The organism is Pseudomonas proteolytica (genome assembly GCF_007858275.1).
Lineage (GTDB): Bacteria > Pseudomonadota > Gammaproteobacteria > Pseudomonadales > Pseudomonadaceae > Aquipseudomonas > Aquipseudomonas proteolytica.
In genome coordinates, this window is the sequence record NZ_VFEV01000005.1 from 1 (window position 1) to 115,343 (window position 115,343).

The following is a 115,343-nucleotide window of genomic DNA, read 5'->3' on the forward strand; positions in this document are numbered from 1 at the left end:
ACGCCGCATCGCCCGCGCTGGGCTGCGAAGCAGCCCCAGTAAGCCGTACGCGGTGTATCAGATACTCCGTAGCGGCTGGTTTTAGGGCTGCTTCGCAGCCCAGCGCGGGGCAAGCCCGCTCGCCACAACTGCGCTATCTGCCTGGATTTAGGCGTTGCGGCAAAGTTGTGTAGATACCTACGCTGCGATAGCGGTGGGTCAGTTGGCCCATTTGCTACTGATACACCGCTATCGCAGGCAAGCCAGCTCCCACAGTTTTGATCGCATTTCCAGGTCAGGCTGGTTGCTCGAGGCCAAACGCGCCTTGGCGCAACAACAGAATCACCAATCCCAAGGCACCTGCGGCCATCAACAACGGCAACGCATGCCCGCTGATCCACTGGCTGCCAGCCCCCGCCACCAGCGGCCCGATCAGGCAGCCAATCCCCCACAACTGAGCAATATGGGCATTGGCTCGCACCAGCGCATCGTCACGGTAGCGCTCGCCGATCAGAATCAACGACAAGGTGAACAAGCCCCCCGCACTGGCACCGAACAGGACCCAGATCGGCCAGATCAGCCAGGTATCCAGCAACGGCGCAATGGCCAGGCTCGACAGCAGCAACAGCACCGCGCAGCCGAGAAACAGGGTGCGCCTGGGCAGGTAGTCGGCCAGCGCACCAATCGGCAATTGCAGCAGGGCATCGCCTACTACCACGGTGCTGACCATCGCCAACGCCACTTCGGCAGTGAAGCCCTGTTGCAGGCAATACACCGGCAACAGCGTCAGAATCATCGCCTCGAACGCGGCAAACAATGCCACCGCCCAGGCGATCGCCGGCAAGCCCCGGCAAAATCCCCATAAGTCGCCAAAGGTCACGCTGAAGGCCTCTGCCGTCGGCGCCCCGCTACGCCCCAGCAGCAGGAAGGGCGCAACGATCAACAGGCCGACGCCAACCCAGAAGCCATAGTCGTGATCGGTGCCCAGCACGCCGAGCAACAACGGCCCCGACAGCTGGCTCAGGGCGTAGGTACAGCCATACAGCGCCACCAGCCGGCCACGCCACTGCTCCACCACCAGTTGGTTGATCCAGCTTTCGCCGAGGATAAACACAATGGTCAGGATCACCCCGATCATCAACCGCAGCACCAGCCACACCGGATAGCTGGGCAATACCGCCAGCAACCCGATGGAAACCGCCCCGGCCCACAGGCACAGGCGCATCAGATTTGCCGTGCCCAGCCAGGAAGCCAGGCGGCTCGACACCTTGGCGCCCAACAACACACCGAACGCTGGCATCGCCGCCATGATGCCGATAGCAAAGTTGCCATAGCCCCAGCTTTCCAGGCGCAGGGACACCAACGGCATGCTGACGCCCAGGGCAAGGCCGACGCTGAGTACTGAAGCCAGGACGGCAAAGTAAGTCGCCCAACGCATTGCCACGCTCCTGTGGATAACTCATTTGTGGACGGTAAAACGAACTGTAGGAGCGAGCTTGTGTGGGAGCCGGGCTTGCCCGCGATGCTGGCACCTCGGTACATCAGTTGCACCGAGGTGATGCTATCGCAGGCAAGCCAGCTCCCACACAAGCTCGCTCCTACAGGGGATCAGCGGGGTTGCTTACAGCTTGATCCAGGTTGCCTTCAGTTCGGTGTACTTGTCGAACGCGTGCAGCGACTTGTCGCGACCGTTGCCCGACTGCTTGAACCCGCCGAACGGCGCGGTCATGTCGCCGCCATCGTACTGGTTGACCCACACGCTACCGGCGCGCAGCGCTTTGGCGGTCAGGTGCGCCTTGGAGATATCCGAGGTCCAGACCGCAGCGGCCAGGCCATAAGGCGTGTCGTTGGCGATGGCTACGGCTTCTTCAGCGCTGTCGAAGGTGATCACCGACAGGACCGGGCCAAAGATCTCTTCCTGGGCAATCTTCATGGCGTTGGTCACACCGTCGAAAATCGTCGGCTCGACGTAAGTGCCGCCGGTTTCCTGCAGGGTGCGCTTGCCACCGGCCACCAGTTTGGCGCCATCGGCGTGCCCGGCTTCGATGTACGACAGCACGGTGTTCATCTGCTGGGTATCCACCAGCGCACCGACGTTGGTGGCCGGGTCCAGCGGGTTGCCCGGCTTCCAGCCCTTGAGGGCCTCGATCACCATCGGCAGGAATTTGTCCTTGATCGAACGCTCCACCAGCAGGCGCGAGCCGGCGGTGCAGACTTCGCCCTGGTTGAAGGCGATGGCGCCAGCGGCGGATTCGGCAGCGGCTTGCAGGTCCGGGGCATCGGCAAACACGATGTTCGGGCTCTTGCCGCCGGCTTCCAGCCAGACGCGCTTCATGTTCGACTCGCCGGAGTAGATCATCAGTTGCTTGGCGATCTTGGTAGAACCGGTGAACACCAGAGTGTCGACGTCCATATGCAGCGCCAACGCCTTGCCCACGGTGTGGCCGTAGCCCGGCAGCACGTTGAGCACGCCTTTGGGGATACCGGCTTCAACGGCCAGGGCGGCGATGCGGATGGCGGTTAGCGGCGACTTTTCCGACGGTTTGAGGACAACCGAGTTACCGGTGGACAGCGCTGGCCCCAGTTTCCAGCAGGCCATCATCAGCGGGAAGTTCCACGGCACGATGGCCGCCACTACGCCGACGGGCTCGCGGGTCACCAGGCCCAGTTGGTCATGGGGGGTGGCGGCGACTTCGTCGTAAATCTTGTCGATGGCCTCGCCGCTCCAGCTCAGGGCTTGCGCCGCGCCTGGAATGTCGATGCCCAGGGAATCACCGATTGGCTTGCCCATGTCCAAGGTTTCGAGCAGGGCCAGCTCTTCGGCATTGGCCTTGAGCAGCGCGGCGAAACGGATCATGGTGGCTTTGCGCTTGGCCGGGGCCAGGCGTGACCAGGCACCGGAGTTGAAGGTGGCGCGGGCGTTTTCCACGGCGCGCTGGGCGTCGGCGACGTCACAGCTGGCAACCGTGGTCAGCAGGCGGCCATCGACCGGGCTGAGACATTCGAACGTGTCGCCGGAAACGGCGGCGGTGTATTCGCCATTGATATACGCGCGGCCTTCGATCTTCAGGTCCTTGGCGCGTTGTTCCCAGTCGGCACGGGTCAGGGTGGTCATGCGAGTGTCCTCCTCTTATTAAATATAAGGGCCCGGCGTTATCACCAGTTCCCTTCCAAATGCTTGCCCGGCCAGCCAGCTATTCGGTCCGAGGCACCCGCCACCCTAAACCAGCCGCCGGGGATGTTTCAATATATTTGACATAACGGCCGCAAACGCCCTTGCGATGTTCATTTTAATAAACATAGACTTTGGCTCTCCAACCCCAGGCCTAGACGGGATACGTGCATGAACATTCAGGATGTCGTCGATTTCAGCCAGGCGAACACCGCCGCCGAACGCTACCGCCCCGCCACCGAAAAAATCCTCAAGGGCGACCCCGAGCAGACGCTCTTCAACCACTACAACAGCCCGTGCGGCCAGATGAACGCCGGGGTGTGGGAGGGTGAAGTCGGGCAATGGACGGTGAACTACACCGAACACGAATATTGCGAGATCGTGCAGGGGGTTTCGGTACTTCGCGATGGCGACGGCAACGCCAAGACCTTGCGCGCCGGTGATCGCTTCGTCATCCCGGCCGGCTTCAGGGGCACCTGGGAAGTGCTGGAGCCGTGCCGCAAGATCTACGTGGTGTTCGAAGAAAAGGCCTGATCGGTCGATCGCGACTTTTCAAAGACGAAAAAAAACCCGCATCGTGAGATGCGGGTTTTTTCACAAGAAAGAAAACCAATTACTTGATTTTGCCTTCTTTGTAGATCACGTGCTTGCGAACGCGCGGGTCGAACATTTTCTTTTCGAGCTTGTCCGGGGTAGTACGCTTGTTCTTGTCGGTAGTGTAGAAGTGACCAGTACCGGCGCTAGAGATCATTCGAATCAATTCACGCATGATATAGCTCCTTAGATTTTGCCGTCGCGGCGCAGTTCAGCGAGCACGACAGTGATGCCACGCTTGTCGATGATGCGCATGCCTTTGGCAGATACGCGCAGACGGACAAAACGTTTCTCTTCTTCAACCCAGAAGCGGTGATGCTGCAGGTTTGGCAGGAAACGACGACGGGTTTTGTTGTTTGCGTGGGAAATGTTATTCCCAGTCACCGGACCCTTACCGGTAACTTGACAGACTCTCGACATGCCTCAGCCCTCTAAAACCACATGCCCAACCCGGCATGGGTTGGCCGCTTAATCTCTCAGTCATTTGGCGCCAGGCGCCGCGTTTCTTTAAGGGTCTTACCGGCTACACCTACAGTGAAGGAACCGGGCCCCTAGAAAAGAGCGCTGCTTTATACCAGAAAGACCCCAGTGCAACAACAGCCGGTGTGTTTTTCCCGCTGTAAATCTCGCTCGAACAGGCCTCAAGCGCTGCCAGGGTGGGGCGCCGTGCTCCAGAACCGCTCGTCGCACCGAATGATTTGTCGCCGCTGCTTGCAGGCCAAGGCCCTGGGCAAAATGACCTGAAGCGCCATCAAAACAGTATTTGCCGTAAATGCACAGGCAAAAATGGGCTAGTCATTTATGAATGAGCCCACTACGGTAGGACTTTTCCAGACTGCACTCGCAGATGGGCCTCCGATCTGCAAAGGAAACCGACCATGCGTCTCGCTGCCCTACCCTTATTGCTCGCCCCGCTCTTCCTCGCCCCACTGGCCCAGGCAGCCTCTACGCTGAGCGTCTGCACCGAGGCCAGCCCCGAAGGGTTTGACGTGGTGCAATACAACTCGCTGACCACCACCAACGCCTCGGCGGATGTGCTGATGAACCGCCTGGTGGACTTCGATGCCGCGAGCGGCAAGCTGGTACCGAGCCTGGCCGACAGTTGGGAAGTCTCGCCGGACGGCCTGACCTATACCTTTAAATTGCACCCGGACGTCAAATTCCACCGCACTGCGTATTTCAACCCAAGCCGCAGCCTCACGGCTGAAGACGTGCGTTTCAGCTTCGAGCGCATGCTCGACCCGGCCAACCCCTGGCACAAGATCGCCCAGAGCGGCTTCCCCCACGCCCAGTCGCTGCAACTGCCAGCGCTGATCAAGAAGATCGACGCCCTTGACCCGCTGACCGTGCGTTTTACCCTGGATCACGCCGATTCCACCTTCCTCGCCGCGCTGAGCATGGGCTTTGCCTCGATCTACCCCGCCGAATACGCCGACAAGCTGCTCAAGGCCGGTACCCCGGAAAAGCTCAATAGCCAACCCATCGGCACCGGGCCGTTCGTGTTCGGGCGCTTCCAGAAAGATGCGGCCATCCGCTACAAGGCCAACCCGGATTATTTTGCCGGCAAGCCGGCTGTGGATAACTTGATCTTTGCTATCACCACGGACGCCAATGTGCGCCTGCAGAAACTGCGCCGGGACGAATGTCAGATCGCCTTGTCACCCAAGCCCCTGGATATCGGTGAAGCGCAAAAGGATCCTGCACTCAAGGTGGAAAAAACTGCTGCCTTCATGACGGCTTTCGTCGCCATCAATAGCCAGCACCCGCCACTGGACAAACCCGAAGTGCGCCAGGCAATCAACCTGGCCTTCGACAAGGCCAGCTACCTCAAGGCCGTGTTTGAAGGCACCGCCGAAGCTGCCAATGGGCCTTACCCGCCCAATACCTGGAGCTTTGCCAAGGAGTTGCCGGGTTATCCACAGGACATTGCCAAGGCCAAGGGGCTGCTGGATCGCGCCGGGCTCAAGGACGGTTTCAAGACCACTATCTGGACCCGGCCATCCGGCAGCCTGCTCAATCCCAACCCAAGCCTGGGCGCCCAGCTGTTGCAGGCAGATCTGGCCAAGATCGGCATCCAGGCAGAGATCCGTGTGATCGAATGGGGCGAGCTGATCCGCCGCGCCAAGGCCGGCGAGCACGATCTGTTGTTCATGGGCTGGGCCGGCGACAACGGCGACCCGGATAACTTCCTGACCCCGCAGTTTTCCTGCGCGGCGGTCAAATCCGGCACCAACTTCGCCCGTTACTGCGACCCGGCGCTGGACAAGCTGATCAGTGCCGGCAAGACCACCAACGAGCAAGGCGTGCGCAGCAAGCTCTACCAACAGGCGCAGGCGCAGATCCAGCAGCAGGCGCTGTGGTTGCCACTGGCCCATCCGACGGCCTTTGCCCTGACACGCAAGAATGTCGAGGGGTATCAGGTCAGCCCGTTTGGGCGCCAGGACTTCTCCAAAGTCAGCGTCACCCCCTGACCCTTCGTGTGTAGGAGCCAGCTTGCCGGCTCCTACACGGGATTGCGTTATATCCAGCCATATTCGGCCATCGACAGCGGATCGCCGTCGCCGACGATAATGTGGTCGAGTACCCGCACATCCACCAGATCCAGGGCTTTTTGCAGCACTTTGGTCAATTTTCGATCAGCGATGCTCGGCTCGGCATTCCCGGAGGGGTGGTTGTGGCACAGGATCAACGCCGCCGCGTTGTAGTCCAGGGCGCGCTTGACCACTTGTCGTGGGTAAACCGTGGCGTTGTCGATGGAGCCCTGGAACAACGCTTCGAAGCCCAGCACCCGATGCCTTGAATCGAGAAACAGGCAACCAAAGATCTCATGGGGTTGATGGCGTAGAAGTGCCTTGAGGTAATCACGCACCGCCACCGGGCTTTCCAGCACCGACTCATTACGCACATGCTCGGCCAGATGGCGCCGACCCATTTCCAGCACCGCCTGCAGTTGGGCGAATTTAGCCGGCCCCAGCCCCAGATGCTGGATGAATAAGGCCTGCCGGGCCTCCAGCAATGCGCGCAGGCTGCCAAATTGCTCCAGCAGATGACGCGCCAGATCCACTGCACTTTTACCCGAGACGCCGGTGCGCAGGAATATCGCCAGCAACTCGGCATCCGAAAGACTCGCCGCGCCCAACTCCAAAAGCCTCTCCCGCGGACGCTCCGCCGCAGGCCAATTGCGAATACTCATGCCACCTCCCTGTGCATGTGCGCCGCTGTTGCATGGCGGACGCTGTGTTATCTTAGCCCCTCTTTTTTGCGCGCGATTTCTCCTGGGGAGGGGGGATCGCAACGCCATCACTGAACTGGAAAGGCAAACCAATGCAGCGTCTGTATCGGAAACGCATCGTTCTCGGCGTCGGCGGCGGCATTGCCGCCTACAAGAGCGCAGAGCTGGTTCGCAGGCTCCTGGACCAAGGCGCCGAAGTGCGCGTGGTCATGACCCGTGGCGGCAGTGAGTTCATTACCCCGCTGACCATGCAGGCGCTGTCCGGCCACCCGGTTCACCTGGACCTGCTGGACCCGGCGGCCGAAGCTGCCATGGGCCATATCGAGCTGGCCAAATGGGCCGACCTGGTGCTGATCGCACCCGCCACCGCCGACCTGATTGCGCGCCTCGCCCAAGGCATTGCCGACGACTTGCTGACCACGCTGGTACTGGCCACCGACGCCACTGTCGCCATCGCCCCGGCGATGAACCAGGCCATGTGGCGCGACCCCGCCACCCAGGCCAACACCCAATTGCTGCAAAGCCGTGGCCTCAAGGTCTTCGGCCCGGCCTCCGGCAGCCAGGCCTGTGGCGACGTAGGTCTGGGCCGCATGCTCGAAGCCACCGACCTGGCGCTGTGCGCCGCCGAGTGTTTCCAGCACCTGGCCCTGACCGGCAAGCACGTGCTGATCACCGCCGGCCCGACCCAGGAAAACATCGACCCGGTGCGCTACATCACCAACCATAGCTCAGGGAAAATGGGCTTTGCCCTGGCTGAAGCGGCGGTTGAGGCAGGCGCACGCGTGACCCTGATCACCGGCCCGGTGCACCTGCCGACCCCGGATCGGGTCACCCGCATCGACGTAGTCAGCGCCCGTGACATGCTTGCGGCCTGTGAGGCGGCGATTCCCTGCGATGTGTTTATCGCCTCGGCAGCGGTCGCAGACTACCGTCCGGAAGTAGTTGCGCCGCAAAAACTCAAGAAAGACCCTACAAGCGGCGACGGCCTGCTCCTGCAAATGGTCCGCAACCCGGATATTTTGGCCACCATCGCCACCCGCGCGGATCGTCCGTTCAGCGTCGGTTTCGCCGCCGAAACCGAAAACCTGCTGGACTACGCCGCACGCAAACTGAAAGACAAAAACCTCGACCTGATCGTTGCCAATGATGTCGCCAACCCGAGCATCGGTTTCAACAGCGAGGAAAACGCCTGCAGCGTGATCGACCGCGAACTGCACGCGACCCTTTTCGCCCAGACCAGCAAGGGCAAGATTGCCCGCCAACTGATCTCTTTTATCGCCCAACGGCTGAACCAGGTTTAATTTCCATGCACGCTTTGCAAGCCAAGATCCTCGACCCCCGCATCGGCAGCGAATTCCCACTGCCGGCCTACGCCACACCGGGCTCCGCCGGCCTGGACCTGCGCGCCATGCTCAAGCAGGACACCGTGCTTGAGCCGGGCCAGACCCTGCTGATCCCCACCGGCCTGTCGATCTACGTCGGCGATCCCGGCCTGGCCGCGCTGATCCTGCCGCGCTCGGGCCTGGGCCACAAACACGGGATCGTCCTGGGCAATCTCGTTGGCCTGATCGACTCCGATTACCAGGGCGAACTGATGGTCTCGTGCTGGAACCGTGGCCAGACCGCCTTCAATATCGCCGTTGGCGAACGTATCGCCCAACTGGTGCTGGTACCGGTGGTGCAGGCGCATTTCGAACTGGTGACCGAGTTCGACGAAACCCAGCGTGGCGCAGGCGGTTTCGGGCATTCCGGCAGCCACTGACTACGCTCAGGCATGCCGGGCTCCGCGCCCGGCATGCCCCGATGGCATTTTCGCACCACGAACTCTAGGCCAAAAACGCCGTCTTACCCTTCAGTTTGAGCCTGCCGGTCGCCATATTCAGGCCTGTCCGCCCCGTATCGATGGAGTTTTCCCAGTGATGAGCAACGCAGCCCCAGTCGCACCGACGTTTCCCGACAGTATTTTCCGCGCCTACGACATCCGTGGCGTCGTCCCGAAAACCCTGACCGCCGAAACCGCCTACTGGATCGGCCGCGCCATCGGCTCCCAAAGCCTGGCCCAGGGCGAACCCAACGTCTCGGTAGGCCGTGATGGCCGCCTGTCCGGCCCCGAGCTGGTGGAACGCCTGATCCAGGGCCTGGCCGACAGCGGCTGCCATGTCAGCGACGTCGGCCTGGTGCCGACACCGGCGCTGTACTACGCCGCCAACGTGCTGGCCGGCAAGTCGGGCGTCATGCTCACCGGCAGCCACAACCCGTCGGACTACAACGGCTTCAAGATCGTGATCGCTGGCGACACCCTGGCCAACGAACAGATCCAGGCCCTGCACACGCGCCTGAAAACCAATGACCTGACCAGCGGCAAAGGCAGCATCACCAAGGTCGATATCCTCCAGCGCTATTCCGACGAAATCACCCGGGACGTCAAGCTTGAGCGTCGCCTGAAGGTCGTGGTGGACTGCGGTAACGGCGCCGCCGGCGTGATCGCCCCGCAACTGCTCGAAGCCCTGAACTGCGAAGTGATCCCGCTGTTCTGCGACGTCGACGGCCACTTCCCCAACCATCACCCGGACCCGGGCAAGCCTGAAAACCTGGTGGACCTGATCGCCAAGGTCGAAGAAGTGGGCGCCGATGTCGGCCTGGCCTTCGATGGCGATGGCGACCGCGTGGGCGTGGTGACCAACACCGGCAGCATCGTGTTCCCCGATCGCCTGCTGATGCTGTTCGCCCGCGACGTGGTGGCGCGCAACCCAGGCGCCGAGATTATTTTCGACGTGAAGTGCACCCGTCGCCTCACACCGCTGATCACGGAATACGGTGGCCGCCCACTGATGTGGAAGACCGGTCACTCGCTGATCAAAAAGAAAATGAAGGAAACCGGCGCCCTGCTGGCGGGCGAAATGAGCGGCCATGTGTTCTTCAAGGAGCGCTGGTTCGGTTTCGACGACGGCATCTACAGTGCCGCACGTCTGCTGGAGATCCTCAGCAAGGAGAAATCCAGCGCCGAGGATCTGTTCGAGACCTTCCCGAACGATATTTCTACGCCGGAAATCAATATCCATGTGACCGAAGAGAGCAAATTCAGCATCATTGACGCACTGCACGATGCGCAATGGGGTGAAGGCGCCAACCTGACCACCATTGATGGTGTGCGAGTCGATTATGCCGAAGGCTGGGGCCTGGTTCGCGCGTCCAACACCACACCGGTGCTGGTCCTGCGTTTCGAGGCGGATACCGAGGCCGAGTTGCAGCGCATCAAGGACGTGTTCCACGCCCAGTTGAAACGTGTTGCCCCTGATCTCCAACTACCGTTCTGATTATTTGCCCCGGAGCCCTGAATGACCCTCGAACGCGAAGCCGCCGCCAACACCGCCAAGGTCCTTTCCGAAGCGCTGCCTTACATTCGACGCTACGTCGGCAAGACGCTGGTGATCAAGTACGGCGGCAATGCCATGGAAAGCGACGAGCTGAAAACCGGCTTTGCCCGCGACATCGTGCTGATGAAAGCCGTCGGGATCAACCCGGTGGTGGTCCACGGCGGCGGCCCGCAGATCGGTGACCTGCTCAAGCGCTTGTCCATCGAGAGTCACTTCATCGACGGTATGCGCGTCACCGATGCGCAGACCATGGACGTGGTGGAGATGGTCCTTGGCGGCCAGGTGAACAAAGACATCGTCAACCTGATCAACCGTCATGGCGGCAGCGCCATCGGCCTGACCGGCAAGGACGCCGAGCTGATCCGGGCGAAGAAACTCACCGTGACCCGCAAGACCCCGGAGATGACCCAGCCGGAAATCATCGACATTGGCCAGGTAGGCGAAGTGATCGGCATCAACACCGACTTGCTGAACCTGCTGGTCAAGGGTGACTTCATTCCGGTGATCGCGCCGATCGGCGTGGGTGCCAATGGTGAGTCCTACAACATCAACGCCGACCTGGTCGCCGGTAAAGTAGCCGAGGCCCTGAAGGCCGAGAAGCTGATGCTGCTGACCAACATTGCCGGCCTGATGGACAAGGAAGGCAAGGTCCTGACCGGCCTGACTACCCAGCAGGTCGACGATTTGATCGCCGACGGCACCATCTACGGCGGCATGCTGCCGAAGATCCGCTGCGCACTGGAAGCCGTGCAAGGTGGCGTAGGCAGCTCGCTGATCATCGATGGCCGGGTGCCGAACGCGGTGTTGCTGGAAATCTTCACTGATACCGGCATGGGCACGCTGATCAGCAATCGCAAGCGTCCCTGACCGCTGAAACAAAAAGCCCCCGTTCAACCTGATTGAACGGGGGCTTTTTTATGTGCGCCGACCTGCAGCCTTGTGGAGATCCCCTGTAGGAGCGGGCTTGCCCGCGATGAGCATAGGTATCTACACAACTTTGCCGCAACGCCTAGATCCAGGCAAATAGCGCAGTTGTGGCGAGCGGGCTTGCCCCGCGCTGGGCTGCGAAGCAGCCCCAATAAGCCAAATGCGTTGTACCAGATACACCGCAGCGGCTGGTTTTGGGGCTGCTTCGCAGCCCAGCGCGGGGCAAGCCCGCTCGCCACAGGAAAGTTCGTCAGTTTCTGAAAGTTGTGTAGATACCTATGCCGCGATGAGGGCTTGTCAGTCAACATCAGTGTTGAATGTACTACCGCCATCGCGAGCAAGCTCGCTCCTACACGAGCTCATCAGCTACAAGGGGGTTGTGTCAGACGCCAAACTGCTCGCGGTACGCCCGTACAGCCGGCAGGTGTTGCTTGAGCTGTGGGTCGTCTTCGAGGAACTGCAATACCTGGTTCAGCGAGACAATACTCACCACCGGGATTGCGAAGTCACGCTCCACTTCCTGGATCGCCGACAACTCACCGTTGCCACGCTCCTGGCGGTTCAGCGCGATCAACACGCCAGCGGCCTTGGCGCCATCCTGGGATGCAATGATCTGCATCACTTCGCGGATCGCGGTGCCGGCGGTGATCACGTCGTCGATGATCAGCACATCACCGGTCAACGGAGCGCCGACCAGGCTGCCGCCTTCGCCGTGGGCCTTGGCTTCCTTGCGGTTGAAGCACCATGGCAGATCCCGGTCGTGATGTTCAGCCAGGGCCACCGCGGTGGCGGCAGCCAACGGAATGCCTTTGTAGGCCGGGCCAAACAGCACGTCGAAGGAAATGCCGCTTTCAACGATGGCGGCAGCGTAGAAACGCCCCAACTGCGCCAGGGCAGAACCCGAGTTGAACAGGCCGGCATTGAAGAAGTATGGGCTGGTGCGCCCGGACTTGAGGGTGAACTCACCGAAGCGCAAAACCCCGCGATCGATGGCAAAACGAATGAAATCGCGTTGATACGCCTGCATGAAAAAAGCCTCAGATACCACGGATTTAGCTAAATAGGTAGACGGCGTGTATCATACACGCACGCGATTTTTGGGGCCATTTATGCGGATCATCAGTGTGAACGTTAATGGTATTCAGGCTGCAGTCGAGCGTGGTTTGCTCAGTTGGCTGCAAGCCCAGAATGCCGACGTCATCTGCCTGCAGGACACGCGCGCCTCCGCCTTTGAACTGGACGACCCAGCCTTCCAACTGGATGGCTACTTCCTTTATGCCTGTGATGCCGAAGTCCCTGCCCAAGGTGGCGTGGCTCTGTATTCACGGTTGCAACCCAAGGCGGTCATCAGCGGCCTCGGCTTCGAGACAGCCGATCGCTACGGGCGCTACCTGCAAGCCGATTTCGACAAAGTCAGTATTGCTACCTTGCTGCTCCCTTCGGGGATGAACGGCGATGAAGACTTGAACCAGAAGTTCAAGCTAATGGACGATTTCGCCCGTTATCTGGATAAACAGCGACGCAAACGCCGCGAGTACATTTATTGTGGCTCGCTGTACGTGGCGCAACAGAAGCTGGATATCAAGAACTGGCGCGACAGCCAGCAATCCCCGGGCTTCCTGGCGCCGGAACGGGCCTGGATGGACGAGATTGTCGGCAACATGGGCTATGTAGATGCCCTGCGTGAAGTCAGCCGTGAAGGTGACCAGTACAGCTGGTGGCCGGACAACGAACAGGCCGAGATGCTCAACCTGGGCTGGCGTTTTGACTACCAACTGCTGACCCCCGGCCTGCGCCGGTTTGTCCGCAGCGCACGGCTGCCGCGTCAACCGCGCTTCTCGCAACACGCGCCGTTGATCGTGGATTACGACTGGACCTTGACCATCTGAGGTCATGTTCCAGGTACAAAAAAACCGACATCGCTGTCGGTTTTTTTGTGGGCGATCATTATTTGATCAATCGCCATGTGCACGGGTAACGGTAGGCAATGCCTTTATTGGCCTTGATGCCCCCAATGATGGTCAGCACCAACGCGGCAATCACCAGCACCGCCATCATCAGGAAACCAATGATCACAAAACCCAGGACAAAGCAGACCAGCCAGGCAATGGCCACGGTCAGCTGGAAGTTCAGCGCTTCCTTGCCCTGATCATCGATCAGCGGGTCCATGTCCTTCTTCACCTGCCACAGGATCAAAGGCCCCAGCACACTGCCAAAGGGGAACACCAGGCCAAGGAACGCCGCGAAGTGACAGAGCATGGCCCACTGGCGCACTTCCTTGGTCTGGGCTGGCACAGGAAGCTGGTTGTCACTCATGGCGTTGCTCCTTGAGGCGGGTTTCAGTCAGCCAGTGCGGCGGTCTGTAGTTCGAAGATTTCGCTCATGCCTTTCTGGGCCAGGGCCAGCATGGCGTTCAGGTCTGCTGGCTGGAACGGCGCGCCTTCGGCGGTGCCCTGCACTTCGATGAACCCACCGGTGCTGGTCATGACCACGTTCAGGTCGGTCTCGGCCGCCGAATCTTCCAGGTAGTCCAGGTCCAGCACAGGCTCGCCCTGGTACATGCCCACCGATACAGCTGCAATCATCTGCTTGAGCGGGTCGCCGCCTTTCAGGCCGCCGCGCTTCTTGATCACTTTCAGCGCATCGACCAGCGCGACCATGGCGCCAGTGATGGACGCGGTGCGGGTGCCGCCGTCGGCCTGGATCACATCGCAGTCGACGTACAGGGTGACGTCGCCCAGCTTGGACATGTCCAGCGCAGCGCGCAGGGAACGGCCGATCAGGCGCTGGATCTCCAGGGTGCGACCGCCCTGCTTGCCACGGCTGGCTTCACGCTGGTTACGCTCGCCAGTGGCGCGCGGCAACATGCCGTATTCGGCGGTCAACCAACCCTGGCCCTGGCCCTTGAGGAAACGCGGCACGCCGTTTTCAACGCTGACGGTGCAGATGACCTTGGTATCGCCGAACTCGACCAGTACAGATCCCTCGGCGTGTTTGGTGTAGTTGCGGGTGATGCGGATCGAGCGGAGCTGATCGGCAGCGCGACCACTTGGACGTTTCATAGGGGATACCTGTACTGAGGACGAAAAACTGCCGAGCATTATAGAGCCGCAGGCCGCTTCGCGGCACTGCTAATAAATTCGGTTACCAAAGGGCGGCCCTGGGCACCCTTTGTCACAGCCAGCATTTGGGGGAGCTTGCCCCGTTGCGCTACAATCCTGCGCCTTCGCAGCCAGTCGGCTTCAATCTACCTACCAGCCCGCCCGTTTGCGGGACTGTATCGCGAGGTACCTCCATGGTGCATAGCATGACCGCCTTCGCCCGCGTCGAAAAAGCCGGCGCCCAAGGCACCCTGAGCTGGGAGTTGCGCTCGGTCAACAGCCGCTACCTGGAGCCGCACCTGCGCCTGCCCGAGTCCTTTCGCGACCTTGAAGGCGTCGTGCGCGAAGCCCTGCGCGCGGGAATCTCACGCGGCAAGCTGGAATGCACCCTGCGCTTTACCGAGGAAACCACCGGCAAGCCACTGCAGGTTGATCGCGAGCGCGCTGCACAGTTGGTCGCTGCCGCTGAAACCATTGCCAGCCTGATCAAGCAGCCGGCGGCACTGAACCCCCTGGAAGTCCTGGCCTGGCCCGGCGTACTGGTGGCTGACGCCACTGACCCGCAGGCACTGAACGCCGAAGCCCTGGCCCTGTTCAATCAGGGCCTCAAGGAGCTCAAGGCCGGCCGTGAGCGCGAAGGCGCCGAACTGGCCCGCCTGATCAATGAGCGCCTGACTGCCATCGAAGAAGACGTCGTGACCCTGCGCGAGCTGGTGCCACAAATGCTGGCCACCCAGCGCCAGAAGGTGCTCGACCGCTTCACCGACATGAAGGCCGACCTCGATCCGGTACGCCTGGAACAGGAAATGGTCCTGCTGGCGCAAAAAAGCGACGTCGCCGAAGAACTCGACCGCCTGAGCACCCATATCCTGGAGGTGCGTCGCGTACTCAAGTCGGCCGGTGCCGCTGGTCGGCGCCTGGACTTCCTGATGCAGGAACTCAACCGCGAAGCCAATACACTGGGCTCCAAAGCCTTCGATCCGCGCAGCACCCAGGCTGCGGTCAACCTCAAAGTGTTGATCGAGCAAATGCGCGAACAAGTACAGAATATTGAGTAAGGCAACTCCCATGACCCACAGCACCGGCACCCTGTACATCATTTCCGCCCCCTCGGGCGCGGGCAAAAGCAGCTTGGTCAAGGCCCTGACCGACACCAACCCGGAGATCCGCGTATCGGTCTCCCACACCACCCGCGCCATGCGCCCCGGTGAGGTGAACGGTGTGAACTATCACTTCGTCGAGCGCAGCGAGTTCGTGAAGATGATCGAGCACGGTGACTTCCTGGAGCGCGCCGAAGTGTTCGGCAACCTCTATGGCACCTCCCAGAGCCACTTGCAGCAGACCCTGGACGAAGGCCACGACCTGATCCTGGAAATCGACTGGCAAGGCGCCGAACAGGTCCGCCAATTGATGCCCAAGGCGCGTTCGATCTTTATCCTGCCGCCGTCCCTGGAAGCCTTGCACCAGCGCCTGAACAATCGCGGCCAGGACAGCGAAGAGGTCATCGCCGGGCGCATGCGCGAAGCTGTCAGCGAAATGAGCCACTATGTGGACTACGACTACCTGATCATCAACGACGATTTTGCCCACGCCCTGGACGACCTGAAGGCGATTTTCCGCGCCAATCAGCTCCAGCAAAAACGCCAGCAGCAGCGTTTTGGCAAATTGTTGGCCGAACTGCTCGGTTGAATGGCTCTTCCCAAAACCGCTGCAAGGGCCTTACATTGGCACTTGTAGCGTGTTTGCCGGGGCCTGCGCAAAATCAGCGCTTCCCTAAACGCTGGTGATTTTTTAAACTGTTGAGTCCGCTCGCCCAACCGGGCAGCGCGCATCTTGCATTCGCTCCGAGGAATACCATGGCCCGCGTAACCGTTGAAGACTGCCTAGAACACGTGGATAACCGCTTTGAGCTGGTCATGCTCTCTACCAAGCGTGCCCGTCAATTGGCCACTGGCGGCAAAGAGCCCCTGGTCCAGTGGGAAAACGACAAGCCTACCGTTGTAGCCCTGCGTGAAATCGCTGAAGGCCTGATGAGCTACGAGTTCATCGCCAACGCCGAAATCGTTGAAGACGAACCGCTGTTTGCAGCGTTCGAGGACGAGTCCAACGAGGCCGTCTAAGCCTATGCCTGGTCGACGTAGCACGGCGCGGGGTCACAGCCTTCGGCAGGAGTTAACACTTTGCCGAGTATAGACGCCCTCGCCGATCGCTTATCGACCTACCTCGGCACCGACCAGGTCAACCTGGTCCGCCGAGCGTACTTCTACGCCGAACAAGCCCACGACGGCCAACGCCGCCGTAGCGGCGAGGCGTACGTCACCCATCCTCTTGCGGTGGCCAATATTCTTGCCGACATGCACATGGACCATCAAAGCCTGATGGCCGCGATGCTGCATGACGTGATCGAAGACACCGGTATTGCCAAGGAAGCGCTCAGCGCACAATTTGGCGAAACCGTGGCCGACCTGGTCGACGGGGTCAGCAAGCTGACCCAGATGAACTTCGAGACCAAGGCCGAGGCCCAGGCGGAAAACTTCCAGAAGATGGCCATGGCCATGGCCCGGGATATCCGGGTAATCCTGGTCAAGCTGGCCGACCGGCTGCACAACATGCGCACGCTGGAAGTGCTGTCCGGTGAAAAACGCCGGCGCATCGCCAAGGAAACCCTGGAAATCTACGCGCCCATCGCCAACCGGCTGGGCATGCATGCCATTCGTATCGAGTTCGAAGACCTCGGCTTCAAGGCCATGCACCCGATGCGTTCGGCGCGCATCTACCAGGCGGTCAAGCGCGCCCGGGGCAACCGCAAGGAAATCGTCAACAAGATCGAAGAGTCCCTGAGCCATTGCCTGGCAATCGACGAGATTGAAGGCGAAGTCAGCGGGCGGCAGAAGCATATCTACGGCATCTACAAGAAGATGCGCGGCAAGCGCCGGGCCTTCAACGAGATCATGGACGTGTATGCGTTCCGGATCATCGTCGACAAGGTCGATACCTGTTACCGCGTGCTGGGCGCTGTACATAATTTGTACAAACCCCTGCCGGGGCGCTTCAAGGACTACATCGCCATCCCCAAGGCAAACGGCTATCAGTCGCTGCACACCACGCTGTTTGGCATGCATGGGGTGCCGATCGAGATCCAGATCCGCACCCGGGAAATGGAAGAGATGGCCAATAACGGCATCGCCGCCCATTGGCTGTACAAATCCACCGGCGACGAGCAGCCCAAAGGCACCCATGCCCGCGCCCGCCAGTGGGTCAAGGGCGTGCTGGAAATGCAGCAACGTGCCGGCAACTCCCTGGAATTCATCGAAAGCGTGAAGATCGACCTGTTCCCGGACGAGGTCTACGTGTTCACGCCCAAAGGCCGGATCATGGAGCTGCCCAAGGGCTCCACGGCGGTCGACTTTGCCTATGCGGTTCACACCGACGTCGGCAACAGCTGCATCGCGTGCCGGATCAATCGTCGCCTGGCCCCGCTGTCGGAACCGTTGCAAAGCGGCTCCACCGTGGAGATCGTCAGCGCGCCGGGGGCCCGGCCGAATCCGGCGTGGCTCAACTTCGTGGTCACCGGCAAGGCGCGCACCCACATCCGCCACGCGCTGAAGCTGCAACGCCGGTCCGAGTCCATCAGCCTGGGTGAACGCCTGCTGAACAAGGTACTCAACGGCTTTGACAGCTCCCTGGAGAAGATCCCCGCCGAGCGCGTGCAGGCGATCCTCCACGAGTACCGCCAGGAAACCATCGAAGACCTGCTCGAAGATATCGGCCTGGGCAACCGCATGGCCTATGTCGTCGCCCGTCGCCTGCTGGGCGAAGGCGAGCAGTTGCCAAGCCCCGAAGGCCCGCTGGCCATTCGCGGCACCGAAGGCCTGGTCCTCAGCTACGCCAAGTGCTGCACGCCGATCCCAGGCGACCCGATTGTCGGGCACCTGTCCGCCGGCAAAGGCATGGTGGTGCACCTGGATAACTGCCGCAATATCAGTGAAATCCGCCACAACCCGGAAAAATGCATCCAGTTGTCATGGGCCAAGGATGTGACCGGGGAATTCAACGTCGAGCTGCGAGTGGAGCTGGAGCACCAGCGCGGGCTGATCGCCTTGCTGGCCAGCAGTGTCAACGCGGCCGACGGCAATATCGAAAAAATCAGCATGGACGAACGCGATGGTCGCATCAGCGTGGTCCAACTGGTGGTCAGCGTGCACGACCGTGTGCACCTAGCCCGTGTGATCAAGAAACTGCGTGCCCTGACCGGGGTTATCCGCATCACTCGCATGCGCGCATAACGCCTCCCCTATAGCCCGGACATTACAAGGAGTCATTCATGACCAAGACTGTTATCACCAGCGACAAGGCACCTGCCGCCATCGGTACTTACTCCCAGGCGATCAAGGCGGGCAACACCGTCTACATGTCCGGCCAGATCCCACTGGACCCAAAGACCATGGAGCTGGTTGAAGGCTTCGAAGCCCAGACCGTACAAGTCTTCGAAAACCTCAAGTCGGTAGCCGAAGCAGCGGGCGGTTCGTTCAAGGACATCGTCAAGTTGAACATCTTCCTCACCGACCTGAGCCACTTCGCCAAGGTCAACGAGATCATGGGCAAGTACTTCGAACAACCCTACCCAGCCCGCGCCGCCATTGGCGTTGCCGCCCTGCCAAAGGGTTCGCAGGTTGAGATGGACGCGATTCTGGTCATCGAGTAATACATTCGGCGCAACCCCAGGGGTTGCGCCGACTTCGTTTTAAAAGGATTTCGTAATGCGCAAAGCGCTCGTTGCCTCCACGCTGCTCACCCTGTTCCTTGGCGGCTGCGCCAGCAATCCTGCCGCCCGGGATGTGAGCGGCACCTGGATCAACCAGGTCGCCATCGATGCGGCGTCCAAGGGCGGCCCTTTGCGTGAAGCCCTGCAGGCCTATGGTCCGAACCTCGAATGGGAGGTCAATACCCGGGCCAACCAAGCGCGCTACTTCAACGGTTTTGAACGCCCTGAAGGCACGTTGGAAGGTGAAAAGTCAGGCACCTGGAATGTCGATTTCTACGGTAGCTCAACCACCGAACTCAAGCGTGATGGCAAGCAGTTGCTGCAAGTGGCCAACGACAATGAGCCCGAACAGCTCTTTGACCGGCCCAAGGACCCTGCTCCCGAAGGCGCGCCCCTGGGTGCCAACTTCGAACGGGCGCTGTATTCGGCCTATATGGGCGGTAGCTGGAAAATCACCAGCGGCAATGGCGTCGGCGCGACAGTGCAGTTCCAGGCCAACGGCCAAGTCACCGGCCTGCCCGGCGTAGACCAATACTCACTGTGCCTGGCCGGCGATTGCGCCTCCATGAGCGGCGGCTACGACAGCATCTGGCTGCAACAAGGCGGCCAGGGCAACCCGTGGATCTTCAGCCGCAATGACAAGCAACTGGAAATTTTCCAGGCGATCAATACGTCCCAGGCCGACGAAGTACCTTCGTTCACCCCGGGGCCACGCCAGTGGTTGCTGGATAAACAGTAAAGTCACTGCAGGCACCTCGGTGTGTCAGTGACACCAAGGTGATGCTATCGCAGCGATGCGGCGACCCGACAAGCCAGCTCCCACTCAAGCCGGTAGTGCTCAGCCTTTGAGGATGGCCGCGTAGCCTTCGCGGTAACTCGGATAGGTGGGCGACCAGCCCAGTGCCTTAGCCCGCGCATTACTGCACTGCTTGCTGCCCGCGCGGCGCACGCTGGCGTCTTCGGCCCATTCGGTCACCCCAAGGTAGCCACGCAACCAGTCAACGACTTCGGCCAGCGGTGCGGGCGCGTTGTCGACACCGATATAGACCTTCTCCAACGCTCCGCCCTGCTCTACATGCAGCAGCAGATAAGCCAGCAGGCCTGCCGCGTCATCGACATGTATGCGGTTGCCATATAAAGGCGGCTCGACCGCCACGCGATAGCCTTGGCGCACCTGGCTCAACAACCATTCACGTCCAGGCCCGTAGATCCCGGTCAAGCGCACAGTCGTAGCCGGGATACCGCTGTCGAACGCCACTTGCTCGGCCTCCAACATCACCTGCCCGGAATAGCCGACGGCCTGGGTGGGCGAGGTTTCATCGACCCATTCACCGTTTTGCTGGCCGTAGACACTGCTGCTGGAGACGAAAACAAGGTGCTTGGGTTCCTGGCCATAGTCGCCCAGCCACTCCAGCACATGCTGCAGGCCCTGGACATAAGCCTTGCGGTAGCCCGCCTCGTCGTGATCGGTTGCAGCGGCGCAGTACACCAGGTAATCCACGCCGCCGATCGGCCACGTGTCGGGACACTCTTTATTGAACAGGTCGCCGGCAATGCCAATCACCCCTTCCGGCAAGCGCGCGACATTGCGCCGCAGGCCATGAACCTCCCATCCCGCGGCCAGCAATTGACTCGCCAGCCGACTACCTACATCACCACAACCGGCAATCACCACAGAAGGCGCAGACATCACAAAACTCCGTTCTCAAAGGTCTAGATTAGCCCTCACAGGTGACCAGCGGCCAGAAAAAGCACAAATAAAGTTACTGTATTACTTCTGTTAACAAGAATTACTTGCAATAATAACCGCCCATTTGTCCTCGGCCGTCCTCTGGCCTGGCAGGACAACTATTTATTTTCAACTCTCAGGTCCGGCCAGCATGACACGCAATAACCTCCCCGCTTCGCCAACCAAGCCTCACAGCCCATCCCGCGCCTGGCGCGCGATTGCTGCGGTGCTGTTCAGCGCCCTGCTGGCACCGACCGCCGCGTTTGCAGATGCCACGGCGCCGGCGACCCCGCCTGCCGCTACGGCACCAGCCCCGGCTGCGGCCGCTGCACCTGAGCAAAATGCCGCCGTACCAGGTGCCCCGGCTGCCGCACCTGCCGCCACCGACCCGGTCGCCGCCGAGGGTGTGACCCCGGAAGATGAAACCGGTGTGGTCCTGGAAGAAGACAACACCCTGGGCATGGCACACGACCTGTCGCCGTGGGGCATGTACCAGAACGCTGACATCATCGTGAAGATCGTGATGATCGGCCTGGCCATCGCCTCGATCATCACCTGGACCATCTGGATCGCCAAAGGCTTCGAACTGCTGGGCGCCAAACGCCGCCTGCGCAATGAAATCGTCAACCTGAAAAAAGCCACCACCCTTAAAGAAGCCAGCGAAAGCGCGGCCATCAAGGGCACCCTGGCGCACCTGCTGGTGCACGACGCACTGGAAGAAATGCGCCTGTCGGCCAACACCCGCGAAAAAGAAGGCATCAAGGAACGCGTGAGCTTCCGCCTCGAGCGCCTGGTAGCGGCCTGCGGTCGCAACATGAGCAACGGCACCGGCGTGCTGGCAACCATCGGTTCCACCGCGCCGTTCGTCGGTCTGTTCGGTACCGTGTGGGGCATCATGAACAGCTTCATCGGCATCGCCAAGACCCAGACCACCAACCTCGCCGTTGTCGCCCCCGGCATCGCCGAGGCCCTGCTGGCAACTGCGCTGGGCCTGGTCGCCGCGATTCCTGCGGTGGTGATCTACAACGTGTTCGCCCGTTCGATCGCCGGCTACAAGGCCCAGGTGTCGGACGCTTCGGCAGAAGTCCTGTTGCTGGTCAGCCGTGACCTCGATCACCTGCCTACCGAGCGCAGCTCGCAACCGCACATGGTGAAAGTGGGGTAATCGGCCATGGGCCTGCATTTGAATCAAGGTGACGACGAGCTCGTCGAGAACCACGAAATCAACGTCACGCCGTTTATCGACGTGATGCTGGTGCTGCTGATCATCTTCATGGTGGCAGCACCCTTGGCTACGGTGGACATCAAGGTCGACCTCCCCGCCTCCAGCGCGAAACCCGCGCCCCGGCCGGAGAAACCGGTGTTCCTCAGCGTCAAGGCGGACCAGCGCCTGTTCCTGGGCGAAGAAGAAGTCAAATCCGAAACCCTCGGCGCAGTGCTCGACGCCCGTACCCAGGGCAAGAAAGACACGACGATCTTCTTCCAGGCCGACAAAGGCGTGGACTACGGCGACCTGATGAGCGTGATGGATGCCCTGCGGGCAGCCGGCTACCTCAAGGTCGGTCTGGTCGGACTTGAGACGGCAGCCAAAAAATGATCACGACGCGCCACAAACTGACGCGTTATGGCACCAGCCTCGCCGTCGTGCTGGGCGTCCACGCCGTCGCGATCATCCTCGCGTACCAGTGGTCGGCGCCACATATGGTGCAGTTGCCACCGGCAGCCATGGTCATCGACCTGGCGCCGCTGCCGGCCCCACCGCCTCCGGCCCCGCCGAAGGTGGTGACGCCTCCACAACCGCCAGCACCGGTGGAAGAGCTGCCATTGCCGAAACTGGCAGAGGCCCCCAAGCCGACGATTTCCGTGCCCAAGCCGGTCAAACCCAAGCCCAAGCCACAGCCGCCCAAGCCTGAGAAGAAGATCGAGCCGCCCAAGGAGAAACCTTCCGAGGATCCGCCAAGCGAAAGCCCGGCGAATAATGCGCCTTCGGAAAAGTCGGCGCAGCCGCAACCCGGCCCTTCGCCGGCGCAGATCGCGGCCAAGGCAACGTGGGAAAGTACGCTGCTCGGTCACTTGGCGAAGTACAAGAAGTACCCGCCAGGCGCCCAGGCCCGTGGCAAGGAAGGCTTGAACCGCTTGCGGTTCGTGGTGGATGCCGAAGGCAAGGTGCTGTCCTATGAGCTGGTGGGCCGCTCCGGAAACGCCGATCTGGACCGCGCTACCCTGGAGATGATCCGCCGTGCCCAGCCGCTGCCCAAGCCACCGGCCGATATGTTGAAAAACGGCAGCATCGAAATCGTTGCGCCGTTTGTCTACAACATCGAGAAGCGCCGCCGCTGACCCAGTGGGAGCGGGCTTGGCGGATCGCAGCGGTGCGGCGATCCGACAAGCCCCCTCTCACATTCAGGACCCGCTTGAGCGTTAAGCAAAATCCCCCGCACAAACCGCTCAATCCCCACTCTAGTTCTGATAACGTGCGCCTATCGATTGCAGCCGGTATGCTTGGCCCGCAACCTCATGGACGCCCGCTATGACTCTTACAGAATTACGCTACATCGTGACCCTCGCCCAAGAGCAACACTTCGGCCATGCCGCCGAACGTTGCCATGTCAGCCAGCCGACGCTGTCGGTGGGCGTGAAAAAGCTTGAAGACGAACTCGGTGTGCTGATTTTCGAGCGCAGCAAAAGCGCCGTGCGCCTCACCCCGGTCGGCGAAGGTATTGTGGCCCAGGCCCAGAAGGTGCTGGAGCAGGCCCAGAGCATTCGTGAACTGGCCCAGGCCGGCAAGAACCAACTGACCGCGCCGCTCAAAGTCGGTGCGATCTACACCGTCGGCCCATACCTGTTCCCGCACCTGATCCCGCAACTGCACCGCGTCGCGCCGCAGATGCCGCTGTATATCGAAGAAAACTTCACCCACGTACTGCGCGACAAACTGCGCAACGGTGAGTTGGACGCGATCATCATCGCCCTGCCGTTCAATGAAGCCGATGTGCTGACATTGCCGCTCTACGACGAGCCATTCTACGTGCTGATGCCCGCCTCTCACCCGTGGACGAAGAAAGACACGATCGACGCCGGCCTGCTCAACGACAAGAGCCTGCTGCTGCTCGGTGAGGGTCACTGCTTCCGCGACCAGGTCCTGGAAGCCTGCCCGACCCTGACCAAGGGCAATGACGGCGCCAAGCACACCACGGTCGAATCCAGCTCCCTGGAAACTATTCGCCATATGGTGGCGTCCGGCCTGGGTATTTCGATCCTGCCGTTGTCGGCCGTGGACAGCCATCACTACGCCGCCGGCGTGATTGAAGTGCGTCCGCTCACCCCGCCCGTGCCGTTCCGTACCGTGGCGATTGCCTGGCGTGCCAGTTTCCCGCGCCCGAAAGCGATTGATATCCTCGCCGACTCGATCCGTCTGTGTTCGGTGGCCAAGCCGCCTGCTGCGAGCTAAGCAAGCGTATGACAGAGCTGTCGCAGGTGTCGGTGACGGCACTCAAGGGTGTCGGTGACGCCATGGCCGAGAAACTGGCCAAGGTTGGCCTGGAAAACCTCCAGGACGTGCTGTTTCACCTGCCCTTGCGCTATCAGGACCGCACCCGCGTAGTGCCCATCGGCCATCTGCGCCCTGGGCAGGATGCGGTGGTCGAAGGCACCGTCAGCGGTGCCGATGTGGTGATGGGTAAGCGCCGCAGCCTGGTGGTGCGCCTGCAGGACGGCACCGGTGGCCTGAGCCTGCGCTTCTACCATTTCAGCAACGCGCAAAAGGAAGGCCTCAAGCGTGGCACTCGTGTGCGTTGCTACGGCGAAGCCCGGCCGGGCGCATCGGGCCTGGAAATCTACCATCCGGAATATCGCGCCATTACCGGCGACGAACCGCCGCCGGTAGACACCACCCTCACCCCCATCTACCCGCTCACCGAAGGCCTGACGCAACAGCGCCTGCGCCAGCTATGCATGCAAACCCTGACCCTGCTCGGCCCGCAAAGCCTGCCCGACTGGCTGCCGCAAGAGCTGGCCCGCGATTACCAGTTGGCGCCCCTGGCTGACGCGATCCGCTACCTGCATCATCCACCGGCCGACGCGGACGTGGATGAGTTGGCCCTGGGTCATCACTGGGCCCAACATCGCCTGGCCTTCGAAGAGCTGCTGACCCATCAACTGTCCCAGCAACGCCTGCGCGAAAGCATGCGTTCCCTGCGCGCGCCAGCGATGCCCAAGGCCACGCGCCTGCCCGCGCAATACCTGGCCAACCTCGGTTTTGCGCCGACCGGTGCGCAGCAGCGCGTAGGCAATGAAATCGCCTACGACCTGAGTCAGAAAGAACCCATGCTGCGCCTGATCCAGGGCGATGTCGGGGCCGGCAAGACCGTGGTCGCCGCCCTGGCTGCGCTGCAGGCCCTGGAGGCTGGTTACCAGGTGGCGCTGATGGCGCCGACCGAGATCCTCGCCGAGCAGCACTTCATCACCTTCAAGCGCTGGCTCGAACCCCTGGGCCTGGAAGTGGCGTGGCTGGCGGGCAAGCTCAAAGGCAAGAACCGCACGGCCGCCCTGGAGCAGATCGCCGCCGGCGCGCCGATGGTGGTCGGCACCCACGCGCTGTTCCAGGATGAGGTTAAATTCAAGAACCTGGCCCTGGTGATCATCGACGAGCAGCACCGTTTCGGCGTGCAGCAACGCCTGGCCCTGCGTGAAAAAGGCGTGGGCGGGCGAATGAACCCGCACCAGTTGATCATGACCGCCACCCCGATCCCACGCACGCTGGCCATGAGTGCCTACGCCGACCTCGATACCTCGATCCTCGACGAACTGCCGCCGGGCCGAACGCCTGTCAACACGGTGTTGGTCACCGACACCCGCCGCGTCGAAGTGATCGAACGCGTGCGCGGCGCCTGCGCGGAAGGGCGCCAGGCCTATTGGGTGTGCACGCTGATCGAAGAATCCGAAGAGCTGACCTGCCAGGCTGCCGAAACCACCTACGAAGACCTCACCAGCGCCTTGGGCGAGCTCAAGGTCGGGCTGATCCATGGGCGCATGAAACCTGCGGAAAAAGCCGCGGTGATGGCCGAGTTCAAGGCCGGCAACCTGCAACTGCTGGTGGCCACCACCGTGATTGAAGTCGGCGTGGATGTACCCAACGCCAGCCTGATGATCATCGAAAACCCCGAACGCCTGGGCCTGGCGCAACTGCACCAACTGCGCGGGCGTGTCGGCCGGGGCAGTGCCGCCAGCCACTGCGTGCTGCTCTACCATCCACCGCTGTCGCAGATTGGCCGCCAGCGCCTGGGGATCATGCGCGAGACCAACGACGGCTTCGTGATCGCCGAAAAGGACCTGGAACTGCGCGGCCCCGGCGAGATGCTCGGCACCCGCCAGACCGGGCTGCTGCAATTCAAGGTGGCCGACCTGATGCGCGACGCCGACCTGCTGCCCGCCGTGCGCGACGCCGCCCAGGCCCTGCTGGAACGCTGGCCGCACCACGTCAGCCCGCTGCTGGATCGCTGGCTGCGCCACGGCCAGCAATACGGTCAGGTCTGACCCAGCCCCCCTGTAGGAGCGAGCTTGCTCGCGAAGAACACCCAGGCGCCACGGATATGGCGGTGCCCCGCGTCACCGTCAAGGTTCTTCGCGAGCAAGCTCGCTCCTCCAGGAATGGGGACCACCATCACAAACCACAGTTAGACCCCCCTCAGCCGGACCAAGCTGGTTATACTCCAAGCAAATGTAGGAAATTGGATCCGGCCATGTCAGAAGTAGCCCACGCCACAGCCCCACCGACCGCACCCTCGGTCATTCGGGACCTGCTCGCAAAACTCGCCGTCAGCTACAAGGAAGTCATCGAACATCCAGGCCTGAACCCCGCTCGCAAGGTTCAAGCGGTGCTGCTCGACGATGCCGTGGGCGCCCTGATGGTGCTGTTCCCCCAGAGCCAACTGCTGGATCTCAATCGCCTTACCGAACTGACCGGCCGCAACCTCACCGCCGTGGCACCGGAACGCCTGGAGCGCATGCTCGGCAAACACAGCCTGAGCCTGCTGCCTGGCCTGCCACCGCTGACCAGTTCGCCGTGCCTGTACGAAGAAAGCCTGCTACGCGAGCCGACCTTACTGGTGCATTCGGGCGAAGCCACGGTGCTGCTGGAAATCGCCAGCGATGACTTCAAGCGCATGCTAAGCAAGGCCAGTGCGGCCAACTTCGGCGAGCCCTTGAGCAGCATCCGACCCAACTTCGACCGCCCCAACGACGACCGCGACGAGATCTCCCAAGCGATGCAGGCGTTTACCGCCCGGCGTATCCAGCAACGCCTGGAAGCCACCATCGAGATCCCGCCGCTGGCCGACACCGCGCAGAAGATCATCAAGCTGCGGGTCGATCCCAACGCGACCATCGATGACATCACTGGCGTCGTGGAAACCGACCCGGCCCTGGCCGCGCAAGTAGTGAGCTGGGCGGCATCGCCGTACTACGCCTCGCCGGGCAAGATCCGCTCGGTAGAGGACGCCATTGTCCGCGTGCTGGGCTTCGACCTGGTGATCAACCTGGCCCTGGGCCTGGCGCTGGGCAAGACCCTGAGCCTGCCCAAGGACCATCCGCAACAGGCCACGCCTTACTGGCACCAGTCGATCTACACCGCGGCGGTGATCGAAGGCCTGACCCGCGCCATGCCCCGCGCCCAGCGCCCGGAAGCCGGCCTGACCTACCTGGCGGGCCTGCTGCACAACTTTGGCTATCTGTTGCTGGCCCACGTGTTCCCGCCGCACTTCTCACTGATCTGCCGGCACCTGGAGGTCAACCCGCACCTGTGCCACAGCTATGTCGAGCAACACTTGCTGGGAATCAGCCGCGAGCAGATCGGCGCCTGGCTGATGCGTTACTGGGACATGCCGCAAGAACTGTCCACGGCCTTGCGCTTCCAGCACGACCCGAGCTACGACGGCCAGTACGCCGAATACCCCAACCTGGTGTGCCTGGCCGTGCGCTTGCTGCGCGGGCGTGGGATTGGCTCGGGGCCGGAAGCCGAGATTCCGGACGAGCTGCTGGAACGCCTGGGCCTGGACCGCAGCAAGGCAGAGGATGTGGTGAGCAAGGTGCTGGATGCTGAGGTGCTGCTGCGGGAGTTGGCGTCGCAGTTCAGCCAGGGCTAGAGCGGGCGTCTGTCAAACCGCTATTCGCGAGCAAGCCCGCTCCCACATTTGACTGCATTCCAAAGTTGGAACCCGATCAAATGTGGGAGCGGGCTTGCTCGCGAAGCGCTCACCTCGGTCTGACTGAAGCCCTACTTCTTTTTCTTCGGCTTCAAGTACTTGGTCAACCCCTGGAACCACATCACCAGCGCCGGGTTGCCCTTGATCTGGATCGACTTGTCCTGAATCCCCGTCATGAACGCCAGTTGCTTGTTCTTCGCCTGCATGGTGGCGAAGCCATAGGCGGCGTCTTTGAAGGCAATGGCGAACGCAGGCTCCGGGTGGACACCCGAACGGCTGGTGATGCGCTGGTCTTTGACGATGAAGTGACGGGCAACCTTGCCGTCGAGGGTCTGCAGCTGGAACGCCAGGTCCTTGTCACCCAACTGCTGTTGGAACGCGGGGTTGTTGCGGCTGGCTTTGGCCATCATCAGGCCCAGCACCCACAGGAGAAAACGAAATTTCATGCACACGGCCTCAGTGTAATTATTGGGTGGCCGCAGCAGTTTAACGATTTGTGCGCGGAACGCTACCGATCTCCCGCGTTAGCAGGAGATCGGCTGGCGTTTACCGCTTATAGCAACAACTTGGCTTAAACGTTAGGGCAAGGTACCGGCGCCCAGTCGGCCAGGTTCGGATCGCGGCAAGTGCCTTCGATCTGTGCTTTACCGGCGCTGGCCACCTGCTTGCTTTCAGTCTGCTTGACCTTGGCGGTCAGGATGCTTTTCTCGGTGCCCACCGCTTCGGTCGGCACCTTTGGCAGTGGCGGACGCTTGGTCACGACTTTGCCGGTGGATTTGCCTTTCTTCGCCGGGACCACGGTCTTGGTGGTATCGGCGGTGGCCACGGTCACCACATCATTACGCTGCACACCCACCTGTTGCAGGTCTTTCTCGTAGGCCTGGGTGTAGTTGTTCAGGTCTTCGCTGGCCTTGCCATTGACCGCGACGATCAGGTCATTGGACTCCTTGAGGCCGGAGACGATTTCCGCCAGGCGCTTGCGGCCTTCGGTGTCGTTGACGGTCTTGGCCTTGCGGTCGGCCACAAGCTTGGTGAACGCGCTCTGGTAGCACTGCTGGGACGCCTTGGCGTACGCGGTGCTGCGGTCGATGTCGGAGGCGCTTTTGTTGAAGTCAGCGGCGTAGGACGCGATGCGCTGGTTGTCGTCGCTGATCTGCTTCTGGCGCTCGGTGTAGTAACCCGCCGCGCCACCTGCCAGGGCACCGCCCGCTGCACCAATGGCGGCGTTGCGGCCGCGCTTGTCCGAATCCCCGGTCAAGGCGCCCAGCAGCGCACCACCCGCCGCGCCGAGGGCAGCGCCGGTGACGACCGACTTGGTCATGTCCGAATCGGTGGCACGCAAGTGCTGCACAGGCTCGTAGCAATTGGGGTAGTACTCGACCTTGGTGCTCGACGCGACCTTGGAGGCCGGCGACGTGGCGCAACCAGTCAACACGGTGCTGAAACCAGCCGCGATCAGCAGCAAGTAACGCTTGGAAACCGCCTTACGGGAAAAAAGCATAGGTGTGTTCTCTTTTAAGTTTGACTTGCCCAGCACGGCCCATGCCGCCTGAGTCCCTTCCAAGCTCGCCAGCCTGCGAGCGATCAAGACCGCTGACCGCTCGCTGCGAGCAATTCCTTCAAAATCGTTGCCGGGTCGGCTCGCTGTTGTTTGCGATAGTTACCGACATGGCGAACGAACAACGTCGCGCGCGTCATCAGGCTCTTGCCCAATACCGGCTTGCGCTCCAACTCTTGCTTGACCCTTTGAAACTGCGCCTGGATCACCGCATCGGTGTAGCGCGTGCCGGTGGCCAGGTTGTCGATATAGATCGCCACCGCACCGTCCAGCGCGCTGCGGCCATTGGCGATGGCCGTGGCGAACAGCTGCGCGCTGGCCTCGTCCTTGGCGTCCAGGGACTGCTGGCGACTTTTCTGCAGATTGATCAGGCGGATGTTGTAGTTATTGATGGTCTCGGCCACCAGGGCGGCAGACTGGATCAGGTTGCCGGCCGCCTCCTCACGTTGCTGGGCAATCAGCGACACATTGCGCTTGAGCTCTTCGTTGACCAGCCCCAACTCGGCCTGCAGCCGCGGGTCGACGCTGGCGGCGATGATGCTGTCCAGGCGCTTGGTCGGGTCCTGGGCGTCGTCGATGGCATCGGTCAGCGCGGCCAGGCGCCCCTCTTTCTGCCACTGCGCAAACAGTTCGTTGTAGCGTGAACGCGGTGCCGACAGTGCTCCGATCGCTACGCGAAAACCGGTGGTTTCGTTGCTTTGCTCGGTGCCATCGGCGCCGAACAGCGGGTACTCGCGGCGCATGCCGGTGAACAGCGTGCCCTCGCCTTCCAGGTAGTTGCCACCCTTGACGATAAAGCCGCCATACGTGCCCTGGCGGCGGCCGGCATGGACCAGTTGGAACGACTCCTGGACCATTTCGGCGGCGTTGCCGATCACGTCGAACATGCCGATAGGGTTCGGCAACCTGGTGCCGATGGGCATCAGCCGCGCGGCCTGGCCGGTGCCGCCGGCGACCTGGTTGAACACCGCCCAATCGCCCAGCGGGCCGTCGCTGTCGCTGCCCTCGATGCGCCGTGGGAACAGCCGGCCTTCGAGGTCCTGGCGGCTCACCGCCTGGCCGCCGCGTGCGGCGAACTCCCATTCCACTTCGGTGGGCAGCCGCACAAAGCCCAGGCCGCCATCCTCTGCCGAAGATCCGCGACCACTGACCGGCAACAACTCGCGGTGATATTTCATCAACCAGGCGCTGTACACCGCTGCAAAACGCTCGGCTTCAAACCGCGACAGCTTGACCTTGGGCAGGCGCCCGGCCATGCCCTCAGGCACCTCGCACGCCGGGGCTGGCTCGCCGCTGGCCAACGACTGGGCCTGGGCCATGACCTGGGCATACTGGCGCGCGGTCACTTCGTACTTGCCGATAAAGTAGAGCATCGGCTTGAGCGGGGTCTTGGCGTCGGTCTTGGGCATCAGCGGCGCGATGACCTTGTTCCAGCCCTTGGGCAAATCCTTGAGGGTGAATTGGCCGTTGATGAAGTCGCGGCGATAGCCGGAGATAAACGACTGCTTGTAGCCCGCCTCGCCTTCGCTGAACGGGTAGCCGAGGCTGACTTCACGGTCGTCCAGGGTGCCCTGGGCCAAGACATAGGCGTAGCGAAACACCATATGGCCCCCGCACGGCAGCGGCAGGCTGACGTCATCGGCCAAAGGCTTGGGGTTGTCCAGTTTGTCGCCGGCCTCATCGGCCCAGGCCCCAGCAGCCAGGCTCAGCGCCACGGCGGCGCCCAACAACTTATACATCTCTGATTCCCTCGCAAGCCTGGATACGCGCCACACGCCACCCACCACACGCGGCCGCCACGGCGCTGACGCCGAGCACCGCGACCAGCGCCAGGGCGTAATGCCGCACCAGCAGATGGCTGGCGTATTCGCCCGGCACCTGCACGAATAATCGATTCAAACCGGCCTCGGCCAAGCCATACAGGCCGGCACTGAGCAGCGCGGCAAACCCTGCGCCGTAGAGCGCCTGCAACGTCACGAACAGCAACAGCGCGCCCGTGGAAAACCCCAGCAGGCGCAACACCGACAACTCCCGGCGCTTGCGCGCCACGGCGGCCAGCGCCCCGGCGAAGATCGCCGCAAATGCTCCCGCCAAGGCCAGGCCGGCGATGATCCAGAACACGATGGACAAGTTGCGGCTCAGCGACTGCACCTGGGCGATGCTCAGCACCTGGGTCGAGACCAACAGGTTCTGCGCAGCGAAATGCACCCGCAGCGGCTCTACATCACTGAGACTGCGCGCATACAATCGAAACCCCGGATACACCCGCTGCGCGCCCTCGCCTGCCGCGTCACCCGGCCAACCCAGCGCCAGTACCGCCCGGCCATCACGGTAATCTTCCGCCGCTTCCAGCAGGCTCAAACCGGCAAACAATCCATCCCGGGCGAATGCCTCCAGAGGCAATACCGCCAGCACCTGCAGCCGCGTGCCCTGGGCCTCGACACGCCCGGCCACTTGCCGCGCAAAGCGGGTTTGCAGCCAATCCCCCGGCCGCGCCGCGAGCTTCTCGGCGGCGGTGTGGCTCAGCACGATCTGGTCCAGGCCTGCGGGCACGGGCAGCCCGCTCAGCAACGGATCACCCGGCGCGGTCGGCAACATTTCCAGGATCAGCGCGCCTACCTGGGCCGTGGCCGCGATCTGCCGTGTGCGGGGGATGGCGAACGCCACATCGCTGCGCTGAGCAAGCTGCTCGACAAAAGCGTGGCTGAATCGACCACCGCCCAATGGAATGATTTCCCGGGTCGCCGGGTCATTCTCCAGGCGCTCGGTGAGGCTACTGACCAGGCCGAACTTGAGGCCGAACAACACCAGCAGCGGCGCGATCACGGCCACCAGCGCCAGCACCGAACAGGCCGACAACCAGCCATCGTCGCGGTAATCCTGCCAAGCGAGGGACGCTACCAAAGGAATGCGCATCAGCACGCCTCCCCAAGGGTTGCGGTGACGCCACCGTCGCTGTCGCGCTGGCAACTGATGCGCCGCACCTGCAAGCCACTGGCGCGGGCCAGGGGCTCGTCATGGGTGGCGATCACGCAGGCGGCACGGTGCTCGCGGGCCTGGGTCAGCAGCGCCTGCATGACACGCTCGGCATTAAGGGGGTCAAGGGACGCGGTTGGCTCATCCGCCAACAGCAGTTGCGGGCCATGGGCCAGGGCACGGGCGCAACTCACGCGCTGACGCTGGCCCACCGATAACGCGCCAGGCTTCTTGGCCAACTGGTCACTGATCTGCAACTGCGCCGCCAGGCGCGCCACGCTGCCGTCGTCCTTGAGCCCCAACAGTTGCCGGGGCAGGGCAATATTGCTGCGCACGTCGAGAAAACCCAGCAGGCCGCCGGTCTGCAGCACATAACCGAGGTGCCGGCTGCGCAACCCGGCCAACGTGGATTGCTGATTGGCACGCCATAGGCCATCAATATCCAGCTGGTTGAATTCAAACCGGCCCACCTGATCCGGCGCCAACACTAACGCCAACAGATCCAGCAGGGTGCTTTTGCCGCAGCCACTGGGCCCGACAATCGCCAATTGCTCCCCCGCGCACAGGTGCAACCCTGGAATCACCAGGCTATAGCGCTGGCTACCGACGCCCCGGCTCTTGTGCACCGCGCTCAGGTTCAGCATCAAGGCAGCGTCGACAGCGGCACGCGGTACAACGCATCGCCCGGCTCGGCATCACCGAAACGGACCCAGTTGGCCACATCGTTATGGAAGGTCTCAAAGAGGCGGATTTTCGAATCCAGCTCATCGATAAAGTCTTCCTGTTCGGCCACGCTCAACGACAGCCACAGGTCCTGGGTCATGTTCAGGGACTTGCTGCGGTACGGCAGGCCTTCCAGGTATTCGCCGAGTATGCCGCCATCGGCGAGGTTGCCGCCCTTGCGCAATGCCTGCGGGTCGCGGCTCATGTAGGCCGAGGCGCTGGCGATTTCCTGGAAGAAATCCTTGGGCGAGGTCTGGGTCTTGCGCGCCGCATCGACGATCAGTTTGAGCGACTGCTGCAAGTCGTTGAGCTGCAATTTGGTGAGCATCACGCAGACCTGGAACGCCGGCAGCGCGGGGTTGGTCAGGTCGCGGTCGGCGGTCCAGGCGCTGACCAGCTGCGGCGCCTGGCTCGCGCCTTTGTGGCCGAGGAAGTCCATGTGCATGGCATAGCCGACGGCCGCGGATTTGTCCGCCAGGCTCGGCGCGTTGCTGAGCAACGGCACCGGCTGCGGGGTGTTGCTGCGTACTTGGTGCACCAGGTTGGCGAACACCGTGCCGATCTCATCGACGCGCTCGCCCAGCTTGCGCACATCGCCGCCCGGCACCGCTGTGTAGAGGTCGCCGATCTGCGGGTTGGCGTCGGCGGTCAGGGTGCGGTACTGGGACTCGGCGCCGCCATGGGTTTTCTTGCCGGCATCGGTGCGCAGGTGCAAGGCATAGATCTTGATCTGCTTGCCCAGCGCAGCCTGGCGCACTTCGGCTTCGTTCATCTGGGTGGCGGCGAACGGGTCGTTCTTGCGCAAGGCGCCGGCATCGGTCACCAACAGGATCAGGCGCCCGCCATAGCCGGACCAGTCCATACCGTTCACCGCCTGCATCACCCCGGCGAACGCGTCTTCGTTGAAGGCGTGACTGGAAACGGTCGAGGCCTTGACCTGCCGCGCCCTATCGAGAAAACGCTGGGGGTCGCGGCCCTGATCGAGGGTGATCAGGGTCTTGGCCACGTATTCCAGGCCCGGGGTTTTCTTCACGCTGCTGCGAAAGCCGACCATGCCGAAACTGACACTGTCCAACTCGCCACGCTCGGCGATGCGGGTCTGCAACTCGTGGACGACGTCGCGCACTTGGTCGATGTAGGGCTGCATTGACACGGTGGTGTCCACCACCAGCACCACAGCGGTGCGGAACGCATCGGCATTCGCACTGATCACCGGGGTCGCCGGTTTGGCAGCGGCACTGCCGGGGTCGATGGAGGCCACATTGAGCAACTGCACCGGCTGGCCATTCTCGTCGAAGCTCTCTTTGGCATCGAAGATCGGCAACAGGTAGAACTGATTCTGCGGCACGGCGCTGGCGGCGGGCTCCAGGGCCAGGACCTGCTGATTGTCGCCGGGGTTGTTCTGCGCCTTGAGCAACAGGTTCTTCGCCGCGACTGGATCCGCCAGGAGTTTTTCCACCTCGCCGGCCTGGCGCAGAAACATCACCGGCGCACGCCCCGAACGCTCGGTGAACTTGAGTACCAGGCTCTGCTTCCAGTCGCTGACATGCACAGCCGGCAACCAGCCGTCGCTGCGCCCATCGGTGGCGGCGCCCACACGCAGCCACGGGCTGCCGTCGATGTCTTTGCGCTGGTACACATAGAGCACGGAAAACGCCGGCAAAGCCTTGCCCGGTGCGCCGCCCGCCGCGCTGGAGAGCTTGGCGCCGGGCTTGCTCAGGACCCGCTGGAACAGGGTTTTCTTGCCGGCCATCAGCAACGGGCGCTGGCCGCCGTCGATATCGGCTGCCACCGGTGCGACGGCAGCAGGCGTCACGGGCCCTGGCGCAGCAGGCGGCGGCAGCGGGGCGTCGTCACTCAGCCACCCGTAACTGGCGCCACCGATGGCCAGCGCCACCGCCACCGCCACGGCGGCCAATGCCAGCACGGGGCCGCGCCGCTGCTCGGACACCGCACGCGGCGGCGTGGGAGCCACCACCGGCTGGCGCACCGCTTGCGGCTGCGCAGTGGCGCTGGGCACTTCGATGGACACCGGGGTTAACCCGGCCAAGTCGTTGACCGGGCGAATCAAGGTCGCCTCCAGCGCGTCTTTCGGTGCTTCCAGCGGCAGTCGATCCAGCGCCAGCAGCAGCGCGGTGGCATCCGGGAAACGCTGCGCCGGGTCCTTGGCCAGGAGCTTTTTCAGCACCTCTTGATAACGACCATGGTGCAGCGGCAACTCCGGCAAGGGCTCGGTCAGGTGTGCCAGGGCCGTGGAGAGCGCATCGGTGCCACGGTAAGGCAACTGGCCGACGAGGATTTCATAGAGCACCACCCCGAGGGCGTAGAGGTCGGCGCGGCCGTCGATTTCCTGGCCGCGCGCCTGCTCCGGGCTCATGTAGCTGGGGGTGCCCACGGCAAACCCGGCCTGGGTGAACTGCGTGCGGTCATCCAGGGACTTGGCGATACCAAAGTCCGACAGCACCGCCGTGCCATCGGCGCGAAACAGGATATTCGCCGGCTTGACGTCGCGGTGCACCAGGCCCTGGGCATGGGCGTAACCCAGTGCCGAGGCGATCTGGCGGATATACACCAGCCCCTGTTCCGGCGTCAGGCCGGCGGCGATGCGCTCCTTGAGCGTGCCGTTGGGCAGGTATTCCATGGCCATGTAATACAGCTCGCCGACATTGCCGATGTCGTGGATCGTCACCGTATGCGGGTGCGACAGCCGCGCCAGGGTCTTGCCCTCGCGCAGGAAGCGTTCGCAAAAGCTCGGGTCGGCGGCCAGCGCGGCGGCCATGACCTTCAACGCCACCTTGCGCTCCAGCGACCGCTGGGTCGCCAGGTATACGCTGGCCATGGCGCCTTCGCCGATTTCGCCGTCGATGTCGTAGCCGGGGATGATCAGGGTCATGGCGACACCTTCACGACGAGGGTGGTGATGTTGTCGGGCGCACCGCGGTTAAGCCCCAGGTGCACCAGGCTGCGGGCAATTTCGTCAGGCTCGGCATGGCTCAGTACATCGCGGATCTCGTGGTCTTCGACGGTCTTGTTCAGGCCATCGCTGCACAACAGGTAACTGTCACCGGGGGCGATCAACAGGTCGACCACCGACAACTCCAGTCGCGCCTCCACGCCAATGGCGCGGGTGACGATATTGGCCCGTGGATGCACCCGCGCATCGGCCTCGCTGAGCAGGCCGCTGTCCTGCAGGTCCTGCACGTAGCTGTGGTCGCGGGAGATGCGCTCCAACTCGCCATCGCGCAGGCGATACAAGCGGCTGTCACCGGCCCACAGGCACACGCCGCGCAGGCCACGTGCGGCCAGCAGCACCACGGTGCTGCCCATCATGGTCACGCCGCGGTTGGCAGTTTCTTCGCGCACGTCCGCGTTGACCCGGTTCAACTCGGTGCGCAGCGCCGCGGTGTATTCGTCCAGTGACCGGCCCACGGGCAGACTGCGCAGGCTGTCGACGATCAAGCTGCTGACGTAATCGCCTGCGGCATGCCCGCCCATGCCATCGGCCACCACCCACAGGCGGTTCTGCGGCAAGTCCAGGCACGCGTCCTCATTGACCTGGCGCACCATGCCCACATGGCTTTTGCTCGCGGATTTGTACGTCGACCCCATCTACACCACACCTTCTTGTCCGAGCAGAAATTGCGCAAAATCGCCGGCGGCAGGCAAACCCTGGCACCGCAATAAACCGGGGGAAATGCGTTGCGAACCACGCCCCCACCACAGGCTGGCGCCTTCGCAGGCCTGTTCGGCAAGGGCCGTCATGCGAGCATGGGGCACGGTGGCGGCAACCCGCTGCAGGCCGGCGAAGCGGCTGTCCAACGCGCGCGCCTCGCTGCCCGGCAAACCCAGGCGCTCCAGGCCATCGCTGAACCCTTCGAACGTGGCGCCGGGGTCCAGGGTGCTGAGCAACAACTCCTCGGCCTGCTCGAACCAGGCATCCGGGCCGCCCACCAGGGACGCTGGATTGGCGTCGTGATCCAACAACGCGACCACCGCCAGCGGGAAATACCGCCCGACCCGATCAATGCTCGGCATCACCACCCCCGCCGCCGCATCCGGCCCGCATACACCCGGCGCCAGCACAAAACGCCACAGCGGGCTGACCAGGTACACGTTGAGCCAATCGCCGCCCAGGCTGTGTTGACTGGCCAGCAAGCCGGCGGCCAGCCAACTGTCCCAGGGCCCGATAAAACTCTGGGGCAAGGCGCGGCTGACAAAGTCCCCGCGACTGGCCAACTTGCCGTAGAACCCCAAGGTGGTCATAACCGCTCCGGCAGGCTGAACCCGCTCAGCACACGGCTCTTGAACGGGTTGAAGGCGCTGTTGGCCCGCAACTCATAAGCGATGCTGGCGCCATCGACCCGCAGACGCAGGTTGAAGCGATCCGGCGAATTGCCCGCCGAAAGCTCCGATTGCTCCAGCAGGCGGAACCACGCCCACGGGCCATCCAGGGTCACGCCCGAACGTCCGCTGGCGGCTGGCGGCATGATCGAGATCCGCACCCCGCCGCTGCTGCCGGGGTTCGGCCACTGCATCGCCACCGGCCGGCTCGGGCCGTGGTCGTAGCTCAGTTGCTGGCCGTCGAGGTCGAGCAGGAACTGGGTGATGGTCGCGTCCATCGCCACAGGCTTGAGCTCGAAACGCACGATGGGCTGCGTGCCCCCCGCACGGAAGAACGCATCACGAATGGTCGCCGCACGCTGGAAGGTTTGCAGCACACCCGGCGCGATCCCGAGTTTCTGCGCCGCCCCCGGCTGCCAGCGCCAGGTCTGCGCGGAGGTGTCGACGTAGGGCTGCAGGTACTTGCGGAAGTAGTTGTCCATCACCCCGCCCACCCCGAAGAACTGACCGAAGTCGTCCAGGGTGGCATCGCGGGCACTGCCAGGGGACATCGGGTAACGGCCGGCCAGGGACTGGCGGTATACGTTGACCACTTCGCTGACCCAGGCCGCGTTCAGTTGATTGCGCACCCCACCCATCATGCTGTTGGTGGTGGAGTTGACCACCGACTTGACCATGCCTTGCACCAGCGGCGGCTGGCGCTCGGCATTCAGGCTGACCCGCGTGGCGGCGGCAGCGGCCTGGTTCTTGGCTTCGCCGAGCAAGGCATCGCCACTGGCACCGACCATGGCGCTGACCTGCACATACAGCGCATTCATGTCCGCCAACAGGCCGTCGATGGCCGCCGGCTCGCCTTCGTTCTTGGCGACGATGCTGTTGAGTTCGGCAAAGTGCGCGGTCACCGGGTCTTCGCTGAGGGCTGGCGCGCTGGCCGCCGGTTGCGCCTCGCCGAGCAGGCTGCCGAGGCGCTCCTTGAGCTTGTCGACACCCCCTTCCACTGGCACGCCCTTGGCAGCCAGTTGGCGCTCTTCAGCCTGCAGATCGGTTTCCTTGGCCACCGCCACCAGCAGCTTTTTCAGGGGCGAGGTCGGGCCGGAAATCACCCGCAATACGTCGGCCGCCTGGGCCACGCTGGTGATGGGCACAAAGTCGATATCGGCCAGCAAGGCGTCCCACTGGCGCTGATAGTCCTGGAAATACAGGCGCCGCACATCGGCGGCAAGGCTGGCGACGTTCTGTTGATCCGCCGGTGCATGCCCCAATACCCATTGCTCTTCAGCCAGGGTGCCGGCCTGGTTCAGGCTGGTCAGCAAAAAACCCTGGCGATAGCCCTTGGCAGTAAAAAACCCACTCAATGGCTCGCCCAGCGGCTTGCCACTTTTGCGGCTGAATACCAGTGCGGCATCGCGGCCGGCAGCTTCGTTGATGCGAAAATCCGTCACGCCTTCGGGTAGCTTGTGGCGCTTGACCCGGTCGTATACACGCTGGGCCACCGGCAGTTGTTGCAGCTGCCGACGCAAGTCATCGATCAGCCGTGGGTCGAGTCGCGCATTCGGTGGGTGACGATCGAACAACGCCTGCAAGTGCCCGGTCAGTGCCTGGCGCTGGTCGGCGGGCAGGTCGCGTGGCAGGTTGCGGTCCCAGTCCAGGGCGATCCAGGCCTTGATGAAGTCCGGGTCGTAATGCTCGCTGTCAGCCAGCATCAGGTAGGCCTTCAAGCCTTCGTAGAGGAAGTCGGAACTGCCGCCGCTGTGCAGTTGCTCTTCGATGCGCGTTACCAGGCGCGGGGCGAACACCGCGATCAGCAGTTTGCGATAGACACTGGCAGATTCGGCTTCGAGCATGTCGCCCTGATACAGCCCCAGGCCTTCGGACCAGCTTGGCGAATCGCCCGCCAGGTTCTTCACCGCGTTGAGCAGCGGCAACACGGCCAGCACCTCGCGCTGTGCCGGGCTCAGGGTCTGCACGGCCTGGCCCAGTGGAGCGACCTTGTGGTCGACCTGGGCGATATACGCCTGGTTCGCGCGATAACTCACCCACCACAGCGTACTGAACACCAACACCACCGCCACGGTGGCGGCCAGGACGCCACGGGCCAGCCATTTGCGACGGCGCTCGACCTTCGGGTTGACCCCCACCAGGCCACGCTCGGCAAAGGCCACGGCGCTGAACAGCTTTTCGATGAAATAACTGCGCCCGGTGCCGCTCTGGCGCGCCAGGTGCTGGCGGTCGAGGTTCATGCTCTGGGCCATGGCGCCGATCAGGCGATCGATCGGGCTGCCTTCCTGGGTGCCGCTGGTGAAATAGACGCCGCGCAGCAGCACGCGCTCTTCAAACGCATTGGGCTTGAATACGCCTTCGAGGAAGCCTTGCAGGCAATCCTTCAGGGCACCGAACTGCTGCGGGAAGCCGTAGATCAGGTCGCGCCGCGCCGGGTCGCGCTCCTGTTGCAGGCGCTCCACCAAGCGCTCGTTGAGGCGTTGCTCCAGGCCGGCGAATTCGCTTTGCAAATGGGCCAACGGGCTGTCGCTGTGCTTGCCGTCGTCCAGGGCAAAGGTCATGCCCCACACCTGGGCGCGGTCTTCCTTGCTCAGGTTGTCGAAAAACTCCATGAAGCCCGGCACCAGGTCGAGCTTGGTCAGCATCAGGTAGATCGGGAAGCGCACGCCCAACTGGGTGTACAACTCCTGGATGCGCAGGCGGATCGCTGCTGCATGGGCGGCGCGCTCGGCGTCGCTGCCCAGCAGCAGGTCCGAGAGGCTGATGGCGATAAAGGCGCCGTCGATCGGGCGACGGGCGCGCTGCTTTTTCAGCAGGTCGAGAAAGCCCAGCCAGGCCGCTTTATCCACCGTGGAGTTGCTGTCCTGGGTGGTGTAGCGCCCGGCGGTGTCCAGCAGCACGGCTTGATCGGTAAACCACCAATCGCAATTGCGCGTACCGCCCACGCCCCGCACCGCGCCGGCACCCAACTGGGCGGCCAGGGGGAAATGCAGCCCGGAGTTGACCAGCGCGGTGGTCTTGCCCGAGCCCGGTGGGCCGATGATCACGTACCACGGCAACTCGTAGAGGTTGCGCCGCTCGTCACCGCCCAGCTTGGCCTTTTTCAGTAACGCCAGGGCTTCGTCCATGCGCTGGCGCAGGGTGGCCAGTTCTTCTGCGGTGGCAACGCTGTTGGGGTCGACCGGGGTTTCGGCGGCCAGGCTGCGCATCACTTCGCCAGCCTGGCGCCGGGCCTGGATGATGCGAAACACGCGGTAGGCGATCCACACCGCGAAGACCAGGATGATCAGTGCCCAGCGCCGGCCTTCGGGGACCAGCACGTCGAGCAACGGCCCGACAAACCAGATGATCAGGCCCAGGGCAATCAGGCCCAGCACAGGGATCACCCAGCGAATCATGAAACTGAAAAACGCCTTCACTCGACGCCCTCCGCCAATACGGTGATTTCAACCCGACGATTGCGGGCACGGCCTTCGGCTGTGGCGTTGGTCGCCACCGGCTCGGTATCGCTGCGCCCCTCGGCGCTGAAACGCTCGCCCTGGCCGGTCTTGGCCGCGAGAATCTCCAGTACCGACTTGGCCCGCGCTTCGGACAAGGCCCAGTTGGACGGGAAACGCAGGGTGGCAATCGGGCGGTTATCGCTGTGCCCGGTCACGCGCACCTGGCCCTTGACCTTGCGGATGGCATCGGCGATGCGCAGCATCAGGGGCTGGTAGTCATCGACAATGCTCGAGCTGGCGGAAGCGAACAGCTCATCGCCACGGATCGTCACCACGGAGCGGTCAACGGCATCTTCCACCGCGACCCGGCCTGCCTTGATGTCTTCCACCAGAAAGCCCGCCAGGCGCGGGCGCTCGATGATTTTCGGCTGCGCCACCGGGCGGTCGATGGCCTGCACCGGGATTTCCCCCAGGGCATGGATGTTCTTGAACACCGGCTCGGCATCCGACGCCAGCTTCAGGCGCAAGCCAAACAACAGCGCCAGCAACAACGCCAGGCCGATGGCGACTGCAATCCACGGCGGCATGAATTGCGCCAGGCGATCACGGGCCACGGTCACGCCGCGCCAATGGGGCGACAACTCGCGCTCATGCTCGCCACGGGCACTGCGAATCGCCGCCGCCGTGCGTTCACGCAACGCTTCCAACTGGCTGCGCCCGTCGTTCATCACCCGGTAGCGGCCTTCGAAACCCAGGCACATGCACAGGTACAACAGCTCCAGCAGATACAGGCGCTCGCGCGGGCTTTGCAGGCAGTGATCCAACAGCTGGAAGACCTTTTCGCCGCCCCAGGCTTCGTTGTGCACGGTGATCAACAAGCTCTGCTTGCCCCAGTCACTGGCGCTGCCCCAGGGGGTGCTCAGCACCGCTTCATCGAGGGCGGTGCACAGCGCGTAGCGCGCCAGCAGTACCTCGTTACGGGCCACGCCGGCCGCCTCGGCGCGTTCTTCGAACTGGCGCAGGTAGGCCAGCAACTGCGCACGCAGGCTCGATGGCGCGGGATGGGCGATGGTGTTGCGCAGGCGTGTCAGCAACGCCAGCAACGGGCCGGCGGCGCTTTCCAGGGGGTTGAGGCCCTGGCTTTTGCCGGTGAGGATCGGCGCCGCCGGCATCGACAAAGGCGCCGGTTCTGCGCGTGCAGGCTCCGGCGCACGGCCACCCGGGCGCGGCATGAACTGGGTGCGGTCGTCATCATTGGGATGCATCGCGGATTATCCTCGGATCGCCCAGAAGGCCAGGTTCAAGCCCGGGAACTGCCCGGCGATATGGAAGGCAAAGCCGCCGGAGTGGATCAACTGCTGCCAGTGTTCGCTGCCGCGGTCCAGTTCGTAGTAGGTGGAGCCCGCGTGATACGGGATCTGGCGTGGCGCCACCGGCAGCGGCAGCAGGCCGATGCCCGGCAGTTGCAGGTTGACCAGGTCGCGGATGTGCTCCACCGAGCCGACCTTGCTCTGCTGGCCGAAGCGCGCACGCAGGGTTTCGCCCGGCACATCGGCACGGACCACGAGGATGAAGCTGGCGCTGTCGATCAGGGTTTTATCCGCCAGCATTGCCACGTGCACGCCGTAGGCTTTCTCGACAATCGGGATAGGCGTGGCCTTGCTGTCGATCAGCATCGACAGCGCCTCGCGCAGGGCCTGCATCACCGGGGCGAAGCTCAGGGCCAGGTCGTCATGCTGATAGCGCGGGTATTCCTCAGGGCGCCGCCCTGAGGTGGAGAACGTCGAGAACTCGCCGGCCAGGCTTACCAGCTCACTGAAGAAACGCTCCGGGTGCAGCGGGCTCAACTGGCTCAGGTGCTGGATCAGCGGCTGGGCGCGGTTGACCAGTTGCAACAGCATGAAGTCGGCAATCTCTGAAGCGCCACCGGCACCCGACGCCACCACGCGTCCGGCCAGGGCTTCGCCGCGCTGGTGCAGCAGGCCCAGCAGTTCACTGCGAAAAGCCGTCAGCGGTTTGCTCGCCGCCACATCGAGCACCGGCGGGATGTAGCTGTCATCCAGCACCAGGGCGCGGTCGGCGCGCTTTTCCTTGATGCGTACCAGGCCGATGGCGGCGTAGTCACTGATGCCATCGGCGCCGGTGAGCAAGCGCAAGGCACGGGAACCGACGGCCACCGGTGCGCGGTTTTCGAAAGGTGCGTTGTCATCGCGCACCTCGCGCACCTGGCTCAGGTAACGCGCGGCGCCCAGGGGCTCGCCTTCGTCTACCGTGTCGCGGGCGCCGGCACGCTTGAGCGGCAAGGCCAGGTACACCAGGCCGTCACGCAAGTTGTCGTCGATATTCAGCGGGCTCGGCGCCAGGTCGTCCTGGGGAATATTGAACGGCGTGCCATCGGGCAACAGGCCACGGGCCGAGACAATCGCCAGCTTGCCCTGGGCCAGCAGGCCCTGGTCGATCAGCAGTTCGCAAAACCCCCAGGCGCCGGCCGACAGCGGACGGCTGCGGGCATCGATCAGGTTTTCCAGGTAACGGTCATGCTGCTGGAAGTGCTGCGTTCCGATGAACATGCCTTCCGACCAGACCACGCGATTGTTCCAGGACATGGGGGCTCCGATTGCTTCTTATTGGGCAGGACTGGATGGGGCAACGCTGAGGTGCGCACGTACGGCGCGCACATCAAGGCTGATCTGGTATTCGCTGGCCTGGCGGGGCGGCACGCTGAGTACCGTGCGCCATTGCGCACGGTCCAGTTCGCGATAGCCCACCAGCAGGCCGATCTGCCGGGTGGCCGGGTCGAGGTCGCGCTGCAGGCTCAATTGCTGGCCGGGCTGGATCACCACTTCATCCTGGTCCAGCAGGTCCAGGCCGAGGGTCGGCTGGGCGCGATCCGCCAGGGCGAAGTAATCGGCACGACTGAAGGTCGCGGCGTTTTTCAATTCGAAAATCCGTACCCGCACCGGCGCTGGCTGGCCCGTGTGACCGGGGTTGAGGCCGCTGATGGCATGGAAATGCAGCTCGACGCTGGCAGTGTCGATTTGTGCCTCTGGCGCGGGCGGCGCAGCATCCTTGGCACAGGCCGTCAGCAGCAACAGGCCGGCGGCCGCGAGTAAAAACCTGGAAATCATCCTGCGTCCTCAATGACGTATGTGGCTGTCCGTTGTTCCAGTTTCAGCGCCGCTGGCGGGCGCTGTGTGCTTCATAGGCCCGGCTGAATTCACGGCCGAACAGGTCCTGGAAATCCTCCTGGGCCTCACGGGAAATACTGTTGTAGAGCTCGGTGAACTGTTGCCAGTACTGGGCCTGGCGCGAACCGTTGAACAGGCTCGACAGCCCGCCGGGCTTGCCCATGCGCTCTTCCAGTTGAGCGGGTTCGAAGCGTGTTAGCAGATGTTTGATGGCCGCTTCGACACCGGCCATCACCGCCAGTTGGTGGGCCCGCAGGTCGTCGAAACTGTCGCGCACGGCCAGGTCCGGCGCCATAAACGCTTGGTTGCCGTGGCGAAGCAGCAGCAGTAACGCTTCGTCGGCATTCGGGGCGAATTTCAACGGATTGTTTTCCACCGGCTGGATCGTCGTCTGCTGCATGCGGAACTCGCCCTTGAGGCTGCTGCGCGCACGTAATACGTCGATCAGGCCTTCGACCATCAGCCGGTAGCTGCGGCCGATACTTTCCATCTGCGCCTCTGCCTGGGCCTTGTCCAGGCGCAGGTGATCAAGACCGGCACCGCGCAGGAAGGCTTGCAGCAAATCGGGCTGGGTGGCGTCTGCCAGCGGCAGCGAGCGCTCGACCACAGGAGGTTCAGGCGGTGCGAGGGGCGGTGGCGTGCTGAGCGGCGGCGCAGGTGTTTCGCCAAGCAGGTCCCAGTCTTCCGGAATCACCGAGCCCGGGGTCGCCGGCTTCTCGGGCACAGGCACGTTAACAGCGACCGGCGGGCGAAAATCATGCTGCTCGGCCGGCACATGGTCAGGCTGGCTGGGCGGCGGCACGGCCGTTGGTGTGAGGAAATCGAACAAGTCCGGCAGCGTATCCATCGACGACGCGCCCTGGAACTGCGGCGCAATCACCGGGGTGCTTGGCAGCGGCGCGGCTACCCCCGCACCCTGGCGGCCCATGAGCGCTTCGAAACTGTTGGAGGCGTCGGCGGCGAAAGGCTGGGAGCCTGTCACGTTCACCCCGGAATCAATCCGTGCCTGGATCTCGTAATCGCCGATCCGGATCAACTCGCCATCTTGCAATGGCTCGCTGTTTCCCCGGCGCAAACGAATACCGGCATTAACCAATTCCACACCATTAGTACTGTTATCGGTTAGATAGTAACGGCCATCTTTGTATTGAATAACGCAATGTTGCGCGGAGACCAAACGTTCTGGATCAGGCAATATCCAGTCGTTTTCACTAGAGCGGCCAATAGCCATCACTCCATTATCCATGGACTTTTCCGGACATTGACCTGGGGTGATCTTGTGATAACTAGTGATAGTCAAACACAGTGACATCTTGCCTCCTTGCTGAACCTCACGCGCGGTCGGCCAAGGGAAATACTTTCCCAAGCGCGTCTCGACAAATCCTTTAAACAACCTTAGAAGCCTGCTTTTACCAGCATGATCGCTGATCTTAACCGGCAAATGTGACAAAAATCCTCAGGCAGCGCCTACTTTGACCCACGGGTCGCATAGGATGTTAAACACCGCACATCTGTCACACAGGGCGAATAGCTTACCTTGACAACGCATAACTACTACACCAAAAATGCACAACTTCTTGAAGATAAGTAGTGGCACATTGAAATCAATGTGCTGGCCTGACCAAGAAAACATGCCGATAAATTGCGCAACTAAACCGCGCAACTAACGCATGCACTGCCCGAGACTAAAGGGCCGATATGGAGATCGAATTTAGTGGATGTGCCGTTGCTGCTCACCGCTGTTTCCGCGACTTTGCCGTGTGGCGAAGACCTGGAATATGACGCGGATTTCCTGCACTTGGAACGTGCTGCCCAGGGTCAACCCGAGCGCAGCATGGGCGACGCTATTTTGCCCGCCGAGCCCCCAGACTGGCGCAGCATCCAGCAACAGAGCCTGGACTTGCTGCAGCGCAGCAAAGACCTGCGCATCACCCATTTTTTGCTGCAAAGCTCCCTCGCCCTGCAAGGCGTCGGCGGGCTGGCCAGCGCCCTCACCCTGATCAGCGAACTGCTCCAGCAGTACTGGGCCGACCTGCATCCGCGCCTGGATGCCGATGACGACAACGATCCCACCGTACGCATCAATGCCCTCGCCGGATTGACCTGCGACACGAACATCCGCCTGCTGCGCGAAAGCGTGCTTACGCGCTCGCGAGCGTTCGGCGCCGTGAGCCTGCGTGGTGCCCTGAATGCCAGCGGCCTGCAAAGTTTTCCCGGCGAAAGCATCGGTGCCGAGCAACTGGCCGCCGCCTTCCTCGACAGCGACCCGGAGCCGTTGCAAGCCACCCACGCCGCCCTGGTCGAGGCCCGTGCGGCCTGTGAAAACATCGAAAAATACGTCAGCGAGCAAGTCGGTTCCGCCCAGGGCGTGGACCTCGGCGCGCTGAAACATCCGCTCAAGCAGGCTCTGCAGATTTTCAGCCAGTTCACTGCACAGAGCGACGACAGCCGTGAACCCGAGGTGGTCAGTGACGACAGCCACGCCTCGGTCGAACACGCTGGCGCCCCTGCAGCCCCCCGCAATGCTGGCGAGATCGCCAGCCGCGACGAGGTGCTGCGCGACCTGGACCGGATCCTTGCGTACTACACCCGGCACGAGCCTTCCAGCCCGCTGCCGGTACTGTTGAACCGGGCGAAAAACCTGGTGCACGCCGATTTTGCGGCCATCGTGCGCAATCTGATTCCCGACGGCATGTCCCAATTTGAAAACCTGCGTGGCCCGGACGGCGAGTAAGTCGCCAGGCTTTGCAGTAACAACACCGTCGCTCAAGCGACCAGGAGCAGCAACGTGGCGAAGCAAAGTTCTCAGAAATTCATCGCGCGCAACCGTGCGCCTCGAGTGCAGATCGAGTACGACGTCGAGCTTTACGGCGCCGAGAAAAAGGTCCAACTGCCCTTCGTGATGGGTGTGATGGCCGACCTCGCCGGCAAGCCCGCCGAGCCTCTGGCGCCGGTCGCGGACCGCAAGTTTCTTGAAGTGGACGTCGACAACTTCGACTCGCGGCTCAAGGCCATGCAGCCGCGGGTGGCATTCCACGTACCCAACGAACTGACAGGCGAAGGCAACCTGAGCCTGGATATCACCTTCGAAAGCATGGACGACTTCAGCCCCGCCGCCGTGGCGCGCAAGGTCGACTCGCTGAACCAGTTGCTGGAAGCCCGTACCCAACTGGCCAACCTGCTGACCTACATGGACGGCAAGACCGGCGCAGAAGAAATCATCATGAAAGCGATCAAGGACCCGGCATTGCTGCAGGCCCTTGCGAGCGCGCCCAAACCTGCTGGGGACCAGTAATCATGACCGACAATACCGCCCGCGAAGGCGCCCAGAACCTGGGTACCACCCAAGAAGCCAGCGAGTTTGCAAACCTGCTGCTGCAAGAATTCAAGCCCAAGACCGAGCGTGCCCGCGAAGCCGTCGAGACCGCCGTGCGCACCCTGGCCGAGCAGGCCCTGGCGCAGACGGACCTGGTATCCAACGACGCGATCAAGTCGATCGAATCGATCATCGCCGCCATCGACGCCAAGCTCACCGCCCAGGTCAACCAGGTTATCCATCACCCGGATTTCCAGCAGCTGGAAAGCGCCTGGCGCGGCCTGCACTACCTGGTCAACAACACCGAGAGCGATGAGCAGCTGAAGATCCGCGTGCTCAACATCTCCAAGACTGACCTGCACAAGACCCTGAAGAAATTCAAGGGCACCGCGTGGGACCAGAGCCCGATCTTCAAGAAGATGTACGAGGAAGAATACGGCCAGTTCGGTGGCGAACCCTACGGTTGCCTGGTGGGCGATTACTACTTCGACCAGTCGCCTCCTGACGTGGAGTTGCTGGGCGAGCTGTCGAAAGTCTGCGCCGCCATGCACTCGCCGTTCATCGCTGCCGCATCGCCGACCGTGATGGGCATGGGCTCCTGGCAGGAACTGTCGAACCCACGTGACCTGACCAAGATCTTCACCACCCCGGAATACGCTGGCTGGCGTTCGCTGCGCGAATCGGAAGACTCGCGCTACATCGGTCTGACCATGCCGCGCTTCCTCGCGCGCCTGCCGTATGGTGCCAAGACCGACCCGGTGGAAGCCTTCGCCTTCGAAGAAAACACCGACGGCGCCGACAGCTCCAAGTACACCTGGGCCAACGCCGCGTACGCGATGGCGGTGAACATCAACCGCTCGTTCAAGCATTTCGGCTGGTGCTCGCGCATCCGTGGCGTGGAGTCCGGCGGTGAAGTGGAAAACTTGCCAGCTCACACCTTCCCCACCGATGACGGTGGCGTGGACATGAAGTGCCCGACCGAAATCGCGATCAGCGACCGCCGTGAAGCGGAGCTGGCGAAGAACGGTTTCATGCCGCTGCTGCACAAGAAAAACACCGACTTCGCCGCGTTCATCGGCGCCCAGTCGTTGCAAAAACCAGCCGAATACGACGACCCGGACGCCACCGCCAACGCCAACTTGGCTGCACGCCTGCCGTACCTGTTCGCCACCTGCCGTTTCGCCCACTACTTGAAGTGCATCGTGCGCGACAAGATCGGTTCCTTCAAAGAGAAGGACGAGATGCAACGCTGGTTGCAGGACTGGATCCTCAACTACGTCGACGGGGATCCTGCGCATTCCACCGAAACCACCAAGGCCCAGCACCCATTGGCTGCCGCCGAAGTGATCGTGGAAGACGTCGAGGGCAACCCGGGGTACTACAACTCCAAGTTCTACCTGCGCCCGCACTACCAGCTCGAAGGGCTGACCGTGTCGCTGCGCCTGGTATCGAAACTGCCTTCGGCAAAAAGCGCGTAAAAAATCGGGACTGGCTCGCTCCCTGTAGGAGCGAGCTTGCTCGCGAAAAACTTGAAGACGCTGCGTTCATCCAGGATGCCCGCGTCACCGTTGACGACCTTCGCGAGCAAGCTCGCTCCTACAGGGGTCGGCGGCGTAAACAAATATCGTGGCTCAGACCACACAGGGAGAAAACATGGCTGTTGATATCTTCATCAAGATCGGCGACATCAAGGGCGAGTCCATGGACAAGGCCCACAAGGACGAAATCGACGTACTGAACTGGAGCTGGGGCATGGCCCAGTCCGGCAACATGCACGTTGGCAGTGGCGGCGGCGCCGGCAAGGTGAATATCCAGGACCTGTCGCTGACCAAGTACGTCGACAAGGCTTCGCCTAACCTGATGATGCATTGCGCCAGCGGCAAGCACATCGACAAGGTCAAGCTGACCGTGCGCAAGGCCGGCGGCGAAAGCCAGGTCGAGTACATGATCATCAACCTTGAAGAAGTGCTGATCACGTCCCTGAGCACCGGCGGCTCGGGCAGCGATGATCGCCTGACCGAAAACGTCACCCTGAACTTTGCCCAGGTGATGGTCGACTACCAGCCGCAGAAAGCCGACGGCACCAAGGACGGCGGCCCGATCAAGTTCGGCTGGAATATCCGTTCCAACACCAAGCGTTGATACGAAGACCCCTGGCGCAGCGCGCCGGGGGTTTTGGTGCTTGCTCGAATTTCGACCTTCCTCTTTTCGGTATCTGAGTCATGGCCAAACCTTCGTTTATCAATTTGTGGAAGGCGTATTCCGATCTTTTGGTAACGCATCCAAACGCAGCCCCTTGCAATGGTCCTTGGGCCAATCAGTGTGCTATCCGCATGAGTCTGGTGCTCAACGCCGAGCTGACCGTCAAGGTCAACAAATCCACCTATACCGAGCCCAAGTGTGCACATGAACACGCCAGGGGTGCCGAGTCATTGGCTAATTGGCTGTGGAAACGGCACCTAGGACGACCCGTCATTCTGGGCAATACCGCCGAAGACCGCCGCACACTGATGAGCAAAACCGGGCTTATCTTTTTCAAGGATTGTTTCCAGCAATCAGGCGAGTCCCTGGATAACCGTACCGGCGATCATATTGACCTATGGAACCGAGGGATAACCAAAACCGGCGATCTCTTTTCCCGCTCCAGGGCTGTCTGGTTTTGGGAGCTCACATAATGAAAAAACCATTGCTCGCACTCTGCCTGACCATGAACGTGATCAGTCTGAACGCATGCGCCGAACATACCGAACCGCCGACGATCGAGGCTGTATTTGTTGGCCAGCCCCTCAAACTGATCGATGACCAGGGTCAGTGCACGTTAGTCAAACCTGATCAGAGCCGTACAAAACTGGATATGGAATGGCCATGCAGCTTCAGCTTGGATGAGCATCAGAAATTGCGCGTGGAGACATTCAACGGTATCCCTATATTTTCAGTCTGGCGTGTTGAGCACATGCCTGCCCCGAGCCGCGACTGCCTGAACAAAATGCAGGCTATTCGCCAAATCCAAGGGCATCTGGAGGTGGCACCGGTCAGCCTATCGGCATCCTGCGGTTGGGGTGGCGACCAAAAAATGTATGTAGCGCCCTTTACGTGGTAACCGAAATCGCCACCCGCGACCGCCTGCAACCGTCCCTGCTGGACCGGTTGACCGACGACGAGCCGAGCAATCCCAAGGAAAGCGCCGACAAGCGCGTGCTGTCCCTGACCCAGCTCAAAGCCTCGGTGCTGCGGGACCTGGCGTGGCTGCTCAATACCACCTCGCTGCTCAATGCCGATGCCACCCTGCACACCCCGGCCGGGACGTCAGTGATCAATTACGGCCTGCCGGCCCTGGCGGGCAACAGTGCGTCGAGCGTCGATATCAATGCTCTGGAAGCCCTGATCTACCAGGCAATTGCCACCTTTGAGCCGCGCATCCTGCGCCACACCCTGCGGGTCAAGGCGCGTGTGGCCCATGGCGAGATGAACCACAACGCCTTGAGCTTCGAGATCGAAGGCGACCTGTGGGCCCAGCCGGTGCCCTTGCGCCTGCTGCTGCAAACCGACCTGGACCTGGAGTCTGGCCATGTACGCGTGGTCAACGCCGACCAGCGGAGGCGCCCATGAACCCGCGCCTGCTGGAGCTGTACAACCAGGAGCTGCACCACGTGCGCGAGAGCGCCGCGGAGTTCGCCAAGGAATACCCGAAGATCGCCAGTCGGCTGACCCTGTCCGGCATGGACTGCGCCGACCCGTACGTCGAGCGCCTGCTCGAAGGCTTCGCGTATCTCACCGCCCGGGTGCAGCTCAAACTCGACGCCGAGTACCCGACCTTCACCCATAACCTGCTGGAAATCGCCTACCCGCACTACCTGGCGCCGACCCCATCGATGACCGTGGTGCAGTTGCAGGCCGACCCCGATGAAGGCTCCCTGACCAGCGGTTTTCCATTGCCCCGCGATACCGTATTGCGCGCAGCCCTGGGCCGCGAAACCCAGACCTGCTGCGAGTACCGCACTGCCCACCCGGTGATGCTGTGGCCGTTGCAGGTCAGCCAGGCCGATTACTTTGGCAACCCGTCCGCCGTGCTCGGGCGCCTGGCCGCCAGTGAACCCAAGGCCAAGGCCGGTTTGCGCCTGACCCTGCGCACCGGCGCCGAGCTGCCATTCAACAGCCTGGCCCTGGACAATCTACCGCTGTACCTGAGCGGCGCCGATGAGCAGCCGTTCCGCCTCTACGAGCAATTGCTGGGTAATGTGTGCGCGGTGTTTGCGCGCCAACCCGGCGGTGACTGGGTGGAGCGCCTGCCACAGGACGCGCTGCGTTCGCGCGGGTTCGACGACGCCGATGCGGCGATGCCCGTGGTATCGCGAGCCTTCCAGGGTTACCGCTTGCTGCAGGAATACTTCGCCCTGCCCCATCGCTACCTGTTCGTCGAATTCGCCGAACTGAGCCGCGCCGTACAACGCTGCGATGGCCAGGAACTGGAGCTGATCGTGCTGTTCGACCGCCACGATCCCAGCCTGGAAGGCAGTGTTGGCGCCGCGCAGTTCGTGCCCTTCTGCACCCCGGCGATCAACCTGTTCCCCAAGCGGGTGGACCGGATTCACTTGTCCGAGCGGGTCAACGAACACCATGTGATTGCCGACCGCACCCGGCCCATGGACTTCGAGATCCACTCCCTCAGCGCCATCACCGGCCACGGCACCGGGCCGGAGCAACCCTTTTTGCCGTTCTACGCCGTGCGTGATCCGTCGCGCTACGGCCGCGACCAGAGTTACTACAGCGTGCGCCGCGAGCCGCGGGTGCTGTCCAGCGACCAGCGGCGCAATGGCCCGCGCTCCACGTATGTGGGCAGCGAGACCTTTGTCAGCCTGGTGGACAGCCAGCAAGCGCCCTACCGCCACGACCTGCGCCAATTGGGCGTGACCGCGTTGTGCACCAACCGCGATCTGCCACTGTTCATGAGCGTGGGCAACGGCAAGACCGACTTCACCCTGGCCGACAGTGCCCCGGTGCTGGCGGTGCGCTGCGTCGCCGGACCCAGCCGCCCGCGCGCCAGCCACGCCCATGACGCCAAGGCCTGGCGCCTGATCAGCCAGTTGTCGCTCAACTACCTGTCCCTGAGCGAAGGCCAGGGTGCCGCGGCGTTGCGTGAACTGCTGCGCCTGTATGGCGACAGCAACGACGCCGCCCTGCAATTGCAGATCGAGGGCCTGCGCGAGGTCAGCAGCAAAGCGGTGACACGGCGCCTGCCGATGCCCGGCCCGATCGTGTTTGGCCGTGGCCTGGAAATCACCCTGGAATTTGATGAAAACGCGTTCCGCGGCACCGGTGTATTCCTGCTCGGTGCAGTGTTGGAACGATTCCTGGCGCGTTACGTGTCGATCAACAGTTTTACCGAGACGGTGATTCGTACCACCGAACGCGGCGAGATCATGCGATGGAAAGCCAAGCCCGGACGGCGTCCGACCCTGTGAGTACCCTGGATGCGATGCATCAGGAGCCCTGGGAATATGACTTCTTCCAGGCGCTGCGCCGTATCGAGTGCGAATCGCCCCAGCTGCCGCGCCTGGGGCATTCTCTGCGCCTGGCCGATGACCCGTTGCGCCTCGGGCAACAGGCTGACTGCACCTTCGCCCCGGCCACCCTGGCGTCGGTGAACCCCGGCGGCGACGGCACGCCAGCGCGCCTGGAGCAGTTCTTTTTCGGCCTCGGCGGCCCCAATGGGCCGCTGCCGCTGCACATCACCGAATACGTGCGCGAACGCCAGCGCAACAACGCCGACAGCACCAGCAAGCGCTTCCTGGATGTATTCCACCACCGCCTGTTGACCCTGTTTTATCGGGCCTGGGCCGAAGCGCGGCCGACCGTCAGCCACGACCGCCCCGACGATGATTACTGGTCCGCACGCCTGGCGGCGCTCAGCGGCCGCGGTATGCCCAGCCTCCTCGACCAGGGCCTGATCCCCGATACCGCAAAACTGCACTACAGCGGCCACCTCTCGGCGCAAACCCGCTACCCGGACGGTTTGAAGGCAATTCTCAGCGAGTATTTCGGCTTGCCGGTGGAGATTGAAGAGTACGTCGGCCAATGGCTGGAGCTGCCCGAGCGCAGCCGGGTCAGCGTGAGTGCCAATCAATTGGGCGTGGATTTTTGCCTGGGCAGCCATGTGTGGGACCGCCAGCACAAATTCCGTATCCGCCTCGGCCCCCTGACGCTCGACGACTACATGGGCATGTTGCCCGGCAGCCAGCCGTTCAATGAGCTGGTGGCCTGGGTCACCGAATACCTGGGCCATGAACTGGACTGGGACCTGAACCTGATTCTTCAACAACCGCAAGTGCCGCCGTTGCAACTCAACGGGCAGTTCCGGTTGGGTTTCAACACCTGGCTCGGCCAACCCGGGCAAGACGCCAACGACCTAATCCTGGCCCGGCATTACGCCGATCAAGCCACCACCTCAAGGAATCCAGAGCATGGGTGAAATCAGTCGCGCCGCGCTGTTCGGTAAACTCAACAGCGTGGCCTACAAGGCCATCGAAGCCGCCACGGTGTTCTGCAAATTGCGTGGTAACCCCTACGTGGAACTGGCCCACTGGTTTCACCAGTTGCTGCAACTGCAGAACTCTGACCTGCATCGCATCATCCGCCAATTCAACATCGAGCCGGCACGGCTGGCCCGAGACCTCACCGAAGCCCTGGACCGCCTGCCCCGTGGCTCGACGTCGATCACCGACCTGTCGTCCCATGTGGAAGAAGCCGTGGAACGCGGCTGGGTATACGGCAGCCTGATGTTTGGCGAAAGCCAGGTGCGCACCGGCTACCTGGTGCTGGGCATTTTGAAGACGCCGAGCCTGCGGCATGCACTGCTGGGCTTGTCGTCCGAGTTCGACAAGATCAAGGCCGAGGCCCTGAGCGAGCGCTTTGATGAATATGTCGGTGATTCGCCGGAAAACGCCCTGAGCGCCAGCGATGGTTTCAATGCCGGTGCCGTGCCGGGCGAAGCCAGCGGCGCCATGGCCCCCAGTGCCATGGGCAAGCAGGAAGCCCTCAAGCGTTTCACCGTGGACCTGACCGAACAGGCGCGTAGCGGCAAGCTCGACCCGATCGTGGGGCGTGACGAAGAGATCCGCCAACTGGTGGACATCCTGATGCGTCGGCGCCAGAACAACCCGATCCTCACCGGTGAAGCCGGGGTGGGCAAGACCGCCGTGGTCGAAGGCTTTGCCCTGCGCATCGTTGCCGGCGACGTGCCGCCAGCGCTCAAGGACGTGGAGCTGCGCAGCCTGGATGTGGGCCTGCTGCAAGCCGGCGCCAGCATGAAAGGCGAATTCGAACAGCGCCTGCGCCAGGTCATCGAAGACGTCCAGGCGTCGCCAAAACCGATCATCCTGTTTATCGACGAAGCCCACACCCTGGTAGGTGCCGGGGGCGCCGCCGGCACCGGTGATGCGGCCAACCTGCTCAAGCCGGCCCTGGCCCGTGGCACCTTGCGCACCGTGGCCGCCACCACCTGGGCCGAGTACAAGAAGCATATCGAGAAAGACCCGGCGCTGACCCGCCGCTTCCAGGTGGTGCAAGTGGCCGAGCCGTCGGAGGACAAGGCGCTGCTGATGATGCGCGGCGTGGCCTCGACCATGGAAAAGCACCACCAGGTGCAGATCCTCGATGAAGCCCTGGAAGCCTCGGTCAAGCTGTCCCACCGCTATATCCCGGCGCGCCAGTTGCCGGATAAATCCGTGAGCCTGCTGGACACCGCTTGCGCCCGCGTCGCCATCAGCCTGCACGCGGTGCCGGCAGAAGTGGATGACAGCCGTCGCCGCATCGAAGCCCTGGAAACCGAGCTGCAAATCATCGCCCGCGAGCATGCCATCGGCATCGCCATTGGCGCACGCCAAAGCAACAGCGAAGCCTTGTTGAGTGCAGAACGCGAGCGCCTGGCTAGCCTGGAAAGCCGCTGGGCCGAAGAAAAAACCCTGGTGGACGAGTTGCTCGCTACCCGCGCGACCCTGCGCGAGAAAGCCGGCGTTGTCGACAGCGGCAACGACGAGTTGCGCGCAAAACTGGTGGACCTGCAACAGCGCCTCAGTGCCCTGCAGGGTGAAACCCCGTTGATTCTGCCAACCGTGGATTACCAGGCCGTAGCCTCGGTGGTCGCCGACTGGACCGGGATCCCGGTAGGCCGCATGGCGCGCAACGAACTGGAGACGGTGCTCAACCTCGACCAGCACCTGAAAAAACGCATCATCGGCCAGGACCACGCCTTGCAGATGATCGCCAAGCGCATCCAGACCTCCCGCGCCGGCCTCGACAACCCAAGCAAGCCGATTGGCGTGTTCATGCTGGCCGGCACCTCGGGCGTGGGCAAGACCGAAACCGCCCTGGCCCTGGCCGAAGCCATGTACGGCGGCGAGCAGAACGTGATCACCATCAACATGAGCGAGTTCCAGGAAGCCCATACCGTGTCCACCCTCAAGGGCGCGCCACCGGGCTATATCGGCTATGGCGAAGGCGGCGTGCTGACCGAAGCCGTGCGGCGCAAACCCTACAGCGTGGTGCTGCTGGATGAGGTGGAAAAAGCCCACCCGGACGTGCATGAGATTTTCTTCCAGGTGTTCGACAAGGGCGTGATGGAGGACGGCGAAGGCCGGGTGATCGACTTCAAGAACACCTTGATCCTACTCACCACCAACGCCGGCACCGAGCTGATTTCCCACGTCTGCAAAGACCCGGCAAACGTGCCCGACCCGGAAGACATCGCCAAGGCCCTGCGCCAACCGCTGCTGGAGATCTTCCCACCGGCCCTGCTCGGGCGCCTGGTGACGATTCCGTATTACCCGCTCAGCGATGTGATGCTCAAGGCGATTACCCGCCTGCAGCTGGACCGCATCAAGAAGCGCGTGGAGAACACCCACAAAGTCGCGTTCGATTACGACGACACGGTGATCGACCTGATTGTCTCGCGCTGCACCGAAACCGAAAGTGGCGGGCGGATGATCGACACCATCCTCACCAACAGCCTGCTGCCGGACATGAGCCGCGAGTTCCTCACACGCATGCTCGAAGGCAAGGCGCTGGCGGGGGTGCGGATCGGCAGCCGGGACAACGAATTGCACTACCAGTTCAGCGACACCGAATAACCTGACGAAGTGCTATCCAAATGTGGGAGCGGGCTTGCTCGCGAATGCGGTGAGTCAGTCACCGGATGTATCAACTGATACACCGCATTCGCGAGCAAGCCCGCTCCCACATTGGATTCGGTTTCTTCAGTTATTAAGACATTTACGGGACTACCCATGCTTTTCAACCAAGCCTCACGCCTGGCCAAGATCACCAGCCCCCTGGGGCCGGATGTGCTGCTGCTCAATGAAATGGGCGGCGGCGAAGAGCTGGGGCGGCTGTTCAGCTACGAGCTGCAACTGAACTCGTTGGACGCCAACATCGACCTCAACCAGTTGCTGGGCAAGCCGATGAGCGTCGGTCTGCAACTGGCGGACGGTGGCGAGCGGTATTTCCATGGGATCGTCGCGCGCTGCAGCCAGAACATCGACCAAGGCCAGTTCGCCAGTTACCAGGTGACGCTGCGCCCGTGGCTGTGGCTGCTGAGCCGTACCTCCGACTGCCGGATTTTCCAGAACCTGAGCATCCCGCAGATCATCAAGCAGGTGTTTCGCGACCTCGGGTTTTCCGACTTCGAAGACGCCCTGAGCCGGCCGTATCGCGAGTGGGAATACTGCGTGCAGTACCGCGAGACCAGCTTCGACTTCGTCAGCCGCCTGATGGAACAGGAAGGCATCTACTACTTCTTCCGTCACGAGCAGGATCGCCATGTGCTGGTGCTGGCCGATGCCTATGGCGCCCACACCACGGTGCCCGGCTACACCTCGGTGCCCTACTACCCCAAGGACGAGCAGCAGCGCGAACGCGACCATATGCACAACTGGCACCTGGCGCAGCAAGTCCAGCCGGGTTCCCTTGAGCTCAACGACTACGACTTCCAGCGCCCCAGCGCCAGCATCGACGTGCGCTCGGCCATGCCGCGCCCGCACACCGCCGGCGACTACCCGCTGTACGACTACCCCGGCACCTACGTCAAAAGCGAAGACGGCGAACACTACGCACGTACCCGCATCGAAGCCCTGAAAACCCTGCACGAACAAGTGGAGTTCAGCGGCAATGCACGGGGCCTGGGTTCTGGTCATCTGTTCAGCCTCACCGGCTTCAGCCGCCGCGACCAGAACCGCGAATACCTGATTCTTGCCGCGCGCTACTACATCACCCAGGAACGCCTGGAATCCGGCGGCGGCGCGGCGTCGGCGCAGTTCGACAGCAGCCTGACCTGCATCGACGCACAACAGAGCTTCCGCCCACTGGCCAACACCCATCGCCCTATCGTCAAAGGCCCGCAGACCGCGCTGGTGGTCGGGCCCAAGGGCGAGGAAATCTGGACCGACCAGTATGGCCGGGTGAAGGTGCATTTCTATTGGGACCGCCACGACCAGTCCAACGAAAACAGCTCCTGCTGGATTCGCGTGTCGCAATCCTGGGCCGGTAAGAACTGGGGCTCGATGCAGATCCCACGCATCGGCCAGGAAGTGATTGTCAGCTTCCTCGAAGGCGACCCGGACCGCCCGATCATTACCGGCCGGGTGTACAACGCCGAACAGACGGTGCCCTACGACCTGCCGGAAAACGCCACCCAAAGCGGGATGAAAAGCCGCTCCAGCAAGGGCGGCAGCCCGGCGAACTTCAATGAAATCCGCATGGAGGACAAGAAGGGCCTGGAGCAGTTGTACATCCATGCCGAGCGCAATCAGGACATTGTGGTGGAGGTGGATGAAAGCCACTCGGTGGGGCATGACCGCAACAAGAGCATCGGGCACAACGAGACGGTGACCATTGGCAACAACCGCCTGCGCATCGTCAAGCAGGAAGACGTGCTCTCGGTGGGCCAGAAGAAGACCGACAGCATCAGCCAGAGTTATGTCGTCGAGGTCGGCGAAAACCTGCGCCTGGTGTGTGGGCAAAGCATCCTCGAGCTGAACGCCAGCGGGCAGATCAACCTCACTGGCGTGCAAATCAGCTTCTATGCCAGCGGCGACGCCGAGTTCAACACCGGCGGCGTGCTGCACCTCAACAACGGCGGCGGGCCTGGCGCCACACCGGATGGCCAGGGCATAAAAACCAGCATCGACGCCAACATCAAAGCCGCGTTCCCCACGCCCAAAAGTTCCTGACGAGACCTGTTTGCCATGACGTATCGCATCAACGAATTCCAGTTCCAACTGCCCGCCGGCGAGCTGCAGGACGCAACGATCAATATCCTCAAGTTCCCGGAGCTGGGGACTTCACTGATCGTCAGCCGCAGCTTGCTGGCGCAAGGCGAAACCTTGCACAGCAACTTCGACGACCAGCTCAAGCGCCTGGAAAAACAGGTGCAGGACTTGCGCTGCCTGCCCAGCGTGCCCGTGCGCCTGGGTGCTGCCCAGGAGGTTGAAGGGATCGAGTTGCGCAGCCAGTTCAGCAAGGGCAATGACAAGGTGTTCCAGTATCAACTCGCCCTGGTGTTGCCGGGTACGCGCAAGATGCTCGCCTTGAGCTATGTGAAAGCCGACAAGCTCGGCGATGCCGAAGCGGCGCACTGGGCGACTATCAAAAATTCGCTGTCGTTCGACGTGCCTGCGTGATGGGCATCTTGCATGTCTGACGCGTTATGGGCCGCACGCCTGGGCGATGCGATGGAACACACCTCGATGATGGCCGACATTCTCGGCGGCGTGCTGGAGGTGGCGGCGAACATCGCGATTACCGCACTGGCTACGGCGGCGGTGGTGGCCGCCACCGGGATCACCGTTGTCACGGGCGGTTTGGGGTGCTTCCTGCTGGGCGCGGTGGTCGGCGTGGTCGTGGGCCTTGCGATGAGCAAGAGCGGGGCCGACAAGGGCCTGAGCAATTTATGCGAGGGCATCGGCAACGCCCTGTTCCCTCCGACGGTGCAGGCCAATATCCTCACCGGCTCCGTCAACACGCTCACCAATAACATCCCCGCCGCCCGCGCGGCCGGGGCGGTTGTTTCCCATGTGGCACCGGCCGGTACCGAGCTGGAAACGCCGGCGCCGGAAGAAGAAGCCAGCTACTTGGACATGGCGGGTGAGTTCTTCTCACAGATGTGGCGCCCCACCGTGGCTTCGCCTGCGCCAGGCACGGAGACCAAGCTGGAAGACCTGGTGCTTTGCATGAAGCACCCACCGATGCCGCCGCAGTTCATGGCCGAAGGCTCGGACAAGGTGACCATCAACGGCCAGCCCGCCGTGCGCAGCGGCGACCGCAGCACCTGCGATGCGAAGGTGGTGTCCTCCGGGCTGATCTCCTCCAACGTCACCATTGGCGGCGGTTCCGTGGTGGTGCGCGAGATTCGCAGCGGCAAGACCCCGGGGGTCGGGCTGGCAGTCACGGTGCTGCTGATGCTCAAAGGTGGCAAGGGCAAGTTTTTCAGCAAACTACCTTGCATGCTGGCGGGCGGTGCCGCGTCGATGGCCGTCAGCAGCGCCATGGGCGCAGCGGCCAACGCGGCCATGGGTTCCTCGAACCCGGTGCATGCGGCTACCGGCGCCAAGGTGCTGGGCGATGACCAGGAACTGGATTTCGTCCTGCCCGGCCTGTTGCCGATCGATTGGCAGCGCTTCTACAACAGTCGCGACGAACGCCGTTGCAGCCTGTTCGGCACGGGCTGGAGCGTGCCGTATGAAGTGTGCGTCGAAATCCAGCCCCATCCCGAAGGCGGCGACACCCTGGTCTATACCGACGAACAGGGCCGGCCCATCGATATGGGCGCCATCCCCTTGGGCGGCGCAGTGTTCAGTGCCGGTGAAGGGCTTGCTGTACGGCGCCACCGCGATGGGCCGTTACTGATTGAAAGCGACGACGGTGTGTATCGCCTGTTCGAGCCCACCCCGGCAACCCCGTCGCGGCTGCGCCTGAGCCAACTGGGTGACCGCAACGACAACCGTATCTACCTTGATTATGACGACGCAGGACGCCTGGTGCGGCTACGCGACACGTTTGATCTGGTGCAGGTCGAACTGATCCGCGACCCGCTCCACGTGGCCCGCCTCGAGCGCGTGTACCCCGATCAACGCCGCGAAGTACTCGCCAGCTACGGCTACGACGCCATGGGCAACCTGGCCGAGGTACGCGATGCCAGCGGCCAGGTGCAACGGCGCTTTGCCTACGACACCGGGCAGCGCATGGTGGAACACCAGTTGCCCAGCGGCTTGCACTGCTTTTATGAGTGGGCCCTGATCGATGGCCTGGAATGGCGCGTGGTCAAGCATTGGACCAATGAAGGCGATGCCTACCGGTTCGACTATGACTTGCAGGCCGGCACCACACGCATTACCGACAGCTTGCAGCGTGTCAGCACGCGGCACTGGAACAGCCAGCACCAGGTCACCCGCTACAGCGACAACCTCGGCCAGACCTGGTTGTTCGAATGGAACGACGAGCGCCAATTGCTCAACGCCACCGACCCACAGGGTGGCCGCTATGAATACAGCTACGACGAGGCCGGCAACCTCATCGGCGAAACCGACCCCCTGGGGCGCAGCGACTCGACGTTGTGGCTGGAACACTGGGCCCTGCCGTTGGTGCAAACCGACGCCGCCGGCAACAGTTGGCGCTACCGCTATGATCACCGCGGTAACTGCACCGTCGCCATCGACCCGCTGGGCCACGTCACCCGCTATCGCTATGACGCCCACGGCCAGGTCGTGGAGATCATCGATGCCACGGGCAAAAGCAAAAAACTGCGCTGGAACCCGTTCGGGCAACTGCTCGAGCACATTGACTGCTCGGGGTACCCGACCCGGTTCAGCTACAACGAGCAGGGCTTTTTGCAAGTCATCACCGACGCCCTCGGCGAACGTACCCAGTTCCACTACGACGCCCAAGGCCGCTTGCTCAGCAGCCAGTTACCCGACGGCCGTAGCGAGCAGTACCAGCGAGATATCAGCGGCCAACTGACGGCCTACACCGACCCGGCCGGTCACACCACGCGCTATCAACACAACCGCCGCGGCCAGGTGCGCCAACGCACCGATGCCCATGGCCGGCAGGTGCAGTTCGGCTATGACAGCTTTGGTCGGCTGCAAGCGCTGATCAACGAGAACGGAGAACGTTATCGGTTTGCCTGGGATGACGGGGATCGGTTGACGGAACAGCAAGACCTGGACGGCAGCGCCAAGCGTTACAGCTACGACCGCCTGGACAACGTCACCACTGTGACCGCCCTTGCGGCGCCTTATGGTACGGGCCTGGCCGTGGTTCCCGAGACGCCGCCCGCCCCTATCGTGCATCGACTGGAGCGCGATGCCGTTGGCCGATTGATTGCCAAAACCACTGACGATGGCCGCACGGACTACACCTACGATCCATTGGACCAGCTTACGGACGTGTCCTTCACCGACCTGCAGGGCAATGCCCAAGCCTTGAGCTTTGCCTATGACGCAGTAGGCCAATTGCTCGCCGAGCGCAGTCCGGCCGGCGAGTTGCAGCACCACTACGACGAACTCGGCAACCTGATCCAGAGCCAACTGCCGGACGGCCGCTGGCTCAACCGCCTGTACTACGGCAGCGGCCATCTGCATCAGATCAACCTCGACGGCCAGGTCATCAGTGATTTCGAGCGCGACCGCCTGCACCGCGAAGTGCTGCGCACCCAAGGCCAGATCAGCACCCGCAGCGAGTACGACCGCAGCGGCCGCCTGCGCGCCCGCCAACGCCGTCACACCAGCCAGCCGGCGTTGATACCGGCGGCGATACAGAAGCACTTTGAATACGACCCCGCCGACAACCTGATCGGCAAACTCGATCAACAGCCCAGCGCGCAACATCGCCAACTCCTGCACTACGACGCCACCGGTCGCATCATCGCAAGCCAGGACAGCCTGCACGGCCAGCGCGAAACCTTCGCCTACGACGCGGCGGCAAACCTGCTGGACGGCCCCCAGTCCGGGGCCGGGCTGGTGGTACACAACAAACTGCTGACCTATCAGGACAAGCGCTACCGCTACGATGCCTTTGGCCGAATGATCGAAAAACGCAGCGGCGCCCGTGGCGTACAACACTTTGCGTACGACGCCGAAAGCCGGCTGATTGAAGTGCGCAATGAAGGCGGCAGCGTGGTGCGGATGGCCTACGACCCACTGGGCCGGCGCATCGGCAAGACCGAACATGGCAGCAATGGTTATCCGCTGAGCGAAACCCAGTTCATGTGGGACGGCTTGCGTCTGTTACAGGAGCATAAACACAGCCAAACCAGCCTGTACCTCTATGAAGACGAAGGCTACCAACCCCTGGCCCGCGTTGACGGAATCGGGGCGCTGCAAAAAATTCGCTATTACCACAACGATCTCAGCGGCCTGCCGGAGCAACTGACCGAGGCCGACGGGCACACCCTGTGGCAGGCGACTTATCGGGTGTGGGGCAATACCGTGGAGGAGGTGCGGGAACCGTACTTTATTGAAGAGCAGAACCTGCGGTTTCAGGGGCAGTACCTGGATCGGGAGACGGGGCTGCATTTCAATACGTTCAGGTTTTATGATCCGGATGTGGGGCGGTTTACTACGCCGGATCCGATTGGGTTGGCGGGAGGATTAAACACCTATGCCTACTCACCCAACCCATTCATGTGGTCAGATCCCTTGGGGCTGGCAGCCTGCGCCAAGAAAGTGGACGCCCTGCGTAACGGCCCTCAAAAAACCGTCGTGAAAGTGAAAACTAAAAAAGAAGCGAACGAGTTATTGAAAGAAGCATTTCCAAACAGCCAAAAAGTCAGAGGCATAGGATCGCAAGACGCCCAAGGTATAAGAAAGAAAAACAAGATGGACCAATTCAAAAAGAGAGATGGAAAAGTACGATATAGAAAAGATTATCCCATTAATAAAGAAACAGGTCGCGTTTATGGTCACGACGATCCGAAAGGTACAGGCCACGGTGAACTACCACACGTCAACATTAAGCGCGCCGATGGCACAATGGTCCGCATTGATATTACAGGTTAGAGTATGAATAATCTCATAGAAGCACTCAACGCTGGAAAACGCCGAGGCTACGAGGAAAGGTGTGAAATAGACGGAGCTTCATTTCTATTTCAATACGCCATAAAAAAACAGAACAATCTGTATTACACCTATTTTTTCTCAGTAGAAGAGTCCCAAATGGACGTCATCGAAGATGATGAAAACGAAGAAATACAGACATTTCGGAGTCTCGATGAAGCATTGAGTTACTTAATCAACAGAGGTGCCATAGTGGAAAAGTTTTCAGCCATCAAAAACACCTTGCCCTTTTAAGAGCAAGCTGGCCAGATGATGGAAAAAAGGAAAACCGTGGATAAATTAACAAAGGGGACTAACAAAGGGGACAGATTTAATTAATAGATGTTTTTAATAAAAATAAATCCGCCCCCCTTTAATTCATCTTTACTTGCTTAAATCTGTCCCATCTCGCTCTTTATATACTTGAATTCTATAGAACCCACTACACATATCAAATAAGACTATAAAACTGTTATTTCTGACAGTAGCCGCACGCGCCTCACTTCTTTACATTCGTATCGAGCTATTCAATTCTCCTTCTTGAAATGGAATCTCGACATGACTACAAAATCCGAATCACAGGACGGTCCAAACGAAGTCACGGCAGCGCTGACTTTTACAAGAGGGTCGGAGAGTTTCTCCTCTCCGTCCATCGAAGTCGAAGAGAGCGCATCTAAACAACGAATCAACTTCAGAGCCACAATGAATAGGTTTTCTCCATTTCGTGTGTACTCCATCAATTTCAGTGTTCTCAAAGGACTTGAAAAGGGAACGTATGAACTTGGGGAGTCTAATGAGAGGGTGACCGCTTCTTTTTCTTCCAGTGAGTACCCCAGTACTACTTATCTGGCATGGCGCGGTAACGTCAAATTTGAAAACGCCCCGACATTGACAGACCTGGTAGGCACATTTGAATTCGAAGCGAAAAGCGAAGCGCCACAGAGACCAGAAACGGCGACGCTCAAACACGGCTTTTTTTCCTTACATGATGGCGTAACGAATAGTAGCTCAGGCTCATTAAGCGTCGACGCTTTTATCGACACGGTTCCTCCAACTGTCGAGGCAAAACAGCAGGTCTCTTTTAAGTCAACGTCGATTGATATGCGCAATACACCGGATAGGTTTCTCGAAGTCGTTGCTTTCGACAAAAACAATAGCGCGTATGTTTACCTCAATATTCCAAAAGGAAAACTGGATGAAAAACGCCTTGATATCGGCGCAGAAGAGGACGGTGCGAATGCAATAGTCCATTTTCGCAAGGGCCCCTACTTTGAAAGAGGTACAACAGGTTCGATCAATATCGACTTTAATCACAGCAGCCAAACATTGATTGCCGACTTTTCGTACGCCGATGAATATGGAAACCAGTTTAAACAAGGGCACGTTCAGGTAACCGGATTGAGTACTAAGTGAACCGGTTGCCAGTGCAGTTTGTGTTCTAGCGTCACCCCAACAAAAATGGGCACCCGACCCAGTCGGCGTGCCCATTTTTCATACCACCCCGCCTCCCTTCGAGACGGTGCCGCGCTTACGGGTTGACGCTGTCTTTGAGCGACTTGCCCGGTTTGAACGCTACGGTGTTGCTCGCCTTGATTTTCACTGGCTCGCCGGTTTGCGGGTTCTTGCCGGTACGGGCGCCACGGTGGCGTTGCAGGAAGGTGCCGAAACCAACCAGGGTGACGCTGTCTTTGCGATGCAAGGCGCCGGTGATTTCTTCAAGTACGGCGTTGAGGACGCGGTTGGCCTGTTCTTTGGTCAGGTCTGCTTTTTCTGCAATGGCGGCTGCGAGTTCTGGTTTACGCATAGGTGAAGCCTCTTTGACGGTTTTTTGTTGTTATGTCCGTGCTGCTCTCTGCTGGAGCAGCGCCAAGGCGCCGCAGGCTCTACTCTGCGGCAGACGGGAGTGAGGATGGCATGCCATTGGTGCCTGCGCCAGTCTCACGGCGACCTTTCTAGGGGGAAAAAGGTGGTTATTCCGACAGAACGACCAGCATTTACGCCAGCAGTGGCGGAAGTTCCTTATTCAGGGCCAGTTTTTCCATGACTGCCGTGCCGGTAAGCGCGTAGCCCAGCAGGCGGCCGCTGGCGTCGCGGCACAAGGCCTTGATGTCCCCGCCCTGCCCTTCGACGCTCCACACGCCTTCGGTGCCCCGTGGCGGTGGCGAGACCACCAGCGGGCACGCCGGGGTTTTTACCGTGACCGGCATCGGCCCGTAGTTGACCGCCGTGGCATTGCCCGCCAGGGTCTGGGCCAGGGCGCGGGCGCAGCTCATCAGGGGCATGACGTACAGCAGGTTCAGGCCATCGACCTCGGCGCAGTCGCCCAGGGCGTAGATATTGGCGTGGGAGGTCTTGAGGTGGCGGTCGACCATGATCCCGCGGTTGATTTGCAGGCCGGCCGCAGCCGCCAGGTCCACCCGTGGGCGCAAGCCAATAGCCGACACCACCAAGTCGCACTCAATCACAGTGCCATCGGACAGGTGGGCTTCCAGCCCGTCAGCCGTGCGCTGCAGGCGGTTGAGCACCGGCCCCAGGTGGAAGCGCGCACCGAGGCCTTCGAGCCCGGCCTGTACCGCTGCAGCTGCCGCCGGGTGCAGCAGGGTCGGCATGACTTGCTCGCAGGGCGCCACCAGGTCGATGGTGTAACCGCCCAGGATCAGGTCGTTGGCAAATTCACAGCCGATCAGCCCCGCACCCAATAGCAGCACACGGCGCTTGCCGGCGGCGGCGTGGCGGAAGCGTGCATAGTCTTCCAGGTCGTTGATCGGGAAAATCAGTTCAGCAGCATCGCCCTCCACCGGTACCTGTACCGTCTGGGCACCCCAGGCCAGGATCAGGTCGCGATAGGCCACCGCCTCCTCGCCGATCCACAGGCGCTTGTGACCGGGGTCGATCCCGCTGATTCGGGTATGGGTGCGCACTTCGGCCTTCAGTTGCTCGGCCATCGCGCCAGGGGTTGCCATGCTCAAGCCATCGGCATCCTTGTTTTTGCCGAAGCCGGTGGAGAGCATGGGCTTGGAGTAGGAACGCCCGTCATCTGCTGTGATCAGCAACAGCGGGGTTTCGCTGTCGAGCTTGCGAAACTCCCGAGCCAGGTTGTAACCAGCCAAGCCCGTACCGATGATCACGACAGGTGCGCTCATTCCATTCTCCTTGTAGTACGTTTGTAAAATTCAGCGAATCAACCGATTTCGATCATTTCGAAATCCATTTTGCCGACGCCGCAGTCCGGGCACAGCCAGTCTTCCGGGACGTCCTGCCACGGGGTGCCTGGGTCGATCCCATCATCCGGCCAACCGTCTGCTTCGTTGTAGATCAGGCCGCAGACTACACATTGCCACTTCTTCATTACTTGTTTCCTCAGGGTCCAGGCTTACTGGCCGACAGTCGATAGATCCAGCATTGCCGTCCGGCTCAGGGCGTTTTGTACTGATCGGGGCGCCCAGATGCAAGCACGTTCGACCCAATGTCCCGGCGCAGCCCGGCAAAAATTCGGGTGACCATGGTAAGCTCGGCGCCTCATTAACTGCCAATAATGACTCCCCGTGCCGCATTCGATTGCCGTTCCCGATGCTTGCCAATGGCTGAACCAGAGCCTTCTGCACCCTCTGCCCGCGCCTCCTGCCCTCGACTGGCTGTTCGATGAGGGCTCACTGACCCGCCGCCTGACGCACCTGTCCAACGATGGTTTCAGTGTCACGCCACTGTTCGAAGGCTGGCAGCCCCTGCGAGACGACGAATGCGCCGCCCTCGACCTGCCAGCGGCCAGTATTGGCTGGGTACGCGAGGTGTATTTGCGCGGTCACGGCCAGGCCTGGGTGTTCGCCCGCAGCGTGGCGGCCCGTAGTGCCCTGCAGGGCGACGGCCTGCATATGGATGAGTTGGGCAGTCGCTCCCTGGGTGAGTTGCTGTTTTGTGACCAGGCGTTCACCCGCCAGGCCATCGAGGTCTGCCACTACCCACGCGCCTGGCTGCCGAAGGCGGATCAGGCCAATGGCTTATGGGCGCGACGCTCGCGCTTTGATCGCGGCGCGTTGAGTGTTCTGGTGGCGGAAGTGTTCCTGCCAAGCCTGTGGCAGGCGGTGCACCAATCTGCGGAGAATTGCTGATGTACCAGCGCCTGCTCCAATCCCTGAACCGCCTGAACCCACGGGCCTGGGACTTCGTTCAATTGACCCGGATGGACAAGCCCATCGGCATCTATCTGCTGCTGTGGCCCACCTTGTGGGCGCTGTGGATCGCCGGCAAGGGCTCGCCGTCGTTGAGCAATATCGTGATTTTTGTCTTGGGCGTGACACTGACCCGGGCGGCAGGTTGTGTGATCAATGACTGGGCTGACCGCAAGGTCGACGGCCATGTGAAGCGCACCGCGCAACGCCCGCTGGCGAGCGGCAAGATCAGTTCCAAAGAAGCCCTGGTGTTCTTTGCGGTGCTGATGGCCATCAGTTTCTTGCTGGTGCTGCTGACCAACACCGCCACCATCTGGCTGTCCCTGGGCGGCCTGGCGCTGGCTGTCAGTTATCCGTTCATGAAGCGCTACACCTATTACCCGCAGGTGGTGCTGGGCGCGGCGTTTTCCTGGGGCATGCCCATGGCGTTTACCGCCGAGACAGGCAGCCTGCCGGCCATTGCCTGGCTGCTGTATATCGCCAACTTGCTGTGGACGGTGGCGTACGACACCTATTACGCGATGACCGACCGCGATGACGATCTGAAAATCGGCGTCAAATCCACCGCGATCCTGTTTGGCGATGCCGACCGCATCATCATCCTCACCCTGCAGGGGCTGGCGCTGCTCTGCCTGCTGCTGGCGGGCTCGCGCTTCGAACTGGGTGGCTGGTTCCATCTGGGGCTAGTGGCGGCGGCAGGGTGTTTTGCCTGGGAGTTCTGGTACACCCGGGATCGCGACCGGATGAAATGCTTCAAGGCGTTTTTGCACAACCATTGGGCGGGATTGGCGATTTTTGTCGGGATTGTGGCCGACTACGCCTTCAGGTAATGCCCTGTACCTTGTAGGAGCCGGCTTGCCGGCTCCTACAGGGGAGCTCAGGGTTTGGCGATCTTCCAGGCGCCATCCATTTTGCCGTCACCGGTCGCATCGCCAGCGTTCTTGTCGGCAATGAAGGTGTACAGCGGCTTGCCTTCATAGGCCCACTGGCTGGTGTTGTCGTCACGGGTGATGACGGTCCACTTGCCCATTGGCTTATCGGTGGACTCGGCCTTCAACGGCGGCCAGTTGGTGGCGCACTTGTCATTGCAGGCAGACTTGCCATCAGCATCCTTGGCGAAGGTATAGAGCGCCATCCCCTTGTGATCCACCAACATCCCGTCTTTAGTCATGGCGGGGTCTGCCGCGACAGCCAGTGTCGGCAGCGTCAACGCCGCCGTGACCAGCAGGGCTTTCCACGAAAAAATACGCTGAGTCATCAGAACCTTCCTTTTGCGGTTGTCAGGATTCGGACTCAAAGCGTAGTTCAGGACTAGGCCGATTGCGCAGGCCAGTAAAATACTGTCACACGACTGCAATAATTCCGTTATCTAATGCGGCGCAAGACAGTTAAATGACAAGAGGACTTAGCATGGTTGGCAGGAGCATTCTGATCGTTGACGACGAAGCGCCCATTCGCGAAATGATCGCCGTTGCGTTGGAAATGGCCGGCTATGACTGCCTGGAGGCAGAGAACTCCCAGCAGGCCCACGCCATTATCGTCGACCGCAAGCCGGACCTGATCCTGCTGGACTGGATGCTGCCCGGCACCTCCGGCATCGAATTGGCCCGGCGTCTCAAGCGCGATGAGCTGACCGGGGATATCCCGATCATCATGCTCACCGCCAAGGGCGAAGAGGACAACAAGATCCAGGGCCTGGAAGTGGGTGCCGATGACTACATCACCAAGCCATTTTCCCCAAGGGAACTGGTCGCACGTCTGAAGGCCGTGCTGCGCCGCGCTGGCCCGACCGATGGCGAGGCACCGATTGAAGTCGGCGGCCTGCTGCTGGACCCGATCAGCCACCGCGTGACCATCGACGGCAAGCCGGCCGAGATGGGCCCTACCGAATACCGCCTGTTGCAGTTCTTCATGACCCACCAGGAACGCGCCTACACCCGCGGCCAACTGCTGGACCAGGTGTGGGGCGGCAACGTGTATGTCGAGGAGCGCACCGTGGACGTGCATATCCGCCGCCTGCGCAAAGCCTTGGGCGATGCCTATGAGAATCTGGTACAAACCGTGCGCGGTACCGGTTATCGGTTTTCCACCAAAGGCTGAGCCAGCCCTATCCAGACTTAACAGCCGACAAGGACGCATGTTCAAGTGAATCAAAACTGGCATGGCACCCTGATCCGCCACATGCTCCTACTGGTCACCGGCTGCCTGTTGGTCGGCCTGATCAGCGGCTACTACGGCTGGAGCCTGGCCATCGGCCTGGGCCTCTACCTGGGCTGGACCCTCAAGCAATTGCTGCGCCTGCACGAGTGGCTGCGCCAGCACAAACCCGATGAGGCGCCACCCGACGGCTATGGCTTGTGGGGCGAGGTGTTCGACAGCATCTACCACCTGCAACGCCGCGACCAACGGGTACGCGGCCGCCTGCAAGCGGTGATCGACCGGGTCCAGGAGTCGACCGCCGCGCTCAAGGACGCGGTGATCATGCTCGACAGCGACGGCAACCTGGAATGGTGGAACCGCGCCGCCGAGACCCTGCTGGGCCTCAAGACACCCCAGGACAGCGGCCAGCCAGTGACCAACCTGGTGCGTCATCCGCGGTTCAAGGAGTACTTCGAGCAGGACAACTACGAAGAAGCCCTGGAAATTCCGTCGCCCACCAACGACCGGGTGCGCATCCAGCTGTACCTCACGCGCTACGGCAACAACGAACACTTGATGCTGGTGCGCGACGTGACCCGCATCCATCAGCTAGAACAGATGCGCAAGGATTTCGTCGCCAACGTCTCCCATGAATTGCGCACGCCCCTGACAGTGATCTGCGGCTACCTGGAGACGCTGCTGGACAACGTCGAAGAGGTCAACCCGCGCTGGAGCCGTGCCCTGCAGCAAATGCAGCAACAAGGCTCACGCATGCAGACGCTGCTCAACGACCTGTTGCTGCTGGCTAAGCTTGAAGCCACCGACTACCCCTCGGACAACCATCCCGTGGCCGTACAGAGCCTGCTGCAGACCATCAAGAACGATGCCCAGGCCCTGTCCGGCGAACGCGGCCAGCACATCACCCTGGAAGCTGACCCGTCGGTGCTGCTCAAGGGCAGCGAGGGCGAGTTGCGCAGCGCTTTCTCCAACCTGGTGTTCAACGCCGTGAAGTACACCCAGGACAAAGGCACCATCCGCATCCGCTGGTGGGCCGACCAGCAGGGTGCACACCTGAGCGTGCAGGATTCGGGGATTGGGATCGACAGCAAGCATTTGCCACGCCTGACCGAGCGTTTCTACCGCGTCGACTCCAGCCGCAACTCCAACACCGGTGGCACCGGGCTGGGGCTGGCGATCGTCAAGCACGTGCTGTTGCGCCATCGGGCCCGCCTGGAAATCAGCAGCGTACTGGGACATGGCAGCACTTTTACCTGCCACTTTGCGCCGACCCAGGTCACCCGCTCGCTGGAAATCGCGACGAAGGAATAATCTGAGGTTATCCCCATTCCCGTGTGGGAGCAGGCAAGCCAGCTCCCACATAAGCCCTATGCAGCATGCATTCGCGCCCCCACCCGGCAGCCGCCACTAGGCAAGCGCCCCTTCAGCCGCTACATTGCCTGACTTGTGCCCGCCCTTGAGGCACAGCCATCACCCCTTTTTGAATACACGGAACCCGCAAAACCCCATCATGGACCCTTCCCCTGGTATCACCCTCGCGACACTCTTCGCCGATTTCGGCATGATTCTTTTTGCACTGATCCTGGTACTGCTCAACGGTTTCTTCGTTGCGGCGGAATTTGCCATGGTCAAACTGCGCTCCACCCGGGTCGAGGCCATCGCCCACACCAACGGCTGGCGCGGGCAGATCCTGCGCACCGTACACAGCCAGCTCGACGCCTATCTGTCGGCCTGTCAGTTGGGTATTACCCTCGCCTCCCTGGGCTTGGGCTGGGTCGGTGAGCCGGCTTTTGCGCACATCCTGGAGCCGTTGCTGGGGGCCATGGGCGTCGAGTCGCCTGAAGTCATCAAGGGCGTGTCGTTCTTCGCCGCCTTCTTCGTGATTTCGTACCTGCACATCGTGGTCGGTGAGCTGGCGCCCAAGTCCTGGGCCATTCGCAAGCCCGAGCTGCTGTCGCTGTGGACCGCGGTGCCGCTGTACCTGTTCTACTGGGCAATGTACCCGGCCATCTACCTGCTCAACGCCAGCGCCAACGCGATCCTGCGCATCGCCGGCCAGGGCGAGCCCGGCCCCCATCACGAGCACCATTACAGCCGCGAAGAGCTCAAGCTGATCCTGCACTCCAGCCGTGGCCAGGACCCGAGCGACCAAGGCATGCGCGTGTTGGCCTCGGCCGTGGAAATGGGTGAGCTGGAAGTGGTGGACTGGGCCAACTCCCGGGAAGACCTGGTGACCCTGGACTTCAACGCGCCGCTCAAGGAAATCCTCGCGCTGTTCCGCCGCCACAAATTCAGCCGCTACCCGGTGTACGACCCCGTGCGCGGTGAGTTTGTCGGCCTGCTGCACATCAAGGACCTACTGCTGGAACTGGCGGCCCTGGATCATATTCCCGAGTCGTTCAACCTGGCCGAGCTGACCCGCCCATTGGAGCGCGTGTCGCGGCACATGCCGCTGTCGCAGTTGCTGGAGCAGTTTCGCAAAGGCGGCGCGCACTTTGCCCTGGTTGAAGAAGCCGACGGCAATATCATCGGCTACCTGACCATGGAAGACGTGCTGGAAGTGCTGGTGGGCGATATCCAGGACGAACACCGCAAGGCCGAGCGCGGCATCCTCGCCTACCAGCCGGGCAAGCTGCTGGTACGTGGTGACACACCACTGTTCAAGATCGAGCGCCTGCTGGGCATTGACCTGGACCACATCGAGGCCGAAACCCTCGCCGGCTTGATCTACGACACCCTGAACCGGGTGCCGGAAGAGGAAGAAGTGCTGGAAGTGGAAGGCCTGCGGATCATCATCAAGAAGATGAAAGGCCCGAAAATCGTCCTGGCCAAAGTACTGATGCTCGACTAGGGCACACCCCCTGTAGGAGCGAGCTTGCTCGCGAAGGACGTTAACGATAACGCTGGGATCCTGACACCCGGCAGCGCCCTCAGGTTTTTCGCGAGCAAGCTCGCTCCTACAAAAGCCTTACCGCGTGCCCGACGCAAAGTTGGGCAACGCCTGTACCGGTTGCGTGAACTCATACGGAATCGACACCCATCCCGCCCCCGTATCGCGCTGCACCACAAAATGCAGGTGTGGCCCACTGCTGTTGCCGGTATTGCCCGACAGCGCCAACGGGCTGCCCACCGCCACCCGCTGGCCTTCCCTGACACTGACCGACCCCAGCTTGAGGTGCAGATACACACTCTGGGTACCGTCATCGTGCAACACCCGCACGAAGTTGCCCGACGGGTCACTGCCCCGCCCCGATTGGCTGTTCTCCGTTTTCACCACGACCCCGCCCCGCGCAGCGATGATCGGCGTGCCTTCGGGCATGGCGATGTCCATGGCGTAGCGGCTCTTGACGTCAGAGTGGCTGAACGTGCCGCCAGGGCCCTGGGTCAGGCGAAACGGCCCGCCGCGCCAGGGCAACGGGTAACGCTGCGACTGCGCTGGCCGCAGGTTACGCAGCGGCTGGGGATCAAGCACCTGGCGCTTCACCGGCACCGCACGGCGCTCCTGGAACACAAACGCTTGGGCGCCAGGGGTCTTCTGGTCGCTGAAAAACACCACGCCACGGGCATCGGTGGAACGATAGAGGGTCATGGCCAGGGTCGATGAAGCGACTGCGCACAGGCCACAAAACAACAGAAAACGCACAAGCATCGGATAAACCTGCCAAGTATGACTGACCGGCAGGCTAGCAAGGGTTCATGACACTGTTGTGTGGACCGACGCCCCTGTATAAGCCGGCTTGCCGGCATCTACAGGGATCAGGGGGTTGGGTCAGGCACCCGGCACAAAATGCTTCTGCGCTGTGCCTCGGGCGATCAGGCGGGAGATGTAGTCGAGCTTCTGCGCGTCCTGGTCGATAAAGCGGAAGGTCAGTTGCAGCCAGTCGCTGTCGGGTCGCGGTTCGTAGGCGACGATCGCGTGCAGGTAGCCGTTGAGGCGTGCGGTTTCAGCGTTCTCGCCTTGCTCCAGGTCGAGCACTGCGCTTTCCAGCACCTGGGGCAGCACGTCGCCACGACGCACCACCAACAACGCCTCCTTGATGCTCAGGCCCTTGATCACGCATTGCTGGGTGCCACTGGACAGGCGCAACTGGCCCTGGCCACGACCGCTGGCGGCCGAGGGTGCGGCGGCGGCCTGCACGGGCGGGCTGTTGAGCAGGCCTTTGCTCGGCGCGGCCACCGGGGCTGGCTTGACCGCTTCGGGCTTGCCGCCGGTCAGGGCGCTGAGGGAGTCGTTGCCAAAAGCCGAGTTCATCTTGGTCGGTGCGCTGGCCAGCAAGGCGTCGAGGCGCCCGATCTTGTTCAGGGCCTGCTTGACCTTGTTCAGCAACTGCTCGTTGGTGAACGGCTTGCTGACGTAGCCGGAGACGCCGGCCTGGATGGCCTGGACCACGTTTTCCTTGTCGCCGCGGCTGGTGACCATGACAAACGGCATGGACTTGAGCTGCGGCTGCTCACGGCACCAGGTCAACAATTCCAGGCCCGACATTTCCGGCATTTCCCAGTCGCACAGCACCATGTCGAAGGTTTCGCGCATCAGGATGGCCTGGGCCTTTTTGCCGTTTACCGCATCTTCAATCTTGATACCGGGGAAGTAGTTACGCAGGCACTTCTTCACCAGGTCGCGAATAAACGAGGCGTCATCCACCACCAATACACTGACTTTACTCATCGACCCTTCATCCTCTCAAAACCCCGGCAAGCAAAACGCTTAACTGATGGCATTTTGCCAAAAACTCGTCAGTCACGCCGGGACTTTATGGCTGCCCGCAGCGCAAAACTCATACGCCACAAACGCAAACGCCCGACCTGAGGCCGGGCGTTTATTTCTCGGGCAATCTTACTTATCGTCAGATTCGTCCGGAACATTAGGGATTTGATCGGCCGTGCCTTCAACTTCGGCTTTCATGCGCTTGAGGCCCATGTGCCGCACGTCGGTGCCGCGTACCAGGTAGATGACCAATTCCGAGATATTGCGCGCGTGGTCGCCGATCCGTTCCAGGGAGCGCAACACCCAGATGATGCTCAACACCCGCGAGATGGAGCGCGGGTCTTCCATCATGTAGGTCGCCAGCTCACGCAGAGCTGTCTTGTATTCGCGGTCGATGATCTTGTCGTACTGGGCCACCGACAACGCCAGGTCGGCGTCGAAACGGGCAAAGGCATCCAGCGCATCGCGGACCATGTTGCGCACCTGGTCGCCGATATGACGCACTTCGACATAACCGCGCGGCGCTTCGCCTTCTTCGCACAACTGGATGGCGCGACGGGCGATCTTGGTGGCTTCGTCACCGATACGCTCCAGATCGATCACCGACTTGGAAATGCTGATGATCAAACGCAGGTCGGACGCCGCCGGCTGGCGACGGGCGAGGATGCGCAGGCATTCCTCGTCGATGTTGCGCTCCATCTGGTTGATCTGGTCGTCGATCTCGCGCACTTGCTGGGCAAGGCCCGAGTCGGCCTCGATCAGCGCGGTCACCGCATCATTGACTTGCTTCTCCACCAGCCCGCCCATGGCCAGGAGGTGGCTGCGCACTTCCTCAAGCTCGGCGTTGAACTGCGCGGAGATGTGGTGGGTAAGGCCTTCTTTGCTAATCATGTTGGCGTCCTTGGAGCGTCCGGTAAGGTGCGGAGAACCGCAGCGTCAGTGCAATCAGAACCACAGCTTCCTAGCCGTAGCGACCGGTGATGTAGTCTTCGGTCTGCTTCTTCGCCGGATTAGTGAACAGGGTGTCGGTGTCACCGAACTCCACCAGTTTGCCCATGTACATGAACGCGGTGTAGTCGGAAACCCGCGCCGCCTGTTGCATGTTGTGGGTCACGATGACGATGGTGAACTTGGACTTGAGCTCGTAGATCAGCTCTTCGACTTTCAGCGTCGAGATCGGGTCGAGTGCCGAGCACGGTTCGTCGAGCAGCAGCACTTCAGGCTCCACGGCGATGGTACGGGCAATCACCAGGCGCTGCTGCTGGCCGCCGGACAGGCCGAGGGCCGATTCGTGCAGGCGGTCCTTGACCTCGTCCCACAGCGCCGCGCCTTTAAGGGCCCACTCGACTGCTTCGTCGAGGATGCGCTTTTTGTTGATGCCCTGGATGCGCAGGCCGTAGACCACGTTTTCGTAGATGGTCTTGGGGAACGGGTTGGGCTTCTGGAACACCATGCCCACCCGACGACGCAGCTCGGCCACGTCTTCGCCCTTGCGGTAGATGTTGCTGCCGTAGAGGTTGATCGCGCCTTCCACACGGCAACCGTCCACCAGGTCGTTCATGCGGTTGAAGGTGCGCAGCAGCGTGGACTTGCCGCAGCCCGAGGGGCCGATAAAGGCGGTCACGCGCTGCTTGGGGATGTTCATGCTGACGTCGAACAACGCCTGCTTCTCACCGTAGTACAGGCTCAGGCCCGGGACTTCGATGGCTACGGTTTCTTCGGCCAGGCTCAGGCTTTGCTTGTCGCGACCCAGGGCTGACATGTTGATGCCGTGGGAATGGGTTTCATGTTGCATGGGATGCTCCCTGTGCTACCAATTCGTTTCGTTGAACCGCGGCTTCATAGTGGGCCTTGCGGTTTACCTCAAATCTGTTTCCAACTCGGTGCCCTGTGGGAGCGGGCTTGCTCGCGAAAGCGTCAGGTCAGAGACACCGCATTCGCGAGCAAGCCCGCTCCCACCTTGGGTCCGCGTTCAATTCAATCAGCTATCCAGCGCCTTGTATTTTTCGCGCAGGTGGTTACGAATCCATACCGCCGACAGGTTCAGCGTGGCGATCACCAGCACCAGCAGGAACGCGGTGGCGTACACCAGCGGACGTGCCGCCTCGACGTTGGGGCTCTGGAAGCCGACGTCGTAGATATGGAAGCCCAGGTGCATGATCTTCTGGTCCAGGTGCAGGTACGGGTAGTTGCCGTCCAGCGGCAGCGACGGTGCCAGCTTCACCACACCCACCAGCATCAGCGGTGCCACTTCACCGGCGGCGCGGGCCACGGCGAGGATCATGCCGGTCATCATCGCCGGGCTGGCCATGGGCAGGACGATTTTCCACAGCGTTTCCGCCTTGGTCGCGCCCAGTGCCAGGGAGCCTTCACGTACGGTACGCGGGATACGAGCCAGGCCTTCTTCGGTGGCCACGATCACCACCGGCACCGCCAGCAGCGCCAGGGTCAGCGAGGCCCACAACAGGCCCGGCGTACCGAAGGTCGGCGCCGGCAGGGCTTCGGGGAAGAACAACCGGTCCACCGAACCACCCAGCACGTAGACGAAGAAGCCCAGGCCGAACACACCGTAGACAATCGCCGGGACACCCGCCAGGTTGTTCACCGCGATGCGGATGATGCGGGTCAAGGTGTTCTGCTTGGCGTATTCACGCAGGTAGACCGCCGCCAGTACGCCGAACGGGGTCACGATCATCGCCATGATCAGGGTCATCATCACGGTGCCGAAGATCGCCGGGAAAATCCCGCCTTCGGTGTTGGCTTCACGCGGGTCATCGCTGAGGAATTCCCAGACCTTGCTGACATAGAAGCCCATCTTGGTCAGGGTGCCCATGGCGTTCGGCTGGTAGGCGTGCACCACGTGGCCGATATTGATTTCAAGCTCTTTGCCGTTGGCATCGCGGGCCGTGAGGCTGTCGCGGTTGAACTGGGCGTGCAGGTCGGTCAGGCGTGCCTCGATGGCCTGGTAACGCGCATTCAGCTCGGCGCGGTCAGCATCCATGTCGGCCTGGGCGGCGGCGTCGAGCTTGCCGCTGAGCTCCAGTTTGCGACCGTGCAGGCGGATACGCTCAAGACCTGCGTTGATCGCGCCAATATCGCTCTTCTCAAGGGTCTTGAGATCGGCGGCCAGCTTGTTCACCCGCTCAACCCGCGCCTGCAGCTCTGGCCACGCAGCCTCGCCTTCGGCGACGACTTTGCCATCCTGCTTGACGTTGACCAGGGTGCCGTAGAAGTTGCCCCACTCACGACGCTCGATGGCCATCAACTCGACAGGCGTGGTCTGGTTGGTCAGCCACTCGCCGACGATCCACGTGAAGTCGTTGCCGTTCAAGTCACGGTTGCCGACCTTGATCAGCTCGCGGGTCATGAACTCCGGACCTTCGTCCGGCACCGGCAGGCCGGCGCTTTTCAGGCGCTCGCGCGGCACTTGTTCTTTCTGTACCACTTCGCCAATGACGATGTGGTTGGCCTGGCCCGGCACGTTGTAGTTGGCCTGGATCAGGTCGGCTGGCCAGAAGTGACCCAAGCCGCGCACGGCAATCACAGCCAGCAAACCAATGGTCATGATGACCGCGATGGCCACCGCACCACCGCTGATCCAGACGCCTGGGGCGCCGCTCTTGAACCATCCATTCAGGGAGTTCTGTTTCACAGACTTCTACCTTTCTTAAAGCGACGAGTATTTCTTGCGCAGACGCTGACGGATCAGCTCGGCGAGGGTGTTCATGATGAAAGTGAACAGCAGCAGCACCAGCGCCGAGAGGAACAGCACGCGGTAATGACTGCCGCCCACTTCCGACTCGGGCATTTCCACTGCGACGTTGGCTGCGAGCGTTCGCAGGCCTTCGAACAGGTTCATTTCCATGACCGGGGTGTTACCAGTGGCCATCAGCACGATCATGGTTTCACCCACCGCACGGCCCATGCCGATCATCAGCGCCGAGAAGATCCCTGGGCTGGCGGTCAGCAACACGACGCGGGTCATGGTCTGCCATGGCGTAGCGCCCAGGGCCAGGGAACCCAGGGTCAGGCCCCGCGGCACACTGAATACGGCGTCTTCGGCGATGGAGTAGATGTTCGGGATCACTGCAAAACCCATGGCCAGGCCGACAACCAGGGCGTTGCGCTGGTCGTAGGTGATGCCCAGGTCGTGGGAGATCCACATGCGCATGTCGCCACCGAAGAACCAGGTTTCCAGGTACGGGCTCATGTACAGCGAGAGCCAGCCCACAAACAGGATCACCGGGATCAGGATTGCGCTTTCCCAGCCATCCGGTACCCGCAGGCGGATCGACTCAGGCAACCGGCTGAAGATGAAGCCGGCCAGCAGGATGCCAATCGGCAGCAACATCAGCAGACTGAAAATCCCCGGCAGGTGCCCTTCGACATACGGCGCCAGGAACAGGCCGGCGAAGAAGCCGAGGATCACCGTGGGCATCGCTTCCATCAGCTCGATCACCGGTTTGACCTTGCGGCGCAGGCTCGGGGCCATGAAGTAAGCGGTATAGATTGCCGCGGCAATGGCCAGTGGTGCAGCCAGCAGCATGGCGTAGAACGCGGCCTTGAGCGTACCGAAGGTCAGTGGCGCCAGGCTCATCTTGGGTTCGAAGTCGCTGTTGGCGGCGGTCGATTGCCAGACGTATTTAGGCTCGTCGTAGTTTTCGTACCAGACCTTGCTCCACAAAGCGCTCCAAGACACTTCCGGGTGCGGGTTGTCGAGCGCCAGCGGCTGCAGCTTGCCGCCGGCTTCGACGATCACACGGTTGGCCCGTGGCGACATGCCGAAGATGCCCTGGCCTTCGACCACCGGGTCGACCAGCAAGGTACGGTGCGCGGTGCTGTGGAACACCCCGAACTTACCGGAGGCATCAAGGGCGACGAAGCCTTTGCGACGCTCTTCGGCAGTGATTTCAACGATAGGCGTGGTGCCCATCTGGAAGGTACGGATCTGCTTGAAACGTTGCTCGCCATCCGGGTCGCGGGCCATGAACCACTGGGCCAGGCCGCCCTTGGAGTTACCGACGATCAACGAGATGCCGCCCACCAACTGGGTGCTGGCGGTGATTTCGGCGTTGCCATCGTCCAACAGTTTGTAGCGACCGTTGAGGCTGTTGTCCCGCAGGCTGAACACATCGGCCAGGGCGCGACCGTTGATCACATACAGCCATTGCTGGCGCGGATCGACGAAGATCGCTTTCACCGGCTCAGTCATCTGCGGCAGCTCGATACGCTTCTGCTCGCTGACGACTTCGCCGGTCATCATGTTTTCTTCGCGGCTCACCGACAGCACGTTCAGGTGCGAACCGGCAGAACCGGCAACAACCAGCGAGCTGTCGGTAGCATTCAGGGCCACATGCTCCAGCGGACGACCGGCCTCGTCGAGCACCATCGGCGTTTCACCGTAGGGGTATTCGATCTCGGGAGAAATGGTCTTCTTGCCGTCCGGGTAGGTCACTTTATAAGAGTGGCGGAACACCAGGGACTGGCCGTTGGACAGACCGAGGATCACCAGCGGGCTGCCTGGCTGGTCTTCACCGATGGACACCACACTGGCGCCGGCTGGCAGGGCCAGGTCGACACGCTTGAGTTCAGCACCGGTCTCGACACTGAAGAACAATGCCTGGCCCTTGTCGGAAACCCGCATGGCCACCTGGTTCTGTTCTTCCAGCGAGATCAGCAACGGCTTGCCGGCATCCTGCATCCAGGCCGGAGTCAGGGCCTCGCCCTTGGTCAGGCTGGCACCCTGGAACAGCGGCGCGACCACGTAGGCCAGGAAGAAGAAAATCAGGGTGATAGCGCCGAGGACGGCGAGACCGCCGACCAGCACGTACCAACGGGTCAGGCGATCCTTGAGCGCGCGGATGCGGCGCTTGCGTTGCAGCTCAGGCGTATTGAAGTCAATGCGCTTGGGAGGAGAAGTCGTCGTCATGGTGGAATTGGCCAGATCATTCATGCGCACACCCTAGCGATCCTGTATGACAGAAAGATGACAATGCAGTGACGCAAGAAATCCGCCGCATAGCAGGGCTGGCAGCGGACCGAAAAATTAGGAGTTCTGTAGGAGCGAGCTTGCTCGCGAAAAACGTCAAGGCACCGCGTTGACTCAGAGACGGCGCGTGATCGTTAACGCTTTTCGCGAGCAAGCTCGCTCCTACAGAAAAGGCCGGCTTTACCCGGCCCCGTAGCTTATTTGCCTTCTTTCAAGCCCAGGTCAGCCAGTGTCTTTTCAACCACTTTAGCTGGCAGTGGGATGTAGCCGTCCTTGACTACAACTTCCTGGCCCTGCTTGGACAGAACCAGTTTCACGAACTCGGCTTCCAGCGGGGCCAGAGACTTGCCCGGGGCTTTGTTGATGTACACGTAGAGGAAGCGCGACAGCGGGTACTTGCCGTTCAGGGCGTTCTCTTCGGTGTCTTCGACGAACTCGCCGCCTTCTTTCTTGGCCAGGGCCACGGTTTTCACGCTGGCAGTCTTGTAGCCGATGCCCGAGTAACCGATACCGTTGAGCGAAGAGCTGATGGACTGCACGACCGAAGCCGAGCCTGGCTGTTCGTTGACGTTAGGCTTGTAGTCACCTTTGCACAGGGCTTCTTCCTTGAAGTAGCCGTAGGTGCCGGATACCGAGTTACGACCGAACAGCTGCACTGGCTTGTTGGCCAGGTCACCGGTCACACCCAGGTCGCCCCAGGTCTTGACGTCAGCCTTGGCGCCGCACAGGCGAGTCGACGAGAACACGGCATCGACTTGAGCCATGGTCAGGTGCTTGATCGGGTTGTCTTTGTGTACGAATACAGCCAGGGCGTCCACGGCCACCGGGATAGCAGTCGGCTTGTAGCCGTACTTCTGCTCGAAAGCCTGCAGTTCGTTGTCCTTCATCTTGCGGCTCATCGGGCCCAGGTTAGCGGTGCCTTCGGTGAGTGCAGGCGGCGCGGTGGAAGAACCGGCGGCTTGAATCTGGATGTTGACGTTCGGGTATTCTTTTTTGTAGTTCTCGGCCCACAGAGTCATGAGGTTGGCCAGAGTATCGGAGCCGACACTGGACAGGTTGCCCGATACACCAGAGGTCTTGGTGTAGGGCTTGATCGCAGGGTCAACAGCGGCGACCGCGTTGGCAGTGGCTACGCCAGCAGCGACAAAAGTCATTGCCGCCATCAAACGCTTCAGTTTCATGCCTTACTCCTAGCAGATAGGGATAGTTGGATCGGGGCCAAGTATCGGTAGGCCGTGTGAACACTCTATGTCTGGAATATGACAATTAGATGAAAGGCCAGTATTGGCAGCGCAAGCGGATACGGGAGAGGAGCTGAGTAAATGCGGGGGCGAGGCGAGGAATTGCGGTAATTCAGAAACACTCTGTAAACGTTGACTGCCTACAACACCTTGCCGGCGATGGAGCCCTTGAGTCTTACGCTGACCAAGGGACGCCATCGCCGGCAAGCCGGCGCCTACAGGTTCAGCGCCCGCGCTTCCACAGGTACCCGCCCACGACCATCCCCATCACACAGAGGATGGCAACGTAGTAAGCCGGGCCCATCGGGCTTTCTTTCATCAGCAGCGATACCACCAGCGGCGTCAGACCACCGAACACGGCGTAGGCAACGTTGTAGGAGAACGACAGGCCGCTGAAACGCACTACCGGCGGGAAAGCCTTGACCATCACGTAGGGCACCACGCCAATGGTGCCGACAAACAAACCAGTCAAGGCATACAGCGGGAACAGCCAGTCCGGGTGATCCAGCAGGCTGTGATACAGCGTCCACGAGGTCGCGAGCAGCAACGCGCAACCGGCGACCAGCACACGGCCCGCACCAAAACGGTCAGCCAGCGCGCCGGACGCGATACAGCCAAAGCTCAAGGTGACGATCGCCAGGCTGTTGGCCTGCAACGACACCGTCGGGCTGAAGTGGTAGATGGTCTGCAGCACCGTCGGAGTCATCAGGATGACAACGACAATGCCGGCCGACAGCAGCCACGTCAGCAACATCGACAGCACGATGGCGCCACGGTGGTCGCGCAATACCGCACGCAACGGCAACTCGGCCGCCAGGGTCTTGCGCTGCTGCATCTCGGCGAAGATCGGCGTTTCGTGCAACCAACGGCGCAGGTACACCGAAAACAGGCCGAATACACCGCCCAACAGGAACGGAATCCGCCAGGCGTAATCGGAGACCTGCTCCGGGGTGTAGGCCGTGTTGATCGCGGTGGCGACCAGCGAGCCCAGCAAAATTCCGCCGGTCAGGCCGCTGGTCAGGGTGCCGCAGGCGTAGCCGATATGCCGTGGCGGTACGTGCTCGGACACAAACACCCACGCCCCCGGCACTTCGCCACCAATCGCCGCGCCCTGGATCACGCGCATCAGCAGCAACAGGATCGGTGCCCACAGGCCAATCTGCGCATAGGTTGGCAGCAGGCCCATGATCAGGGTCGGTACGGCCATCATGAAGATGCTCAGGGTGAACATCTTCTTGCGCCCCAGCAGGTCGCCGAAGTGCGCCATGATGATCCCGCCCAGCGGCCGCGCCAGGTAGCCGGCGGCGAAGATGCCGAAGGTCTGCATCATGCGCAGCCATTCAGGCATGTCGGCGGGGAAGAACAGCTTCCCGACCACCGTGGCGAAGAACACGAAGATGATGAAGTCGTAGAACTCCAGCGCACCGCCCAGGGCGGACAGCGACAGGGTCTTGTAATCGTTGCGGTTCAGCGGGCGGGCGGGCGGCGCAATGCTTGAAGGCACTGTGGTCATGGCAAGGCTTCTCTTATTAGGTCAGATCAGGAATCCGCAACGGCTTGGGTTTGGCCCGGCAGGTCCGGCAAGATAGCAAATTGCCCGGAAAAGCACAGTCTAAACGCCTGCACGGCGGTTGGCGCCAACTCGCAAAGTCACCCCCTTGCGAGGCCCGCCCGTTCCCTCTTCGAATTATTGTCGGGGACCGAAAACGCCAACAAATACTGGGGCGCCGGGTTCAAAATAAACAATGGTCAAACCCCTCAAGTTGCATGACTGTTTTGGCCATTTTATTGACGCCTGCCAAACCTTGTAGATAGATGTACAAAATCAGGACCCGGTGGTCGTCGTGCAGGCTATCGACCGATATACTCCCCACCTTGCACCGGCCTATCAGTGGAAGTTGCGCGAAAACGTCGTTGGCACCGGCCAGCCGATTTCGCAGAGTTTCCCTTCAGGCGCCTTTCGAAAAACGTGACGAACGTAGTATGTTCGGGGCTGAATCGTTTTTCCAAGACGGCTATTCACCGATTACATATTCCAAGAGTCACGGGTCAGAGGCACCCCCGGCATGATCGAACTCGAACAAGAAGATCCTATCCCGCAAGGCGATCTCGCCCTGCAAATCACCGCACTTCCCCGTGAAACCAACGGTTTCGGCGATATTTTCGGCGGCTGGCTGGTCGCGCAGATGGACCTGGCCGGCACGGCAATGGCCAGCAAGGTCGCCGGCGGCCGCGTGGCTACCGTGGCGATCGATCGCATGGCGTTCCTGGTTCCGGTGGCGGTGGGCGCGCAGTTGTCCTTCTACACCCAGGCCCTGGAAATCGGCCGCAGCTCGATCCAGATGATGGTCGAAGTGTGGAGCGATGACCCGCTGTCCAGCGAATGGCGCAAAGTCACCGAGGCGGTGTTTGTGTTCGTCGCCATTGATGGCAGCGGTCGCACCCGCTCGGTTCCGTCACGGGCGCGTTAAACCTCACGGCGGTTTGACGGTCCATTGCCCCATTGCCTGTCATTAAGAGAGCCCTGTATGCCTACGCCCCACCTTGAAACCGTGAAAATGGATGAGCTGGACTGCTGGCGCATCCGCCACAACGGCGCCGAAGTGCTGGTGGCCCAGCAGGGTGCGCACGTCTTCAGTTACCAGCCGGCCGATGCAAAACCGGTGATCTGGCCCAACGACAAGGCGGTGTTCAAGCAAGGCAAAGGCATCCGTACCGGCGTGCCGGTGTGCTGGCCGTGGTTTGGTGTATTCGAGCGCAACCCGCAAAGCGTCAAGGCGATGCGCCAGAGCGACCAGCCGGCCGGCGCCCATGGCTTTGCGCGTACCGCCATCTGGACCTTGGTCGGCGTGCAAGACAATCGGGTTGAATTGGCGCTCATTGCGCCAGCGGGCGGTTTCCCTGGCTGGCCGCATCAGGTCGATCTGAACATGAGCCTGCTGCTGGACGAGCAACTGCATATCCGCCTGACCAGCCACAACCGTGGCACCGACACGGTGACGATCAGCCAGGCGCTGCACAGCTACTTCGCCGTCAGCGATGTGCGCAACGTGCAGGTCGAAGGCCTGGATGGGCTGGACTATATCGATACCGCCGACGGTTGGGCGACCAAGAAGCAATCGGGCCTCCTGCACTTCACTGCCGAGACCGACCGCATCTACCTCGACACCCCGGCCCAATTGAACATCGTGGATAAAGACTGGCAGCGGCGTATCCAGCTCACCAGCGAAGGGTCGAAATCGACCGTGATCTGGAACCCCTGGACCGAACGCGCCAAGGCTTTCGATGACATGGCCGACGATGGCTGGCAGGGCATGCTGTGCATCGAGACGGCCAATGTGCTGGACGATGCAGTGGTGCTGGCACCGGGTGCGAGCCACACCATGGGCGTGAGCATCGCCAACCTGCCCGTGTAGACCCAATGTGGGAGCGGGCTTGCCCGCGATAGCGGTGGGTCAGTTAACGAAATGTCGACTGATACACCGCCATCGCGAGCAAGCCCGCTCCCACAGGGGGGGATTTGTGGCGCTGGTTACAGGTCTGACTCCTGCACCACCCGCACCACACCCGCATCCAGCGCATACGCCGCATCCGCCAGGTCGTTGTTCACCGTCTCCACCTTCAACGTGCCGGTGACCCACAACGGCGTGTAGATATCATCGAGCTTCAGGCCCTTGGGATAGCGCACCAACACCAACTGGTTGGGCGGTGGCGGCGGCACGTGGATGCAAGCGCCCGGGTACGGCACCAGGAAGAACAGGGTACTGCGGCCCTTGGCATCGGTTTCCAGGGGCACCGGATAGCCACCCAGGCGGATGTGCTTGCCATTCATGGCGCCCACGGTCTTGGTCGAATACATCACGGCCGGCAAGCCCTTGCTCTGCTTCAAGCCACCCTTTTCGGTAAAGGTGCCCAGGGCCTCTGGGGAGTTGTGGTCGATATCCGGCATTTGTTCGAGGGCTTTCTGGTCTGACTTGGGCATCAGTTCCAGCCAGTCGGTTTCCGGCAGCTCAGCGGCGTGGGCCAGGCTTGAGCCCAGCAAAAGGACAGTCAACAGGAGGCGGCGCATGAAGGTGGCTCGGCAAATAAGAACAGTGCCGGCATTCTAGCCCCCTGCGCCTGCGCAGCGCAGAGGGCTTGTCGCTAAATCACTTCTTTTTCAGCAGACCGTAGATCACCAGCAACACAATGGCACCTACCAACGCGCCAATGAAGCCTGCGCCCTGGCCTGCCTGGTAGATACCCAGCGCCTGGCCACCATAGGTCGCCGCCAGGGAGCCGGCGATACCCAGCAGGATGGTCATGATCCAGCCCATGCTGTCGTCGCCTGGTTTCAGGAAACGCGCCAGCAGGCCGACGATCAAACCGATAAAGATGGTCCCAATGATACCCATGGCATTTCCCTCTGAATGAAAGTTAGCTGAAGCCTAGTCAGACTTTGGCATCCTGCAATCAGAGGATGGCGGTCACCAATGGTTCCCGCCGCCCCCAGGGTTATTGCGCAGCGATCAGCGCCTGGACCTTGGCGATTTGCGCATCAAGCGTCGCGCGGTCCTTGCAACGCAGGTTGGCGTGACCGACCTTGCGCCCGACCTTGAAAGCCTTGCCATAGTGATGCAGGTGGCAGTCATCAATCGCAATGACCTGCTCAACCGGCGGCACCACGCCAATGAAGTTGAGCATCGCGCTCTCGCCGACCTTGGCCGTGGAACCCAGTGGCAAGCCCGCTACCGCCCGCAGGTGGTTTTCGAACTGGCTGCACTCAGCGCCTTCGGTGGTCCAGTGCCCGGAGTTGTGCACGCGCGGGGCGATTTCGTTGGCCTTGAGGCCACCGTCGACTTCAAAGAACTCGAACGCCATCACGCCGACATAATCCAGTTGCTTCAATACGCGGCTGGAATAGTCTTCGGCCAGGGCCTGCAACGGGTGATCGGTGCTGGCCACGGACAACTTGAGGATGCCGCTGTCGTGGGTGTTGTGCACCAACGGGTAGAAGCGGGTTTCGCCATCACGGGCGCGTACGGCCACCAGTGAGACTTCGCCGGTGAACGGCACGAAGCCTTCCAGCAGGCAGGCGACGCTGCCGAGTTCTGCGAACGTGCCGACCACATCGGCTTCGGTGCGCAAGACTTTCTGGCCCTTGCCGTCATAACCCAGGGTGCGGGTTTTCAGCACGGCCGGCAGGCCGATGCTGGCGACGGCAGCATCCAGGTCCGCCTGGGACTGGATATCGGCGAACGCCGGGGTCGGAATGCCCAGGTCCTTGAACATGCTCTTTTCGAACCAGCGGTCACGGGCAATGCGCAGCGCTTCGGCGCTCGGGTACACCGGCACGAATTGCGACAGGAACGCCACGGTTTCAGCCGGCACGCTCTCGAACTCGAAGGTCACCAGGTCGACTTCATCGGCCAGTTGGCGCAAGTGGTCTGGGTCGCTGTAGTCCGCCCGCAGGTGTTCGCCCAGGGCCGCCGCACAGGCGTCCGGCGCCGGATCAAGAAACGCGAAGTTCATCCCCAGCGGAGTGCCCGCCAAGGCCAGCATGCGACCCAGTTGGCCGCCACCGATTACACCGATTTTCATCAATCAACAACCTCAGGCGATGCGTGGGTCTGGATTGTCCAGGACGCTGTCAGTCTGTTCGGCGCGGAATTTCTTCAGGGCCGCGTGGAACTGTGGATGCTTGGCGCCCAGGATACTGGCAGCCAGCAATGCCGCGTTGATCGCACCAGCCTTGCCGATCGCCAGGGTCGCTACCGGAATCCCGGCGGGCATCTGCACGATGGACAACAGCGAATCCACGCCCGAGAGCATCGACGACTGCACCGGCACGCCGAGCACCGGCAAGTGGGTCTTGGCCGCACACATGCCCGGCAAGTGGGCTGCGCCACCGGCACCGGCGATAATCACCTCGATGCCACGGGATTCTGCTTCATCGGCATACTGGAACAGCAGGTCTGGCGTGCGGTGGGCAGAGACCACCTTCACTTCAAACGCAATGCCGAGCTTTTCCAGCATATCGGCGGTGTGGCTAAGGGTGGACCAATCGGACTTGGAGCCCATGATCACGCCAACCAATGCACTCATCGTCGTGCCTCTTCTCTCTGGGCGCCCGCAGGCGCGTCAAAAAACAACAAGCCACGCGGGAAATCCGGCGTGGCTTGTTGTACGAATTAAGGCCGGTTGGACCGGCCGAAGGCCGCGCAGTATACCGTAATAATGCAGATAAACAGCCCCTTGGGTGACCATCTGTCTTACACCTCAAACAGGCGGTTTTATTGACTTTCAGGTCAGCGAAAACACCACAAAATACTGTGGGAGCTGGCTTGCCTGCGATAGCGGTGTATCAGCTGACATTTCAGGCACTGACCCTCCGCCATCGCAGGCAAGCCAGCTCCCACATTTAACCGCGCTCAGCCGCCGGGGACTGCGCCGCGCCGCCTTCCAGCTTGCGCCACAACAACCGCACGTTGGCCTTGCGCACCAACGCGCAGCGATACAACCGGATCTCCAGCGGCACATGCCATTGCGGGCCGCCGCACACCACCAGCTCGCCGCGCGCCAGTTCGGCGCGCACGCTCAACTGTGGCACCCAGGCAATTCCCAATCCTTCCAGGGCCATGCTTTTCAGGCTGTCGGCCATCGCGGTTTCGTAAATCGTGGTGAAGCGCAGGGCACGTTGGCGCAAGAGCAGATTGACCGAGCGCCCGAGAAACGCACCCGCACTGTAGGCCAGCAGCGGCACACTGCCCTCGCCCTCCAGGTCAAACAACGGCTTGCCATCGGCATCGGCGGCGCATACCGGGAGCATTTCGGTGTTGCCCAGGTGCAACGACGGGAAAATGTCCGGGTCCATCTGCATCGCCGCATCCGGGTCGTAGAACGCCAGCATCAGGTCGCACCCGCCTTCGCGAAGGGCATGCACGGCGTCGCCGACGTTGGTGGCCACCAGACGTGTGGCGATGTTCAGCCCTTCGTTGCGCAATTGCGCGATCCAGCGTGGGAAAAAGCCCAACGCCAGGGAGTGAGCGGCAGCCACTTGCATGACTTCGCCCTGGCCACCTTCCAAATGATGCAAATGGCGCAGTACTTCGCCCAATTGCTCGACCACCGTGCGCGCGGTGACCAAAAACAACTGCCCCGCCGCGGTCAGTTCGACGGGCGTGCGCGAACGGTTGACCAACGTCAGCCCCAGGGCCGCCTCGAGGCTGCGGATGCGTCGACTGAAGGCCGGCTGGGTGACGAAGCGCCGCTCCGCTGCCTGGGAGAAGCTGCGGGTGGCCGCCAGGGCGCTAAAGTCTTCCAGCCATTTGCTTTCAAGGTTCATCTGATTCTCCAGAGCATGCACCATTTTGGCACACACGCCCGCCATGATAACCGGGTCACATCAACATTATGCCGTTTGTGCATAGGCCAGTGCTTAATAGCATTGGCCCAAAAACTCCCACAAGCCTAGCATTCACAGCGTTCCGGCCTAGCCCGGGTCCATATCGAGATGATTTCCGTCATGTCCTCCGCTGCATCATTCCGCACAGAAAAAGACCTGCTTGGCGTACTTGAAGTACCTGCTCAAGCGTATTACGGCATCCAGACCCTGCGAGCTGTGAATAACTTCCGTCTCTCCGGCGTTCCGATTTCGCATTACCCGAAATTGGTGGTCGGTCTGGCAATGGTCAAGCAAGCCGCCGCTGATGCCAACCGCGAGCTGGGCCAGCTCAGCGAAGCCAAGCACGCTGCCATCAGCGAAGCCTGCGCCCGCCTGATCCGCGGTGACTTCCACGAAGAGTTCGTGGTGGACATGATTCAAGGCGGCGCTGGCACTTCAACCAACATGAATGCCAACGAAGTCATCGCCAACATCGCGTTGGAGGCCATGGGCCACAACAAGGGCGAGTACCAATACCTGCACCCCAACAACGACGTGAACATGGCGCAGTCGACCAACGACGCCTACCCGACCGCGATCCGCCTGGGTCTGCTGTTGGGCCATGACGCGCTGCTGGCCAGCCTCGACAGCCTGATCCAGGCGTTCGCCGCCAAAGGTGTCGAGTTCGGCCACGTCCTGAAAATGGGCCGCACCCAACTGCAAGACGCCGTGCCGATGACCCTCGGCCAGGAATTCCGCGCCTTCGCCACCACCCTGGGTGAAGACCTGGCACGCCTCAAAACCCTGGCTCCGGAGCTGCTGACCGAAGTCAACCTGGGCGGCACCGCCATCGGTACCGGCATCAACGCCGACCCGCGCTACCAGGCCCTGGCCGTACAACGCCTGGCCACCATCAGCGGCCAGCCGCTGGTACCGGCGGCCGACCTGATCGAAGCCACCTCCGACATGGGCGCTTTCGTGCTGTTCTCCGGCATGCTCAAGCGTACCGCGGTGAAGCTGTCGAAGATCTGCAACGACTTGCGCCTGCTGTCCAGCGGCCCACGTACCGGGATCAACGAGATCAACCTGCCAGCGCGTCAGCCAGGCAGCTCGATCATGCCCGGCAAGGTCAACCCGGTGATCCCGGAAGCCGTGAACCAGGTAGCGTTCCAGGTCATCGGTAACGACTTGGCCCTGACCATGGCGGCCGAAGGCGGCCAGCTGCAACTGAACGTGATGGAGCCGCTGATCGCTTTCAAGATCTTCGACTCGATCCGCCTGCTGCAACGCGCCATGGACATGCTGCGCGAGCACTGCATCGTCGGCATCACCGCCAACGAGGCCCGCTGCCGCGAACTGGTGGAGCACTCCATCGGCCTGGTCACGGCGCTGAACCCGTACATCGGCTATGAAAACGCCACCCGCATCGCGCGTATCGCCCTTGAAAGCGGCCGCGGCGTGCTGGAACTGGTGCGTGAAGAAGGCTTGCTCGACGACGCCATGCTCGACGACATCCTGCGCCCGGAAAACATGATTGCCCCGCGTCTGGTGCCTTTGAAGGCCTGAACGCATGTAGCACCGCTCACCAGGTTGAGGGACTAGACACCTCTCACCCTTTTGAGGGCTTGAAGACTTGCTCTTCAGGCCCTTTTTTTTGCCTTTTTTAACGCCTGCCCCCTGTAGGAGCGAGCTTGGCTCCGGGCGGCGTTCCGACGAAAAACCCGAGACCGCCGCGCTTATCCAGGAAGCCCGCGTTTTCGTTAACGTTCTTCGCGAGCAAGCTCGCTCCTACAACTACCTATATAGAAACGCACAGCTGCGTTTTATATATAAAACAAATAAGCCCCTTCGTAACTTCTCCGCGTTACCCGAAAAAGCACCGAGTTCTCGCAACTTCCCAAAACATGCCCGGGCAGTGTGCAATTTCGTGCCATATAAGAACCAACGTTTCATATATGAAACATTAAGCCTGCAACTATTTATATCCAAACAACTGATATCAAAAGACATTTACTAAAAAACTGTAGGAAATAACCCCCTGGCATTGTTCATGCACTAAACGGCGTATCACCTATAAAACAGACCAGAGAACCTACCTGATGGCTGTGAAAGAGATGTACGCCGTGACGCCCCAATGGAATAACCCCGCTCTCAAGGAAGAGCTGGAGCCGACTGAAATTGAATTTCGCAATGTCGGTAAATGTTTCCCGGCAAAGGGTAAAGCGGACGCGCCCTTCGCCATTCGCGAGGTGAACTTCAAGATTCGCCGGGGTGAAGTGGTGTCGATCATCGGCCCATCCGGTTGTGGCAAGAGCACCATTTTGAATATGGGCTCGGGCCTGTACCGGCCCAGCGAGGGTGAAGTGTTCGTCGGTGGCGAGCCGGTCACCGGGCCCGTGCCGCAGGTCGCGTTCATGTTGCAAAAGGATCTGCTGATGCCTTGGCGCAGCATCCGCCGCAACGTGGAGCTGGGCCTGGAGATCCAGGGCGTGCCCGCCGCCACCCGGCAGAAGGTGGCCCTGGACCTGCTCGACCGCTGCCACCTCAACGGCTACGCCGATCACTACCCGTTCCAACTCTCCGGCGGCATGCGCCAGCGCGCCGCCCTGGCTCGCACCCTGGCCATCGACCCACAAGTGCTGTTCCTCGACGAGCCGTTCTCGGCCCTCGATGCCCAGACCAAGATGATCCTGCAACAGGACATGGCACGGATGCTGTTCGACGAAAAGAAGACCGCCCTGTTCATCACCCATGACCTGATCGAAGGCATCGCCATGTCCGACCGGTTGCTGGTCATGAGCGCGCGCCCCGGCACGATCATCGAAGAAATCAGCATTGACCTGCCGTTTCGCGACAACCCCCTGGAGCGCCGCAAGCTGCCGGAAATCGGCCCGCTGGTAGGCCGCCTGATGGAGTTGCTCCAGGTCGGCGCCGACACCGAACTGCACTGATCACCGCCCTCGCGGCCCCCAACCGATTCAGGAGTCCCCATGCTCAAGTCTCTGTTTCAACGTCTTTGCGCCCTCAGCCTGGGCCTCGGTATCGCCTGCGCCGCCCAGGCACAGCCGACCAAGGTCACTTACCTGCTGCCGGCGCCGCCCAACTCGCCCGCGTTCGCACCGTGGATCATCGCCAAGGAGAAGGGCTACTACACGGCCCAGGACCTGGACCTGACCTTTATCGCCGCCAAAGGTGGCGTGGACGTGGCCAAGCAGATCGGCGCCGGTAACGCGCTGATCGGCGGCGCCATCGGTGACACGCCGATTGTGGTGCGGGCCAATGGCATCCCGGTGCGCGCCGTGGCGGTGCTGGGTGACGGCGGGGTGACGATGATCGCCACCAATGCCAAGGACAACATCAACAGCATCAGCGACCTCAAGGGCAAGACCATGACGGTGATGTCGTACTCCGACACCACTTACTACGCCCTGCTCGCCTCGCTGCGCAAAGCCGGGCTGGGCAAGAACGACGTGGACATCCAGGCCGCCGGCCCCGCCGGAGTCTGGCAGCTGTTCTCCGCCAACAAGGCCCAGGCCATGGCCGGCGTACCGGACTGGGTGATCAATGCCCAGGAAGCCGGGGTGCAGATCAAGCTGATCCCCCAGGACCAGATCTTCGAAAGCATGGCCCAGGCGATTCTCGCCTCGGACGACGCCATCAAGCACCAGCCCCAGGTTGTGCGCGGCGTGGTGCAGGGCACCCTGCAAGGCATGCGCGACATCATCCAGGACCCGCGCGCCGCCGCCGTGACCTTCGCCAAGGCGGTACCGGCCTACGCCGGCAAGGAAGACTCGCTGGAGAAGATCTTCAAGCTCTACGTCGAACACGTCTACGCCAAGCAAGCCGTGCTCGGCCACATCGATCCGGAGCATCTGGACAAGGTGCGCCAGTTCTATGTCAGCGAAGGCATCGTCACCCAGGCGACCCCGCTTGAAGAGCTCTTCACCAACCAATTCGTCGACAGCCCGGTCGCCGCACAGTGAAGCACCGGGACATTGAGGTACGCACACGATGAAAAACAACAACTCCGTGCTCGGTAGCGTCGCGCTGCTGATCCTGTTCCTGGTGCTGTGGCAATGGGGTCCGGGCCTGCTCGGCATGCCCGAGTTCGTCATGCCCAAACTCAGCCGCGTGGCCCAGGAAAGCCTGGTGATGTGGCAAACCGGCGGCCTGCTGCAACACACCCTGATCACCGCCCTGGAGATCGTCGTCGGCTTCGCCCTCGGCGCCCTGCTCGGCGTGATGATCGGTGTCTCGCTGGGCCTGTCGCCGGCCGCCGAAGCCATGTTGTCGCCGTACATCCTGGCGTTGCAGATCGCCCCCAAAGTCGCCTTTGCGCCGCTGTTCGTGATGTGGCTGGGCTACACCATCTACCCGAAGATCCTGATCGCCATCCTGATTGTGTTTTTCCCGGTGATGATCAACGTGCTCTCGGCGATCCGCACCGTCGACCCGGACATGATCAACCTGGTACGCACCATGAACGCCAGCCGCTGGCAGATCTTCCGCCTGGTGGAGTTCCCATCGGCCATGGCCGCGCTGTTTTCCGGCCTGCGTATCGCCTCGACCCTGGCGGTGATTGGCGTCACCGTCGGTGAGTTGGTGGGCGGCAACCAGGGCCTGGGCTTCTTGCTGGTGGACGCCGAGGGCCAGGGCAACACCGCCGGTGTGTTCGTCGCCATTGTGGCGCTGACCCTGATTGGGGTGATCGCCTACGGTGCGGTGGTGTGGGCGGAAAAACGCGTCCTGCACTACATGCCCAAAGCCATGTTGAGCACTCAATGATGAGCGGCCATGACCTTTTGCTTGCAGGCCGCCGCGTGCTGGTCACCGGCGGTGCCCGTGGCCTGGGCTATGCCTTTGCCCAGGCCATCGGCCAGGCCGGCGCCCGCGTGGTGATCGCCGATGTGCTGCACGAACGTGTGCAGCAGGCCGCCGCCGAATTACGGGCGCTGGGCCTTGACGTACAGGCCGTGACGGTGGACCTGGCGCAACCCGCATCGATCCAAGCCTGTATCGACGCGACGATCAGCCTGCTCGGCGGCCTCGACGGCCTGGTCAACAACGCCTCGATCACCAACTCCGGCGGCAAGAGCTGCGAAGAGCTGAGCATCGACACCTGGGACCAGGTGATGCAAGTCAACGTGCGCGGCACCTGGCTGATGACCACCGCCTGCCTGCCGGCCCTGCGCGCCAGCGGCCAGGGCGCCATCGTCAACCTGGCCTCGGACACCCCGCTGTGGGGCGCGCCGAACCTGTTGGCGTATGTCGCCAGCAAAGGCGCAATCATCGCCATGACCCGCAGCCTGGCGCGGGAACTGGGCAGCGACAACATCACCGTCAACGCCATCGCCCCCGGCCTGGTGCTGGTGGAAGCCACCGCCTACGTGCCCGAGGCGCGCCACCGTTTGTACAACGACCAGCGGGCCCTGCAGCGCCCGCAATTGCCCGAAGACGTCAGCGGCGCCGTGCTGTTCGCGCTGTCCGACCTTGCCCGCTTTATCACTGGACAAACCCTGCCGGTCAACGGCGGGTTCGTCATGCCTTGATCTGGAGACTGTCATGACTGATCTATCTGCCCAAAACGACACCCCAAAAAGCTGGGATCGCCCTGCCGGCGCCAGCCTGGAAAGCTGGATGAATACGCGCATTGCCCGCTACGAGACGCGCAAGTACGACTGGGATGCGCTGAAGTTCCAGGCCGACTACGACCCCAAGTTCCGCCGCGCGCAAATGCGCTACATCGGCACCGGCGGTACCGGCATCAGCACCGACATGAACACCATCCCGTCGGAGCACTTCACCTTTTCCACCATGGTCATCCCGGCCGGCCACGAGGGCCCGCCACACCTGCACATTGACGTCGAAGAAGTGTTCTTCGTGCTGCGCGGCAAACTCAAAGTGGTGCTGGAAAAGGACGGCGAACGCTTCGAAACCATCCTCACCGACCGCGACGTGATTTCCGTGCCGCCTGGCGTGTACCGCGAAGAGATCAACATCGGCGACGAAGACGCGCTGATGTGCGTGATGCTCGGCGCGAAAAAGCCGATCACCCCGACCTATCCGCCAGAGCACCCTCTGGCCTCGATCAAGCGCGGGTAAGCCCATGTTGCCAGGACTCACTCAAGCCGCGCCGACGGCCCACCTGCAAGCCCAACTGCAGCGCGATTTCCCCCAGCAGCTGGTCACCTCGGCAGGTGGTCAGCAGGCCCTGCGTGTCTGTGGCACGGGGCCTGCGGTGGTGTTGCTGCACGGCATCGGCTCCGGGGCGGCGTCCTGGCTGCAGGTGGCACAGCATCTGGCGGCCCAGGCTCGGGTCATCGCCTGGGATGCACCGGGTTATGGCGACTCCAGCCCCCTGGAGTCGCAAGTGCCCAAGGCCGAGCAATACGCCGCGCGCCTGGTACAGATGCTCGATGCGCTGCAGGTGGATGAGTGCGTGCTGGTCGGCCATTCCCTGGGCGCGCTGACCGCCCTGGCATTGGCCCGCAGCGCCCAGGCCAAACGCGTGAGCCGCCTGGTGCTGATCAGCCCCGCTCGCGGCTATGGCGCGCCCGAACGTAGCCCGCAGCGCCAGCAAGTACGCCAGCAACGCCTGGACAACCTGCAACGCCTGGGCATCGCCGGGCTGGCCGCACAACGCAGCGCGCACATGCTGTCACCGCGTGCCCAGCCCGAAGCACTGGCCTGGGTCCACTGGAACATGGCGCGCCTCAACCCGCTGGGCTATCGCCAGGCCATCGAATTGCTGTGCGGCGACGACCTGCTGCGCCACGGCCAACCAGCGATGCCCTGCGACGTGCATTGCGGCGAAGCCGACGCCATCACCACCCCCGACACCTGCCTGGGCGTGGCCAAGGCCCTGGGTGCCAGCTTCAACCTGATCGCCGACGCAGGCCATGCCAGCCCCATCGAACAACCGCTGGTGGTTGCCGGTCGCCTGGCCTACGCCCTCAAACAATCCCTGACAGGTAGAACCTTATGAACGACTCAGATCTGCTGAAGGATGCCCAGGACAAATACATCGTGCCGGGCCTGGAGCGCGGCTTGCTGCTGCTCTGCGAGTTCAGCCGGCGCAACCGCACCCTGACGGCGCCGGAGCTGGCACGGCGCCTGGCGCTGCCGCGCTCGACCATCTTCCGCCTGCTGACCACCCTGGAAACCATGGGCTTCGTCACCCGCAGCGGCAACGAATACCGCCTGGGCATGTCGGTGCTGCGCCTGGGCTTCGAGTACCTCGCGTCGCTGGAGCTGACCGAACTGGGGCAGCCACTGCTGGCGCGGTTGTGCGACCGGGTGAACTACCCCAGCAACCTGGTGGTGCGCGATGGACGTTCCATCGTGTACGTGGCCAAGGTCTCGCCGCCGTCGGTGTTCTCCAATGCGGTCAACGTCGGCACCCGGTTGCCGGCCCATGCCACGGTGCTGGGGCGCATCCTTCTCGAAGACCTGTCGCTGGCCGAACTGCGCGAGCTGTACCCCGAGGAGCATCTGGAACAGCACTCCCATTGCACACCCAAAACCGTGATGGAGCTGTTCGACTTGCTCCAGGCCGACCGCCAACGCGGTTTTGTCAGCGGCGAAGGATTCTTTGAGTCGGCGATTTCCACAGTCGCCGCCCCCGTACGCGACCAGAGCGGCGACATCGTGGCGGCCCTTGGCGTGACCATCCCCACCACGCAAATCGGTCATGTGAACTTTGAAGAGCTGTTGACCCAGGTCCGGCGCAGCGCCGACGAGTTGTCGCGCTTGCTCAACTACAACGGCGGCGCCCACAGCGGCCAGCCCCGCGTCACTGCCTTGATGAGAGATTGAGATGAGCCTTTATCCATTGCAGGGCCGCACCGCAATCGTCACCGGAGGCTCCTCGGGCATTGGCCTGGCGTGCGTCGAACTGCTGCTGGAAGCCGGCGCCAGCGTCGCGTTCTGCGGCCGCGATGCAGAGCGCCTGCAACGTGCCGAAAACGACCTGCGCCAGCGCTTCCCTCAAGGCCGGCTGCTGGCCCAGGTGTGCGATGTGCTCGATGGCGAAGCGGTCAACGCCTTTGCCAGCGCCAGCCAGGCCGCGCTTGGCGCCGCCAGCGTGCTGATCAACAACGCCGGGCAAGGCCGGGTCTCGACCTTTGCCGACACCACCGACAGCGCCTGGACCGAAGAACTGAACCTGAAGTTTTTTTCGGTGATCAACCCGGTCCGTGCCTTCAAGCCCCAGCTGCAAAACCAGGCCGACGCCGCCATCGTCTGCGTCAACTCACTGCTGGCCAGCCAGCCGGAGCCGCACATGGTCGCCACCTCGGCCGCCCGCGCCGGGATCAAGAACCTGGTGCGCTCGATGGCTACCGAATTCGCCCCCCAGGGCATCCGCGTCAACGGCATCCTGATTGGCCTGGTGGAATCGGGGCAATGGCGCCGGCGCTTCGAAGCGCGTGAAGAACGCGACCTCGACTGGGCGCAATGGACCGCCCGCCTGGCCCAACAAAAACATATTCCCCTGGGGCGCCTGGGCCTGCCGCTTGAAGCGGCCCGCGCGATCCTGTTTCTGGCCTCGCCTCTGTCGGCTTACACCACAGGCAGCCATATCGATGTATCCGGAGGCCTGTCTCGCCATGCGTAATGAAAACACTGTCACCGTGGGCGCTGCCATCACCGCCTTTCTCGAACAATGCGACGTCAAGGCCGCGTTTGGCGTGATCTCGATCCACAACATGCCGATCCTCGATGCCTTCGCCGTGCGCGGCAACATCCGCTTTGTCATGGCCCGGGGTGAAGCCGGCGCCGCCAACATGGCCGATGCCTATGCCCGCACCACCGGAGGTCTGGGCGTGTGCCTGACTTCCACCGGCACCGCCGCCGGCAATGCCGCTGGCGCCATGGTCGAAGCACAGACCGCCGGCACGCCGCTGCTGCACATCACCGGGCAGATCGAGACGCCGTACCTGGACCAGGAGCTGGCCTATATCCACGAAGCCCGCGACCAGTTGAACATGCTCAAGGCGGTGTCCAAGGCCGCCTTCCGCGTGCGCAGCGTCGAGACCGCCATCAGTACCCTCAAGCTCGCGGTGCAGACCGCCCTCACCGCGCCCACCGGCCCGGTCAGCGTCGAGATCCCGATCGACATCCAGTCGACCTTTATCCCGATGCCCACCGACCTGTCGCCGCTGCCGATCCCGGTCGCCGTGCCGCCGCCGGAAGCCCTCGACCTGGTGGCCGAGCGCCTGGCCAATGCCAAGCGCCCAATGCTCTGGCTCGGTGGCGGCGCACGGCATGCCGGGCCGCAGGTCAAACGCCTGCTGGCGATGGGTGTGGGCGTGATCACGTCGACCCAGGGCCGTGGCGTGGTCAATGAAGACGACGAGCGTTGCCTGGGGGCCTTTTCGCAAAACAAGCGGGTCGAGCAGTTCCTGCAAACCTGCGATGCCCTGCTGATCGCCGGCTCACGCCTGCGCAGCAACGAGACCTTCAAGTACGCGCTCAAGCTGCCCCAGAACACCCTGCGCATCGACGCCAACCCGGCCATCGAAGGCCGCAGCTATGCCAGCGAACTGTTTATCTGCGGCGATGCAGCCCTGGCCCTGGCCGGCTTGGCTGATCGCCTGGAAGGCCGCCTGCACACCGACCCGCAGTTTCTTAGCGAGCTCAAGGCCGTGCGCGAGCAGTCGCGCAGCCAACTGGTGGCGGACCTGGGACCGTACTCGGCGATGGTCGAGCAATTGCAGGCGAGCACCGGGCGCAACTTCTCCTGGGTGCGCGATGTGACCCTGTCCAACAGCATCTGGGGCAACCGCCTGCTCAACCTGTACCACCCGCGCGCCGGGGTGCACGCCCTCGGTGGCGGGATCGGCCAGGGTTTGGCGATGGGTATCGGTGCGGCCGTGGCAGCGGCTGAAACCGCGCCCGAGCGCAAGGTGTTTGCCTTGGCGGGCGACGGCGGGTTCATCCTCAACCTCGGTGAGCTGGCGACCCTGGTGCAGGAGCGCGCCAACCTGGTGATCCTGCTGATGAACGACCAGCGCTACGGGGTGATCCGCAATATCCAGGACGCGGTCTACGGCAGCCGCCATTGCTACGTCGACCTGCACACCCCGGACTACACCAAGCTCGCCGAATCCATGGGCCTGCGCCACGGCCTGGTCACCGACCTCAAGGACTTCGGCAAGGTGGTCGACAGCGCCCTGAGCCAGCCCGGCCCGTTCCTGCTGGAAGTGGACATGCTCAGCGTGGGCAACTTCGCCACCCAGTTCGCCGGCCCGCCCAACAGCGAAACCAAAGCCCAGAAGGCCACCGCCTGAGGATCGTCGCATGTTGCATATCACCATGATCGGCTGCGGCGCCATTGGCGTCGGCGTGCTGGAGCTGCTGGAGAACGATCCGCAGCTGTGCGTGGATTACGTCATCGCGTCCCAGGGCTCCGAAGCCCTGGTACGTCAGCGCCTGGCCAGTTTCAAACAGCCGCCGCAGGTGCTCACGGCATTGCCCGCCGACGCCCGCCCGGATTTGCTGGTGGAGTGCGCCGGCCACCGGGCCATCGAGGAGCATGTGCTGCCGGCCCTGGAGCGCGGCATTGCCTGCCTGATCGTCTCGGTCGGCGCCTTGTCCGAAGTGGGCCTGGTCGAGCGCCTGGAAGCCGCCGCTGAACGCGGCAAAACCCGCATCGAGCTGCTGCCCGGCGCGATTGGCGGCATTGATGCGTTGTCGGCGGCCAAGGTCGGCGGCCTGGACTCGGTCAACTACACCGGGCGCAAGCCGGCCCGGGCCTGGAAGAACACCCCCGGCGAGCAGGCCTGCGATCTGGATTCCATCAGCCAAGCCACGGTGATCTTCCAGGGCAGTGCCCGCGAAGCGGCGCGGCTGTACCCGAAAAACGCCAACGTCGCCGCCACCCTGTCCCTGGCCGGGCTGGGCCTGGATCGCACCCATGTGACGTTGATCGCCGACCCCCACAGCGACGAAAACGTCCACCACTTCGAAGCCCGTGGCGCCTTTGGCCGCTTCGAGTTGAGCCTGCGCGGCAAGCCGCTGCTGGCCAACCCCAAGACCTCGGCGCTGACCGTGTACAGCGTGGTCCGTGCCTTGGGCAACCACGCCCATGCCATCTCAATCTAGGAGCCCGTCGATGACCCTCGAACAGACTTTACCGATCTGCATCGCCGGCCACTGGCGCCAGGGCCGTGGCGAGCGCTACGCCAGCCACTACCCGGCCACCGGCGAACCCGTAGCCTGGCTCAATGCCGCCGATCTACAGGATGTGGAAGACGCCATCCAGGGCGCGCACCAGGCGTTCCTGCACAGCGACTGGGCCCAGCGCAAACCCCACGAACGGGCCGCCGTGCTGTACCGCATTGCCGAGCTGATCCGCCTGCACAGTGAAGAGCTGGCGCAGTTGCAACGCCAGGACAATGGCAAGCCGATCAATGAAACCCGGGCGCTGGTAGCGAGTGCTGCCGGTACCTTCCAGTTCTTCGCCGCTGCCTGCGAAACCCTGGAAGAAACCATCACCCCGTCGCGCGGTGATTTCGTCAGCATGAGCGTGTACGAGCCGATGGGCGTGGTCGCCGCGATCACCCCATGGAACTCGCCGATTGCCAGCGAGGCGCAAAAGGTCGCCCCGGCCCTGGCCGCGGGCAATGCGGTGGTGATCAAGCCGGCAGAAATCACCCCGCTGCTGGCCCTGCGCCTGGCGCGCCTGTGCGAAGAGGCCGGCCTGCCCAAGGGCCTGATCAGCGTGTTGCCGGGCAAGGGTTCATTGCTCGGTGATGCGCTGACCCGCCACCCGCTGGTCAAGCGCGTGTCGTTCACCGGCGGCACACGCACCGGCAAGCACATCGCCCATATCGCCGCCGACAAGATGATGCCGGTGTCTTTGGAGTTGGGCGGCAAGTCGCCAACCATCGTCCTGGATGACGCCGACCTCGACCACGCAGTGGCCGGTGTGCTGTACGGCATTTTCAGCTCCTCGGGCGAAGCGTGTATTGCCGGTTCGCGGCTGTTTGTTGCGCGCGCCTTGTACGAACCCTTTATGCAGCGCCTGGTGGCCGCCGCCGCCAACCTGCGCATGGGCGACCCGGCCGACGAAAACACGCAGATGGGCCCCCTGATCAGCGCCGGCCATCGTGAATCGGTGGAGCGTTATGTCGCCCTCGGCCTGGCCGAAGGTGGGCGCCTGCGCCTGGGCGGGCAGCGCCCCAGCGGTGGCCTGTATGACCAGGGTTACTTCTACCCGCCAACCATCCTCGAGGGCCTGCACAACCAACAGCAGGTGTGCCAGGAAGAAATCTTCGGCCCGGTGCTGGTGGCCATGCCATTCGACGATGAAGAGCAACTGCTGGAGCAGGCCAACGACAGCCTGTACGCCCTCGCGGCCGGCATCTGGAGCCGTGACTACAAGCGCGCCTGGGCCCTGGGCCGGCGCTTGCAGGCCGGCACGGTGTGGATCAACACCTACAAGCAGTTCTCGATCTCCACGCCGTTCGGCGGTTGGCGCGACAGTGGCCTGGGCCGCGAAAAAGGGCGCCTGGGGATCCTGCAATACATGGAACAGAAGAGCCTCTACTGGGGCATGAACCAACAGCCACTGGCCTGGGCCGGTGTGCCACACGAGGTAGCGTGATGAGCGTTTTAGGTATTGATGAAGTCACCTATGGCGTCGAGGACCTCGACACCTGCGTGCGGTTTTTCAGCGACTGGGGCTTGAAGCAGGTCAGCACCCAGACGAACGAAGTGATCTTCGAAACGCTCAACGGCTGCCGCGTAGTACTCGCCGACCTGAACAAACCGGGCCTGCCGCCCGCCATCGAAGCCGGCTCCACCGTGCGCGAAGTGGTGTGGGGTGTGGCCGACGCAGCGGACCTTGCGCTGTACGCCGAACGCATCGCCAACGATCCGGGTTTTGTCGAAGGTAACGGGCGCATCGGCTGCACCGACCCCAACGGCCTGGCGATCCGCCTGCAAGTGACGCGCAAGCGCGAGCTGCAGATCGAGTGCAGCGGCCACAACACCTGGCAGACCAAGGGCCGGATCAACAAGGCCGCGCCGATCTACGAGCGCGCCACGCCGATTGAAGTCGGCCACGTGGTGTTTTTCGTCAAGGATGTGAACGCCTGCGAAGCCTTCTACCACGAGCGTTTCGGCTTCCAGGCCTCGGACCGCTACCCGGATCGCGGGGCGTTCTTGCGCACCGCCGAAGAAGGCGGCCATCACGACCTGTTCATGCTGCAACTGCCGGCGCCACGGGCCGGGCTGAACCATGTGGCCTTTACCGTACGCGATGTGCATGAGGTGTTTGGCGGTGGCATGCATGTGTCGCGCAGCGGCTGGCCGACCGAAATCGGCCCGGGGCGCCACCCGGTGTCTTCAGCGTTTTTCTGGTACTTCAAGAACCCCGCCGGCGCGCTGGTGGAGTACTACGCCGACGAAGACCAACTGACCGGCGAATGGCAGCCGCGCACCTTTGAGCCGGGGCCCACGGTGTTCGCCGAGTGGGCGATTGCCGGTGGCATCGACGGCAATACCCGACGCCAGCAACACGTCGAGGCGCCGCAAGGCAAGTTCCTCACCGACAAACCCAAATCCTGAGCAGGAGTCGCCCATGCCTTCCCTGAATATTGCTATCGCCGGTGCCGGTATCGGCGGCCTGACCGCCGCCATCGCCCTGCACCGCGCCGGCCACCAGGTCACCGTGTTCGAACAGTCCAAGGCCTTTTTACGGGTCGGTGCCGATATCAACCTCACCCCCAACGCGGTACGGGCGCTGGATGGCCTGGGCATTGGCGCCGCCGTGCGCATCCCTGCCGCGCGGCCGACCCACCGCATCAGCCGGATGTGGGACAGCGGCGAAGAGACTTCGCGCCTGGAAATGTCCGATGCCGCCGAGCAGAAATACGGCGCCCCGCAATTGACCATCCACCGCGCCGATCTGCTGGCGGCCCTGGCCGAGGTGTTCCCGCTGGAGCAGGTGCAGTTTGCCAAGCGCGCCGAACGGGTCGAGCAGACTGACGACGGCATCCACCTGCATTTCAAGGATGGCAGCCAGCACCGCTGTGATGTGCTGATCGGCGCCGATGGCATTCATTCGGTGGTGCGCAACGCGCTGTTCGGCGAAGAGCATCCGCGCTTTACCGGGGTGGTGGCGTACCGCGCCGTAGTGCCGGCCGAGTTGGTGGCCCATGTGCCGAATATCCAGGCGTTCACCAAGTGGTGGGGCCCCAACCCGCAGAGCCAGATCGTCACGTTCCCGCTCAACCAGGGTAAAGACATTTTTATCTTCGCCACCACCGCCCAGGACAGCTGGCACGAAGAATCGTGGACCAGCGCTGGCGATGCCGACGAGCTGCGCAGCCACTATCAAGCGTTCCATCCGGACGCCCGCGCCCTGCTGGAGGCGTGCAGCGATGTACTCAAGACCGCGTTGTATGAGCGTGACCCGCTGCCGTTCTGGTCCAAGGGCGCGATCACCCTGCTGGGCGATGCCTGTCACCCGATGATGCCGTTCATGGCCCAGGGTGCCGGCCAGGCCATCGAGGATGCAGTGGTACTCGGTCGCTACCTGCAAGACCTCGACAGCCCGGCCCAGGTCGCGCAGGCATTGCAGGCGTACCAGCAGGCGCGCCTGGAACGTACCAGCCAGATCCAGATCGGCTCGCGCGGCAACCAATGGCTCAAGGACGGCGGTAATGCCGACTGGGTCTATGGCTACGACGCCTGGACCGTGCCCACACAAAGCGCGGCCTGAACATGAACGAAACCTTGCTGGTGACTGTGCTGCTCAAGCACGACCAATCAAAGAACCTCGAAGACATTCAGCGCCATATGAAGCAGCAAGAGTGGTGGGAGCGTTTTCCGCCCCAAGGCGTGGAACTGGTGAGCTGGACCGTGGCCATGGGCCTGGGCCAGATCGTCACCCTGCGCTTGCCGCCGAGCCTGCTGCCCGCGCTGAACGTGGAGCTGGAACGCTCGGCGTGGGGCGTGTTCAGCACTGAAGTTTTCCCGACATACGACTTTATCCCGGTACGCGAAACGATCCGCGAACGGGTACGCAACGGAGGTCAATGACATGAGCACTACCGAACGATTCCTCGAGCCCCATCAGGCGCGCAAACGGCCCAATACCCAGTTTGAAGAGCTGCTGGGCGATTCCATCGAACGCGCCTTCGGCAACGGCGTGACTGAGCTTGCGGCGCTGCTCGCCCACCTCAACCTGGCCGGCCCGCCCTGCCCGCTGACCAGCGGCGAGTGGACGGCAGATGCCTATCAAACCCTGATGGCCCGGCTGGGCGAATGACCCGGCAGAAGGAATAAAAAAATGACTATGCAATTGACCGTCGACCCTGTTGAAAACCATCTGGCCAATGGCCTAAAAGACCTCTGGTTCCCGGTATTACCCTCGGACCTGCTCGGCGAAAAGCCGGTGTCGGTGCGCCGCCTCGGCTACAAGATCGCCCTGTGGCGCGATAACGATGGCCGCGTACACGCCCTGGAAGACCACTGCCCCCATCGCGGTGCGCCGCTGTCCCAGGGCCCGATCCTGGGCGATCGCCTGCAGTGCCCGTATCACGGCATCGAAGTGCGCTGTGACGGCACCGTGACCAAGGTCCCCGGCAGCCCCGGCTGCAAACTTGAAGGCAGCCGCCCGACCCGTATGTTCCATACCCGCGAAGCAGCGGGTGCGATCTTTCTGTTCAACGCCGCCGACCCGCACCTGGAGACGCCGCCGGAGTTGGTGTTGCCCGAGCAGTTGACCTCGCCCGAGTGGAGCAGCTTCGTCTGCTACACCGAGTGGAAAGGTGACTATCGCTACGTGATCGACAACGTCATGGACCCGATGCACGGCACCTACCTGCACAAGATGTCGCACTCGATGAGCGAAGGCGAAGCCACCGCCAAGTTCGTCACCCGCGACACCGACAACGGGTTCTTTTTCGAGAAGGAAGGCCAGCGCGGGGTGAACTTCGACTGGACCGAATTCATGGACAACGGCTGCCACTGGCTGCGCCTGGAAATCCCCTACCCGAAAACCGGCGGCCCGGGCGGCAATTTCACCATTATCGGCAGCTACACGCCGAGCAGCCGCGCGTTGTCAGCGGTGTTCCACTGGCGTTGCCGGCCGCTGACCGGCTGGCAGCGCGACACTTGGCGCTTCCTCTACAAGAACCGCCTGGAAGCGCGGCACTGGGCAGTGCTGGAGCAGGATCGGGTGCTGCTGGAGTTCATGGAGCCGGACGCCAACCAGCGCGAAAACCTCTACCAGCACGACCTGGGTGTGGTGCGCATGCGCCGTTACCTGAAGAACGCGGCCAAGGCCCAGCTTGAACTGATCGACGCGAAGCAACTGTCATGAGCCAAGCCGTGCGACGGGTTGAATGCCAAGGCGTGGCCGAGCCGGCCGGCGCCAGTTGGTCCAACGCCCTGCTGATCGGCCGCGAAGTGGTGATGTCAGGGATGACCGCGCACCCCGCCAGCCGCGAGGCGAACCTGGATTGCTACGCCCAGACCCTGGTGGTGCTGGGCAAGATCCAGGCGCTGGTGACGGCGGCCGGTGGGCATATCGGCAATATCCACCGGTTGACCGTGTACCTCACCGATATCGCCGACAAGGACCAGGTGGGCCGCGCCCGGCGGGATTTTTTCGCCGGCCAGGCAGTGTTTCCCACGTCGACCCTGGTGGCCGTCAGCGCGCTGGTGTTTCCTGAACTACGGGTCGAGATCGAGGCCAGCGCCCGGCTCGATGTCGACCTGCGTACCGTCACAGAGGTGAATGATGTCTAAGCCTTCCCTGCTCACCGCCCGCGTGCACACTTTGCGCTATGAAGCCGAAGGCATCATCAGCGTGGAGCTGCGGCCGTTGGGCGATACCGTGTTCCCGCCGTTCGAGGCCGGCTCGCACATCGACCTGCACCTGGCCAACGGCCTGGTGCGCAGCTACTCGCTGCTCAACGCTCCCAGCGACCAGGGGCGCTACACCGTGGGCATCCTGCGTGACCGCAACAGCCGCGGCGGCTCGGAATATGTGCACAGCCAACTGCGGGTCGGCATGCCGCTATCGATCTCGGCACCGCGCAACAACTTCGCACTGGACCTGAGCGCCAGCCACAGTGTGCTGGTGGCCGGTGGCATTGGCATTACGCCGATCTACTGCATGTTCCGCCAACTGCTGGCCCAGGGAAAATCCGCCGAGCTGATCTACTGCGCGCGCTCGCGCCAGGAAGCGGCGCTGGTGGAAGCCTTGAACGGGCTCGATGCGCGGGTGGTGTACCACTTCAACGACGAAAAAGGCGTGCCGCCGGACCTCGCCGCCTACCTCGCCGGCCAGCCTGCGGACACGCACTTCTATTGCTGCGGCCCAACGCCGATGCTGGATGCCTTCGAGAGCACCTGTGAGCGCTTGGGTTATCCCCACGCCCATATCGAACGGTTTACCGCCGCCGAACTGCCGCCCAGCGCAGATGCTCAGAACCGCTACAGCGTCGAATTGAAAAAGTCCGGGAAAACCCTGTCGGTGGAACCCGGCTTGAGTTTGCTGGATGTACTGCTCGAAGCCGGCTGCGATATCGATCACAGCTGCCGCGAAGGGGTGTGCGGTTCCTGTGAGACGCGAGTGGTGGAAGGTGAGATCGACCATCGCGACGGCGTGCTGACCAAGGCCGAGCGTGCAGCGAACAAATCGATGATGGTGTGTGTTTCCGGCTGCAAGAGCCAACGGCTGGTGCTCGACCTCTAGCCTACAGGCTCGTTGTGATGACTTGTTGTGGCGAGGGGGCTTGCCGGAACGCCGTATCGCCCCCGCTGGGCTGCGAAGCAGACCCCAATGCAACTCACTGCCCACTGTCAGACAGACCGAGGTGACTGGGTTTAGGGCTGCTTCGCAGCCCAGCGGGGGCGATACGGCGTTCCGGCAAGCCCCCTCGCCACAGAAGGCACCTCGCCAAAATGTCAGGTAGCCGTTTATCGAACACATTAATAGGCAAATCATTATTCATCCGTAAACACACAAGTGCCCATTTCATTGGCAGCGTGCAATAAAGACGCACCTATCACGGGCAACTTTTTTACCGCACTTGCGGGTTGTTTCATGGGTTATACAAACAGCTTTGTTTCCCATATAAACAATTGTTTTTAATGATTTTTTTATAAAAAACAAACTAACAGGCCGCCTGGCACACTTCCTGCTCTACTCCTGTGCATTCACTGATTAAACGGCGTTTCGCCGATAAAACAATAATAACCAACACTTAAACCCGGTAAGACCCGCTCCCTCCTTAGTTGCCTTTAAAGGCAAGCGGACGAGTGTTGCCGATCACCCGGTAGAGAGGTCTCTATGAAGCGCGTCTTGTGTGCAGGATTGATGTTTGCCAGTTTCAGCAGTTTCGCCGCAGAACCCATTCCTTCCGAGCCGGTGCGGGCCAACGCGGCCAAAAAACCTTTCCCACATATTTCCTGGCGCAGCGATAGCGGTGACAGCAGCCTGGATATCGGCGGTGCGCTGCGTACCAACTATCGCGACGAGCATTGGGACACCACCGAGAACAATGGCCGGTTTCTCTTCGACACGTTCCGCCTGGATGTGCAGGCCACCTACAAGAGCCTCTATAGCGATATCGGCTACTGGTTCCAGGACGACGGCAAGCGCTCCATCGACCGGGGGTTTGTCGGTTATCGGCTCAACGCCAATTCCAACCTGCAACTGGGGGCGCCGTTCAAGCCGTTTGGCCTGGAGCCCTATCCGCAATTTGGCTGGAGCTACCACCTGCCGTTTTTCATGGGCTACGCCTCAAGTGCCGGCACCGGCCTCAAGTACAGCTACAAGGACCAGGACTGGGACGTGCAGCTTGGCTTCTTCCCGCGCATGTTGCCCAGCGATATTCGCTACTCGCCGGAAGTCGGGCGTTACGCCGACCTGAAAGACAATGCGATTGCCTTTACCCAATCGCGCCAGGACAACGAGAAACGCAACCAGCTCAACGCCCGCGTGGCGCGCACCTTCAACAGCGATGGCTGGAAGACCGAGATCGGCGCCTCGCTGGCCACCGCCCAGTTGTACAACGCCACTACCAAGGATGATGGCGACTACTGGGCCGCGGGCGTACACGCCATCATCAACAAGGGGCTGTGGACGGTCACCACCCAGGCCATCCGCTACGAATACGATCCCGAAAACCCGGCCGGAGTCAGCAAGGATTCGGTGTTGATGGGCGGCAACGGCCTGACCCCGGCGTACCTGATCGCCTCCAAAGCCAGCCTGGCCTCGGTCAACCTCGGTTATGACGTCTACACCCCGACCCTGGGGCAGTTGAAGAAGGTCAAGCTGTACACCGACTACAGTCGGATGATGAAAGACAAGAGCGCCTGGGATGATTCGCAGATGTTCACCGTGGGCGCGCAGTTCCTCGCGATGCCGGTGATGGCCTGGGTCGACTTTACCTGGGCGCGCAACGCCAACCCCTATGGCGGTGCAGAGAATGGCAGCGGTTTTACCAACACCAGTTCGGTGGGCAGCAACGAATGGTATTACCGCACCAATGTGAACATTGGTTATTACTTCTGACGCCCCCTTGCAGGAGCGAGCTTGCTCGCGAAGATCGCCAACGATGACGCCGGCATCCTGGAAAAACGCGGTGCATGGGCGTTTTTCGCGAGCAGCTCGCTCCTACAATAGTGAAACGGTTCAGCCCTTTGCCCGCCTACCATTCCTCGCCCAGTTGCGCTGCTTGCAGACGGCTGGCGCGCACCTAGGTATAGTGCCGCCCCTCTTCGCATGCACGGCCGCCAGCCGCATGCGAACGCCGAACTAATAACAACCCGCGACTTGGAACCGGGACGACCACTCGCCCCACCTATCGTGCTGTCTGCGAAATGGGTTGGAGTCGAGCCGTCCGGCTTTTGCTTTTACAAAAAACAGCGAGGAATACTCCATGCTAGAAGTCATTAACGACTTCCTCTCAGGAAAAGTACTGATCGTGCTCATTGTCGGGCTCGGTGGTTACTTCACGATCCGCTCGCGTTTCGTTCAGTTTCGTCACTTCTTTCACATGTTCGCGGTGTTTCGCGACAGCCTGAAAAGCAGTGCCGGCCAACTCAGTTCGTTCCAGGCGCTGATGCTCAGCCTGGCCGGGCGAGTGGGCGCCGGCAACATCGCCGGCGTCGGCATTGCCGTGACCCTGGGCGGGCCGGGTGCCGTGTTCTGGATGTGGGTCACCGCGCTGGTGGGCATGTCCTCGAGCTTTATCGAGTGCTCCCTCGGCCAGCTCTACAAACGCACCGACGCCGAAGGCACCTACCGTGGCGGCCCGGCCTATTACATCCAGCACGGCCTGCAGAAACGCTGGCTGGGCATGGTGATGGCGTTCCTGCTGCTGGTGACCTTCGGGTTCGCCTTCAACGGCCTGCAAGCCCATGCCGTGACCCACTCGCTGAACAACGCGTTTGGCTTTGACACCACCTACACCGGCCTGGCCCTCGCGGTCTTGCTGGGCCTGGTGTTTATCGGCGGGATCAAGCGCATCGCCTCGATCGCCGACCTGCTGGTGCCGGTCAAGACCCTGGTGTACATCGCCGTGACGGTCTACGTGATCGTGCTGCAATTCGACCAGGTACCGGCCATGCTCGCGACTATCGTCAAGAGCGCCTTCGGTCTGGACCAGGCCTTCGGCGGCCTGGTGGGCAGTGCGATCATCATGGGCGTGAAGCGCGGCGTGTTCGCCAACGAAGCAGGCCTGGGCAGCGCGCCCAACGTGGCAGCCGTGGCCTCGGTGGAACACCCCGTTGCCCAGGGCGTGGTGCAGGCGTTCAGCGTGTTCCTCGACACCTTTATCATCTGCACCTGCACCGCACTGCTGATCCTGCTGTCGGGCTTCTACACCCCAGGTTTTGAAGGCGACGGCATTGCCCTGACCCAGAACTCCCTGGCGGCGGTGGTGGGTGACTGGGGGCGGATGTTTATCTCGGTAGCCCTGGCGTTGTTCGTGTTCACCTCGATCATGTACAACTACTACCTGGGCGAGAGCAACCTGCGCTTTTTGGTGGGTAACAACCGCAAGGTGCTGATCGGTTATCGCGCGTTGGTGCTGGTCCTGATTTTCTGGGGCTCGATCGAGAACCTCAGCACGGTGTTCGCCTTCGCCGACATCACCATGACCATGCTGGCGTTCGTCAACCTGTTCGCCCTGGCGTTCCTGTTCAAGATCGCCATGCGCATCCTCAACGACTACGACAACCAGCGCGCGGCGGGCATCAAGACCCCGGTGTTCGACTCCAGCCAGTTCCCCGACCTGGACCTGGACCGCAAGGCCTGGCCGGCCAACCCGGTGCAGCCTGAGCCAACCGCTCAAGCAACCGCGCCACTGAACGCCCAAGTGCAACGCTGAGCGTAGACAGATGACACGCCGCCCGGCCTTGGGCATGCTCTGGGCCCGGCGGCGTTTTTCGTTCAGGAGATTCTTCGATGTCCAAAGCCAATCACATCATGGTGCTCTACACCGGCGGCACCATCGGCATGCAGGCCAGCGCCAACGGCCTGGCGCCCGCTTCGGGTTTTGAAGCGCGCATGCGCGAACAACTTGCCCACCTGCCAGCGCCCACTTGGCGTTTCAGGGAAATGGCGCCGCTGATCGACAGCGCCAATATGACGCCCGCCTACTGGCAGCGCCTGCACAGCGCCGTGGTCGAAGCCGTGGACGAAGGCTGCGACGCCGTACTGATCCTGCATGGCACTGACACCCTGGCCTACAGCGCGGCGGCCATGAGCTTCCAACTGCTGGGCCTGCCGGCGCCGGTGGTGTTCACCGGCTCGATGCTGCCAGCCGGCGTGCCCGACAGCGATGCCTGGGAAAACGTCAGCGGCGCCCTGGCGGCCTTGGGCGAAGGCCTGGCACCGGGTGTGCACCTGTACTTCCACGGCGCCCTGATGGCGCCGACCCGTTGCGCGAAGATCCGCAGTTTTGGCCGGCATCCGTTTGCCGCGTTGCAGCGCAACGGTGGCGTGGCCAAGGCCCAGGCGTTGCCCGCCGCCCTGGACTACCGCCAGCCCAAGGCCCTGGCCAATGTCGGCGTACTACCGCTGGTGCCGGGCATTGATGCCGGGCAACTGGATGCATTGGTGGACAGCGGCATCCAGGCGCTGGTGCTGGAATGCTTTGGCAGTGGCACCGGGCCGAGCGATAACCCGGCGTTCCTCGCCAGCCTGCAGCGTGCGCAGGATCGGCACGTCGTGGTCGTCGCAATCACCCAATGCCATGAAGGTGGCGTGGAACTGGACGTGTATGAAGCGGGCAGCCGCTTGCGTGGCGTCGGAGTGTTGTCCGGTGGCGGCATGACCCGCGAAGCCGCGTTCGGCAAGCTGCAAGCCCTGCTCGGCGCCGGGCTGCCCAACGACGAAGTGCGGCGCCTGGTCGAACTGGACCTGTGCGGCGAACTGCGCTGAGCGGCATATAACTTGCTCCACTTCCAGCCATCCCCTGGCTGGAAGTTCCCATGCTGCACTCCCACCTCACCACCCTCAATGCCGTTTCCCTGGTGCTCAGCACCTTCAAGGCCGAAGGCTTGCCCGCCGAAGCGCTGCTGGCCGGCAGCGGTATCTGTGCGGCGGACTTGAGCCGCGCCGACACACGCATCGCCACGCACCAGGAGATGCAGGTGTGCGCCAATGCGGTGGCCTTGCAGCGCGATATCGGGCTGATCGTGGGACGGCGCATGCACGTATCGGCCTACGGCATGCTCGGCTATGCCCTGCTCACCAGTGCCACTTTCGGTGACGCTTTGCGCCTGGCCCTGCGTTATCCGGCGCTGTTGGGAACACTGTTCGAACTGAGCCTTGTGGAAGACGGCGAGCGTATCTGGTTCACCGCCAGCGATTACCGAGAGAGCCCGGCGCTGACCGCGTTCAATGTGGAGCTGTGCCTGGGGTCGTTGAAGGTGATCTGCGACGACCTGCTCGGTCACCCGCTGCCCTTGTTGGGTGCACGCTTTGAGCATGCCGCGCCGGATTACCAGGCGCGCTACGCCGAGTGCTTCGACTGCCGTTTGCAGTTCCAGGCCACGACCAATGCGTTCGCTTTTGACCAGCGCTGGCTCGCCCAACCTTTGCCCCTGGCCGACACCGTGACCCACCGGGCCATGGCCGAGCGCTGCCGCAAACAGAACACCGAATTCACCGGGCGCGAGGCCTGGCTGGGGCGGGTCCGCCAATTGCTCACGGCACAACTGCACGCCGCACCGGGGCTCGATGGCCTGGCCCAGCAGATGAACTGTTCGCCGCGCACCCTGCGCCGGCGCCTGCACGACCTGGGCTGCAGCTATCAGGAGCTGCTGGACGAACTGCGCTTTGAGCGCGCCAAGCAACTGTTGGCGCAAGACCAGTGGCCGATCTACCGAATCGCCGAGCAGTTGGGTTTCAGCGAGACCGCGAGCTTCCGGCATGCCTTTGTACGCTGGAGCGGCGTGGCGCCGAGCCAATTTCGAGCATGACGCTCCATGGAGGGGCGAATTACGGACAGATAATCTGGCCATATTTATCCCCTTTTGGCCGCTCCTGCCGTTCTCCAAACCGGTGTACCCCGCAACACTGCAAGGCATCCCAAGCAGCCTGCGGAGCACAACAAAAATGCTGACGATCTACTCGGACGATCACCACCTGCACCACGGCCGTTGCGAATTGATGGACGGGCAATTGATGCCCTGCTTTGAAATGCCCTCGCGCGCCGATCACGTGCTGCAACGGGTCAAGGACCGTGAACTGGGCCCGGTGCAAGCGCCCCAGGACTTTGGCCTGGCGCCATTGCAACGCATCCACAGCCGCGACTACCTCGACTTCTTCCAGGGCGCGTGGGCCCGCTGGGTAGAAATGCGCCAGGACGGCGACCTGCTGCCCTACACCTGGCCCGCCCGCACCTTGCGCCGCGTGCTGCCCACCAGCCTGCACGGCCAACTGGGCTATTACAGCTTCGACGGCGGCGCGCCGATTACCGCCGGTACCTGGCAAGCGGCCTACAGCGCGGCGCAGGTCGCACTGACGGCGCAACAGGCGATCCAACAGGGCGCCCACAGCGCCTTTGCTTTGTGCCGACCGCCAGGGCATCACGCCGCCGGCGACTTGATGGGCGGTTATTGCTACCTCAACAACGCCGCCATCGCCGCCCAGGCCTTTATCGACCAGGGCTGTAAAAAGGTCGCGATCCTCGATGTGGATTACCACCATGGCAACGGCACCCAGTCGATCTTCTACGCGCGCAGCGATGTGCTGTTCACTTCGATCCATGGAGATCCGCAGGCCGAGTTTCCGTTCTTCCTCGGGTATGCCGATGAGTTGGGCGAAGGTGCCGGCGAGGGTTTCAACTTCAATTACCCGCTGCCGGCCGGTTCCGCCTGGGACACCTGGAGCGCTGCGCTGGAACAGGCCTGCCGCAAGATCGAGAGCTATGGCGCCGAGATCATCGTGGTGTCCCTGGGCGTGGACACGTTCAAGGACGATCCCATCTCGCAATTTTTGCTCGACAGCCCGGACTACCTGGCCATGGGCGCGCGTATCGCGCGCCTGGGCAAGCCGACGCTGTTTGTGATGGAAGGCGGCTACGCAGTGGCAGAAATCGGCATCAACGCCGTCAACGTGCTCGAAGGTTTTGAGGGGGCAGCCCAATGAACATGCTCAAGTCGCTTATGCTCTGCGCTGCCGTGTTCAGCACCGCCGCCCACGCCGACGAAAAAACCCTGCGGGTCTACAACTGGTTCGACTACATCACGCCCAAGGCCCTGGAAGAGTTCAAGGCGCAGAACCCGGCGATCAAACTGGTGTACGACATCTTCGACACCAACGAAGCCCTGGAAGCCAAGCTGCTGACTGGCAACTCCGGGTATGACGTGGTGGTGCCGTCCAATGTGTTTCTGGCCAAGCAGATCGAGGCCGGGGTGTTCCAGCCCCTGGATCGCAGCCAGTTGCCCAACTGGAACCACCTCGATCCCAAGCTGATGAAGCTGATCGAGGCCAACGATCCCGGCAACAAACACGCGGTGCCCTACATGTACGGCACCATCCTCATCGGCTTCAACCCGGACAAGGTCAAGGCCGCCCTGGGCGCCGATGCACCGGTGGACAGCTGGGACCTGATCTTCAAGCAAGAGAACATCAGCAAACTCAAGCAGTGCGGCGTCGCCCTGCTGGACTCGCCGTCCGAGATCCTGCCACTGGCCCTGCAGCACCTGGGCCTGGACCCCAACAGCAACAAGCCTGCGGACTATGAAAAAGCCCAGGCCCTGCTGCTCGAGATCCGCCCGTACATCACCTACTTTCATTCATCCAAGTACATGGCCGATATCGCCAACGGCGACATCTGCGTGGCGGTCGGTTATTCCGGCAGCTTTTCCCAGGCCGCCAACCGCGCCAAGGAAGCCAACAATGGCGTGACCGTCGACATGCGCCTGCCCAAGGAAGGCGCGCCGATCTGGTTCGACATGCTTGCCATTCCCAAGGGGGCGAAGAATCCGCAGGACGCCTACACCTTTATCAACTACCTGCTACAGCCCCAGGTGATTGCGCCCATCAGTGACTTTGTCGGTTACCCCAACCCCAACAAGGACGCCACCGCGCAGGTTGCCCCGGCCATACGCAACAACCCCAACCTGTACCCCACCGAAGCCGCCATGGCGACGCTCTATACCCTCAAGCCCCTGGACAGCAAGGCAGAACGCGCCAGGACCCGCGCCTGGACGCGGATCAAGTCCGGCACCTGAGGTTGCCCCCTTGCCGCCCACCGCCGAACCGGGGTGGGCCGCAACTATCTACCGTCATCGCAGCGCCTGCGGTCAGTACCTTGCGTCTCTGAAGGTCTGTCCACCATCAAGGAGCTGAAGATGCCCAATCAATCCCCTACCGCTAACCAGAGCAACGCGAACAATCGCCCCCCCAGTACCTACGACCTGCTCACTCAACTGACGACCGGCCCTTCGAGCCGGGACGTTGCCGCCGCCACCTTGCGCTCGGCGCTCAAGGAGCAATACCCGCTGCTGGATATCGACCCGGACCTGGCGGTGG

General features: G+C 62.2%; 105 protein-coding genes and 1 pseudogene (1 of these 106 running past the window's edge). 67 read left to right on the top strand and 39 right to left on the bottom strand.

Annotated features, from left to right (window positions below; translation table 11 throughout):
* Positions 1-274: 274 nt before the first annotated feature.
* Both FIV38_RS04985 and FIV38_RS04990 read right to left on the bottom strand, forming a co-directional pair.
* Positions 275-1,417, bottom strand: a complete 1,143-nt coding sequence (locus FIV38_RS04985; protein ID WP_070994050.1) for an MFS transporter — start codon at positions 1,415-1,417, stop codon at positions 275-277.
* A gap of 183 nt (positions 1,418-1,600) precedes the next feature.
* A complete protein-coding gene (locus FIV38_RS04990) occupies positions 1,601-3,094 on the bottom strand; it encodes an aldehyde dehydrogenase (protein WP_029289792.1) in 1,494 nt (497 codons plus the stop codon).
* A gap of 228 nt (positions 3,095-3,322) precedes the next feature.
* Between FIV38_RS04990 and FIV38_RS04995 the strand changes: the two genes are divergently transcribed.
* A complete protein-coding gene (locus FIV38_RS04995; RefSeq protein WP_029289794.1) occupies positions 3,323-3,685 on the top strand; it encodes a cupin domain-containing protein in 363 nt (120 codons plus the stop codon).
* A 79-nt stretch (positions 3,686-3,764) separates the two neighbouring features.
* On the opposite strand, the gene rpmG is transcribed toward FIV38_RS04995, so the two are convergent.
* Together rpmG and rpmB are read right to left on the bottom strand one after the other, a co-directional pair.
* Positions 3,765-3,920 carry a 50S ribosomal protein L33 gene (gene rpmG, locus FIV38_RS05000; protein WP_003176906.1) on the bottom strand — a complete coding sequence of 52 codons (156 nt, stop codon included), beginning with the start codon at positions 3,918-3,920 and terminating at the stop codon, positions 3,765-3,767.
* An 11-nt stretch (positions 3,921-3,931) separates the two neighbouring features.
* Complete coding sequence (rpmB, locus tag FIV38_RS05005) at positions 3,932-4,165, bottom strand: 50S ribosomal protein L28 (RefSeq protein ID WP_007920377.1); 234 nt, start codon at positions 4,163-4,165, stop codon at positions 3,932-3,934.
* 458 nt (positions 4,166-4,623) lie between these two features.
* Between rpmB and FIV38_RS05010 the strand changes: the two genes are divergently transcribed.
* Positions 4,624-6,216 (top strand): ABC transporter substrate-binding protein, encoded by a 1,593-nt coding sequence (locus FIV38_RS05010; protein WP_029289801.1) that lies wholly within the window; start codon positions 4,624-4,626, stop codon positions 6,214-6,216.
* A 47-nt stretch (positions 6,217-6,263) separates the two neighbouring features.
* Here FIV38_RS05010 and radC read toward each other — a convergent pair whose 3' ends face one another.
* On the bottom strand, positions 6,264-6,938 hold the full coding sequence (radC, locus tag FIV38_RS05015) for a RadC family protein (RefSeq protein ID WP_029289803.1): 675 nt from the start codon (positions 6,936-6,938) through the stop codon (positions 6,264-6,266).
* Between the two features lie 131 nt (positions 6,939-7,069).
* Here radC and coaBC point away from each other — a divergent pair, with 131 nt between their 5' ends.
* The 4 genes and pseudogenes from coaBC to argB all read left to right on the top strand — a co-directional run bounded on the left by coaBC (position 7,070) and on the right by argB (position 11,221).
* Positions 7,070-8,278, top strand: a complete 1,209-nt coding sequence (coaBC, locus tag FIV38_RS05020) for a bifunctional phosphopantothenoylcysteine decarboxylase/phosphopantothenate--cysteine ligase CoaBC (RefSeq protein WP_029289805.1) — start codon at positions 7,070-7,072, stop codon at positions 8,276-8,278.
* Between the two features lie 5 nt (positions 8,279-8,283).
* Entirely contained in the window at positions 8,284-8,739 is a 456-nt protein-coding gene (gene dut, locus FIV38_RS05025; protein ID WP_029289808.1) for a dUTP diphosphatase, read from the top strand.
* A gap of 151 nt (positions 8,740-8,890) precedes the next feature.
* Positions 8,891-10,294: pseudogene (locus FIV38_RS05030) on the top strand (phosphomannomutase/phosphoglucomutase); the annotation flags it as partial.
* Positions 10,295-10,315: 21 nt separating this feature from the next.
* Entirely contained in the window at positions 10,316-11,221 is a 906-nt protein-coding gene (gene argB / locus FIV38_RS05035; RefSeq protein WP_029289812.1) for an acetylglutamate kinase, read from the top strand.
* 442 nt (positions 11,222-11,663) lie between these two features.
* On the opposite strand, the gene pyrE is transcribed toward argB, so the two are convergent.
* A complete protein-coding gene (pyrE, locus tag FIV38_RS05040; protein WP_070994053.1) occupies positions 11,664-12,308 on the bottom strand; it encodes an orotate phosphoribosyltransferase in 645 nt (214 codons plus the stop codon).
* Between the two features lie 82 nt (positions 12,309-12,390).
* Between pyrE and FIV38_RS05045 the strand changes: the two genes are divergently transcribed.
* The gene (locus FIV38_RS05045) at positions 12,391-13,170 is read left to right on the top strand and encodes an exodeoxyribonuclease III (protein WP_029289816.1); all 780 of its coding nucleotides are present in this window, start codon (positions 12,391-12,393) and stop codon (positions 13,168-13,170) included.
* Positions 13,171-13,228: 58 nt separating this feature from the next.
* On the opposite strand, the gene FIV38_RS05050 is transcribed toward FIV38_RS05045, so the two are convergent.
* Both FIV38_RS05050 and rph read right to left on the bottom strand, forming a co-directional pair.
* Positions 13,229-13,597 (bottom strand): DUF4870 domain-containing protein, encoded by a 369-nt coding sequence (locus FIV38_RS05050; protein ID WP_029289818.1) that lies wholly within the window; start codon positions 13,595-13,597, stop codon positions 13,229-13,231.
* A 23-nt stretch (positions 13,598-13,620) separates the two neighbouring features.
* The gene (rph, locus tag FIV38_RS05055; RefSeq protein WP_029289820.1) at positions 13,621-14,343 is read right to left on the bottom strand and encodes a ribonuclease PH; all 723 of its coding nucleotides are present in this window, start codon (positions 14,341-14,343) and stop codon (positions 13,621-13,623) included.
* Positions 14,344-14,576: 233 nt separating this feature from the next.
* On the opposite strand from rph, the gene FIV38_RS05060 reads away from it, so the two are divergent.
* The 6 genes from FIV38_RS05060 to FIV38_RS05085 all read left to right on the top strand — a co-directional run bounded on the left by FIV38_RS05060 (position 14,577) and on the right by FIV38_RS05085 (position 19,886).
* Complete coding sequence (locus FIV38_RS05060; RefSeq protein WP_029289822.1) at positions 14,577-15,440, top strand: YicC/YloC family endoribonuclease; 864 nt, start codon at positions 14,577-14,579, stop codon at positions 15,438-15,440.
* A 10-nt stretch (positions 15,441-15,450) separates the two neighbouring features.
* The gene (gene gmk / locus FIV38_RS05065; RefSeq protein ID WP_070994054.1) at positions 15,451-16,071 is read left to right on the top strand and encodes a guanylate kinase; all 621 of its coding nucleotides are present in this window, start codon (positions 15,451-15,453) and stop codon (positions 16,069-16,071) included.
* A gap of 167 nt (positions 16,072-16,238) precedes the next feature.
* Positions 16,239-16,502 (top strand): DNA-directed RNA polymerase subunit omega, encoded by a 264-nt coding sequence (gene rpoZ, locus FIV38_RS05070; RefSeq protein ID WP_003176920.1) that lies wholly within the window; start codon positions 16,239-16,241, stop codon positions 16,500-16,502.
* A 60-nt stretch (positions 16,503-16,562) separates the two neighbouring features.
* Positions 16,563-18,668, top strand: coding sequence for a bifunctional GTP diphosphokinase/guanosine-3',5'-bis pyrophosphate 3'-pyrophosphohydrolase (spoT, locus tag FIV38_RS05075; RefSeq protein WP_029289828.1), 2,106 nt, complete (start codon positions 16,563-16,565; stop codon positions 18,666-18,668).
* Positions 18,669-18,706: 38 nt separating this feature from the next.
* A complete protein-coding gene (locus tag FIV38_RS05080) occupies positions 18,707-19,087 on the top strand; it encodes a RidA family protein (RefSeq protein WP_025130815.1) in 381 nt (126 codons plus the stop codon).
* Positions 19,088-19,142: 55 nt separating this feature from the next.
* Complete coding sequence (locus FIV38_RS05085; RefSeq protein WP_092232125.1) at positions 19,143-19,886, top strand: hypothetical protein; 744 nt, start codon at positions 19,143-19,145, stop codon at positions 19,884-19,886.
* A gap of 99 nt (positions 19,887-19,985) precedes the next feature.
* Here FIV38_RS05085 and FIV38_RS05090 read toward each other — a convergent pair whose 3' ends face one another.
* Entirely contained in the window at positions 19,986-20,837 is an 852-nt protein-coding gene (locus tag FIV38_RS05090; RefSeq protein WP_029289834.1) for an NAD-dependent epimerase/dehydratase family protein, read from the bottom strand.
* A 190-nt stretch (positions 20,838-21,027) separates the two neighbouring features.
* On the opposite strand from FIV38_RS05090, the gene exbB reads away from it, so the two are divergent.
* The 6 genes from exbB to FIV38_RS05120 all read left to right on the top strand — a co-directional run bounded on the left by exbB (position 21,028) and on the right by FIV38_RS05120 (position 28,018).
* Entirely contained in the window at positions 21,028-22,041 is a 1,014-nt protein-coding gene (exbB, locus tag FIV38_RS05095) for a tonB-system energizer ExbB (RefSeq protein WP_029289836.1), read from the top strand.
* Positions 22,042-22,047: 6 nt separating this feature from the next.
* Entirely contained in the window at positions 22,048-22,473 is a 426-nt protein-coding gene (gene exbD / locus FIV38_RS05100) for a TonB system transport protein ExbD (protein ID WP_029289838.1), read from the top strand.
* Positions 22,470-23,216, top strand: a complete 747-nt coding sequence (locus tag FIV38_RS05105) for a TonB family protein (protein WP_029289840.1) — start codon at positions 22,470-22,472, stop codon at positions 23,214-23,216. Before exbD ends, FIV38_RS05105 begins: the two co-directional genes overlap by 4 nt.
* 190 nt (positions 23,217-23,406) lie before the next feature.
* The gene (locus tag FIV38_RS05110) at positions 23,407-24,327 is read left to right on the top strand and encodes a hydrogen peroxide-inducible genes activator (protein ID WP_029289842.1); all 921 of its coding nucleotides are present in this window, start codon (positions 23,407-23,409) and stop codon (positions 24,325-24,327) included.
* 8 nt (positions 24,328-24,335) lie between these two features.
* A complete protein-coding gene (gene recG, locus FIV38_RS05115) occupies positions 24,336-26,411 on the top strand; it encodes an ATP-dependent DNA helicase RecG (protein ID WP_029289844.1) in 2,076 nt (691 codons plus the stop codon).
* Positions 26,412-26,617: 206 nt separating this feature from the next.
* Positions 26,618-28,018, top strand: a complete 1,401-nt coding sequence (locus FIV38_RS05120; protein WP_070994058.1) for an aminoacyl-tRNA deacylase and HDOD domain-containing protein — start codon at positions 26,618-26,620, stop codon at positions 28,016-28,018.
* Between the two features lie 131 nt (positions 28,019-28,149).
* Here FIV38_RS05120 and FIV38_RS05125 read toward each other — a convergent pair whose 3' ends face one another.
* The 13 genes from FIV38_RS05125 to tagH form a co-directional block, all read right to left on the bottom strand.
* Positions 28,150-28,524, bottom strand: a complete 375-nt coding sequence (locus FIV38_RS05125) for a helicase (RefSeq protein ID WP_090292443.1) — start codon at positions 28,522-28,524, stop codon at positions 28,150-28,152.
* 125 nt (positions 28,525-28,649) lie between these two features.
* On the bottom strand, positions 28,650-29,579 hold the full coding sequence (tagQ, locus tag FIV38_RS05130) for a type VI secretion system-associated lipoprotein TagQ (protein WP_092232128.1): 930 nt from the start codon (positions 29,577-29,579) through the stop codon (positions 28,650-28,652).
* Between the two features lie 83 nt (positions 29,580-29,662).
* The gene (locus FIV38_RS05135; protein WP_092232131.1) at positions 29,663-31,375 is read right to left on the bottom strand and encodes a formylglycine-generating enzyme family protein; all 1,713 of its coding nucleotides are present in this window, start codon (positions 31,373-31,375) and stop codon (positions 29,663-29,665) included.
* Entirely contained in the window at positions 31,368-32,552 is a 1,185-nt protein-coding gene (locus FIV38_RS05140) for an ABC transporter permease family protein (protein ID WP_092232136.1), read from the bottom strand. Before FIV38_RS05140 ends, FIV38_RS05135 begins: the two co-directional genes overlap by 8 nt.
* Complete coding sequence (locus tag FIV38_RS05145; RefSeq protein WP_092232139.1) at positions 32,552-33,256, bottom strand: ABC transporter ATP-binding protein; 705 nt, start codon at positions 33,254-33,256, stop codon at positions 32,552-32,554. Before FIV38_RS05145 ends, FIV38_RS05140 begins: the two co-directional genes overlap by 1 nt.
* On the bottom strand, positions 33,256-36,228 hold the full coding sequence (locus FIV38_RS05150; RefSeq protein WP_092232142.1) for a serine/threonine-protein kinase: 2,973 nt from the start codon (positions 36,226-36,228) through the stop codon (positions 33,256-33,258). Before FIV38_RS05150 ends, FIV38_RS05145 begins: the two co-directional genes overlap by 1 nt.
* Positions 36,225-36,944 carry a PP2C family protein-serine/threonine phosphatase gene (locus FIV38_RS05155; RefSeq protein ID WP_029289857.1) on the bottom strand — a complete coding sequence of 240 codons (720 nt, stop codon included), beginning with the start codon at positions 36,942-36,944 and terminating at the stop codon, positions 36,225-36,227. Before FIV38_RS05155 ends, FIV38_RS05150 begins: the two co-directional genes overlap by 4 nt.
* Complete coding sequence (gene tagF / locus FIV38_RS05160) at positions 36,945-37,598, bottom strand: type VI secretion system-associated protein TagF (RefSeq protein ID WP_092232145.1); 654 nt, start codon at positions 37,596-37,598, stop codon at positions 36,945-36,947.
* Positions 37,595-41,095, bottom strand: coding sequence for a type VI secretion system membrane subunit TssM (tssM, locus tag FIV38_RS05165; RefSeq protein ID WP_092232148.1), 3,501 nt, complete (start codon positions 41,093-41,095; stop codon positions 37,595-37,597). The genes tagF and tssM overlap by 4 nt, the downstream gene beginning before the upstream one ends.
* A complete protein-coding gene (locus tag FIV38_RS05170) occupies positions 41,092-42,381 on the bottom strand; it encodes a DotU family type VI secretion system protein (RefSeq protein ID WP_032856783.1) in 1,290 nt (429 codons plus the stop codon). Before FIV38_RS05170 ends, tssM begins: the two co-directional genes overlap by 4 nt.
* 6 nt (positions 42,382-42,387) lie before the next feature.
* A complete protein-coding gene (tssK, locus tag FIV38_RS05175; protein ID WP_070994066.1) occupies positions 42,388-43,722 on the bottom strand; it encodes a type VI secretion system baseplate subunit TssK in 1,335 nt (444 codons plus the stop codon).
* Positions 43,723-43,740: 18 nt separating this feature from the next.
* Positions 43,741-44,244: a type VI secretion system lipoprotein TssJ gene (gene tssJ / locus FIV38_RS05180; RefSeq protein ID WP_092232151.1), complete on the bottom strand. Its 504-nt coding sequence runs from the start codon at positions 44,242-44,244 to the stop codon at positions 43,741-43,743.
* A gap of 43 nt (positions 44,245-44,287) precedes the next feature.
* Positions 44,288-45,616, bottom strand: coding sequence for a type VI secretion system-associated FHA domain protein TagH (tagH, locus tag FIV38_RS05185; protein ID WP_092232154.1), 1,329 nt, complete (start codon positions 45,614-45,616; stop codon positions 44,288-44,290).
* A 402-nt stretch (positions 45,617-46,018) separates the two neighbouring features.
* Between tagH and tssA the strand changes: the two genes are divergently transcribed.
* The 15 genes from tssA (at position 46,019) to FIV38_RS05265 (ending at position 65,115) form a co-directional block, all read left to right on the top strand.
* Positions 46,019-47,038 (top strand): type VI secretion system protein TssA, encoded by a 1,020-nt coding sequence (gene tssA / locus FIV38_RS05190; protein ID WP_092232157.1) that lies wholly within the window; start codon positions 46,019-46,021, stop codon positions 47,036-47,038.
* Between the two features lie 54 nt (positions 47,039-47,092).
* Positions 47,093-47,599, top strand: a complete 507-nt coding sequence (gene tssB / locus FIV38_RS05195) for a type VI secretion system contractile sheath small subunit (protein WP_010207547.1) — start codon at positions 47,093-47,095, stop codon at positions 47,597-47,599.
* A gap of 2 nt (positions 47,600-47,601) precedes the next feature.
* A complete protein-coding gene (gene tssC / locus FIV38_RS05200; RefSeq protein ID WP_029289877.1) occupies positions 47,602-49,098 on the top strand; it encodes a type VI secretion system contractile sheath large subunit in 1,497 nt (498 codons plus the stop codon).
* 175 nt (positions 49,099-49,273) lie between these two features.
* Positions 49,274-49,762 carry an Hcp family type VI secretion system effector gene (locus FIV38_RS05210; protein WP_029289879.1) on the top strand — a complete coding sequence of 163 codons (489 nt, stop codon included), beginning with the start codon at positions 49,274-49,276 and terminating at the stop codon, positions 49,760-49,762.
* An 80-nt stretch (positions 49,763-49,842) separates the two neighbouring features.
* A complete protein-coding gene (locus FIV38_RS05215; protein ID WP_092232160.1) occupies positions 49,843-50,295 on the top strand; it encodes a type VI secretion system amidase effector protein Tae4 in 453 nt (150 codons plus the stop codon).
* The gene (locus FIV38_RS05220; RefSeq protein ID WP_029289883.1) at positions 50,295-50,720 is read left to right on the top strand and encodes a hypothetical protein; all 426 of its coding nucleotides are present in this window, start codon (positions 50,295-50,297) and stop codon (positions 50,718-50,720) included. The genes FIV38_RS05215 and FIV38_RS05220 overlap by 1 nt, the downstream gene beginning before the upstream one ends.
* On the top strand, positions 50,714-51,229 hold the full coding sequence (tssE, locus tag FIV38_RS05225; RefSeq protein ID WP_029289885.1) for a type VI secretion system baseplate subunit TssE: 516 nt from the start codon (positions 50,714-50,716) through the stop codon (positions 51,227-51,229). The genes FIV38_RS05220 and tssE overlap by 7 nt, the downstream gene beginning before the upstream one ends.
* Entirely contained in the window at positions 51,226-53,082 is a 1,857-nt protein-coding gene (tssF, locus tag FIV38_RS05230) for a type VI secretion system baseplate subunit TssF (protein WP_029289888.1), read from the top strand. Before tssE ends, tssF begins: the two co-directional genes overlap by 4 nt.
* Positions 53,046-54,089 carry a type VI secretion system baseplate subunit TssG gene (gene tssG, locus FIV38_RS05235; RefSeq protein WP_029289890.1) on the top strand — a complete coding sequence of 348 codons (1,044 nt, stop codon included), beginning with the start codon at positions 53,046-53,048 and terminating at the stop codon, positions 54,087-54,089. The genes tssF and tssG overlap by 37 nt, the downstream gene beginning before the upstream one ends.
* Positions 54,082-56,745 (top strand): type VI secretion system ATPase TssH, encoded by a 2,664-nt coding sequence (gene tssH / locus FIV38_RS05240; RefSeq protein WP_092232163.1) that lies wholly within the window; start codon positions 54,082-54,084, stop codon positions 56,743-56,745. Before tssG ends, tssH begins: the two co-directional genes overlap by 8 nt.
* 156 nt (positions 56,746-56,901) lie before the next feature.
* On the top strand, positions 56,902-58,842 hold the full coding sequence (locus tag FIV38_RS05245) for a type VI secretion system Vgr family protein (protein ID WP_092232166.1): 1,941 nt from the start codon (positions 56,902-56,904) through the stop codon (positions 58,840-58,842).
* A gap of 15 nt (positions 58,843-58,857) precedes the next feature.
* Positions 58,858-59,292, top strand: coding sequence for a DcrB-related protein (locus FIV38_RS05250; RefSeq protein WP_029289896.1), 435 nt, complete (start codon positions 58,858-58,860; stop codon positions 59,290-59,292).
* Between the two features lie 12 nt (positions 59,293-59,304).
* Positions 59,305-63,666, top strand: coding sequence for an RHS repeat-associated core domain-containing protein (locus FIV38_RS05255; protein ID WP_092232169.1), 4,362 nt, complete (start codon positions 59,305-59,307; stop codon positions 63,664-63,666).
* Positions 63,667-63,669: 3 nt separating this feature from the next.
* Positions 63,670-63,957: a hypothetical protein gene (locus FIV38_RS05260; RefSeq protein ID WP_092232171.1), complete on the top strand. Its 288-nt coding sequence runs from the start codon at positions 63,670-63,672 to the stop codon at positions 63,955-63,957.
* A gap of 303 nt (positions 63,958-64,260) precedes the next feature.
* Positions 64,261-65,115, top strand: coding sequence for a hypothetical protein (locus tag FIV38_RS05265; protein ID WP_092232173.1), 855 nt, complete (start codon positions 64,261-64,263; stop codon positions 65,113-65,115).
* 115 nt (positions 65,116-65,230) lie between these two features.
* On the opposite strand, the gene FIV38_RS05270 is transcribed toward FIV38_RS05265, so the two are convergent.
* The 3 genes from FIV38_RS05270 to FIV38_RS05280 form a co-directional block, all read right to left on the bottom strand.
* On the bottom strand, positions 65,231-65,506 hold the full coding sequence (locus FIV38_RS05270) for an HU family DNA-binding protein (RefSeq protein WP_003213368.1): 276 nt from the start codon (positions 65,504-65,506) through the stop codon (positions 65,231-65,233).
* Positions 65,507-65,696: 190 nt separating this feature from the next.
* Positions 65,697-66,845, bottom strand: a complete 1,149-nt coding sequence (locus tag FIV38_RS05275; protein WP_092232176.1) for an NAD(P)/FAD-dependent oxidoreductase — start codon at positions 66,843-66,845, stop codon at positions 65,697-65,699.
* Between the two features lie 38 nt (positions 66,846-66,883).
* Positions 66,884-67,051 carry a rubredoxin gene (locus tag FIV38_RS05280; protein ID WP_092232179.1) on the bottom strand — a complete coding sequence of 56 codons (168 nt, stop codon included), beginning with the start codon at positions 67,049-67,051 and terminating at the stop codon, positions 66,884-66,886.
* 196 nt (positions 67,052-67,247) lie between these two features.
* Between FIV38_RS05280 and FIV38_RS05285 the strand changes: the two genes are divergently transcribed.
* Entirely contained in the window at positions 67,248-67,811 is a 564-nt protein-coding gene (locus FIV38_RS05285; protein ID WP_092232182.1) for a chorismate--pyruvate lyase family protein, read from the top strand.
* On the top strand, positions 67,811-68,701 hold the full coding sequence (gene ubiA, locus FIV38_RS05290; RefSeq protein WP_029289922.1) for a 4-hydroxybenzoate octaprenyltransferase: 891 nt from the start codon (positions 67,811-67,813) through the stop codon (positions 68,699-68,701). The genes FIV38_RS05285 and ubiA overlap by 1 nt, the downstream gene beginning before the upstream one ends.
* Positions 68,702-68,748: 47 nt before the next feature.
* Here the strand turns inward: ubiA and FIV38_RS05295 are convergent, their stop codons facing one another.
* On the bottom strand, positions 68,749-69,129 hold the full coding sequence (locus tag FIV38_RS05295) for a COG4315 family predicted lipoprotein (RefSeq protein WP_092232185.1): 381 nt from the start codon (positions 69,127-69,129) through the stop codon (positions 68,749-68,751).
* A 152-nt stretch (positions 69,130-69,281) separates the two neighbouring features.
* Between FIV38_RS05295 and phoB the strand changes: the two genes are divergently transcribed.
* From phoB to FIV38_RS05310, 3 genes are all read left to right on the top strand, one after another.
* Complete coding sequence (gene phoB, locus FIV38_RS05300; protein ID WP_003176964.1) at positions 69,282-69,971, top strand: phosphate regulon transcriptional regulator PhoB; 690 nt, start codon at positions 69,282-69,284, stop codon at positions 69,969-69,971.
* A gap of 81 nt (positions 69,972-70,052) precedes the next feature.
* Positions 70,053-71,339, top strand: coding sequence for a phosphate regulon sensor histidine kinase PhoR (phoR, locus tag FIV38_RS05305; protein ID WP_186351796.1), 1,287 nt, complete (start codon positions 70,053-70,055; stop codon positions 71,337-71,339).
* A 199-nt stretch (positions 71,340-71,538) separates the two neighbouring features.
* Positions 71,539-72,879, top strand: coding sequence for a hemolysin family protein (locus tag FIV38_RS05310; protein WP_029289929.1), 1,341 nt, complete (start codon positions 71,539-71,541; stop codon positions 72,877-72,879).
* 117 nt (positions 72,880-72,996) lie between these two features.
* On the opposite strand, the gene FIV38_RS05320 is transcribed toward FIV38_RS05310, so the two are convergent.
* From FIV38_RS05320 to FIV38_RS05360, 8 genes are all read right to left on the bottom strand, one after another.
* Positions 72,997-73,677 (bottom strand): M23 family metallopeptidase, encoded by a 681-nt coding sequence (locus FIV38_RS05320; protein ID WP_070996697.1) that lies wholly within the window; start codon positions 73,675-73,677, stop codon positions 72,997-72,999.
* A gap of 120 nt (positions 73,678-73,797) precedes the next feature.
* Positions 73,798-74,697, bottom strand: coding sequence for a response regulator (locus tag FIV38_RS05325; protein WP_070996696.1), 900 nt, complete (start codon positions 74,695-74,697; stop codon positions 73,798-73,800).
* 168 nt (positions 74,698-74,865) lie between these two features.
* Complete coding sequence (gene phoU, locus FIV38_RS05330) at positions 74,866-75,627, bottom strand: phosphate signaling complex protein PhoU (RefSeq protein ID WP_029289933.1); 762 nt, start codon at positions 75,625-75,627, stop codon at positions 74,866-74,868.
* A gap of 70 nt (positions 75,628-75,697) precedes the next feature.
* The gene (gene pstB / locus FIV38_RS05335) at positions 75,698-76,531 is read right to left on the bottom strand and encodes a phosphate ABC transporter ATP-binding protein PstB (RefSeq protein ID WP_029289934.1); all 834 of its coding nucleotides are present in this window, start codon (positions 76,529-76,531) and stop codon (positions 75,698-75,700) included.
* Between the two features lie 186 nt (positions 76,532-76,717).
* A complete protein-coding gene (gene pstA, locus FIV38_RS05340; RefSeq protein WP_029289935.1) occupies positions 76,718-78,388 on the bottom strand; it encodes a phosphate ABC transporter permease PstA in 1,671 nt (556 codons plus the stop codon).
* 15 nt (positions 78,389-78,403) lie between these two features.
* Positions 78,404-80,437: an ABC transporter permease subunit gene (locus tag FIV38_RS05345; RefSeq protein ID WP_208602585.1), complete on the bottom strand. Its 2,034-nt coding sequence runs from the start codon at positions 80,435-80,437 to the stop codon at positions 78,404-78,406.
* Between the two features lie 485 nt (positions 80,438-80,922).
* On the bottom strand, positions 80,923-81,906 hold the full coding sequence (locus tag FIV38_RS05355; protein WP_092232194.1) for a phosphate ABC transporter substrate-binding protein PstS: 984 nt from the start codon (positions 81,904-81,906) through the stop codon (positions 80,923-80,925).
* Between the two features lie 283 nt (positions 81,907-82,189).
* Complete coding sequence (locus tag FIV38_RS05360) at positions 82,190-83,470, bottom strand: MFS transporter (protein ID WP_169851367.1); 1,281 nt, start codon at positions 83,468-83,470, stop codon at positions 82,190-82,192.
* 562 nt (positions 83,471-84,032) lie between these two features.
* Between FIV38_RS05360 and FIV38_RS05365 the strand changes: the two genes are divergently transcribed.
* Together FIV38_RS05365 and FIV38_RS05370 are read left to right on the top strand one after the other, a co-directional pair.
* A complete protein-coding gene (locus FIV38_RS05365; RefSeq protein ID WP_003176975.1) occupies positions 84,033-84,437 on the top strand; it encodes an acyl-CoA thioesterase in 405 nt (134 codons plus the stop codon).
* 57 nt (positions 84,438-84,494) lie between these two features.
* Positions 84,495-85,382 carry a D-hexose-6-phosphate mutarotase gene (locus FIV38_RS05370; protein ID WP_092232197.1) on the top strand — a complete coding sequence of 296 codons (888 nt, stop codon included), beginning with the start codon at positions 84,495-84,497 and terminating at the stop codon, positions 85,380-85,382.
* Between the two features lie 116 nt (positions 85,383-85,498).
* On the opposite strand, the gene FIV38_RS05375 is transcribed toward FIV38_RS05370, so the two are convergent.
* From FIV38_RS05375 to FIV38_RS05395, 5 genes are all read right to left on the bottom strand, one after another.
* The gene (locus tag FIV38_RS05375) at positions 85,499-86,035 is read right to left on the bottom strand and encodes a DUF3299 domain-containing protein (protein WP_029289947.1); all 537 of its coding nucleotides are present in this window, start codon (positions 86,033-86,035) and stop codon (positions 85,499-85,501) included.
* A 79-nt stretch (positions 86,036-86,114) separates the two neighbouring features.
* On the bottom strand, positions 86,115-86,360 hold the full coding sequence (locus FIV38_RS05380) for a GlsB/YeaQ/YmgE family stress response membrane protein (RefSeq protein ID WP_029289950.1): 246 nt from the start codon (positions 86,358-86,360) through the stop codon (positions 86,115-86,117).
* A gap of 100 nt (positions 86,361-86,460) precedes the next feature.
* Positions 86,461-87,546: a 5-(carboxyamino)imidazole ribonucleotide synthase gene (locus FIV38_RS05385; protein ID WP_092232200.1), complete on the bottom strand. Its 1,086-nt coding sequence runs from the start codon at positions 87,544-87,546 to the stop codon at positions 86,461-86,463.
* 12 nt (positions 87,547-87,558) lie between these two features.
* Complete coding sequence (gene purE, locus FIV38_RS05390) at positions 87,559-88,050, bottom strand: 5-(carboxyamino)imidazole ribonucleotide mutase (protein ID WP_029289954.1); 492 nt, start codon at positions 88,048-88,050, stop codon at positions 87,559-87,561.
* Between the two features lie 316 nt (positions 88,051-88,366).
* A complete protein-coding gene (locus FIV38_RS05395; protein WP_092232203.1) occupies positions 88,367-89,290 on the bottom strand; it encodes a LysR substrate-binding domain-containing protein in 924 nt (307 codons plus the stop codon).
* 180 nt (positions 89,291-89,470) lie between these two features.
* Here FIV38_RS05395 and aspA point away from each other — a divergent pair, with 180 nt between their 5' ends.
* The 26 genes from aspA to FIV38_RS05525 form a co-directional block, all read left to right on the top strand.
* Positions 89,471-90,895, top strand: a complete 1,425-nt coding sequence (gene aspA / locus FIV38_RS05400; RefSeq protein WP_038444539.1) for an aspartate ammonia-lyase — start codon at positions 89,471-89,473, stop codon at positions 90,893-90,895.
* A gap of 548 nt (positions 90,896-91,443) precedes the next feature.
* Positions 91,444-92,280 (top strand): ABC transporter ATP-binding protein, encoded by an 837-nt coding sequence (locus FIV38_RS05405; RefSeq protein WP_050492657.1) that lies wholly within the window; start codon positions 91,444-91,446, stop codon positions 92,278-92,280.
* A gap of 39 nt (positions 92,281-92,319) precedes the next feature.
* The gene (locus tag FIV38_RS05410) at positions 92,320-93,312 is read left to right on the top strand and encodes an ABC transporter substrate-binding protein (protein ID WP_092232206.1); all 993 of its coding nucleotides are present in this window, start codon (positions 92,320-92,322) and stop codon (positions 93,310-93,312) included.
* 28 nt (positions 93,313-93,340) lie between these two features.
* Positions 93,341-94,114, top strand: a complete 774-nt coding sequence (locus FIV38_RS05415; RefSeq protein ID WP_029289965.1) for an ABC transporter permease — start codon at positions 93,341-93,343, stop codon at positions 94,112-94,114.
* Positions 94,114-94,878 carry an SDR family oxidoreductase gene (locus tag FIV38_RS05420; protein WP_371923836.1) on the top strand — a complete coding sequence of 255 codons (765 nt, stop codon included), beginning with the start codon at positions 94,114-94,116 and terminating at the stop codon, positions 94,876-94,878. Before FIV38_RS05415 ends, FIV38_RS05420 begins: the two co-directional genes overlap by 1 nt.
* Before the next feature lie 13 nt (positions 94,879-94,891).
* Positions 94,892-95,431, top strand: coding sequence for a cupin domain-containing protein (locus tag FIV38_RS05425; RefSeq protein WP_014720525.1), 540 nt, complete (start codon positions 94,892-94,894; stop codon positions 95,429-95,431).
* Between the two features lie 4 nt (positions 95,432-95,435).
* Positions 95,436-96,314: an alpha/beta fold hydrolase gene (locus tag FIV38_RS05430; RefSeq protein WP_092232212.1), complete on the top strand. Its 879-nt coding sequence runs from the start codon at positions 95,436-95,438 to the stop codon at positions 96,312-96,314.
* On the top strand, positions 96,311-97,144 hold the full coding sequence (locus tag FIV38_RS05435; protein WP_029289973.1) for an IclR family transcriptional regulator: 834 nt from the start codon (positions 96,311-96,313) through the stop codon (positions 97,142-97,144). The genes FIV38_RS05430 and FIV38_RS05435 overlap by 4 nt, the downstream gene beginning before the upstream one ends.
* Before the next feature lies 1 nt (position 97,145).
* On the top strand, positions 97,146-97,943 hold the full coding sequence (locus tag FIV38_RS05440; RefSeq protein ID WP_092232215.1) for an SDR family oxidoreductase: 798 nt from the start codon (positions 97,146-97,148) through the stop codon (positions 97,941-97,943).
* Positions 97,936-99,618, top strand: coding sequence for a thiamine pyrophosphate-binding protein (locus FIV38_RS05445; protein ID WP_092232218.1), 1,683 nt, complete (start codon positions 97,936-97,938; stop codon positions 99,616-99,618). The genes FIV38_RS05440 and FIV38_RS05445 overlap by 8 nt, the downstream gene beginning before the upstream one ends.
* A gap of 10 nt (positions 99,619-99,628) precedes the next feature.
* Positions 99,629-100,432 (top strand): aspartate dehydrogenase, encoded by an 804-nt coding sequence (locus FIV38_RS05450; RefSeq protein ID WP_070996686.1) that lies wholly within the window; start codon positions 99,629-99,631, stop codon positions 100,430-100,432.
* Between the two features lie 10 nt (positions 100,433-100,442).
* Positions 100,443-101,936: an aldehyde dehydrogenase gene (locus tag FIV38_RS05455; protein WP_092232221.1), complete on the top strand. Its 1,494-nt coding sequence runs from the start codon at positions 100,443-100,445 to the stop codon at positions 101,934-101,936.
* Positions 101,936-102,901 carry a VOC family protein gene (locus FIV38_RS05460; protein ID WP_092232224.1) on the top strand — a complete coding sequence of 322 codons (966 nt, stop codon included), beginning with the start codon at positions 101,936-101,938 and terminating at the stop codon, positions 102,899-102,901. The genes FIV38_RS05455 and FIV38_RS05460 overlap by 1 nt, the downstream gene beginning before the upstream one ends.
* 13 nt (positions 102,902-102,914) lie before the next feature.
* A complete protein-coding gene (locus FIV38_RS05465) occupies positions 102,915-104,057 on the top strand; it encodes an FAD-dependent monooxygenase (RefSeq protein ID WP_070996685.1) in 1,143 nt (380 codons plus the stop codon).
* A gap of 2 nt (positions 104,058-104,059) precedes the next feature.
* Positions 104,060-104,377: a hypothetical protein gene (locus FIV38_RS05470; protein WP_029289988.1), complete on the top strand. Its 318-nt coding sequence runs from the start codon at positions 104,060-104,062 to the stop codon at positions 104,375-104,377.
* A gap of 1 nt (position 104,378) precedes the next feature.
* Positions 104,379-104,606, top strand: a complete 228-nt coding sequence (locus tag FIV38_RS05475) for a recombinase-like helix-turn-helix domain-containing protein (protein WP_029289990.1) — start codon at positions 104,379-104,381, stop codon at positions 104,604-104,606.
* A gap of 21 nt (positions 104,607-104,627) precedes the next feature.
* The gene (locus tag FIV38_RS05480; RefSeq protein WP_029289992.1) at positions 104,628-105,662 is read left to right on the top strand and encodes an aromatic ring-hydroxylating oxygenase subunit alpha; all 1,035 of its coding nucleotides are present in this window, start codon (positions 104,628-104,630) and stop codon (positions 105,660-105,662) included.
* A complete protein-coding gene (locus tag FIV38_RS05485; protein ID WP_070996683.1) occupies positions 105,659-106,090 on the top strand; it encodes a Rid family hydrolase in 432 nt (143 codons plus the stop codon). Before FIV38_RS05480 ends, FIV38_RS05485 begins: the two co-directional genes overlap by 4 nt.
* Positions 106,083-107,042, top strand: a complete 960-nt coding sequence (locus FIV38_RS05490; protein WP_092232227.1) for a PDR/VanB family oxidoreductase — start codon at positions 106,083-106,085, stop codon at positions 107,040-107,042. Before FIV38_RS05485 ends, FIV38_RS05490 begins: the two co-directional genes overlap by 8 nt.
* A 597-nt stretch (positions 107,043-107,639) precedes the next feature.
* Complete coding sequence (locus FIV38_RS05495; RefSeq protein WP_092232230.1) at positions 107,640-108,866, top strand: hypothetical protein; 1,227 nt, start codon at positions 107,640-107,642, stop codon at positions 108,864-108,866.
* 367 nt (positions 108,867-109,233) lie between these two features.
* A complete protein-coding gene (locus FIV38_RS05500) occupies positions 109,234-110,685 on the top strand; it encodes an alanine/glycine:cation symporter family protein (RefSeq protein WP_029290000.1) in 1,452 nt (483 codons plus the stop codon).
* Between the two features lie 77 nt (positions 110,686-110,762).
* The gene (locus FIV38_RS05505; protein WP_092232233.1) at positions 110,763-111,740 is read left to right on the top strand and encodes an asparaginase; all 978 of its coding nucleotides are present in this window, start codon (positions 110,763-110,765) and stop codon (positions 111,738-111,740) included.
* A gap of 50 nt (positions 111,741-111,790) precedes the next feature.
* Positions 111,791-112,783, top strand: a complete 993-nt coding sequence (locus FIV38_RS05510; protein WP_092232238.1) for an AraC family transcriptional regulator — start codon at positions 111,791-111,793, stop codon at positions 112,781-112,783.
* A gap of 136 nt (positions 112,784-112,919) precedes the next feature.
* On the top strand, positions 112,920-113,954 hold the full coding sequence (locus tag FIV38_RS05515) for a histone deacetylase family protein (protein ID WP_092232241.1): 1,035 nt from the start codon (positions 112,920-112,922) through the stop codon (positions 113,952-113,954).
* Positions 113,951-115,042, top strand: a complete 1,092-nt coding sequence (locus tag FIV38_RS05520; protein WP_070996675.1) for a polyamine ABC transporter substrate-binding protein — start codon at positions 113,951-113,953, stop codon at positions 115,040-115,042. Before FIV38_RS05515 ends, FIV38_RS05520 begins: the two co-directional genes overlap by 4 nt.
* A gap of 120 nt (positions 115,043-115,162) precedes the next feature.
* A protein-coding gene (locus FIV38_RS05525; RefSeq protein WP_092232244.1) for a dermonecrotic toxin domain-containing protein crosses the window boundary here: on the top strand, positions 115,163-115,343 show its 5' end (the start). It continues 4,439 nt past the right edge of the window; 181 of the gene's 4,620 nt are visible here — the first part of the coding sequence; it begins with the start codon at positions 115,163-115,165; its stop codon lies beyond the right edge, outside the window.

Coding starts and splice junctions, on each gene's coding strand:
- FIV38_RS04985 (WP_070994050.1), bottom strand. CDS start 1,417: ATGCGTTGGGCGACTTACTTTGCCGTCCTGGCTTCAGTACTCAGCGTC.
- FIV38_RS04990 (WP_029289792.1), bottom strand. CDS start 3,094: ATGACCACCCTGACCCGTGCCGACTGGGAACAACGCGCCAAGGACCTG.
- FIV38_RS04995 (WP_029289794.1), top strand. CDS start 3,323: ATGAACATTCAGGATGTCGTCGATTTCAGCCAGGCGAACACCGCCGCC.
- rpmG (WP_003176906.1), bottom strand. CDS start 3,920: ATGCGTGAATTGATTCGAATGATCTCTAGCGCCGGTACTGGTCACTTC.
- rpmB (WP_007920377.1), bottom strand. CDS start 4,165: ATGTCGAGAGTCTGTCAAGTTACCGGTAAGGGTCCGGTGACTGGGAAT.
- FIV38_RS05010 (WP_029289801.1), top strand. CDS start 4,624: ATGCGTCTCGCTGCCCTACCCTTATTGCTCGCCCCGCTCTTCCTCGCC.
- radC (WP_029289803.1), bottom strand. CDS start 6,938: ATGAGTATTCGCAATTGGCCTGCGGCGGAGCGTCCGCGGGAGAGGCTT.
- coaBC (WP_029289805.1), top strand. CDS start 7,070: ATGCAGCGTCTGTATCGGAAACGCATCGTTCTCGGCGTCGGCGGCGGC.
- dut (WP_029289808.1), top strand. CDS start 8,284: ATGCACGCTTTGCAAGCCAAGATCCTCGACCCCCGCATCGGCAGCGAA.
- argB (WP_029289812.1), top strand. CDS start 10,316: ATGACCCTCGAACGCGAAGCCGCCGCCAACACCGCCAAGGTCCTTTCC.
- pyrE (WP_070994053.1), bottom strand. CDS start 12,308: ATGCAGGCGTATCAACGCGATTTCATTCGTTTTGCCATCGATCGCGGG.
- FIV38_RS05045 (WP_029289816.1), top strand. CDS start 12,391: ATGCGGATCATCAGTGTGAACGTTAATGGTATTCAGGCTGCAGTCGAG.
- FIV38_RS05050 (WP_029289818.1), bottom strand. CDS start 13,597: ATGAGTGACAACCAGCTTCCTGTGCCAGCCCAGACCAAGGAAGTGCGC.
- rph (WP_029289820.1), bottom strand. CDS start 14,343: ATGAAACGTCCAAGTGGTCGCGCTGCCGATCAGCTCCGCTCGATCCGC.
- FIV38_RS05060 (WP_029289822.1), top strand. CDS start 14,577: ATGGTGCATAGCATGACCGCCTTCGCCCGCGTCGAAAAAGCCGGCGCC.
- gmk (WP_070994054.1), top strand. CDS start 15,451: ATGACCCACAGCACCGGCACCCTGTACATCATTTCCGCCCCCTCGGGC.
- rpoZ (WP_003176920.1), top strand. CDS start 16,239: ATGGCCCGCGTAACCGTTGAAGACTGCCTAGAACACGTGGATAACCGC.
- FIV38_RS05080 (WP_025130815.1), top strand. CDS start 18,707: ATGACCAAGACTGTTATCACCAGCGACAAGGCACCTGCCGCCATCGGT.
- FIV38_RS05085 (WP_092232125.1), top strand. CDS start 19,143: ATGCGCAAAGCGCTCGTTGCCTCCACGCTGCTCACCCTGTTCCTTGGC.
- FIV38_RS05090 (WP_029289834.1), bottom strand. CDS start 20,837: ATGTCTGCGCCTTCTGTGGTGATTGCCGGTTGTGGTGATGTAGGTAGT.
- exbB (WP_029289836.1), top strand. CDS start 21,028: ATGACACGCAATAACCTCCCCGCTTCGCCAACCAAGCCTCACAGCCCA.
- exbD (WP_029289838.1), top strand. CDS start 22,048: ATGGGCCTGCATTTGAATCAAGGTGACGACGAGCTCGTCGAGAACCAC.
- FIV38_RS05105 (WP_029289840.1), top strand. CDS start 22,470: ATGATCACGACGCGCCACAAACTGACGCGTTATGGCACCAGCCTCGCC.
- FIV38_RS05110 (WP_029289842.1), top strand. CDS start 23,407: ATGACTCTTACAGAATTACGCTACATCGTGACCCTCGCCCAAGAGCAA.
- recG (WP_029289844.1), top strand. CDS start 24,336: ATGACAGAGCTGTCGCAGGTGTCGGTGACGGCACTCAAGGGTGTCGGT.
- FIV38_RS05120 (WP_070994058.1), top strand. CDS start 26,618: ATGTCAGAAGTAGCCCACGCCACAGCCCCACCGACCGCACCCTCGGTC.
- FIV38_RS05125 (WP_090292443.1), bottom strand. CDS start 28,524: ATGAAATTTCGTTTTCTCCTGTGGGTGCTGGGCCTGATGATGGCCAAA.
- tagQ (WP_092232128.1), bottom strand. CDS start 29,579: ATGCTTTTTTCCCGTAAGGCGGTTTCCAAGCGTTACTTGCTGCTGATC.
- FIV38_RS05135 (WP_092232131.1), bottom strand. CDS start 31,375: ATGTATAAGTTGTTGGGCGCCGCCGTGGCGCTGAGCCTGGCTGCTGGG.
- FIV38_RS05140 (WP_092232136.1), bottom strand. CDS start 32,552: ATGCGCATTCCTTTGGTAGCGTCCCTCGCTTGGCAGGATTACCGCGAC.
- FIV38_RS05145 (WP_092232139.1), bottom strand. CDS start 33,256: ATGCTGAACCTGAGCGCGGTGCACAAGAGCCGGGGCGTCGGTAGCCAG.
- FIV38_RS05150 (WP_092232142.1), bottom strand. CDS start 36,228: ATGACCCTGATCATCCCCGGCTACGACATCGACGGCGAAATCGGCGAA.
- FIV38_RS05155 (WP_029289857.1), bottom strand. CDS start 36,944: ATGGGGTCGACGTACAAATCCGCGAGCAAAAGCCATGTGGGCATGGTG.
- tagF (WP_092232145.1), bottom strand. CDS start 37,598: ATGACCACCTTGGGGTTCTACGGCAAGTTGGCCAGTCGCGGGGACTTT.
- FIV38_RS05170 (WP_032856783.1), bottom strand. CDS start 42,381: ATGCATCCCAATGATGACGACCGCACCCAGTTCATGCCGCGCCCGGGT.
- tssK (WP_070994066.1), bottom strand. CDS start 43,722: ATGTCCTGGAACAATCGCGTGGTCTGGTCGGAAGGCATGTTCATCGGA.
- tssJ (WP_092232151.1), bottom strand. CDS start 44,244: ATGATTTCCAGGTTTTTACTCGCGGCCGCCGGCCTGTTGCTGCTGACG.
- tagH (WP_092232154.1), bottom strand. CDS start 45,616: ATGTCACTGTGTTTGACTATCACTAGTTATCACAAGATCACCCCAGGT.
- tssC (WP_029289877.1), top strand. CDS start 47,602: ATGACCGACAATACCGCCCGCGAAGGCGCCCAGAACCTGGGTACCACC.
- FIV38_RS05210 (WP_029289879.1), top strand. CDS start 49,274: ATGGCTGTTGATATCTTCATCAAGATCGGCGACATCAAGGGCGAGTCC.
- FIV38_RS05215 (WP_092232160.1), top strand. CDS start 49,843: ATGGCCAAACCTTCGTTTATCAATTTGTGGAAGGCGTATTCCGATCTT.
- FIV38_RS05220 (WP_029289883.1), top strand. CDS start 50,295: ATGAAAAAACCATTGCTCGCACTCTGCCTGACCATGAACGTGATCAGT.
- tssF (WP_029289888.1), top strand. CDS start 51,226: ATGAACCCGCGCCTGCTGGAGCTGTACAACCAGGAGCTGCACCACGTG.
- tssG (WP_029289890.1), top strand. CDS start 53,046: ATGGAAAGCCAAGCCCGGACGGCGTCCGACCCTGTGAGTACCCTGGAT.
- tssH (WP_092232163.1), top strand. CDS start 54,082: ATGGGTGAAATCAGTCGCGCCGCGCTGTTCGGTAAACTCAACAGCGTG.
- FIV38_RS05245 (WP_092232166.1), top strand. CDS start 56,902: ATGCTTTTCAACCAAGCCTCACGCCTGGCCAAGATCACCAGCCCCCTG.
- FIV38_RS05250 (WP_029289896.1), top strand. CDS start 58,858: ATGACGTATCGCATCAACGAATTCCAGTTCCAACTGCCCGCCGGCGAG.
- FIV38_RS05255 (WP_092232169.1), top strand. CDS start 59,305: ATGTCTGACGCGTTATGGGCCGCACGCCTGGGCGATGCGATGGAACAC.
- FIV38_RS05260 (WP_092232171.1), top strand. CDS start 63,670: ATGAATAATCTCATAGAAGCACTCAACGCTGGAAAACGCCGAGGCTAC.
- FIV38_RS05265 (WP_092232173.1), top strand. CDS start 64,261: ATGACTACAAAATCCGAATCACAGGACGGTCCAAACGAAGTCACGGCA.
- FIV38_RS05270 (WP_003213368.1), bottom strand. CDS start 65,506: ATGCGTAAACCAGAACTCGCAGCCGCCATTGCAGAAAAAGCAGACCTG.
- FIV38_RS05275 (WP_092232176.1), bottom strand. CDS start 66,845: ATGAGCGCACCTGTCGTGATCATCGGTACGGGCTTGGCTGGTTACAAC.
- FIV38_RS05280 (WP_092232179.1), bottom strand. CDS start 67,051: ATGAAGAAGTGGCAATGTGTAGTCTGCGGCCTGATCTACAACGAAGCA.
- ubiA (WP_029289922.1), top strand. CDS start 67,811: ATGTACCAGCGCCTGCTCCAATCCCTGAACCGCCTGAACCCACGGGCC.
- FIV38_RS05295 (WP_092232185.1), bottom strand. CDS start 69,129: ATGACTCAGCGTATTTTTTCGTGGAAAGCCCTGCTGGTCACGGCGGCG.
- phoB (WP_003176964.1), top strand. CDS start 69,282: ATGGTTGGCAGGAGCATTCTGATCGTTGACGACGAAGCGCCCATTCGC.
- phoR (WP_186351796.1), top strand. CDS start 70,053: ATGCTCCTACTGGTCACCGGCTGCCTGTTGGTCGGCCTGATCAGCGGC.
- FIV38_RS05310 (WP_029289929.1), top strand. CDS start 71,539: ATGGACCCTTCCCCTGGTATCACCCTCGCGACACTCTTCGCCGATTTC.
- FIV38_RS05320 (WP_070996697.1), bottom strand. CDS start 73,677: ATGCTTGTGCGTTTTCTGTTGTTTTGTGGCCTGTGCGCAGTCGCTTCA.
- FIV38_RS05325 (WP_070996696.1), bottom strand. CDS start 74,697: ATGAGTAAAGTCAGTGTATTGGTGGTGGATGACGCCTCGTTTATTCGC.
- phoU (WP_029289933.1), bottom strand. CDS start 75,627: ATGATTAGCAAAGAAGGCCTTACCCACCACATCTCCGCGCAGTTCAAC.
- pstB (WP_029289934.1), bottom strand. CDS start 76,531: ATGCAACATGAAACCCATTCCCACGGCATCAACATGTCAGCCCTGGGT.
- FIV38_RS05345 (WP_208602585.1), bottom strand. CDS start 80,437: ATGCAGGATGCCGGCAAGCCGTTGCTGATCTCGCTGGAAGAACAGAAC.
- FIV38_RS05355 (WP_092232194.1), bottom strand. CDS start 81,906: ATGAAACTGAAGCGTTTGATGGCGGCAATGACTTTTGTCGCTGCTGGC.
- FIV38_RS05365 (WP_003176975.1), top strand. CDS start 84,033: ATGATCGAACTCGAACAAGAAGATCCTATCCCGCAAGGCGATCTCGCC.
- FIV38_RS05370 (WP_092232197.1), top strand. CDS start 84,495: ATGCCTACGCCCCACCTTGAAACCGTGAAAATGGATGAGCTGGACTGC.
- FIV38_RS05375 (WP_029289947.1), bottom strand. CDS start 86,035: ATGCGCCGCCTCCTGTTGACTGTCCTTTTGCTGGGCTCAAGCCTGGCC.
- FIV38_RS05380 (WP_029289950.1), bottom strand. CDS start 86,360: ATGGGTATCATTGGGACCATCTTTATCGGTTTGATCGTCGGCCTGCTG.
- FIV38_RS05385 (WP_092232200.1), bottom strand. CDS start 87,546: ATGAAAATCGGTGTAATCGGTGGCGGCCAACTGGGTCGCATGCTGGCC.
- purE (WP_029289954.1), bottom strand. CDS start 88,050: ATGAGTGCATTGGTTGGCGTGATCATGGGCTCCAAGTCCGATTGGTCC.
- FIV38_RS05395 (WP_092232203.1), bottom strand. CDS start 89,290: ATGAACCTTGAAAGCAAATGGCTGGAAGACTTTAGCGCCCTGGCGGCC.
- aspA (WP_038444539.1), top strand. CDS start 89,471: ATGTCCTCCGCTGCATCATTCCGCACAGAAAAAGACCTGCTTGGCGTA.
- FIV38_RS05405 (WP_050492657.1), top strand. CDS start 91,444: ATGTACGCCGTGACGCCCCAATGGAATAACCCCGCTCTCAAGGAAGAG.
- FIV38_RS05410 (WP_092232206.1), top strand. CDS start 92,320: ATGCTCAAGTCTCTGTTTCAACGTCTTTGCGCCCTCAGCCTGGGCCTC.
- FIV38_RS05415 (WP_029289965.1), top strand. CDS start 93,341: ATGAAAAACAACAACTCCGTGCTCGGTAGCGTCGCGCTGCTGATCCTG.
- FIV38_RS05420 (WP_371923836.1), top strand. CDS start 94,114: ATGAGCGGCCATGACCTTTTGCTTGCAGGCCGCCGCGTGCTGGTCACC.
- FIV38_RS05425 (WP_014720525.1), top strand. CDS start 94,892: ATGACTGATCTATCTGCCCAAAACGACACCCCAAAAAGCTGGGATCGC.
- FIV38_RS05430 (WP_092232212.1), top strand. CDS start 95,436: ATGTTGCCAGGACTCACTCAAGCCGCGCCGACGGCCCACCTGCAAGCC.
- FIV38_RS05435 (WP_029289973.1), top strand. CDS start 96,311: ATGAACGACTCAGATCTGCTGAAGGATGCCCAGGACAAATACATCGTG.
- FIV38_RS05440 (WP_092232215.1), top strand. CDS start 97,146: ATGAGCCTTTATCCATTGCAGGGCCGCACCGCAATCGTCACCGGAGGC.
- FIV38_RS05445 (WP_092232218.1), top strand. CDS start 97,936: ATGCGTAATGAAAACACTGTCACCGTGGGCGCTGCCATCACCGCCTTT.
- FIV38_RS05450 (WP_070996686.1), top strand. CDS start 99,629: ATGTTGCATATCACCATGATCGGCTGCGGCGCCATTGGCGTCGGCGTG.
- FIV38_RS05455 (WP_092232221.1), top strand. CDS start 100,443: ATGACCCTCGAACAGACTTTACCGATCTGCATCGCCGGCCACTGGCGC.
- FIV38_RS05460 (WP_092232224.1), top strand. CDS start 101,936: ATGAGCGTTTTAGGTATTGATGAAGTCACCTATGGCGTCGAGGACCTC.
- FIV38_RS05465 (WP_070996685.1), top strand. CDS start 102,915: ATGCCTTCCCTGAATATTGCTATCGCCGGTGCCGGTATCGGCGGCCTG.
- FIV38_RS05470 (WP_029289988.1), top strand. CDS start 104,060: ATGAACGAAACCTTGCTGGTGACTGTGCTGCTCAAGCACGACCAATCA.
- FIV38_RS05475 (WP_029289990.1), top strand. CDS start 104,379: ATGAGCACTACCGAACGATTCCTCGAGCCCCATCAGGCGCGCAAACGG.
- FIV38_RS05480 (WP_029289992.1), top strand. CDS start 104,628: ATGACTATGCAATTGACCGTCGACCCTGTTGAAAACCATCTGGCCAAT.
- FIV38_RS05485 (WP_070996683.1), top strand. CDS start 105,659: ATGAGCCAAGCCGTGCGACGGGTTGAATGCCAAGGCGTGGCCGAGCCG.
- FIV38_RS05490 (WP_092232227.1), top strand. CDS start 106,083: ATGTCTAAGCCTTCCCTGCTCACCGCCCGCGTGCACACTTTGCGCTAT.
- FIV38_RS05495 (WP_092232230.1), top strand. CDS start 107,640: ATGAAGCGCGTCTTGTGTGCAGGATTGATGTTTGCCAGTTTCAGCAGT.
- FIV38_RS05500 (WP_029290000.1), top strand. CDS start 109,234: ATGCTAGAAGTCATTAACGACTTCCTCTCAGGAAAAGTACTGATCGTG.
- FIV38_RS05505 (WP_092232233.1), top strand. CDS start 110,763: ATGTCCAAAGCCAATCACATCATGGTGCTCTACACCGGCGGCACCATC.
- FIV38_RS05510 (WP_092232238.1), top strand. CDS start 111,791: ATGCTGCACTCCCACCTCACCACCCTCAATGCCGTTTCCCTGGTGCTC.
- FIV38_RS05515 (WP_092232241.1), top strand. CDS start 112,920: ATGCTGACGATCTACTCGGACGATCACCACCTGCACCACGGCCGTTGC.
- FIV38_RS05520 (WP_070996675.1), top strand. CDS start 113,951: ATGAACATGCTCAAGTCGCTTATGCTCTGCGCTGCCGTGTTCAGCACC.